This is a genomic window from Campylobacter sp. RKI_CA19_01122 (genome assembly GCF_025771325.1).
Taxonomy (GTDB): Bacteria; Campylobacterota; Campylobacteria; order Campylobacterales; family Campylobacteraceae; genus Campylobacter_D; species Campylobacter_D lari_D.
The window spans coordinates 1-92,219 of the sequence record NZ_JAKMPZ010000008.1; the positions used below are offsets into that span (position 1 = coordinate 1).

A 92,219-nucleotide genomic window follows, 5' to 3' on the forward strand; every position below is an offset into this window, starting at 1 on the left:
GAGTTTTAGTAGATTATAATATAATATTAGGATGATGTTAAATAAGTTAGATTTTTTCTTAAAAGATAATAATATATTTCTAAGTGGTTCTGCTGGAGTTGGTAAATCATTTTTAACTACAGAACTTGTTAAATTATATAGAAAACAAGGTAGAATTGTTGTTGTATTAGGTTCTACTGGATTAAGTGCATTTAATATAGGAGGAGTTACTTTACATAGTTTTTTTGCCTTTAAAAGATGTCAAAATTATGATGAATTGTATTATGAAGATCGAAAACAAAGAAATAAGTTAGAAAAATTAAAAAGAATTTTAAAACAATGTGATTTATTAATTATTGATGAAATTTCTATGATAAGTGCATCTTTGATGGAAATGATTTATTATAGATTAACAAGAAGTGACTTTAGTGGTAAAATTTTATTAGTCGGTGATTTTTTTCAACTTCCACCTGTAATAAACTACAAAGAGAATCAAAACACTTTATTTCAAAATACTCTATATGCTTTTTCTTCTCAAGCTTGGAATGATTTAAAATTTGTCAATTTAAAGCTTAGTATTACTAAAAGAACTTTAGATAAACAATTTTATGAATATTTATTTTTTCTTAGAATTGGCAAAGTAAATCAAGAAATACTAAGTTTTTTTAAAAAAATGTTAATTTATCCAAAAGATTTGCTTGAGTATATGGACGAATATACCCTATTGTGTGCTACAAATAAAAAAGCTAATTGTATAAATGCTAAAAAATTAAATCTTTTGCAAGGTAAAGAAAAAATATTTAAATCAAGAATGGAAAAATTAGATTATACTTTAGATGATAAAATTTATGAGCAGTGGATTAAAGGATTAAATTGTTTAGAGGAGTTAAAATTAAAAATAGGTTCTAAGATTATTTTTTGTGTAAATAATAAAGAGGAAAATTATTACAATGGAGAACAAGGAATTATTTTAGATTTTATAAAAGATAAAGAGCAAGAATATATTCTGATAGAGAAAAGTAATGGTGAAAGATTGAAATTAAAATCATATGAATATACCTTAGAAGAGTATGAGTTAGACAAAGATGAAAAACTAGAAGTTAAGATAAAAGCTAAATTTGTTCAATTTCCTATAAAACTAGCTTATGCTATAACAATCCATAAATCTCAAGGTATGAGTATAGATAAGCTTATATGTGATATTGATGGAATTTTTGAAAAAGGACAATTATATGTATGTTTATCAAGGGTCATTAATCCTTGTAGTTTAAAAATCATATATAATTATAAAATGCCTTTTGAGGATTATTTTTTAAGAATTTTAAAAACCGATAAAGAAGTGAAAAAATTTTATTTACAAGAAAAATTTATAGATTTAGAAGAAGATGAGGAGATAATATGAAATGGATTATAGCTTTGCTTTTAATGTTTTTTAATATCCATGCTAGTTCCTTGAGTATAGAAAATTTTAGAACTGATTTATATTCAAAGGTTGGAAATAATACTTTAAAAAAAATTGAAATGAATTTAGATTTTGAGGGAGAAAATTTAGATCAAAAGAAAATTATAGATGCTTTAAATACCATTGTATCTAGTTATTTTTATGAAGATTTATTTACAGAAGTTGGTAAAAATAATTTTAAAGAAACCTTGCTTAAATTTAGTAATAAAAAATATAAAACTCAAATTAAAAATATTTATATTTTAAAAATTAATTCGGTAGCTAAGTTTGACTTGGAAGAATTTAAGTGTTTTATAAATGATTTGGAAAAAAAAGATGACAATACAATAAAAACTATCAAACAAAAGGAAATTCAAGATAATTCCAAAGTTGCAAAAAATACGGATCAAAATAATACTCAATCAAAAGATATAAATACCGATCAAATAAACAACAATGATAAAGATGATAATAAAAGTTTTAATCAAGATACTAATACAAGTAAAGAGGCTATGGATATGATTTTAAAAACCATGGAAAAAACTCAAATGCAAATGTTAGCTCCAAGTAAAGAACAGCAAGATTTGTTTAATGAAATACCATTTTGATTATTGAATAATATCAAAATGGCTTGGGATTTTTGGTATAAAAATATTTTCGTTGATATTTTGATCAAATTTCTGATTATAAAAATAAATACTAACTAAGTTTCCCAACTCATCTTTATAAGAAATATTACTAAGATTATCATTTTTTAGTTTGATATTGTATGTGATATTTTCGTATTTTGCTTCATAATTTTCATGAGATATTAATTTTGCATTTTTAAAAATTTCTTGAAGATTTGGTAAATTTTGCAATTGAGTATAAATAGCTTGTTCTAACTCAGGCTCTATGATAATAACTTCTTTGTGATTGATATAAATTTGTTTTTTATTTGGTTTAGTATAGTTCCAAAAGGCTTTATTTTGAGTAATGATAAAATTTCCTTTATAATTTAGCGAAGAATTATTGCTTTGTACCTTTTGTTCAAAATTACTACTAAAATTTTTAAAATTTATATCAAAAGCAAAAATACTACAAACAAATAACATTAAAAATATAAAATATCTCATAATTATCCTTTAAAAATTTTGTAAATTATATAAAATTTATCCAAACAAAACTTTTTATATAGTTCTAATTAAATTCAAGGTATAATCTAGCATATATTTTTGTAATTAAAGGTAAAAAAATGTTTTCTAGTGTATTTAAAGCAATATTTGGCACAAAAAATGATCGAGAAGTAAAAAAATATTTAAAGAGGGTTGTGCAAATTAATGCTTTAGAATCAAAATACCAAAATTTAAGCGATGATGAATTAAAACAAGTATTTATAGAATTTAAAACACAAATTCAAAAAGAAGAACAAACTTTAGACCAAATACTGAATGATGTTTTTGCAATAGTTAGAGAAGTAGGAAAAAGAACTCTTAATATGCGCCATTTTGATGTGCAATTAATTGGTGGTATGGTTTTACATGATGGAAAAATTGCTGAAATGAAAACTGGGGAAGGTAAAACCTTGGTTGCAACTTTACCTGTTGTATTAAATGCTATGAGTGGTAAGGGTGTGCATGTGGTTACCGTAAATGATTATTTGGCTAAAAGAGATGCAGAGCAAATGAGTGCTATTTATAATTTTTTAGGTTTTAGTGTAGGTGTGATACTTTCAGAACAAAATAGTGATGAGGCACATAAAAAAGCTTATGAGTGTGATATAACTTATGGTACAAATAATGAATTTGGCTTTGATTATTTACGCGATAACATGAAATTTTCAAAGCTTGAAAAAGTACAAAGAGAGCATAATTTTGTTATAGTTGATGAAGTAGATAGTATTTTAATAGATGAAGCAAGAACTCCGCTTATTATAAGTGGGCCTACAAATAGAACTTTAGACGGCTATGTCAAAGCAAATGAAGTAGCAAAACAAATGCAAAAAGGCCAAGCAGCTACTACTCCTCAAGAATTGCCAAGTGGTGATTTTGTTGTCGATGAGAAAAATAGAACTATTATGATTACAGAGGCTGGAATTTCTAAGGCTGAAAAATTATTTGGAGTAGAAAATTTATATAGCTTAGATAATGCAATATTGGCCCATCAGCTTGACCAGGCTTTAAAAGCGCATAATTTATTTGAAAAAGATGTGCATTATGTATTAAGAGATAAAGAAGTTGTAATTGTTGATGAATTCACGGGAAGATTAAGCGAGGGAAGACGCTTTAGTGATGGTTTACACCAAGCATTAGAAGCTAAAGAAGGGGTAAAAATTCAGGAAGAAAGTCAAACTTTAGCAGATATTACTTTCCAAAATTATTTTAGAATGTATAAAAAGTTAGCAGGCATGACAGGTACTGCACAAACTGAGGCAACGGAATTTTCTCAAATTTATAATTTAGATGTAGTTTCTATACCTACAAATATACCAATTGCAAGAATAGATAAAGATGATTTGATTTATAAAACTCAAGAAGAAAAATTTAAAGCAGTTATTGAAGAGATAAAAAAAGCAAATGCAAAGGGTCAGCCAGTTTTAGTGGGAACTGCAAGTATTGAAAGAAGTGAAGTATTTCATAATATGCTTGTAAAAGAACGCATTCCTCATCATGTGCTTAATGCTAAAAATCACGAGCAAGAAGCTTTGATTATCCAAGATGCAGGTAAAAAAGGTGCAGTGACTATAGCTACTAATATGGCAGGTCGTGGGGTTGATATAAAAATAGATGATGAAATAAGAGCTTTAGGTGGGCTTTATATTATAGGAACTGAGCGTCATGAAAGCAGAAGAATAGACAATCAACTTCGTGGTCGTGCAGGGCGTCAAGGTGATCCTGGTGTAAGTAGATTTTACTTAAGTTTAGAGGATAATCTTTTGAGAATTTTTGGTGGTGATCGCATAAAAAATATCATGGAAAGATTAGGTATAGAAGAGGGCGAGCATATAGAAAGTCGTATTGTTACAAGAGCTGTTGAGAATGCGCAAAAAAAAGTTGAAAGCTTGCATTTTGAGAGCAGAAAACATTTGCTTGAATATGATGATGTGGCAAATGAACAAAGAAAGACTATTTATAATTATAGAAATGAATTGTTAGATGAAGAATTTGACTTGCAAGATAAAATTTTAAAAAATATTGCTGAGTATAGTAATCACTTAGTAAGTCAAATTTATCTAAATGCAGAACTTGAAGATGATGTTAAGCATTTTGAAAGTTTAAAACAAAAAGTAAGTTATGAGTGTAATCTTGAGCTTAGCGAAGCTGATTTTAAAGATTTAGGTGTAATTGAAGTAGAAAATAAATTAAGTGAAATTTTAGAAAAAGCTTACAAAGATAAAATGAGTATTATTGAAGATAAAGAAGCTAGAAGAATTGAAAGAATTTTATATCTTCAAATTTTAGATAATCTATGGAGAGAACATTTATACCAAATGGATATTTTAAAAACTGGTATAGGTTTAAGAAGTTATAATCAAAAAGATCCTTTAGTAGAATACAAAAAAGAAAGCTATAATCTTTTTATGGAGCTTGTTGAGCGTGTTAAATTTGATAGTTTGAAATTACTATTTAATGTAGTTTTTACTCAAAAAGAAGCACAAAATTTTGAAGAAAAAAGTCATGAACAAAATGAGCAGTTTTTAGCTAATACCACAGAAAGTGGTGTTGATGAAAATGGTGAAGCACAAGTTACCAAAGTGCCTAGAAATTCACCTTGTCCTTGCGGTAGTGGTAAAAAATATAAAGAATGCCATGGTAAAAGTGGTCCCAAAAAAGGTATTTTAGCTTAAGGTTTGAAATGAATTTGGTTATAGTCGAAGATGATATAAATATGAGAAAATCACTCGAAATTGCTTTGAGTGAGTATGAGGAATTTACTATAAAATCTTATAAATCAGCAACTGAAGCTTTAAAAAAACTAAATGATGATGTTGATTTGATTATTACAGATATTAATATGCCGGGTATGGATGGTATTGAATTTGTGCAAGCTTGTGAGAATAAATATGATTTTATTATTATTACAGGTAATGCAACGCTAAATCGTGCCATAGAAGCAGTAAGACTTGGAGTAAAAGATTTTCTAGTAAAACCATTTGATATTAATACTTTAGTAACTGCGATAAAACGCGCAAAAATAATTCAAGAAAAGACTTCTAAAAAAACAAACAAAAAGATTATCAAAAAAGAAGAAAATCAAGATTTTTATGGCACTTCTAAAGCTTTGGAAGATTGTTTAAAATTGGCTACTAAGGCTGCTAAGACAGATGCAAGTGTGCTTTTTTTTGGAGAAAGTGGGGTAGGTAAAGAAGTTTTTGCAAATTTTGTGCATAAAAATTCAAAAAGAGCACAAAAACCTTTTGTGGCTATTAATATGGCAGCAATTCCATCAAATTTGATAGAAAGTGAGCTTTTTGGTTTTGAAAAAGGTGCATTTACCGATGCTAATACTACTAAAATAGGGTTGTTTGAGCTTGCTAATGAAGGCACTTTGTTTTTAGATGAAATAGGTGAAATGCCTTATGAAATTCAAGCAAAATTATTAAGAGCCTTACAAGAAAAAGAAATTACAAGATTAGGAAGCACTAAAAGTATAAAGATTGATGTAAGAATTATTAGTGCAACTAATGCTCATATAGAAAAAAAGATTACAGATAATGAATTCAGACAAGATTTATATTATAGGCTTAATACTATTCCTATTAATATACCACCACTAAGAGAGCGTCAAGAAGAAATTTTGCAAATTGCACAAAAGGTATTACTTGATACATGTAAAGAATACGATTTTAATGAAAAAACTTTAAGTCAAGAAGCACAAGGTGCTCTATTAGCTTATGATTTTCCAGGTAATATTAGAGAATTGATTTCTATTATACAAAGAGCTTGTATTTTAAGTGAAAATGATGAGATTAGCGCTCAAGATTTATTTTTAGAAAGTAGAAAAAGTAAAGATATTAAAAATCTTGAAAAAGAATTGATTTTAGAAGCTTTAAAAAATTCGCAAGATATTGTAGAAGCAGCTAAGCTTATAGGGATGAGTGAAAAAATTTTTAGTGAAAAAATGAAAAAATACAATATTACTTAAAAAGGATGGATGATGAAAAAAATAGCCATTGTAGGTGCAACTGGAGCAGTCGGAGAAGAGCTTTTAAATGTTTTGGATGAGCTTGATTTCCCGGTTGAAAGTATTTTACCATTAGCAAGTGCAAAAAGCGCAGGTAGTGAAGTAGAATTTAGAGGAAAAAGTTATAAAGTAAAAGAATTAACTTCAAATGTTTTTAAAGAAAATCCTGTAGATATTGCTTTTTTTAGTGCCGGAGGAAACATAAGTGCTGAATATGCAAAATACGCAGTAGAGTGTGGTGCTGTAGTGATTGATAATACTAGTCATTTTAGAATGGATGAAAATGTTCCTTTAGTAGTTCCTGAATGCAATAGTGAAGATATTAAAGATTGGGAAAAAACAGGAATTATTGCTAATCCAAATTGCTCTACTATACAAATGGTGCATGTTTTAAAACCACTTGATGATGTATTTAATCTAAAAAGAGTAGATGTAAGTACTTATCAAGCAGCAAGTGGTGCAGGTAAAGAAGGTATGGAAGAATTAGTTCAAGGAATGCAAAGTTTTTTTGCTTTTAAATTAGATGAATTTGAGGCAAAAACTTTTCCATATACCTTAGCTTTAAATTTAATTCCTCAAATTGATGTTTTTAGTGAAAATGGCTACACTAAAGAAGAATTAAAAATGGTAAATGAAACGCAAAAAATATTGCATAAAAAACTTGAAATTTCAGCAACTTGCGTAAGAGTTCCTGTGCTTAGAAGTCATAGTGAAGCTATTACTATGCATTTTGAAAAAGATGTTGATGTTGTTAAGGTTAGAGAGATACTTTCTAAAGCACCAAGTGTTGTTGTGATTGATGATGTAGAAAATAAAAAATATCCTATGCCACTTTTTACAAGCGATACTAATGAAACTTATGTAGGAAGAATTAGACGTGATATTAATCATAAAAATATTTTACACTTATGGTGCGTGGCTGATCAAATTCGTGTAGGAGCTGCTACAAATGCAGTGCGTATTGCGCAAAAATGGTTAGAATTGGTTTAAAAAGGAGAAAAATGTTAGAAAGATTTTTTGAAAATTTATTAGTTAAAAGTCGTTTAGTCACTATTTTGCCTGTAATTTTTGGCCTTATAGGAGCTTTTGTTTTATTTTTTATTGCAAGTTATGATGTGATTAAAGTTTTAAAATATGTATTTGAGTATTTTATGTTGCCTAATTCTACGGTAGATTTGCATGAGGATATTGTTGGTTTGATTATAGGGGCTGTAGATTTATATTTAATGGCTTTAGTTTTATTTATATTTTCTTTTGGAATTTATGAACTTTTTATTAGTGAAATAGAAGAATTTAAACAAACTAAACAATCAAAAGTTTTAGAAGTGCACAGTTTAGATCAACTAAAAGATAAACTTGCAAAAGTTATTATTATGGTTTTAGTTGTAAATTTTTTCCAAAGAATTTTGCAAATGCAACTAAATACGGTTTTGGATATGACTTATCTTGCAGGTTCTATTTTAGCTCTTTGTATAGGACTTTATTTTTTACACAAAAGTGATCATTAAAATAAGGAATAAAAATGATTTTTATTGATGCATGTTTTAAAAAGTCAACCCCTTATACTCCAGTTTGGATGATGCGCCAAGCAGGAAGATATTTACCTGAATATATGCGGGTTAGAGCAAGTGCTGGAGATTTTTTATCACTTTGTAAAGATTATAAAAAAGCGAGTGAAGTTACCTTACAACCAGTAGATATTTTGGGTGTTGATGCAGCTATTATTTTTTCAGATATTTTGGTAGTACCTTTAGAAATGGGTATGGATTTAAAATTTGAAAAAGGCGAGGGCCCTATATTTTCAAATCCTATTAAAACAAAAGAAGAATTGGAAAGATTAGATGTTGAAAAAAGCATTAAAAATCTTTCTTATGTTTATGATGCACTAGCATTTACTAGAGAAAAACTTACACAAGATAAAGCTTTGATTGGTTTTTGTGGAAGTCCTTGGACTATTGCTACTTATATGATAGAGGGTGGTAGTAGTAAAAATTATGCAAAGTGTAAAAAATTAGTCTATCAAAATCCTGAATTTTTACATCAAATTTTATCTAAACTTACTTTTGTTTTAAAGTATTATATTCAAGAGCAAATTAGAGCAGGTGCTAATGCTATACAGGTATTTGATAGTTGGGCAAGTGCTTTAGAAAAAGAAATGTTTTTTGAGTTTTCTTTTAAATATATGCTTGAAATTGCTGATTTTATAAAGGAAAAATATCCGCATATTCCTGTGATTTTATTTCCTAAAGGGGTAAGTGGGTTCTTAGATGATATAAATGGAAATTTTGATGTCTTTGGAGTAGATTGGAGTACCCCTTTAGAGTTGGCTAAGGAAAAACTAGGCGCTAAATATACTTTGCAGGGTAATATGGAGCCTTGCAGACTCTATGATAAAAAAGCTATTGAACAAGGTGTGGATAAAATTTTAAATATTATGCAAGATAGTGCACATATTTTTAATCTCGGACATGGAATTTTACCTGATATTCCTGTTGATAATGCTAAATATTTTATCAAGCTAGTTCAAGAGAAATCTAAAAAGTGAGTAAAATAACTTTTGGGCCTATAAGTTCAAGAAGATTTGGACTTTCATTGGGAATTGATTTAAGTCCAAATCAAAAACAATGTAATTTTGACTGCGTTTATTGTGAATTACAAGCTGCAAAGCCTTTGGAAAAATCTTTAATTTATCCTAAAATAAAAAATATTATCGATGAAGTACAAAGTGTATTGAAAGGTAATGTGCAATTTGACTTTTTAACATTAACTGCAAATGGTGAGCCTACTTTATATCCTCATTTAAAAGAATTAGTTTATGAGTTAAATAAAATAAAACAAGATAAAAAACTCTTAATCCTAAGCAATGGTAGTGGAGTTTTAAATTCGGATATTTTTGATGCTTTAATGTATATTGATGTAGTTAAATTTAGTCTTGATAGTGCAATGGAAAAAACTTTTTATAGAGTTGATAGGGCTTTAAAGCAAATAAAACTTGAAACAATGATAGAACAAATGATCGCCTTTAGAGAGAAATTTTTGGGTGAGCTTGTTATGGAAGTTTTAATTGTCAAGGGATTGAATGATAACAAAGATGAGATGTTGGCTTTAAATGAGGCATTTGACAAGATAAGACCATCAAGAGTGGATTTTAGCACTATAGATAGACCGCCTGCGTATCCTGTTAAAGGTATATCTTTGGAAAAGTTGGAAGAATTAAGTATGTATATCACTAGTGTGCCTGTTGTGCTTGCTAAACATTATTACAAAGGTGAAAAAATTGATTTTAATATCCAAGAGCTCTTGAAGATGCTGCAGCTTAGAGCGCAAAGTGAATTTGATATAGAAAACAAATTTAGTCAGCATAGTAAAGATATATTAGAAAAATTAATTAAAGAACGAAAAGTTGTTGTAGAAAATTTAGCAGGAGTAAAATTTTACAAAAAAGCGTAATTTTTTATAAAAAATCTTGACAAAAAAGTTTTTTTCTTATATAATATCATTTCTTATTTATTGATGTTCCGGATTAGCTCAGCGGTAGAGTAGTCGGCTGTTAACCGATTGGTCGTAGGTTCGAATCCTACATCCGGAGCCACTTCATAAAGTTAACCTCATGTATATTTTATAATAATCTAATTTATAATTATATTTTTTGATAGTTAATTAGTATTTTCTTATTTTATGAAAATACTAATTTTTAATATCAAAAGTAAAAAATTTACTTTCAAAATTATTCCCTACTTTTTCATATTGAAACATAGCAGGTTCTAAATTTTGAACTTCATGATATAATAGTCCTAGTGCAAGTCTTGCTTCTAAGGTTTCTTCATTTTCTAATTTTGCAAGCTCTAGTAAAGCTATGGCTGAATTTGGATTATTAGAACCTATCGCTGCTACTGCGGCTAAAAATAAAGTTTGTGCATCTTTGATTTTATAATCATCTATTAAGATATTGTAAAGCGTATATGCTTCTTGATATTCTTTAGCAAAAATATCAACATAAGCTAGAGCAAAAATCAGCCCGATGGAATTTTTATTACTCATAGCAAGTCTTTTTTTTATGTCATTTCTAACATGATTTAATAAGCCTGTAATTTGCATAAGTGTCACATAGCTGTCTTTAACTATACCAGCTCCACCAAATAAAGAATTATAATCAAGCTTGGTTGTTAAAAAATACATTTGTGCTTGTTTGGCATACTCTTTAATATCAAGATTTGTGTTTTTAGAATTAAAATATAAAATATTGCTAATAATATCCTCACCGAGCAAATCTTTTAATTCTTTTATTTTTTGATTTCTTAAAATTTCAAGATTATTGCCATTAGCAGCTACTATAGCAAACATTAGTTCTAAAGGAGTATTTTTGCTATTTGAAAGGTTGTCTAAATAAGGAATCATAGCAGTAAAGTCACTTTTAACTAGATGTAGTAAATATTTATAGATATTATGATTTTGATCGATATTATTATCTGCTTGTAAATTTTCCAAAAGTTCATTAGCAAGTTTGGTATAATCTTTTTTTACTAAATCCATGCAATATATGGCAAAAATACCTGCAATATAATTTTTTGGATTTAAATGATAAGCAGTTGAAAAATGTTTATATGCATTATTATAATCTTGCAGTTGTGCATAAGTTAAAGCAAGATTGTAATGAATTACATCGTGAGCATGATAAATTTCACTTAAATTTTTAAATTCTTGATTTGCTTCTCTTAGATGAAAATTAAAAGCTAGATTGATAGCATGAGATAATTCCACATTAACGCCTGATAAAGCTTTGCTTTTAACAAGCAATTCATTTTCATACTCATACCCTTGTATGAAATTTCCCAAATCAGCTTTTGTGATGAGTTCCATGCTTTGTTTTATATCAAAAACGCGATAAGGTGAAAAATAAAAAAGTAAATCATAAATTTGTTGTTTTCCTGTGATTAAACTTTTGGCAAAATGTTGCTGCGCTATATCAATATTTGAAAAATTTCTTTTTAGTCTTGTTTTTATGTTATAGTATTTTGAGCCAATAGCTCTATCTTTTACATATAAAGTTTTTAAAATTTGTGCACCATTGTCAAATTGACCTGTTTTTAATTCTACTAAAGCTAGAGCCATTTTGCTTCTTATGGCTTGATTTTCTATTTTTGATGCTTTTTCAAGATATTCTTTAGCTTTTTTATATTCTCCCAGTTTTGCATATAATAAACCTAAGGGTAAGCTTGCTTCATAATCTTGTTGCTTTTGCAGAAGATTAATGGCGTTTTGATCAGATTTTAATAATGCGTAAATTTTTGCCCCAAGGTAATAAGACTCTCCTTGATAGCTGTTGATATTACTTGAACGCATGAACATTTGTAAAGCCTCTGGATAAAATCCTTGATAGTAATTAATTAATCCTAGATAATAATCATACAAAGAAGATTTAGAATCTTGTGGTAAATGTACTCTTGCTAAATCAAGATAATATTTAAATTTCTCTTTATCGCCCAGATTAAAATAACACACAGCTATATTAATAGCTGCTGCAACTTTGTGTTCTTCTAATTCTAAAGATTGTTTGAAATTCTCAACAGCACTAATATAATCTTTTTGTTTCATTTGAGCTACACCAAGATTATAACTTGATAAAGATTGATTGAAAATATTAATATTATTATAAAGCTCTAAAGCACTTTCTATATCACCTTTTTCATATAATAAATTTGCCTTTTGTACTACAAGATCTAAAGCAGATTGTTTCACCTTTGTGATGCTTGTACTAACATTATCTTCTAAAATTGGATTATTTGTGATTACTTTTTTATCTTCTTTAAAAACAAGAAGTAAAACTAAAATAATAAGTAAAATTAGAGCAAGAGCACCAAGTGTTGAAATCAAAATAAGAAATTTTTTATCAAAAAGCTTTTTCTTTTCTTCAGGTTGTAATGTTTGAGGTTCTTCCTCTACTCTTTGAAAAGTACTTTCTTCTTCCTCTAATTCAGGAGGTATTGTGCCAGGAGGGATAGTTTGTTCTTCCACTCCTGGATTTTCATCAATCTCTGAAAAAGCTTTTTCTTGATTATCTTGTTCTTTAGGTGTTACTTCTTCGGCCATGTTTTCTCTTAAAAGTATTTTCTTAATGCATCAGGAATTCTTATATTTCCATCTTTTTCTTGATAATTTTCCATAATAGCTACTAAGGTTCTACCAACAGCTAGCGAAGAACCATTAAGTGTGTGAACTAATTCATTTTTGCCCTTATCGTTTTTAAAGCGGATCTTTGCACGTCTTGCTTGAAAATCTTTACAATTTGACACAGAGCTAATTTCACGGTATTTGTTTTGCGATGGAAGCCATACTTCTAAGTCTACTGTTTTCGCAGCAGAAAAGCCCAAATCTCCCGTGCAAAGCATTAAATGCCTATGTGCTAGACCCAAAGAGCTTAGTAAATCACTGGCACAATTTAACATTTCTTCAAACATCAATTCACTTTGATCAGGCTTACATATACTAACAAGCTCTACTTTTTCAAATTGATGTTGCCTTATAATACCTCTTGTATCTCTACCCGCGCTTCCTGCTTCTTGTCTAAAACAAGCACTATAGCAGGTCATTTTTAAGGGTAGTTCTTCTTGAGTTAAAATTTCATTAGAATAAAGATTAGTTACAGGAATTTCAGAAGTTGAGATGAGATATAAATCATCATTTTCTACCTTATACATATCATCTTTAAATTTAGGAAGCTGTCCTGTGCCATACATGGTTGCGCTATTTACTAAAAATGGTACATTAACTAGCTCAAAACCTCTACTTCTATTAAAATCAATCATATAATTTACCAAGGCTCTACTTAGTAAAGCTCCTTCATTTTTAAGCACACAAAAACGACTTTGTGAGATTTTAACCCCTCTTGTAAAATCAAGCCAGTTTAATTTTTCTCCCAAATCATGATGTTCTTTGATTTCAAAATCAAAACTAGGAGGTGTTAGAACTTTTTTTAATTCTACATTTTCATCTTCATCTTCTCCAAAAGGCACGCAATCATCAGGGATATTTGGTATTGCTAGGGCAATTTGTTCTAGTTTTTCTTCTAGCGTGCTAACGATTTTTGACTGAGTATTGATTTTTTCTTTATTTTGGCTTAGTTGTACTTTTAAGCTTTCTTTATCTTGTGCTGTTGCAAGCTCTTTACTAAATTTATTTTGAAAAGCTTGAAATTCTTCTAAAAGTGCTTTTTCTTTTTTTAAATTTATAAATAAGTCGCTAAGTTCTTTGAGTAAATTTTCATTTACTTTTTTAGCTTTTAGTTTTTGCGCAATTTCATCAAAATTATTTTGCAAAAGTTTTAAATCTAACATTCTAACTCCTTTTATAGTCCTATTTTAGCATAAATTTTTTCCATTGTTTCTCGGGCTTGTTTTTTTGCTTTGCTTGCTCCAAATTCTAAAATCTCATCGATTTTAGAAGGATTAGCTAGTAATTTTTCATATTCTTCCTTAGCCGAGGCAAAATACTCACTAATGATTTCATTTAAATACATTTTAAAATGCCCATAACCTTCGCCACCTTTTTCATAACGGCTTTTTAAAGTTTCTTGTTTTGTTTTGTCTAAAAACAATTTTGCGATTTTAAATACATTACAATTTTGCCAATCTTTTGGATCTTCTAAAGCTGTACTATCTGTGATAATGGAAGAAATTTGTTTTTTAATAGCTTTTGGTGTATTAAAAATATCGATTGTGTTTTGATAAGACTTGCTCATTTTAGCTCCATCAGTACCAGGCACTACTGCAACTTCATCATTAACTTTAGCTTGAGGTAGGGTAAAAATTTCACCCCATTCATTATTTACTTTTAAGGCTATATCTCTTGCTATTTCAACATGCTGAATTTGATCTTTACCTACAGGAACTATTTGAGCATTAAAAAGTAAAATATCTGCAGCCATTAAAACAGGGTAAGAAAAAAGCCCATGGTTGGCATTTAAACCTTTGGCAATTTTATCTTTATAGCTATGTGCTCTTTCTAAAAGTCCCATTGGGGTAAATTGAGAAAGAATCCAATAAAGCTCCATCACTTCTTTTACATCACTTTGTAACCAAAATACGCTTTTTTGTGGATCAATTCCTAAACTTAAAAAAGCTGCCGCAGCTTTGAGTGAATTTTGTTTAAGTTTTTCTCCATTAAAATTTGAAGTCATAGCATGATAGTTTGCTATAAACATATACATTTGATTTTCTTCTTGCATATTTAGCATTTGTTTTATAGAGCCAAAATAATTTCCTATATGTAAATCCCCACTTGGCTGTAATCCTGTAATAATTCTCATTTTACCTCTTTTTTGATTTCTTTAATTATTTCTTGGATATTTTTGTTTTCAATGTTTATAATGATATTTGCTTTTTTTTCATATTTTTTAATTCTTTGATCAAATAGTATTTTAGCATTGTTTGTGTTTGAAAATAAGGGTCTTGTGGCCAATTCTTCTTTATTTAGTCTTTTCAAGAGATAATCAAAACTTGCTTTTAAGTAAACGATAGTACCAATATTTTTTATTTTTTTTTGTTCTATGAAGCCACCACCGCTTGCAATAGAACAATTTTGCACATAAGTTAAAAACGAAACAAGTTTTTTTTCTTCTTTGCGAAATTTTTTTTCTCCATATGTTTTAAAAAATTCACTAATTTCAAGATTAAATTTTTCTTTGATTAAAACATCTGTATCTAAAAAGAATTTATCATATTTTTTTGCATAAGCCCTTGCTATAGTTGTTTTACCACAGCCCATAAATCCTACAAAAAGGAGGTTAGTTTTCTTGCTCATCTTTGCTACCTTTTTTTCTTGAAGCTAAAATTAAAGGTACACCTTCAAAGTTAAATTGTTTTCTAATTTGATTTTGTAAATATCGTTTATAACTAAAATGTAAAGCTTTTGGTCTGTTCATAATTAGAGCTATTTTTGGAGGTGCTAAGTCGTATTGAACTGCATAATAAATTTTCACTAATTTGCCATAATCATGTGGTAGTGGGTGGGCTCTTGTGGCTTCTTCTACCAAAGCATTTAATTTTGCTGTTGGAATTTTTTGGGTGAAATTTGCAAAAACTTCTAAAATTTTATCCAAAAGCACATGTATTCTTTTTCCACTTAAAGCTGATACGCTTACAACAGGTGCATAAGCTAGGAATTTAAAACGATCTAGTTTTAATTCTTTTAAAGTTTTATCAAAATCAAGTTCGCTTTTATCCCATTTATTAAGTACGATAATCACACCTAAACAATGTTTAGCAGCAAGCCCTGCGATACGCTCATCAAGTTCGTTAAAACCTTCAGCTGCGTCAAGTACTAAAAGTGCAATTTGAGCATTGGCTAGGGCATATTCAGTTCTATTAAGTGCATAACGCTCTAAACCCTGTATTTTCCCGCGTTTTCTAATACCCGCAGTATCTACAAATTCGATGATTTTATCTTTATGCATAATGCTTTCATTAACAGGATCAATTGTAGTGCCTGCTATATCGCTTACCACGCTACGTTCTTCTTTTACTAAAGCATTTAAAAGACTTGATTTTCCTACATTAACCCTGCCGATAATTCCCACTTTAATATGATTTTCATTAATAGTTTTTAGCTTAAAATCTCCGCTATTTTCATCAAAATTTTCTAAATAACTTTCAAAGTCTTCTTCTTCATCTGCATTTAAATAACTTTCATCTAAAAACTTACTAGCCCACATACAAAGCTCATCAATGCCTATATTATGTGTTACAGAGATATTAAAAACTTCTTTTACTCCAAAATTAGAAAATTCCCAAGATCTTTCCTCGTCTTTTTTGTTATCGACTTTATTGATTACTAAAGCTATGGGTTTGTTGAGTTTTTTCATTTCATAAAAAAAAGCTTTATCTTCATCATCAGGTAAAAATTTTCCATCCACCATATAAAAGATAATATCACTATTTTTAGCAGCTTTAAGCGAATTTGCTTTGACATTTTTAAAAAGCTCATTACTCTCATCAAGCCCGCCGCTATCTATCAATAAAGCTTTTTTGCCATCAATTTCTACTTCTATTTTATTAGTATCTCTTGTAGTTCCACTTATGTCACTAGTTATTGCAATGCGCTTTCTTGCAAGTCTATTAAAAAGACTTGATTTGCCAACATTTGGTTTTCCTATTAAAATAATACTTTGCATTAATACTCATTTTTTAAATTTTTATTTGTGATTATATAAAAATTGCCTTAAAATTAAGCAAAAAAGACTAAAATAACAGGAATTTTATATGGAATTTATATGTTAAGAATAGTTAAAAAGAATTTAGGTATATATTTTATGATTATTGCTTCTATAGAATTTGCATTTGTAGGTGCTTGTGCAAAAATTCTTAGTGAAGAATTATCATCGATTGAAATTATGTTTTTTAGAAATATTATAGGCACAGCTTTTATGCTTTATGCGCTTTCAAAATTAAATTTTCATAAAAGTGGCGGACATCTTGGACTGCTTATTTTTAGAGGTATTATAGGAACGATTGCTTTATATCTTTTCTTTTATAATGTTTCTAATATTTCATTAGGTGGGGCTTTTGCTTTTCAAAAAACAGCACCTATTTTTATAGCTTTGATTGCTTTTTTATTTTTTAAAGAAAGTTTAGGATTAAAAGCTTGTTTTGGGATTTTGATTGCTTTTATAGGAGTATTATTAATCTGTCAGCCTTTTGCAGATAGCACTACGCATTCAGGTTTTGATTTAAAAAATAGTATTTTAGGAATTTTAAGCGGTTTTTGTGCAGCCTTGGCGCTAACTAGCGTAAGAGAGCTTAGAAAATCATACCCAGCGCCATTTATAGCTTTATCTTTTGTTTTAATTGGTACTTTGATGCCTTTAATGTCTATGATTGTAGGTTCTTTTTATGAAATAAAAGAGCTTGATTTTTTAATTGCTCCTTTTGTTATGCCTAGTCTTAAAGCTTGGATTTTTATTGTTTTGATGGGAATTTTTGGAGCAATGTATCAAATTCATGTTACTAAAGCTTATGGGGTAGCAAAAAAGGCAGGAGTTGTTGCAGGAGTTAGCTATATAGATGTAGTTTTTACTTTATTTTTGGGCATATTATTAGGAGATGAATTTCCTAGCTTAATGGTTTTTATAGGAATTTTTAGCATTATTTTAGGAGGAATTATTTTGGTTAGTAAGCAAACAAAAGGAAAGAAAAATGGAAAATAAAACAGATTTAATTTATGGTTTAGAAGATAGACCACCTTTTGCTAAGGCATTTTTTGCTGCATTAGTGCATTTAATGGCTATGTTTGTGGCTGTGATTACACCTGCTTTGTTAATTTGCAAAGGTCTTGGGATAGATGATACTAATACGGCTAGAATTATTTGTATGTCGCTTTTTGCTTCAGGTGTTGCTTCGCTTTTACAGATTAAAACTTGGGGTCCTATAGGGAGTGGACTTTTATCTATTCAAGGGACCAGTTTTAATTTTGTTGCACCTATTATTTTAGGTGGGCTTGTTTTAAAAAATAATGGTTTATCGCAAGAAGCAATGCTTGGAGCCATTTTTGGCACTTTAATGCTTTGTTCTACTACTGAAATGATTATTTCTCAAATTTTACCTTTTATTAGAAGAGTGATTTCGCCTTTGGTTTCAGGTATAGTTGTGATGATTATAGGTCTTAGTTTGATTAATGTTGGTCTTGTGAGTGCAGGAGGTGGATTTGCGGCTAAGGCAAGTGGTGAGTTTGGTTCTTTGCAAAATTTATTATTAGCCGGAGTTGTGATTTTAAGTATTATTGTTTTAAATCGTTTTAATAATGCCTATATAAGAATTTCTTCTTTATTTATAGCTATGATAATAGGGCTTTTAGTGGCTATGACTTTTGAAAATTTTAGTTTTAATTTTAATGAAAATTTACCTTTAGTGTTTTTACCCGATCCTTTGCATTATGGTTTGAGTATTGATTATAATCTTATTTTACCTTTGATTTTAGTTTTTATGGTAACTTCTTTAGAAACTATCGGCGATATTAGTGCTACTAGTGAAGTTTCAAATCAGCCAGTTAAAGGCGAACTTTATGCAAAAAGATTAAAAGGCGGGGTTTTGGCTAATGGTTTTAATTCCTTTGTTTCAGCCTTTTTTAATACTTTTCCAAATTCATGTTTTGGGCAAAATAATGGCGTTATAGCTTTAACAGGTGTTGCAAGTCGATATGTTGGATTTATTGTAGCTTTTATGTTGATGATTTTGGGTTTGTTTCCTATTGTGGCTGATATTACTTTGCAAATTCCAGAACCTATTTTAGGAGGAGCAACTTTAGTAATGTTTGGTACTATAGCTGCAACGGGAGTTAGGATTATTTCTAAGGAAAATTTAAATCGTCGTTCTATTATCATCATAGCTATGAGTTTGGGTATAGGGCTTGGAGTTTCTAATAATCCTGATATTTTAGAATTTATGCCAATGTGGTTTAAAACTTTATTTTCTTCAGGGATTGCAGCAGGTGGGATTACGGCTATTATTTTAAATTGCATTTTTCCGCTTGAAGAAAATGAAAAAAATAAAGTAAAATAATAAAAAATAAGGAAAAATAATGAAAAAAATGATACTAATAACAGGTCCTTGTGTAATAGAAAATGAAGAACTTGTTTTTAAAGTTGCACAAGAGCTTGAATGCTTTTTAAAAGATGGTAGAATTGATTTTTATTTTAAATCAAGTTTTGATAAAGCAAATAGAACTAGTATTAATAGTTTTAGAGGGCCAGGTCTTGAAAAAGGCTTGGAAATTTTGCAAAAAGTGAAAGATAAATTTGGCATGCAAATTCTTACTGATATTCATGAGAGTTCTCAAGCGAGTGTTGCGGCTGAGGTTGTAGATGTTTTACAAATTCCTGCCTTTTTATGCAGGCAAACTGATTTATTAGTAGCTGCTGCTAAAACAAAAGCCAAGGTAAATGTAAAAAAAGGGCAATTTTTAAATCCTGAAGATATTAAATACAGTGTAGCTAAAATTTTACAAACTAGAGGCATTGATGAAGAAGGTTTTGAAATAGCCAAAGAAAATGGAGTTTTTGTAGCTGAGAGAGGTTCGAGTTTTGGTTATGGAAATTTGGTCGTAGATATGAGAAGTTTGGTTATCATGAGAAAATATGCTCCAGTTATTTTTGATGCTACTCATAGTGTGCAAATGCCAGGAGCAAACGGTGGAAGTAGTGGAGGCAAAAGTGAATTTGTAGAGCCATTAGCAAGAGCTGCTGCTAGTGTAGGTGTAGATGGATTTTTCTTTGAAACGCACATTGATCCTTGCAAAGCTTTATGTGATGGACCAAATATGCTTGATCTTTCAAGACTTAAAAACTGCGTAAATACGCTTTTAAAAATTCAAGAAATCATTTAGAAAAGGAAAATTATGAAGATAATAGAGGGAAATTTAAGTTTAAAAGGTGATGAGAAAATTGCGATTATCAATGCAAGATTTAATCATATCATCACAGATCGTTTAGTTGAAGGTGCTAAAGATGCTTTTTTAAGGCATGGGGGCAAGGAAGAAAACTTAAGTCTTATCTTAGTGCCAGGTGCTTTTGAAATTCCTTTTGCATTAAAACAAGCTTGTGAGAGTAAAAAATTTGATGGAATTTGTTGTGTTGGAGCAGTAATTCGTGGAAGTACACCACATTTTGATTATGTAGCAGCTGAAACTACTAAAGGTATAGCAAGTGTAGGGCTTGGAGCTAATGTGCCTGTGAGTTTTGGAGTTTTAACAACTGATACCTTAGAGCAAGCCATAGAAAGAGCAGGTAGTAAAGCAGGTAATAAGGGTTTTGAAGCTATGCTTACTGTAGTTGAAATGCTTAATTTAATCCAAAAAATTAAGGCTTAAAATGGCTACTAGACACCAAGTAAGACAAAGTATAGTTTCTTTGCTTTATGCAGCACAGTTAAATCAAGAAAATAAAGATTTTATCAATGAATTTTTGGATGAGAAAAAAATTCGCAATGACCAAAGAAAATTCACTCTAGATTTATATAATGGTATCAATGAGCAACTTACTTTGCTTGATGAGAAAATCAATGAGTGTTTGAAAGAGCACAAATTAGATGGAGTAGCTAGTATAGAAAAGGCCATTTTGCGTTTGGGTACTTATGAGATTTTATTTACTTCTACACAAAAAGCGATTATCATTAATGAGGCTATAGAGCTTGCAAAAGAAATGGCAGGAGATAATGCTCCTAAATTTATCAACGGGGTGTTGGATAAAATTAACAAGGAAAAGCAATGAAACTTTGTGTGGCTTTTGATGTGTCAAGTTATGATGAGTGTATTAGTTTGGCTAAAGAATTAAAAGGTTTAGATCTTTGGGTTAAAATAGGGCTTAGATCATATTTAAGAGATGGAGCAAAGCTTTTAGAGGCGATTAAAAAAGTGGATGATTTTAAAATCTTTTTAGATTTAAAGCTTTATGATATACCAAATACCATGGCAGATGCTTGCGAAGAGCTTGCTAAACTTGATGTGGATATGTTTAATATCCACGCAAGTGCAGGTAAAAGTGCTATGTGTATGATTATGGAGCGTTTAAGTGTTTTGAGTAAAAGACCTTTGGTGCTTGCTGTATCTGCTTTAACTAGTTTTGATGAGCAAGAATTTTTTAGTATATATAGACAAAATATCAAACAAGCCGTTAAGGAATTTTCTAAAATTAGCTATGAAAGCGGTCTTGATGGTATGGTTTGTTCGGTATATGAGAGCTTATTGATTAAAGAAAATACAAATACAAATTTTATTACACTAACTCCTGGAATTCGTCCTTTTAAAGAAAATTTAGATGATCAAAAAAGAGTAGCTGATATACAGTGTGCTAAGGATAATCTGTCAGATTTTATCGTGGTTGGAAGACCTATTTATAAGGCAAAAGAACCTAGAATGGTTTGTGAGAATATATTAGAGCATTTAAAATAAGCCTAGAGGCTTATTTTAAATAAATTTTCATTTTCTTATTTTCTAAAATAATTCCATCATCATCACTAATAATTTGAAATTCTCCATTAAAATATCTTAAGAAGTCGTTTTCAAATTTCATAGATTCTTGATCGCAAAGCATTTTTGTCGAAGCAAGATTATCTTCTATTTTGATACTACTTCCTTGATCTTTATAGTTTCCAAAAAATCTATTACATCCTGATACACCAAAAACTCTTTTATCTTTATTATCAAAACTAATGCTTGCTTTAGTATTTTGAGGAAGTTCATGATTTTTTCCATTAGCTTCATAAGAACTTATAGTAAATTCTTTATTTTGTAAATCATCAACACTTAAATTTGCCACAGAACACCCACTAAAAATAGCTAAGCTCGCTATACTTAATGTGATTATTTTTTTCATTTTTATACTCCTTTGATTTATACATGAAAATGTTTTAATTCATCCTCTAAATTTTGACAAACTATATTTAACTCATGAGCAACATCTAATAAAATTTTTGAAATTTCTTCATTTTTATCACTTAATTTTACCGTTTCTTGCATTTTATCAAGCAAAGATTGCAAAGTTTCTTGTGTGCTTGAAATTTTTTGCATGCAAGCATTTGCTAAATCTCTTGCATTTTCATTGCAAACTTTTACTTCATTGGTTCCTTCTACAAGTTCTTTTGCATCTTGATTTAAAGAGTTAATTTCGTTAGCATTGTGTTTTAACTCTTTAGAAACTTCATTGATACTATCTACCAATTGTTTGGTTACGATGGCAATATTTTTTAAAAATTCTTCTGAATTTTGAGCAAGATTTCTTACATCTTCAGCAATAACTGAAAAGCCACGACCAAATTCTCCAGCACGCGCAGCTTCAATACCTGCATTTAAAGATAATAGATTGGTTTTATCAGCAATTTCTCCCATCATGTCAGAAGCTTTTTTAATCTCTTCTGCTTGTTTTTCCATAACTTCTACTTTTTGAGACAATATATCTTCATTTTCAGCTACAACTTTTACCTTATCTACTACTTGATTTAATGAGTCAAGCATAGTGTTTAAAACTTCAAAAGATTTTGTATTGGCTTTATTTGCGTTATTTGAAAGTTCAGCAAGATCTTGTAATTCTGTATGAATTTGCTCACTTAAATGATAAGATTCATCAGTTTTTGTATGACCTTCTTTAGTTCTATTTGCTAGATCAAGTGCATTAGCATTTAAAAGTTTAGATTGTTTATCTACCATTTGAGAATTTTCATTAGTAGAAATCACTGTATTTTGAATTTTTTCAATAAATTGGTTGATGTAGGTGCAAGCTTTACCTATTTCATCGGTGCTTTTTATATTAATTCTTGCGCGTAAATCTCCATCGCCGCTAGCTAGTTCTTTGGCATGTTTTAAAAGATCTAAAACAGGATTACCTACAACTATTTTTAAAATATAAAGTACAGCAAAAACGGTAAAAAGTAAAGCAACACTAAAGATTATAATATAGGTTCTAGCTGAACTTGCCAAATCATCATCTACATGTTTTAAATCATTGTACATATCCATAACACCCAAAACATCACCTTCTTTAGCATTAGCATGACAAGCAAGACAACCTTTATTGGCGATAAGTGGGCGTATAAGTCTTAGATAATGTCCTTGTTCGTTATTGATTTCAACGGCTTTAATTTCTGGCTTGTTAAATTGCTCGTTGATAATACTCTCATCACTTTTTGTAAAATGTTGTATTTCAAAGAGCTCAACTGTGCTTTTTGAAGGATAAATTTTAATATCTTTTATACCTTCTATTTCACCAGCATCTTTTATAGCTTGTTCTATAATAGCAGGATCGCCCAAATTCATTGCCATTCTTAATGTTTGAAAAACAGAAGTACTTAAAGTATCTAAATGTGCACGGCTGATTCTATCTGTAGTTTGTTGAGAATCTTTTTGTAAGATAATCTGCATGATAATAAAACTAATTAGCAATGTAGAAATCATTGCTAAAGATATTTTTGCACCTATGCTTTTAAACATTTAAAACTCCTTTTATTAGTGTAAAAAGTGTCTTATGCCGCTAAAGTATAATGCGATACCATACTCATTAGCAGCTTGGATGATATCCTCATCTCTTATGCTTCCACCCGGTTCAATGATGGCTTTTACTCCTATTTTGCTAGCCTCATCTATACTATCTCTAAATGGAAAGAAAGCTTCGCTTGCTAAAACACAACCATTTAGATCAAGCCCCATTTCCTTGGCTTTATTAATAGCTGCTTTAGCTGCATCGATACGACTTGTCATACCCATACCAATGGCTACCATAGCTCCATTTTTTACATAAACTACATTGTTTGATTTAGTAAATGCAGCAATTTTCATAGCTATTTCAAGATCTTTTAATTCTTGTTCATTAGCTTTTCTTTCGCTTTTTAAAATCGCATTTTTTAATTCATCTTCTTTAACTTCATCACTATCTTGATATACAAAACCACCATCTATGTGCTTAAAATCATATTTATCATAAGCTCTAGTTAAAAATGGCGCTTTTTGTGTAAAGATTTTAATACGCTTTTTATCTTTAAAAACTTCCAAAGCATCATCGTCTACATTTGCTGCAATAATAACTTCTATATAAATTTCATTGATTTTTTGCGCTAATTCTTTATCTAAAGTTCCATTGATAGCAACAACCCCACCATAAGCACTTAAGGTATCGCATTTAAGAGCATGGATATAGCTTTGGAGTAAGTTTTCTTTTATGGCAAATCCGCAAGCATTTGCATGTTTTACAATGGCTACTGCCGGAGCTTTATCAAAAGCACTTGCTAAATTTAAAGCCGCGTTAATATCGGTTAGATTGTTAAAACTTGCTTCACCTTTTAAGGTTGTAAAATTGTGTGTGAAAAAGTCATCAAATTCATATAAAGCACCTTTTTGATGAGGGTTTTCTCCATATCTTGTGTCAAACACTTTTTGACCTACGATAAATTTACTTGCACCAAAGCCACCATTAAAACGCTCATTCATATAATTTGCTATGTAAGCATCATAATTTGCTGTATGCTCATAAGCTTTGATCATCAATGCTCTTCTAAAATCAAGATCTAAGGTATTATCTTTTAAAGCTTGTATGATTTTATCATAGTCTAAAATATCACAAACGACAATGACATTTTTAAAGTTTTTTGCACCACTGCGTATCATAGCAGGACCACCAATGTCGATATTTTCTACAATCTCATCAAAATCTTGGGTTAAAATTGTAGTTTTTTTGAAAGGATATAAATTCACACAAAGTAAGTCTATACTTTCGATGTTGTAATCTTTGGCTTGTTTTCGATGATCTTCATTTTCTCTTTTGTATAAAATTCCACCATGAATTTTTGGGTGTAATGTTTTAACACGCCCTTCAAACATTTCAGGGCTTTGAGTAAATTCACTAACTTCTTGTACTTGTAAATTATTTTCTTTTAAAAGCTTATAAGTACCTCCGGTGGATAAAAGCTCATAACCTAATTTAGTAAGTTCGCTAGCAAATTCTACAACACCTTCTTTATCGCTCACACTAATTAGTGCTTTCATTAATTTTTCCTTTCTATATATTGTTTTAAAAATTCATATGATTCATTAATTTCTTGAAATTTTTTAACACCTTCTTTGATTTTTTCTTCATCGCTATTGTTTGCGTTTAAAATATCAGGGTGGTATTTTTTGGCAAGTTCTCTATAACGTTTTTTAAGCTCTTGCAAGTTTGCATTTTCATTTAAGCCTAAAATTTCACAAGCCTTTTGTAAATTCATACCTGTATTTTGTGTTTGCATAGAGTTTAAAAGTTTTTCAAGTATATTTACATCAAGTTCAAAAGCTCTAATGATAGCTCTTAAGACATCTTTTTTGGTATTGTTAAGTTCTCCATCAATCAAAGCCATTGCTACTAAGACATTTAAAATATTAATTCTTTCTTGTTGTGGTAAAGGCACTTCTTTGATAAACTCTTTGGCTATATCAAAAGTATCATTTAAAGTGTTTTTATGTTCATTAAAACATTGTTTTAAAAAATCTCTTTCTTTTTTATCTTTAGCATTATAATCAAGAATTTGTGAGATCATGTTTGCTTCATTCTCGCTAACTCTACCATCACTTTTTGCTATTTTTGCTAAAAGCGCTATAACATAATAGTTTAATCTCCTTTTAAAGCCATCAATCCTTTCTTCATGATAGCCTTGTTTAAAGCCTTGAGAGAAGCTTTTAGCTCCTTTTTTGAAAGAGCCTAAAAGATCATCTTTACCCCAAGTTTTATAATACCAATAAAATGCAAGAATTGCTAATACTAATAAAACAAAAAGCATTTCTATCCTAAATATTCTTTAAATTTATCAAAATAAATTTTTTGTAGTTTTACTAAAGATATCTTAATATCATCTAAAACGAAATCTTTTTCATTTAAAATTCCAAGTTTTGCAAAATTAATTTTCATTTTGTTTGCAAATTCAATAAAATTTTCTTCATTTTTAACACCAATTACAACTCTAGTTGGACTTTCTTCAAAAATAAAACTTCTGTTTTTAAAATTTGTTTTTACATTTACACCCAAATTCGCCTTTGCGCTCATTTTGGCTAAAGTCATAGCAAGACCACCTATGCCTATGCTATTAGCACAATCAAGTAACTTTGCTTCGTTTGCTTTTAGTAAGAAATCCCATAGTTTTAATTCTGCTTTAAAATCTATATCTTCAAGCTCTCCTGCGACTTTTTGATCTAGTACTTTAGCAATCAAAGATCCACCAAAACTACCTTTACTTTCTCCTATTAAATAAATAGCTTGCGTTTCTTTACTAAAGTATGATTTTAAAACATTTTCTGCTTTTTCGTGAATACCAACGCAAGCTATGGTTGGACTTGGAAAAATACTTACTCCATCGGTTTCATTATATAAAGAAACATTTCCGCTTACCACAGGGGTATTGAGTTCTTTACAAGCTAGTTTAATACCTTCACAGCCTTGAGCAAATTGCCACATTACTTCAGGGTTTTGTGGGTTGCCATAGTTTAAACAATCACTAATTGCCAAAGGTCTAGCTCCCGAGCATGCTATTTTTCTTCCTGCACTTGCAACGGCTGCTGCTGCACCGATTTTTGGATTTACATAGTTTAATCTTGAGTTGCACTCAATGGCCATAGAAAGCAAGCAATTATTTTCTTTAATTCTAATACTATTTGCTCCTAAAGCCCCATCGCTTTTTAAGGTGTTAGTTTGTACGCTTGAGTCAAACTGCTCATAAATATAAGCTTTATTACTGATATTTTCATTTGCAAGAAGTTTTTCAAAGGCTTCTTGAGTGGGAATGCTAAGTTTAAATTGATAGCTTTTTATTTCATCTAAGTATTTTGGCTTAGCCACAGGTCTATCAAGTATAGGTGCTTTTTCGCTTAGTGGTTCAATAGGGATTAGACCAACTAATTCATCATGCCAAAATAATTCCATTTTGCCAGTATCTGTAACTTCGCCTATAATAGCTGCATCAAGCCCCCACTTATTAAAAATCTCAATAACTTTTTCTTCATAGCCTTTTTTAGCACAAATTAGCATTCTTTCTTGAGATTCACTTAGCATTAACTCATAAGGAGTCATACCTTCTTCTCTCATAGGAGTTTTATCAAGGTAAAGTTTCATCCCGCTACCACTGCGTCCTGCCATTTCAAAAGAGCTTGAAGTAAGTCCTGCTGCACCCATATCTTGAATTCCAACTATATAATCAGTTTTGAAAAGTTCCAAACAAGCTTCCATTAATAATTTTTCAGCAAATGGATCACCAATTTGAACAGTTGGTCTTAAGCTTTTGCTAGATTCATTAAAACTATCGCTTGCCATTACAGCTCCACCAAGTCCATCACGACCAGTTTTTGAGCCTACATAAATTACAGGATTTCCTATACCTTCAGCCTTTGCATAAAAAATATCTTCGATTTTGCAAGTTCCAAGTGCAAAAGCATTAACTAAGATATTTCCATTAAAGCACTCATCAAAAGCGCATTCTCCACCTATAGTAGGAACACCCATACAATTACCATAGTGTGAAATTCCACTTACTACACCCTTAACTAAATATTTTTGATGTTTGCCTATTTTTTCATCGTGGATATTACCAAATTTTAAAGAATTCATACCTGCAACAACTCTAGCACCCATGGTAAAAACATCGCGTAAAATTCCACCCACACCAGTAGCTGCACCTGCAAATGGCTCTATAAAACTTGGGTGATTATGACTTTCTACTTTAAATACAGCAGCCATTCCTTTGCCTATATCTATTACTCCAGCATTTTCACCAGGACCTTGGATTACCCAAGGAGCTTTAGTTGGAAAGCCATTAAGGTATTTTTTACTTGATTTATATGAGCAATGTTCACTCCACATTGCAGAAATCACTCCAAGTTCTAATAAATTAGGTTCTCTACCTAGTATATTTAAAATTTCTTGATATTCCTCATCGCTAATTTTGTGTTGTTTTATAACTTCTTTATCCATAATTATCTCCTTTTTATTTTCCTAAACAAAAATTACTAAACATTGCATCTAAAATTTCATCTCTTTCAAAATTTTTGGTAAATTGAGCTATTTCTCCTATGGCTAAATTTAATTCAAAAGCAAAAAGTTCTAAAGAACTTTCCTTTAATAAATCTCTTGCACGCAAAATAGCTTCACTAGCATTTTTACAAGCATTGAGTATTAAGGTATTGCTAATTAGCATTCCATCGCCATCTAAAGTATTTAAGTATTCATTTAAACTTTCCTTAATGGCTTGAGTGTTTTTTTGGGCGCAAATGCGTATACAAGAAGTGCCAATTTCATGTTTAAATTTGGTAGCCAAATCGCTTTTATTTAAAACATAAATAATTTTTTTATCACAATCTTTTAAAGCTTGTAAAATATGTTTATCTTCTTCTTCAAATTCTTTAGATCCGTCAAAAACAGCTATAATGATATCTGCTTCTTTAATGCTTTCATAACTTAAGTTGACTCCGATTTTTTCTATCTCATCATCTGCGTTTCTTATACCTGCTGTGTCGATGATTTTAATTAAATGTGAGCCTATTTTTAAACTTTCCTCGATACGATCTCTTGTGGTGCCTGCAATATTAGATACAATAGCTCTATCAAATGCTAAAAGCGAATTTAACAATGAACTTTTTCCGGCATTTGGCTTGCCGATAATAGCAACTTTAAAGCCATTTATAAGACCTTTTTTACTTAAGGAAATATCTACTATATCGCTTAAAAGTTTTGAATTTTTTTCACACATAGCAATGATTTGATCAAGTAGATCTTGCGGTAAATCATCATCTGCATAGTCAATGCTAGTTTCTACAAAAGCAAGAGTTTGAACAAGGTCTATTCGAATGGTGTTTAAAAATTTACTTAAATCACCTTTAATATTTTTTGCTATGATATTTGCAGCACTTGTTGATTTTGACATGATAGCATCTTGTATGCTTAAAGCTTTTAAAAGATCCATTTTGCCATTTAAGCAAGCTCTTTTGCTAAATTCTCCAGGATTGGCAAGGCGCGCGCCTGCTAAAACAAGCTCATCGAGTAAAATTTCACTCAAAGAAAAACCGCCATGAAGTTGAAATTCCACAATATCTTCTCCTGTAAAAGAGTAGGGTGCTTTAAAATAAATTACTAAGGCCTCGTCTAAAAAGTCACTATTGTTTTTATAAAGTTTGCATAAGTGCGCATAGCGTGGTGTGAGTTCTTTTTTGTGGGTAATTTTTAATGCAAGTTCTAAAGCTTTTTTTCCACTTACTCTAATGATGCTTATAGAGCCCACTCCGTGAGCTGTAGCAATAGCAGTTATCGTGTCATTCATTCATTTTTCTTCAAAAAATCATTCACAACGATATATCTTTGATCGTCATTTTGTTTGATAGCTACATACTTATCAGGAAAGCGTTCTCTTAATTTTTCTAAAGCAAGTTTTAGCCAAATTCCATCTAGTGGTTTTGTTTGAACTCTTCCAGTGTTCTCTACTTTTTCTATGAGAATTTTTAAATAACTATCAATAGCTTGGGTTTGGTTTTCCAAAAATTGCGCTATTTCTAGTCTTGGTTGAATTTTATATTTAGCATTAAGCCAATTATAAAGTAAATATGAAAAAGCTTTATATCTGTGAGCTTCTTTGCCTATAAGTAAGGCTGCATCTTCTCCATCAAGTTTAATTAAAACACAGGTTTCATCCCAAACACTAACTTGCACAACTTTAATATCAAAATCAAAAGTTGCTAGTAAATTTTCTAGTGAAATTTTTATCTCATCTATATAAGAAACAATGTTTTTTTCTTCTGAAGACTCCTTATGGAAAGAATCAAAAATAGCATCATTTTTTACTTTATAATGTTCTTTAGGTTGAGCAATATTTTCAATTGGTTTTTGAAAATTTTCTTTATATTCTTTTTTATATTCATTTTTTTCAAAATTTTTTTGAGAATATTTGTTAAATTTCTCATTTTGATTTTTTTTAGGTTTTTCATTATGGACTTTTTGAGTTTTTTTATGTCCTTTAATACAGATTATCGCATTTTTTTTAAAAAGGCCAAAAAATCCTGCTTTAGCATGTTGAATAACTTCGTATTCTAAGTCAATCACAGAGCACTCAAGTTGTTTTGAGGCTTCTATGAGTGCAGTTTGTAAGTCTTTAGCTTCTATGTTCATGTTTAGCTATTTCCTCTTTTTTGTGGTTTTTGAAAAGCTTATTAACAATTACTTGTTGAATAAGTGAGCATATATTATTTACACACCAATACAAAGTTAAACCTGCTGGGAATGTTAAGAAAAAGAAAGTGAAAATTAATGGTAAGAATTTCATAATCTTTTCTTGCATAGGATCTTGTATAGCCATTGGTGTAATAAGTTGCTGGATAAACATAGTTAGACCCATAAATATAGGTAAAATAAACCATGGATCCATCACAGATAAATCTGTAATCCAAAAAGCCCAAGGTGCAGCTTTAAGTTCTATGGCATTTAGTAAAACTCTATAAATTGCAAAGAAAATTGGAATTTGAATGAGTATAGGTAAACATCCGCTCATTGGGTTTGCACCATGTTTTTTATAAAGTTCCATCATATGTAAATTCATTTTTTGTGGATCACCTTTGTAGCGTTCTCTAATTTCTTTCATTTTTGGTGCTAAATCTTTGAGTTTATTCATAGAAATCATTGATTTGTAAGTAAGTGGGAAAAGAATAATACGCACAATTAAAGTCATCACTACGATAGCCCAACCCCAATTACCCAAATAACCATGTAAGAAATTTAAAAATTCAAACATAGGTTTAGCTATAAAAGTAAACCAACCATATTCTACCACATCATCTAAATCTGCATGAATGCTTCTTAAAATTTCATGCTCTTTTGAACCTATATATCCGGTTGCTTTAAAATTGTTAGTTGCACTTGCAAAAACGATAGAATTTTCGTGATTATCTTTAGTAACTACTGCATTTAAAGGTTTTTCAAAATTATAAAAGAAAGCACTATAATAGCGATCTGAAGCTGCCATAAGGGTTACATTAGAAAAACTTTCATCATTTTCTACATCACCATCTTCTAACATTGTTATTTTATCATCTTTATCTAAGATTAAAACTCCATGTACTGTATAACTATCAACTGCTATATTTGGACGATAACCTGGAGTGATAAAATAAGCTGTATCTTTGCTTAGATTTACTTCTAAATTATAATTTCCATATTTGTGAAAAGTGATTTTTTTAGTTATTATTAGATCATTTAAATTTTGAGTAAGAATTAATGTTGTATTTTCATCATTTACATTGATAGTTTTTTGACTAGCTGTATATACTGTATTGAATGCCTCTTGATTTATCTTTGTATCACTAAATCTTATTTCTAGTGGCAAAGGTGATAAAGAAGTATCTACTAGATTAATGCTTTTACCATTTTCATCTTTATATTTTTCATCGCTTAGATAAAATTTAGCTATTCTACCTAAAGAGTCAATATGTGCTTCAAAATGCTCACTTTTAACAACTGCTATTTCTTCTTTTTGATTAACACTAAGTTCTGTCTTTGGAGCTTGTGTATTTGTATTTGCGGTTGTAGTTTGTGGAGCTGAATTGTTTTGTTCTATATGAGTGATATTTTGCTCATTTTGTGGTGCTTTTGGGATAAAAAAATAATCATAAACTACAAAAAATAAAAATGATAATACAACGGCAATTAATATGCGTTTTTGCTGGGATAAATTTTCTGACACGGATTGTCCTTTGGAAATATAATCTTAATTAAAAAAAATTGATTATCATTGCAAGGGATATAAAAATAATTGAGTTGTTTTAAAGCATTAAAACTAGGTTTAAAACATACACCTGAGTTTAGAGTATTCTTGCGTATTTTAGGATAATCAATACCACCTTTAAAAAACGGATTGCATTTTAAAATTCTTAAAAAAACTGCACCAAATGCTTTAAAAATATTATTTTTTTTAAATTGCCATAAGGCATATTCAGAACAACTTGGATAATACCTGCAGCATTGTGGCTTAAAAGGGCTGATAAAGAGCTGGTAAAATCTAATAAGTTTTAAACAAGCTATTTTATACATCCTATTTTTTTCAAACCCCATTTCAAGTTTTTTTCTAATTTTAAAAAAGGAATTTCAGTAATACTTGTCTTAGCTACAAGTATGTATTTCCCGTTTTCGACTTGATTTTTAACCTGAAAAAAAGCTGATCTTAAGAGCCTTTTGGCTCTATTTCTAACGACAGCTTTTCCAACTTTTTTACTAGCAACAACAGCAAATTTTTTTTCTTTACTTAAAGTATAAAAGATGATTACACCTTCACAGTGCCACTTTTTACCTTCTTTATAAATTGTTGCAAACTCTCCTAAGTCGTTAATACTTAGAAAATCTTTTATACCGCTAATCTTTTTCTACCTTTAGCGCGTCTAGCATTGATCACCTTACGACCATTTTTGCTTTTCATACGCACGCGGAAGCCATGAGTTCTTTTTTTAGGAGTTTTGTGTGGTTGATATGTTCTTTTCATATTCTTTCCTTAACTTAAAATAAAAAACAAAATAATAAGCGTGTATTTTATCAAAATCTTACTTAAATCTGCTTTTAATTAAGAGTTATTTTAAAAGTTTTTGCTAAATTTTTGTTTTATTTTTATGTATTTTAAGGAAAAATCATGAGTTTTGAAATTTGTGAGAGTAAAAAAGAAGATTTAGAAAAAATTTTAGAATTAATTAAAGAGCTTGCTATCCATGAAAATATGCTTGAAGATGTAAAATGCACAACTAAAGAACTTGAAGAATCTTTTTTTGAAAATAAATATGCCAAGGCTTTAAGTCTAAAAGTTGATGGTAAAATCATAGGTTATGCAATGTATTATTTTACTTTTTCGTCTTTTTGGGGTTTAGGTGGGTTATATCTAGAAGATATTTATATACAGGCAAAACATAGAAAAAAAGGCTATGCAAAAGCTGTTTTTAAATATTTAGCACAAATTTGTAAAGAAAAAAATCTTAAAAGATTAGAATGGGTATGTTTGAACGATAATGATTTAGGGATTGAGTTTTATACTAAATTAAATGCAAAGCATATGAATGAGTGGAGAACTTATCGTTTAGAGGGTGAAAATTTAGAAGCATTGATGTAATGAATAAGCGTAATTTGTATTATTTAAAAGCTTTTGGTTATGAATATTTTAACGAGCAAAAACAAATTAGGTATTTTAATTTAAGTTTTAAAGAATTAAACGAAAGGGTAAAAACCTGCAATCTTTGTCATTTTTCTAGACTAAGAAAGCATAGTTTAATGGAAAAAGAAGCCAAAAATGCTAAAATTTTGATTTACCAAGCTTTTGTTGATAAAGAAGAAAATGAGAGTGGAAAGTTTTTTGCTTCTAAAAATAAGCAAGAGTTTTTAAGATTATGCAAGGAGCTTTTAAATTTAAAAGATGATGAGATATATTTTTCTTATATGTTTAAATGTTTTAGTAATTTTAAAATAGACGATCAAGCATTAAAATTATGCTTGCCGTATTTTTATAATGAGCTTGATTTTATAAAAGCAAAGATTATTTTATGTCTTGGTCAAGAAGCTTTTGCAAGTTTGGGTTTTGAGAATTTTCAAAAATATAAAGGACAATGTATGTATTATAATAATGCCTTACTTTTGCCAAGTTATGATTTGAATTTTTTGAGTAAAAATCCTAGCTTTTATGCTGAATTTATAGAAGATATTAAAAAAATAAAAGGTTATTTATGAGAAAAAGTTTAGTTTGTTTGATGATGAGTTTTGTTTTAACTTTAAATGTCTTTGCGAAAGAGCAAAAACCATCACCTATAGAACCTAGTGAGTCTTTTTATCCTAATTTAGAATTTCAAAATTGTGATAATGATTGTTTATTTACTTTGTTAGAAACAGGACTTTATTTTAATTTTTTATCAAGATTTAATAATGATAATGCAAATGAGCTTTTAGTCAATATCTATACCAAACTTTTAAATTCTATTATAGATTTTGAAAAAAGAATTCAAAAAAATGCTAGCATAAAACTAGCTATTATTATACCTGAGCAAACGATTAAAAGTTATTCTAATACTATTATAAATTCAAGCATAGCGTATTTATTAAGACAAAGAGCGCAAATAAAAGTAAAGGTGTTTTTAATAGGCACAGAAGATGAGAGCAAGATAACTAAAGCTTTTAAACAAGCTCAAGATGAGAAATTTAATTATATTATCGCAGGTTTTACAGATAAAGGTGTGAAAAATTTATTAAAAGAAAGCCTTGATTCTAATGTAAAAGTTTTTATTCCTACTGCACATAAAAGAAATTTTGATACGCAAAATGAAAATGTGTATTTTGGAAGTATAGACTATCAAAAACAAATCCAAAAACTTTTGGAATATTCCAATGGTAAAAATATTATTTTTTCAGATGGAACAGCCTTAGCTAATCGCTTAGATGAGAATGTTTTAAACGCAGGTAATGGTAGTGAGAAAATTTATACTATTAATAGTTCTAAATTTGATTTTAGAAGTATTTTAAATCAAAATAGAAGTTTTCAAGATTCTAGTATTATTTTAAATACTTCTTTGATTAAAACAGCACTCATAAGCTCACAAATAAGAACTTATGATATAGAGCCTTTTGTGTTATTATCAACTCAGATTAATTATAATCCTATTTTGCTAAGTTTAACGCAAATTAATGATAGAAAAAAACTTTTGCTAGCAAATTCCATTTCTAATGAGGATCAAACTCTAAGCTATCTTAATGAGCTTTTTTCGCAAAATATTAATTACAACTGGATAGCTTATGCAACTAGCGTGGGCCTTGATTATTTTTATACGCAGTTTTTAGATAAAGATTCTCAAAGAATTTTTGATGAGGGTTTAAATGATAATCAATTTGACTATAAGGTTAAAATCATTCGCTCGCAAGGCTTAGGTTTTACTCCTTTGCAAGATCAGTAAAAACCTTAGTTATAGTCTCATCTATAGGGGCTACTTTTTCATTTTTTAAAAAAGCTAGGGTAAATTCAGCTTCAAAAAGCTTGGTATTTTCTTTATAAATCTCTTGTTTTATACAAACTGAGGCTTTTTTAAGCTTTGTGATAAATGTTTTTACTTCTATAAGATCTCCAAGTTTAGCGGGTTTTAAAAAGTTACAATTTGCTTTAGTAAGTAGGAAATGTCCTGTATTTTTATCAAAAATTTTTGCATTTTTTTGAAAAAATATCTCACTTCTTGCTCTTTCGCAAAATTTTAAGTAGTTGCTATGGTATACCACTCCACCTGCATCGGTATCTTCATAATAAATTCGTATTTGCATTTTAGACCTTTTATTTTATTATATATTGATTGGAAAATATCGCTTGCAATCAACTTTTTTATTGATAAATTTGTTGAAATTCTACTTAAAATGTCATAAGAAAAGCATAAAACATTCTTGATTTTATATCTTATGTTAAAATTGTATTTTATATCATCAAAAAAAGGAAAATCATGCAAGTTTTGCAAAAAATGTTTAAATTGCTAGCTATTATGGCTTTTGTTTTTAGTGTGAGTGCAAATGCACTTAGTGAGGGTAAAGAGTATATTACTTTAAAAACACCTATCCCAAATGCACAAAATTCTCTAATAGAGGTATTTTCTTATCGTTGTATTCATTGCTATAATCATCATCAATTTCACACTCTAGCAAAAGTTAAACAAGCTTTACCAAATTTAAAATATGATCTTTTCTCGGTAAGTTCTATGCTCGAGTATGGTGGTGCTTTAAATGAGATGTTTGCTTTAGCTTCTTTTAAAGAAAAAGTTTTAGGTTTAGATGTTACTAGTGAAAAAAGTCTTACTTATAAGCTTGCTGATGTGTATTTTGTAAGTCATTTTGAAAAAAAATTAAATTTAAATAATCTTGATTTATTTTATAAAATAGGTTTAAATGCTATTGGTGCTAGTAAAGAAGAATTGCAAAAATTTTTACAAACTAAAGAAGCCAAAGAGCTTTTAGTTGCTTATGATGTAGCTAATGAAATTTCAAGAAATTATGGCACGCCTGCTTTTGTAGTAAATGGCAAATATCAAATCAATCCTGAGTATATCACTTCTTTAGAAGAACTAATCCGTATAGTTAAAGAACTTTCTACCAAGTAATGCTTTTTTAAGCATTGCTTTTTGTAATTTTTGTGATAAAGTATTATTATTTTTTATTTTTTTAATAATTATATTTTCATTTTGAAATTTTTTCTTATTGTTTAATTAATATTTAAGTTATATTAATATAACTTTAGCATGTTTATAATAAATTGCAAATATTTATTATATATAAAATACAAATAGGAGAAATAAAATGAAATTCAACTTAAATAATTTGTCAAAAGCAATGGCGGCAGCTGCTTTTGTTCTTGGTGTGAGTGCAAATGCACTTAGTGAGGGTAAAGAGTATGTGGTTTTAAAAACACCTATCCCAAATGCTCAAAATTCTTTAATAGAAGTATTTTCTTATCGTTGCACACATTGTTATGATCATCATAAGTTTAATACCATGTCAAAAGTCAAAGAAAAATTACCACAATTAACTTATAAATTTTATCCTGTTAGCTCTATGGGTGATTATGGTAAGCAAGCTAATGAAATTTTTGCTTTTGCTGCTTTTAAAGATGAGCAAAATAAAGTAAGTCAAAGCGATAAAAATAGTTTAACTCATAAAGCTTCTGAAGCATATTTTAATGCTTATTTTAAGAAAAAACAAAGATGGGGAAATGGAGCCAATCCTGAAGCGTTTTATGAAGTAGGATTAAAAGCAATTTCAGCAAGCAAAGAAGATTTAGATAACTTTTTAAAAACTCCTGAAGCTAGTGAAATTTTAAAATCTTATGAATATGCTAATGATATCTCTAAAAACTATGGTACGCCTGCATTTGTAGTAAATGGTAAATACCAAATCATACCACAAGCTATCACGTCTCCACAAGCTTTAATAGAAATAACAGAAGAATTAAGCAAGATGTGATTTGAGGTATTTTATGAGTTCTTGTCCTATTAGTAAAATCACTACTTGGCAAAATACAAGAGTTCCTTGGTTGATAATGGTTATAGCTATGGTAGGCTTAACTTTTATAGCACACTTTTTGTTTCAAGAATACCTTTATATGGAGCCTTGTGAGCAGTGTGTTTATATAAGATTTGCTATGTTAACTATGGCTTTTGGTGGTATTTTAGCCTTGATAGATCCTAAAAATGATTATTTGAAAATTTTTGCATATACTTTTGTATTTTGGGGTATATGGCTTGGTATAGAGTATTGTATTACTCTTAATCATATCCACGAGATAGTACATTCAGAAAATCCTTTTGCTGGTGTTGATGGGTGTAGAGAAATTCCTATATATCCTTTTAATTTACCATTGCATGAATGGGCACCAGGATGGTTTTTACCAACAGGTGAATGTGGTATGGATACACCTATAGTACCTGAAGATGTTTATGGTAGTTTAAATGCTTTTCAGAAATTTTTTGTTGGAAATCCTCCAAATTTTGAAGATGGGTTGTATAGTAATGGTTGGTATTTGATTCCTAGTATGGAATTTATGAATATGGCGATTTGTTGTTTGTTGGCTTTTGTTGTTTGTTTGGTGATTTTAGGAAGCATGTTTGTTTCTTATACATTTTCACATTCTAAGGCTAAATTTTATGCTTTGATTGTTTTAATATTAGTAGTTTTGCTAAAAATTTTAGGTGAGCCAAGTGTGCAAATAGCTTAATAATATAAAAAAGGAGAAAAAATGAAGATTAGTAAAATTGTAAGTAGTATTTTGCTTGCTGGTAGTGTTGTTATGGTAGCGCCTAGTGTTTCTTTGGCTATGGGTGGACCTAGTGGTGCTAAAATTGATTGGGAAATTCAAGGCAAAATTGGCGCAGTAAAGATGAATCCTTATGGTCTATCTCCGCTTAGTGCTATAATTATGGATGGTGGATACAAACTAAGTGATGTAAGCGTAACTATAGTTCCAAAGCCAAATGGACAGACTATATCTTATAAGGTTAGCCCTAATAAAATTAAAACTTATGGAGGAATTCCTGTTTTTGGACTTTATCCATCATATTTTAATACAGTAAAAGTAAGTTATACTAAAACTGCTTTTGGAAAGAGTGAAAAAGTAGTAGATGAGGTATATAAAATAGCAACTGGTGGAGTAAATATAGAGCCAAGTGGAAGTATTATGCAAAGAGGTGTACCTTTTGAAAAAGTAGAAGTGATTAAAGTAGATAAAGGTTTTGAAGATAGGTTGTATTTGGTTAATAATGCTCCAGGGAAACAAAGTGGAAAAGGCTCTCAATCTGTTTGGAATAACCCAGCAGGTGGTGCAATGGAATGGGATGAGAATTCAAATGCATTTATCATTGATACAAAAGGTGAAATTCGTTGGTATTTTGATAATGATAAATTAATGGATTGGAATAATATTTACAATCGTGGTATTATGATGGGATTTAGGCAAAATACTGATGGAGCTTTAACTTGGGGTTTTGGACAAAGATATGTTAAGTATGATTTAATGGGTAGAGAAATTTTTAATCGTCTTTTACCTTCTTCTTATATAGATTTTTCTCATTCTATGGATAATATGCAAAATGGAAATTATCTTTTAAGGGTGGCTTCTGCCAATGTTAAGCGTCCTGATGGTAAAAATGTGCGTTCAGTACGCGATGTGATAGTAGAGGTTGATAAAAATGGTAATGTAGTAGATGAGTGGAGATTGTTTGAAATTTTAGATCCATATAGAGCAAATGTAATCAAAGCATTAGATCAAGGTGCGGTTTGTTTAAATATTGATGCGAGTAAAGCAGGGGTTACTTTAAGTGATGAGGATTTAGCTAAAATGGACGCAAGTGATTCTTTTGGCGATATAGCAGGCACTGGAGTAGGGCGTAACTGGGCTCATGTAAATAGCGTAGATTATGATCCAAGTGATGATAGTATTATTATTTCAAGTCGTCATCAAAGTGCTATTATAAAAATAGGACGTGATAAAAAAGTAAAATGGATATTAGGAGCACACAAAGGATGGGGAGAAAAATATAAAAAAACACTTTTGCAACCTGTTGATAAAAATGGCAAAAAGATAGTTTGTGAAGATGAGTATAGCAAATGTCCAGGATATGAAAACGAAGAAGGTGGTTTTGATTTTACATGGACACAGCATACTGCTTTTAGAATAGATGAAAAATCTGACAAAAGATATATTTATATCACAGCTTTTGATAATGGCGATGCAAGAGGTATAGAGCAACCTGCTTTTGCTTCAATGAAATACTCAAGAGCAGTTGTGTATAAAATAGATCAAAAAAATAAAACCGTAGAACAAATTTGGGAGTATGGAAAGCAAAGAGGCAATGAATGGTTTTCACCTGTCACTTCTTTGGCAGAATACCATAAAGATAAAAATTCCATCATGGTTTATAGTGCTACTGCTGGAATGTCATTTGACTTAAGTAAGGGTGCTGCTGTAGGTGAGCCAAAACCTGAAATAGATGAATTTAAATGGGGAGCTAAAGAACCTTCAGTACAAATTCGCTTTAGCGGAGCAAGTACTGGTTATCAAGCTATGCCTATTGATTTAGAAAAAGCATTTAAATAAGAAAAAAGGGCTTTTTTAAAGCCCTTTTAATTTTTATAAATATCCTGCACCTAAAGCTAAAAAATAACCTACTATACAAGAAACAATCACACCAATTAATCCTGGTAAGATAAAGCTATGATTGATAACAAATTTACCTATTTTTGTAGTACCTGATCTATCAAATTGTATAGTTGCAAGATCGCTTGGATAAGTTGGTAAAATGTAGTATCCATAGCAAGCTGCTGCAAAAGCAATGATAATACCTGGTTCAACACCAATTCCTAGTGCAAGTGGCACAAAAGCTGCAATTGCTGCTGCTTGAGAATTAACAAATTTAGAAATAAGTAAAAGCATAATAGCATAAGTCCAAGGATGTTCTATAACGATATTACCTAAAGATTCTTTCATCATAGGAGTATGCACTGCAAACATTGTATCTGCCATCCAAGAAATTCCAAAAACAGCTACTAAGGCTATCATACCGGATTTAAAAATTTCATTTTTTGCAATTTTGCTTGCATCAAGTTTGGTAAAAATGATTAGCGCTGCACCTGCTAAAAGCATAAACATTTGAATAGTTGCTACCATATTCATAGGTTTGGTAACGCCTTTTGAGGTAAATTGCGGTCTAAGCTCTGGAAAAGCTCCAAGTATAGCTACTATAGCAATAGCACCTAGGAAAATCCACATAGCTACCCATTGGATAGTTGGAAGTTTTTGTCCAAGAAGAGTTTTACTATCGCCATAGATATATTCTCTTTGTTCTGGATTTTTAATCTTAGCTTGAAAATCCTCATCTTTATCAAGATCTTTTCCCCTAAACCAAGAAAAAATTCCTATAGCCAAAACACCTACTAAGGTAGAAGGTATAGTAATAGCAAGTAAATCTACATAGCCATCAAATCCTGCTAAAGGATGTTTATTAATTTCTGGATTTAAAAGTAGGGCTGTTAAGCTTACAACTGCAACTGAAACAGGACTTGCGATAATACCAAGTTGTGAAGAAATACTAGAAGCAGCCATTGGTCTTTCTGGGCGAATACCATTTTTAATAGCAATGTCATAAATAATAGGCATCATAGTATAGACAACATGCCCAGTTCCACAAAGCATGGTAAGAATGCAAGTTACAAATGGCGCCAAAATAGTTAAGAATTTAGGATTTTTTCTTAGAACTTTTTCTGCAATTTGCAACATTACATCCAAACCACCACTAGCTTGCAAAGTTGCACTAGCAACAACAACAGCTAAAATGGTAAGCATAACATCAATAGAAGGTTTTCCAGGTGCTACAGCAAAACCAAAACTTAAAACTAATAAACCTATACCGCCTAATAAGCCTAGAGCGATACCGCCTTTTTTTGCCCCATAAAAAAGACAAATAAGAACAACAATTAGTTGAATACTAAATTGAACACCTTCGCTAAGGCTAGTTAGTATTTCCATACTCTCTCCTTATTTTTTGAAATATGTGAGAGTATAATCCAAGTTTTATTAATAGTAAATAAAATTTTTTATTATTTAAATAAATATTTACCAATATTTTGAATTTATTTATCAAAATATTGGTTATTTTATATTTATTGATAATATTTTAAGATTGCATAAAGAATTTTACTGATTTTTTCAATAGAAGCTATTTCACATTTTTCATCTGTTGAGTGAGGGTTATGGATATTTGGTCCTATTGAGCAACATTCTAAAGGTTGTTTTTCACTTATAACGCCACATTCTAAACCAGCATGTATAGTGTAAAGCTTGGCGTTTGGGTTTTCTTTTTTAAAATAACTTAGAATTTCTTCTCCAAATTTAGTATCTTTATTAGCCCACGGTGGATAAAAATTTGCACTTGAAACTTCGCAGTTTTGCATCTTAAAATAAGTTAAGGTTTCAAATTCTATGTTTTTAAGTTCTTGTAAATCATTAGATCTTGCAAAAAGCTCAAAATGAAATTTGCTATCTTTTTCATAAGCTAGTGAAAGATTGATACTTGTTTGAACTAAATTTAATTGATGATTAAAAGTTCTAACTCCTTGTGCAAAAGCATTAATGAGATTTAAAATAACTTGAGAATTTTTATAATATGTTCTTTTGATTTTACCTATATAATTTACTTTAAAATGATCATTTTCTTTTGGAGGATTTTTAAAAAATGCTATAACTTTAGCATGTTTTGGTATAGAATTTATTCTTTCACCCGCTTTAAATTCGCAAAGTTCCCCTTGATTTTGAGTGATAAAATAGCTCACTTCTTTAATAGAAGATTTAATGTTTTTAACAATATCAATTCCCGAGTGCCCACCTTTAAAATCAATTGCTTCTATCTCATAACAATCTTCTTCTTTTTCATCTATTTCTAAGTTTAAACTAGCAAAAATATCCACCCCACCAGCACAACCTATAACAACTTCATCATCGCTTTCGTGGTCTAAATTTAAAAGCTTGCTTGAGATCAAAGTATGGGTGAGATTGTTTGCTCCACAAAGTCCAACTTCTTCATCATTAGTAAAAAGACATTCTATATTTTCAAAATCTTTTAAAGCTTGCATCATTAGTGATACTCCTATGCCATTATCTGCACCTAAGCTTGAATTTTTAGCCTTTAAATATCCGTTTTCTTCATATATTTGTATATTTGGAGCTTCTCCCATGCAAACCATATCATAATGACTTTGTAAACAAATTTTAGGATTTCCTTTGTGTGTGTGGATATTACCTGCTTCATCAACGCTTACTTGGCAATTTTGACTTTTAGCAAAATCAATGAGAAAATTTTTCAATTCTTCGGTTTTGAAACTACAATGAGGTATTTGAGCAATTTGTTTAAAATTTTGTATAATTTCTTGCATAAATTCTCCTTTTTATTGTAATTATGGCATATTTTTATATAGATGAGGTTTAAATGAAATTTTCTAGGAAACAAATTAAATTATTTATAAACTTATTAAAAGATCCGAAGAAATTTTTAATCGCACTTTTTTTAGTTGCTTTTGCTTATGTTTTAAACTATGATAGTGGTTCATATATCAATGCTAAAGTAAGTCGTGTAGTAGATGGAGATACTATTGAGGCTAAATTCGAAAATGAAAAACTTAAAATCAGACTTTTTGGTATAGATGCACCTGAGAGTGATCAAGCTTATGGAAAGATGGCTACGCAATTTCTAAAAGCTATTGTATTAAATAAAGAAGTAGTTTTGAATGTAAAAGATGAGGATAAATATGGTAGAATTTTAGCCATTGTATATTTAAATGATAAAGATATTAATCAAGTTATGGTTAAAAATGGTTTTGCTTGGGCATATGAGCATTATAGTGATTTGTATATAAATGAGCAAAATTATGCCAAGATAAATAAAAAAGGATTATGGGAAAGTGAAAATCCTATAGAGCCTTATAAATGGCGTAAACAAATAAGATTAAAATAGGATATAAGATGTTTAAAAAAATATTATTGTTTGGATTTTTAGCATTATTTTTTAGCGGTTGTTTTGTAAATGAAAGAGGGGTTTCAAATCGCTTTTATGATGATTGTAAAGAATATTATGATGCAAGCGGGACTTATTATAAAGAATGTCCAAAGAATTGGGTGGATTTACCTTTAACCCCCGATTCCTTTTAAGACTGCATTAAGTTCTTCTTGCATTGATTCTTGTTTAGTTGTTTCTTGCTGATTTTGATTATTATTTGTAGCGGCTTGATTTTGTTTAAGTTTAAATATATGATCATCTGTAGTAATAACTTGAAAAGATGCGTCAAAAATTTTAATCTCATTTACAAAACCAGCTACTTTAACCTCTCTTTTTCTTGAGTCATCGCTAAATAAAGCACTCGCTTCAAGATTTAAAATATCTCCCACTTTTAAAGGAGCATAAAAAAAGCTTCTTGAGCCTATTAAGACGCTAAATTCTTTATTAATTGCAGCTTGTGCTATGTAATTTGCTGCATTAAATACAAAGCCACTATGCACTAATCCTAGTTCATCTACTGCCATATCATGGGTTGTGATTAAAATACCTTTGGCGAAATTTTTTTCTATATGAGAAATACTTCCTGCTAAAGTATTGTTTATCCCTGGACAAGTGATAAGTTCTGATTTAATACGATTTAACTCTTCTGGGTCTATTAATTCTTCTATAGTAACAGCACTTACTGTTCTTGCCATTTTTACACCTTTAATTTAACATAAACTCTTTTTGGTGCTTCATAGCCTTCGCAAGTTAAATTTGAATCATTTTTATCTAAAAATTGATCTAAAGAATAAGAATCAATCCATTGTGTTTTTCTTTGTTCTAAAAGATCGGTTTGTTTAGTTGTTATAACTTCAAATTCACTAAATCCAGCCCTATAACACCAATTTCTTAAACCTAATATCGACGGAATGAAAAAAATATTTGGTATTTTTGAGTAAGTTTTTTGAGGAATAAGTGCTATTTCTCTTTCATCTTCTATATACATAGTGTCTAAAAAGACTATGCCATCTTTATTTAAAGATTGTTTGAGTTGTTTTAGCATGGCTATGGGATCACTACGATGATAAATCACTCCAAGACAAAAAATCACATCAAATTTTATGCCATAATTTGGTACATCAGCTACGCCTAAAAGCTCATATTGTATAGGAGTTTTTGCAATGGAGTTTAAAAGTAAAAATTGCAAATAATACTTAATAGAAGGATCAAAACCTATGAGCTTTGAAGGATTAAATTCAAGCATTTTAAACATATAATAACCATTGTTGCAGCCAATATCTGCTACTATTTTGCCTTTTATTTCTTGCATATAAGGCTTTAAAATATTAAATTTGATAAAACTTTGCCATTCTGTATCTATAAATAAATCATTAATTTTAAAAGGTCCTTTACGCCAAGGTTTTAATTCTAAAGTGATATTCTTAATCTCATCATCTAAACTTTTATCACAAAAAATATCAAAACTTTCATTTATAAGGTAATTTGAATTTTGAATTTTTTCACTAAGTTTTTGAATTTTTTCATATAAAGGATGTTTTAAAACTTGCTTAAATAAAGCATTATTTTGCATATTTTTCCTTGAAAAACTCCCTTATTTGGGAGTTTTTATTATTGAAGTAGGCTTGCCAGTTTAGTTTGTAACATTACATTTGAATGAGCATTTGCAAATAAAAATGCATTTTCTTTTAGGTAATTTGCATTAAAATCATTGATATTTTGAGCTAAGTCATTATTTTGTAATTTGCTTTCAGCTTCTTTAGTGTTAATACTAGTTTGCAAAGATGAGTTGATATTAGAATGGATAGCGTTAATTCCAGCACCAATATCTGCGCGTAAAGAACCTACTTGATCTTGAAAATCACGAATTCCGTCTTGATTTTCAAGGCTTAAATTTGCTGTGCTTGGTTGATTTAAATTAATACTTTCAACCCCAGTACCAACAACAAAATCCATACTCTGAAATACATTTTTTCCATTAAAAGTCGCATTAGAAAAAGCATCATTGATTGAAGTTACAAGTTTGCTTGCTTCAGAATTTAGCATACTTTTTTGTCTGTCATTTAAAGCAGCATTGTTTGAGCGCACTGAAAGTTCATTGAGTTTGTCTGCAGTAGCTGAAATGTTATTTAAAGTTGAATCAGCAATTTGTAAAACTCCTATGGAATCATAGGCATTTAAAATACCTTGATCTATAGTGCTATATTGACTTCTTAAAGAATCAGCTATGGCTAAATTTGCTCCATCGCTCCCATCTATAGCACGGATTACAGCTATGTTTTCTAAAGCTTTTTCTTGGCTTTTTTGAGCTTGATTTAAGTAGTGATTTTGTTGAGTTGTTCCTATATCGCCTATTTTCATCTTTGACTCCTTTTAAAGACTTATTTTATTATATCATTTTTTTGTTTTAAAATTTAAGAAAAACAAAATTACTTGTGATAACATGATAATTTTCATCACAACTTCACTTGCACCATGAATTTTTATAAATTCTTGAGTTTTAGTTGCTTCTTCTCCTAAACTTTGTGCTTCTAAAACATAAGCAGTGAAGTAAAATACAAAAAGCAAACTTAGTGCCAAAATGATCAAAGAAAGCATAAATTTTGAAAAATTTATTTTAAAAGTTAAATTTTTGTCTTTAAATGAAAAAATTTCTATTAAAATAGACAAAACACTCACACCTAACAAAACATAGCCAAATTGCACAAAAATGTGTGTCATTAAAAGCCCACTTTGAAAATGAGTTAAAACCCCTTCACCTATGAATTTAGCAGGATAAAATATAGTCGGAGCTAAAAATACACCTATGCTAATTTCAATCCCAATTAAGCTTGCTAGTAAAAATAAATATATTGATTTCATGTTTTCTCCTATAATAAAGATAATTATAGTCTAATTTTTTAAATTCCATGCAACAAAGGCTCTATCAAATCCATTATAATCTTGATAAAAAGTAGCCTTGAAATCATTTTCTTTTAAAATTTTATTTAAAATTGTTTTTTGATCATAGCCAAACTCACATGCTAAGACTTTTGTGTTGTGATTTTTGGCAAAAAGAATAATTTCATGTAAAATTTCCCAACCTTTATCTCCACCAAATAAAGCATTGTGTGGTTCGTTTTGAACCCATTTATCTAAAGGATAGTCATTTTTTATGTAAGGAGGATTAGAAAAAATAAAGTCAAAATTTCCTTGTATATTTTTAAAATCACAAAGTTGAAAATTGATTAAATTTGAAACATTATGAAAATCTGCATTTTTTTTAGCAAGCTCTAATGCTTTTGGATTGATATCACAAGCTTGTATAAAAATTTGTTTTAACTTTGCTAAGCAAATACTTAAAATTCCACTTCCAAAGCCAATTTCAAGTATATTTTTAAAAGAATTATGTTCTAAAATTTCTAAACATCTTTCAAGTAATATTTCACTGTCAAAACGCGGTATCAAAACCCCTTTTTTAGTAAAAAAATTAAAACCATAAAATTGTGTTTTTTGAAATAAATACTCAAAAGGCTCACCATTTAAAAATCTATCTATATATTCTAAAAAAACTTTCTCATTGATTTGAAATTCAGGATTTAAAAAAATCCAAGCTTTATCTTTTTGCAAAAGCTCACAAAGAATAAAAAGTATATATTCTTTGTGAGTAGGATCTTTTGCGTAAGCTTGCTTTAAAGCTTGTTTGATTGAAATCATTGCAAAGCTTTGATTCTATCATAAATACAAGGATGACTTAGATGAAAGAAAGTATAAATTTTACTTGTTTTAACAAAGGCTTTGTTTTCTTTTGCTAAAGCTATGAGAGCATTTTTCATATCTTCTTTAGAGCTTAGTTTTGCTCCGTGTAAGTCAGCATTAAATTCATTTTTTTGACTCATTTTATTAAGCAGTGGAGAAACAATAAAAGTAAAAATATTTCCAAAAATCAATAAAAGTGCAAAAACTCCAGCATTCACTCCATCTAAATGACTTTCAATATAAAAAAAGCTTGGTAAATGTGCAAAGATGAAAAATAAAGCAAAAAGCATCAAAGCACTAGCAAATAACATTTTTAGCAAATCTTTATGCGCAAAATGTCCTAGCTCATGACCCAAAACAGCAATGAGTTCTTTTTCTTTTAAAGCATTTAAAAGTGTATCAAAAAGTACTACTCTTTTGCTTTTAAATAAGCCACCAAAATAAGCATTTAATCTTTTATCTCTTTTGCTTGCATCGATAACATAAACACCATTTGCACTAAAGCCACATTTTTGCATTAAATTAGTGATTTTTTCTAATAAATTTTCATCTTCAAGTTTTTTCATTTTGTTAAACATAGGTGCAATAAGTGTAGGGTAGATGAGATTTATAATAAGTATAATTATAAAGCTTAGAGCAAAAGCCACTACCCACCAGTATGTGTTAAAAAATTCAAAGCAAAATACTAAGGCATAGATGATTAAAAAGCCAAAAACAAGCATTAGAGCTAAAGATTTAATGCTGTCTTTAACAAAAAGCGCTAAAGTCATATTTGAAAAGCCGTGCTTTTTATCTTTTATAAAGCTTTCATAATAGCTAAGTGGTAAATTTAAAATACTAATAATCAATAAAAATGCAAGCAAAAATAAAGTATTTTCTAAAGTAGAATTTTCTTTTATAAAAATTTCTTTTAAATACAAAAAGCCAAAGCTAATCCAAGAAATGTTAATCATCAGATTATAAAGATTAGAAAAGATTTTGTATTTTTCATTTTCTATGGCGATATTTGCAGCATTTTTATAATCTTGTTCATTTAAAATAATTGCTTGTTTTTCTCTTTCTTTTTTTAAAAAAGAAATTTGTATATAAGATATAAAAACCAAAAAAGCTGTATAAATACATAAAATAGTTATCAAAGTCATAGTTTTTCCATGTAATTTTTTTGTGAAAGTATGCAATAAGAAAGTAAATAAGCATAGGTAAATTACCTATGCTATATAAGAAGAATTCTTGTTTATGTCAATTAGAATGAGTATTTAACGCCAATATTACCAGTTAGGTAAGTTTCATCAGTGTTATCATCTTTATTGCCTAAGATTTGTTTAGCGCCTACACTTAGATCAATAGAAAATCTATCTGTAACGCTAATATTGCTTCCGATAAGGATTTTACCGAAAGTTTTATCTTTTTCAGCACCAGCTACATGATAATTCATGTTACTTCCTGTAAAGTGTCCTTTAAAGTCATTTCCACTTGTAGCAAAGAATTGTTCGATTTTCGGAGTTACATAGAAATAGCTACCACCATCAAAACCTTTTCTAAATTCTGCTCCAATTTCAGCACTCGCTGCAAAACTATCCATTGAGTAAACTTTTTGAGCCCAAAGACCATTTTCTGTATAATCTGGAGTGTGGCTATAATAAAGATTTAGTCCAATTAAAGGTTTGATTGAAAAGCTATCACTAAAATCAAATACATAACCATAGTTACCACTTGCACCTAAGTAGGTTTGTGTAAAATCAGACTTTTGCACTGAGCCATTTACAAATCTTTCTTGATCTGCAAAGCTAAATTGCGCATAAGATTTAATATCAAATTCATGTTGACCATTTGTAATTCTTGAGTAAAGACCTAGTTGTAAATTATTAGAGTCTTGATTTAAAGAATTATGATTTAATTGTGAATCAGCATAAGTTAAATATGCGCCAAAGAAAATAGCATCGCTAAATTGTCTATCAATACCTATAGTAGTTCCATATACGCCTTCGCTTTCGCTACCAATTATATTTGCACCACCAAATGCATTAGCCCAAACACTGTTTTCGCCTTGATTTCTATCTTGTATCATTCTAGTTGAAATAGCCATTTCATTAGCTAGGTTGATAACTTGGATAGCACCTTGGCGATTAGAATTGTTTGCACTTTCTCTAGCTGAATTTACTACATTTTTGGCTTGCTGTGCATTGCCTACCATAGCATCAGTTAAAGCACTGCCTGCTGCTTGTTGTCTGTTTGATGTTAAGATTGAACCTAATACAGCATCAATTTGTTGATTGAATACTGTTGTTGAATTATTTAATTTTTTTATCTCATTATTTATTTTATCAATGATTTTTTGATAGTCATCTTTAGTAAATGATAGTTTTTCATTGTTTTTTGGTTGAATGTCTGTAGCATCTTCTTTTTGTAATTCAAAGTAATCAACTAATTGTGTCAATACTTTAATTTTTGCATTTAATAATTCTTGACTTATTTTATCTGTTTTGTATTTTGATTTATCAATAGCAGTTTGAGCATATAAGGAGTTGTTTATTTGTTTTATATTGTGATTTAATCCTTCAATTGTAATATCGATATACTCAACTGTTTCTTTGTATTTCGCAGCTTCATAGTTATTTAAACCAAGTATTTTAGCAGTTGGAATAGCAATGCCAATATTTATTGTGTTTGAAATTTCAATATCTTCATTAAATCCGTTTTTTGCATTTAACAATAAATATCCATTGGTATTTATTTGGTCCATATTATAAATATAAAAGTGTGAATTAGTGATATTTGCTGTACCGTTAATATTAAAATGTTGATTTCCAATAAAATAAAAGTTAACATAGTTAGATGCTTCTAAATTTCCATTAACATATAAATTTCCATTACGATTTGAATCATTTACTATAAAAATTTCTGAAAAATTATTCAAGGATAAATTTCCATTAATGGTACTTGGGCGCCCAATATCTAAATATGCAAAAGAACCATTAATATTTATTTTTTTGGCATTGATATTAAAAGAATAATAGTTTGGCTTTCCATTTAATACATATGATCCTATAGAAGCAGTGTTTATCTGTCCATTTTCAAATGTTGTTCCATCTAAAATAATTTCGTTTTTAGTCGTATTAATTTTTAAGTCTTTGATAAATTGATTTTTTATTCCATCAAAAGATTGCCCTATAATTGATTTATGGTGTAATTATCGTTACCATTAAAGATATATTTCCCATTTTTATAAGGATCTATTAAAGAATTATCGTTTAGAATATTTTCATTAGCATAATTCAAACTAACAATTGAAATGACAGCACAACTAGAAAGAAAAATTTTTCTCATTATAAAATCCTTTTTTGTAGAATATTAAATATTATAATGACATAGATTGCCTTAATTTATGTTTTAGAGCGTTTTTTTTGTTTTCAGATTTTTTCAAGAATTTTAAAATAATCATCTTCTAAAATAGTCAAAAGTTTTTCTTTTTCTTTTAATTCTTCATAGAGTTTTTCGATTCCAATTTTTTGATAAAGTTCCGATCTTGATAAAGCATTTTTTATTTCTTTTATTTCTTCTTCTAATTTATGAATTTTATCAGGATATGAGTTTAAAATTTCATTTTCTTTATAGCTTAGTTTTTTACTCGATTTTTCTTTTGTTTTTACACTTGCGGTGGTGTTTGTTTCTAAGCTTTTAGAAAATTCTTCAAAGTCTTTGTATTCTTTTTCATTTTCTAAATATTCACTATAAGAAAGAACTTCTATATTAATATTTGCATTATCTTCAAAAGCATAAAGTTTAGTTGCTATTTTATCGACAAAATATCTATCATGTGAGACAAGCAAAATCGCGCCTTCAAAAGAAAGTAAGTATTCTTCTAAGATATTAATCGTAGCTATGTCTAAATCATTTGTTGGTTCATCTAAGATTAATACATCATATTCTTTGGTAAAAAGCAAGGCTAGAGCAACTCTGTTTTTCTCACCCCCACTTAGCACACTCACGCTTTGCTCTAAAAATTCTTTTGGAAATAAAAATTGTTTTAAATACCCATAAACATGCATATTTTTACCACGCACTTGAATGTGATCGCCACCATTTGGGCAAAAAATTTCTAAAAGTTTTTTATCGGTATTTAATAAACTCCTGCTTTGATCAAAATAGCCTATTTTAACTTCACCTCTTTTAATCTCTCCGCTATCAAGCGGAATTTGATCAAGTAAAATCTTTAAGAAAGTAGATTTCCCACAGCCATTTTTACCTACTATGGCTATGCGTTCACCTTGTAAAATTCGTGCATTAAAGTCTTTAAAAAGTGTCTTGTTGGCAATAGATTTTGAGATATTTTTAAGTTCAAAAAGCATTTTTTTGCGGTTTTGGCTTTGAGTTTGGTTAAAATTTTTACTTGCTCTTTTGATTTCAAGTTGTAAGCGTTTGATAGCTCCTGGGTTTTTCTTAGCTTCTTCACGCATTTTAAAAATGCGTTCTTTGCGTCCTTCGTTGCGTTTAAGCCTAGCTTTGACTCCTCTTCTTAGCCATTCTTCCTCACTTTTTAGTTGCTTAAGCAAGGTTTCATGGCTTTTAGCTAAGGAAGCTAAAATAGTTGCTTTTTTTTCTAGATATTGCGTATATCCACCCTCAAAAATGCTTAATTTTCCCGCTTCTATTTCTACGCATTTTTGCGCTATAGCATCGATAAAATACCTATCATGAGAGATGAAGATAACACACATTTTAGAAGCTTTCAGTCTTTCTTCTAAAAAGTTACTCATATATACATCTAGATGATTAGTTGGTTCATCAAGCAATAATATATCAGGATTTTTTAGCAAAAGTGTGCAAAGCCCTACGCGTCTTATTTCGCCCCCACTTAAAGAGCAAAGTGTTCTGTCTTTGTATTCTAATAGTTTAAATTCTTCTAATATTCTTTGTATTTTTTGGTCTAAATTCCATGCGTCTTTTGAATCTATAAATAAACTTAATTCATCTACTTTTTTTAAATATTCTTTATTTTCAGGATCAAAAGCTAGTTTTTCATTATAGCTTTCAAATTCTTTCAAGGCTTGGTAAATTTCTTCAAGTTCTTTTTTGATGGCTTCGCTTACGCTTAAGGTGCTTTCAAAGCTTACTTGTTGGCTTAGCATACCTATACTAGTGTTATTTTGTTTAATTACCCTACCGCTATCTAGTTTTAAAGTTCCTATAAGGGCTTTTAAAAAGCTTGATTTTCCTTCGCCATTTTTGCCTATAATGGCGATTTTTTCTCCTAAATTTGCGCTAAAATTTGCATTTTCTAAAACTATTTTTGTATTAAATTTCTTATTTGCGTCGATTAAATCTATTAAAGCCAAATTTCTTTCCCAAATGTTTTTTACGATTTTACTTTAAAAAGTATTAATTTTGCTTAAATAAAATTACGCCATGAGAGCATTTGTTTTTTTTACTTTATTAGTTTTATTTTTTGCTTTGGCAAATTGGTATATTTATAAAAGATTTTTAAGTAGGGTTGATTTTTTAAAACCTTATAAAAAGTTTGTATTAGCTTTTGTTTTAATAGTTTTTGCATGTGAATTAATCTTTTTTATAAATATGCGCGGGGACTTTTTACATGAAAAGTTTTATTATATTTTAGCTATTTTTCCTACTGTTACTTGTTTTTTCTTGCTTTTTGGAGTGATTTTTGAAATTGGCTCTTGGATTTTTTTTAATGAAAATAAAAAAGAGCAAATTTTCAGTGTCCAAAGAAGAAAGTTTTTAAAATTAATTTTTGATTCTTGGCTTATTATACTTAGCGTTAGTATGGTATTTAAAGGTTTTGTAAATGCTATTAGCACACCTAGGGTCAATGAAGTAGATATTAAAATTAAAAATTTAAAAGAAGATTTAAATATAGTTTTACTTTCTGATGTGCATTTGGGAAAAAATTTAGGAGAAGATTTTTTAAAAACTTTAATCGATGAAGTTAATGTTTTAAATGCTGATATGGTCATTATAGCTGGGGATTTAATCGATGCAGATATTGCTAGTATGCCTTATATTAATTTATTAGAAAATTTTAAATCAAAATATGGTACTTATTTTGTTTATGGAAATCATGAGTATTATAATGATATAAATGCAATAAGCAAAAAGCTTAAAACGCTTAAAAATTTCAAAGTTTTAGAAGATGAAAGTATTGATTTTGGGGATTTTACTTTAAGTGGGACTTTGGATTTGGCTGCCAAGCGTTTGGGTTTTAAAGAAAGCAATATAGAAAAAATCAAAACTCAAATCAATCAAGAAAAGGTTAATATTTTAATCACTCATCAACCAAAGTATGTAAAAACTTATGATATAAGTGGGTTTGATTTGATTTTATCAGGACATACACATGCAGGACAAATTTTCCCTTTTTCTTTGCTAGTATATTTAGAGCAGGGCTTTGTGTATGGACTTTATAAATTAAGCAAAGATAGCTTGCTTTATGTAAGTAGTGGAGCTGGATTTTGGGGGCCTGCTGTGAGATTTTTAGCCCCTAGTGAGATAGCTTTGATTAGATTAAAAGGAGAATGAGTGGGATTTAGCAATAGTGCTTCAAAAATGTTTGGAATTATAGCAAAATATAAATTTCCAAAAATTATACAAAAAAATATAAATAAAGCTTATGTAAATGCTTTTAATATCAATATGAGTGAATTTAAACCTTTAGAAGAATATGAGAGTTTAAATGCTTTATTTACAAGAACTTTATTAAATGAGCGAGAATTGGAAGATGGCTTTATAAGTCCAAGTGATGGTAAAATTTTAGAACTTGGAAGTAGCTTTCAAAATGATTTAAAAGAAAATTTAGCCTTTAGCATTAAAGGTTCAAGTTATAGCATAGAAGAGCTTTTAAAAAACTCAGCTAGTAAAGAAGAATTAGAAAATGGCATAGATTATGCAAATATTTATTTATCTCCAAAAGATTATCATCATTATCATGCACCTTGTAATATGCAAATTTTAAGTGCTACTTATATGAGCGGGGCTTTATTTAGTGTGAGTGAGGCAAAGTTAGCTAAGATTATAAACCTTTATACTAAAAACGAAAGAGTAGTTTTAAAGTGCTTAGTGGAAGGAAAATTTATACTTTGGATGGTATTTGTGGGTGCGCTAAATGTCGGTAAAATGCACTTTAGCTTTGATACTAGCATACAAACTAATGCTGCAAATTTTGATTTTACTCATACTTATGAAGATCTTTTTGTAAAAAAAGGCCAAAGACTTGGAAATTTTGAGCTAGGTTCAACTATAGTTTTAATCACCCAAAAAGGATTTTTAAAATTTAGCAAAAATGCTTATGAGCAAGTTGAATTTTCTAAGAAGATTGCGGACTTTGCTTAGTCTCATCTTCATTAGCAACTTTATATAAAAAGGCAAAAATTTCAGCCACTGCTTTATACATATTAGGTGGGATTTCATCGCCTAAGTCAAGTTTGCTAAGCACTTCTACTAAGTCTTTGTCTTCTTTTATGGGTATGCCATTTTCTTTGGCTAAAGAGATGATTTTAGCAGCGTTTTCACCTTTGGCATTAGCTAGGATTTTTGGTGCATTTTGTTCTTCTTTGTTATAGCCTAGTGCAACGGCTTTTTTTGTTTTTTTAGCCATTTTTAAGCCCTTGTGTCAAAACCCATATTAAAGTCATTATATTCTTCTTGATTGTGAAATTTACTTTTAATTATATCGCTGATGAAAAAATTAGAGCTTAGAAGTCCTACTTTAACTAAGGCTTTTTTTAGTTCATGTGCTCTTTCATAAAGTTTTTTTCTAAAATTAGCATTTTCTATCATCATATTTATATCGATGTATTTATCATTACTTAGAGATAAAAATACATTGATTTTTCCTAATTTTTCAAATTCAAGATTAATTTGTGCATAAAATTTATCTTTTTTACCGCGTTTAAAAACTACATTAGATTTTTCTAAATCATCCCAAAAGAAAGGTAAAAAAGTATGAATGCTATTATTGGCTAAAGATAAAAGTTGGTTAAATTCAAGCTGAGCTATAAGACGATTTGCTTGATTTAGTATGCTTTCATTGTCTAAATTTTTGGCTAGATTAGAAACTTGCAAAAGAGTGGATTTAATATCTTTTTGTAATTCTGAAGAAATTTCTGTGCTATCTTTTTGGGTGATTTTTCCAAGATCTTTTATAGAAAGTTCTAATTTTTTTTCTATATTTTTTATATCATCTAAAGAATTTTTTGCCTCATAATTTTTAGGATCTAAAGCTTTTAAAACTTCATTGAGTTTTCTTCCTATTAAGCCTAGTTCTTTGTTTAGATTGTTTAAAAGCTCTTCTTGTAAATTTTGGCTAAAATTAAGATTTTTGCTTACATTTTGTTTGAAAATATCTTCTAGTAAAATTTTGCCTGAAGTGCTTTTAAATATATCCTCTAACTTAGTATTATTTGTTTGTAAATTTTGACTTTTATTATCATTTTTACTTAAATCTTCAGTATTTTTTTGTAGTGTTTTTGGCTCTTCTTTGGGGTTTTCTTTGATATCTTTACTTTGTGGTATTTTTTCTTCTTTTGTGTTTTGAATTTCTTTATCTTTTGCTATGCTTTCTTGCTTTTGTTGAGTTTCTTTTTTATCCTCTGTGCTTTTTTGTGGAGTTTTTATTTCTTCTTTTAACTCTTCTTTGATGTCTTTAGTGTGTGGAATTTTATTTAAATTTTCTTGTGTTGTTTCGGTTTTGTTTTTGTGATTTTTTATATCTTTTAAAAGTATTATAAAATCTTTTATATTTTGGCTAAGCTCTTTTAGTATATGAGTGTTTTGAATTTTTATGTTTTCTGGTTTAGCTAGTTCTTTGTTGATAAGTGTTAAATTTTTATTAAGATTTTTGATAAAATTATCCGCAATATTTTGGAGTTTTTCTTGACTAATAGAACTTGGGTTTTTATTGATATAATTTTTAAAATTTTCTATTTTATCAAATAGCTTAAAAAGTGTTTTGTAGTTTGTATTTTCCAAAGAAATTTTATTATCTTTTTTGTGATTTTGTAAGATGTGAATAAGCTCTTTTAAGGTGCTTGTAGTATCAAGATTTTTAAGATCTAAATTACTTATATCGTGTTTTAAATTTTCACTTGTAGCGCCTTTTATAGTACTTAAAAGATTAAAAAAACTCTGTGGTAAATTTTGTTCTTTTAAAGAATGATTGAGCTTTGCTTCTAAAAATATGCCTGAATTTTTCACTAAAGATGAAAGATTTTTATTATTAATATCTTTAGCAGGCTTGACTAAATCTTCTAAAATTTTAAGCAGTTTTTCAAATTCAGGATTTTTTGAAAGCTCTACTTGGAGTTTTTTTACTTCATTGGCAAAATTAGGTGCAAAATTTAAATCTTTATGATTTTTTAATACTGCCAAATCAGGATCTTTATTGGTTTTGATTTGATCTAAAAGTTTATTAAGTAATTCTTGTAGTTTTTGATCAATTTTGCTAACATAATCTTTGGGTAATTTAACTTCAGAATCGCTTTTGGAAAATAAAGGATTTTTTAACGCATCATTGAGAGAGGTTTTTTTGTCTGATTTTTCACTTTTATTTTCTTTATTTGTTTCATTTTTTGCAAACTGATTTTGACTATTAGAGATATTAGTTATCATCTAGCATTACCATATTACCAGGTTTTCTTTTAAATTTGGTAAGTTTTTTAAATTTTGGTTTATCGATGGCAAATAGTATCAAAATACTTAATAAAACTATATAAAAATACATAAAGCCATAAGCTTGAAAATAATACATCAAAGTTCCCAAAACTGCAGGTGCAAATAAAGCACCAAAAGAATAGGTAAAAAGAACTGCTCTGCCAAGTTCAACTCTTTTGCTAGGATTATCAAGCATATCATTTGCTCTTGCTAAAGAAAGAGCGTATAAACAACACATACCCATGCCTAGCAAAATTCCAAAAAAGTATTTTAGATAAATATTATATTCTAAAAGTAGTATGCAAAGCATAGCGCTTAAAGCAATAAAAGCACACAATATAATGGCAAATTTTCTGCTAATTTTATCAGAAAGAGTTCCGATATAAAGTTGCGAAATAAAGCCACCTACCATAGTAGAGAAAATAAAAATAGAAGCTTCTTTTGCGCCAAATCCTTGTATAAGTACAAATAAAGAAGCCATGGAAAAAAAGCCATTTAAAAGCATGCCCGCTATAAAACTTGTTACTAAGGCTAAAGGCACTATATCAAAAACCTTAGGAATGGAAATTTTTGTTTTTTGTGGCAAAATAGGCTCTTTAATGCGGATTAAAAATAAAGGAATGGAAGCAAACATAATAAAACTAGCACTTAAAATAAATACTGTATTACTTGGAAAGTCAAAAGACATAAGTAAAATTCCAAAACCTGATGATGAGTAAAATACAACCTCATAAAAGGCTATCACTCTTGAGCGAATAGTGTTTTTTGCTTTTTCATTAAGCCATGATTCTATTACCATTAAAAGCGCATAATAGCAAAAACCTAGCAAAAATCTTAAAAACATCCAAAAATAAAGATTAGAATTTAAACTATGAAGCATGGTGGCTATACCAAAAATAATAGCAAAAATTCCAAATGATCTTATATGTCCTACTTTAGAAACTATTCTATGGGCACTAATTGTACTTACCATAGCGCCAAGAAAATAACAACTTCCTATTACGCCTATATAAAAATTACTAACATTATTATGCTTTAAAATAATAGCTATGGAATTTACTGTTAAAGCACTTCCTATGAAAACAAAAATCATACCAAGAAATAATGCTGTTAGTGATCTAATCGTTCTTTTTGAGCTTAACATTTTCTTATTAAAAAATTATATATTAATACCGCTATGGGTGTGACAAACATTGCACAAAACAAGGCAAAAATACTCATTAAACCTTGAAACTCTAAAAATAAAAATCCTGCTATTAAAAACACATAAGCAAAAATTTTAAATAAAGAAAAAAAAGCCAACGCGTTTTTAAAAATACTTTTAAATTTTGGTTTTAAATCGTCATCTATATGGATAAATTTTATAATTTTTGGCAAAGAATATTGTTTTTTAGCAAAAATTTGTAAAGGCCTTTGCGTAAAATCATAATTTTTAACTGCTTTAAAAATAAAATTTTTATAATTTAAAAAAGATATTAGAATGATTAAATTTTGAGCTAAAAAGCCAAATTCAAAGCTTATAAAGGTTTTAAAGCTTAATTCTTTGTAAAAAAAAACTCCTGCTAAGAAAAGTAAATTTAATCCTAGCAAGAGTTTTAATAAAATTTTAGGCTTTAGGATCATTTTTTAAATCTTTATAGCGATTTTCTTCTTTAAATTCTTCGTAACTTTTTATTTGTGCTTTGTAGGCTCTATAAACATTTAAAATCGCCGCAGCTACTCCTATAAACACTCCTACCCAAAAAAGCCAAACAATGCCGGTTAAGTTTTTAAAAAAATAGCCTATGCCAACTCCGATTAAAACAGCCACAACCATGGATATACCAAGGCTTAATCCATCTGCAGCTTCTATACCTTTGCGAATGATTTTTTGTCTTTTATTCATAATGCTTTAAAACTTTCTTGTGCTGCTTGTATAGTTTTATCAATGATTTTTTTATCCATACATTCACATATAAAACCTGTTTCAAATTGAGATGGTGCTAAATATACACCTTTGCTTAGCATCTGTGCATGAAATTTGGCAAATAATTTAGTATCTGATTTTAAAGCGTCTTGATAATTATTAACAGGGTTTTCACAAAAGAAAAATCCAAACATAGAACCAACGCAATTAACTTGCAAAGGAATTTTGCAATCATTTGCAGCTTCTTTAAAGCCTTGGGTAAGTCTTTTGCCTAGTTTTTCTAATTTTTCATATAAGCCTTCATAATTTCTTGCTTTTTTTAAGCTCGCATAACCTGCAGCCATAGCAAGAGGATTGCCACTTAGTGTTCCTGCTTGATATACCCCGCCCAAAGGACTTAATAAATCCATGATTTCAGCTCTTGCAGCAAAAGCAGCTGCAGGAATACCTCCGCCTATAACCTTACCAAAAGTTACTATATCAGCTTTTATATTATTAATCCCAAAAGAGCCAAGATATGAAGCTCTAAAGCCACTCATAACTTCATCAAAAATTAAAAGAATTTGATGCTCATCACATAGTTTTCTTAACTCTTGTAAAAATTCTATTTTAGCAGGCACTAAACCCATATTTCCTGCAATTGGCTCTATGATGATACAAGCTATATTATCATCATTATTGATTAAGTTTTTAACACTATCAATATCATTATAAACGGCTACTAGAGTATTTTTAGCTACATCGGTTAAAACTCCTAGTGAGCTTGGGGTGTTAAAAGTAGCTGCACCGCTTCCAGCACTTACCAATAAAGAATCAGAATGCCCATGATAACATCCTTCAAATTTGATGATTTTATCTTTTTTACTAAATCCTCTTGCAAGACGAATAGCACTCATAGTAGCTTCAGTGCCACTACTTACAAAACGGATTTTATCCAAATGTGGCCAATCTTTTAAGATAAATTTGGCCAATTTAGTTTCAGCTAAAGTTGGCGCACCAAAGCTCGAGCCATGCTCTAATGCTTTTTTACAAGCTTTTTCAATATCCTCATCACAATGTCCAAAAAGTAAAGGTCCCCAACTTTGCACATAATCTATATAAGTATTTTCTTCTATATCGCTAATATAAGCACCTTTGCCTTGTTTGATAAATAAAGGATTGCTACCTACACTTGCAAAAGCACGCACTGGGGAATCTACCCCACCTGCTATATACTCACAAGCTTCCTCAAAGGCTTTTTTATTGTTTTTCATTTTTACTCCTTTTATTGCTAGTAATATAATCATAAAGTGATTTTATTTCATCTTCTGTTAGCGAGTAAGTTGGCATAATGCTTTTTGCCTCTTGAGGTTGATTTAGAATTTTTCTAAAACGCGTATAAGGAGTGTTTTTAATACTTGGCACAATAAAAGGAATTTTTTCTCCATTTTTAGTGTAATAACCTAGTATTTGTTGACCTCCATCGCCATGACATTTAGCACAACTTATGCCTCTTGGATTTTTGTAAAGGGACTCTTGGTATTCTTTAGGAGAGATAAAATCTTCAGCCCAAGCACCATAAATTATAAAAAATAAAAATAATACAATTTTCATTCATTGCCTTTAACAAAAAAAGAAGTTTTGTTATGATACAATTTTTTAAGTTAAAGAAAGCTATAAAATTTAAGGAAAGAAATGACACTTTTAGATGGTAAAAAGCTAAGTGATAAGTTAAAAGAAAATTTAAAACAAGAAGTATTAGAACTTAAAGCTCAAAGTATAGAGCCTTGTTTGGCTGTAATTTTAGTAGGCGAGGATCCTGCTAGTGCTACTTATGTGGGTTCTAAAGCAAAAGCTTGCGAGCAATGTGAAATTAAGTCTTTAGTTTATAAACTTGATGTAAATACAACTCAAAATGAGCTTTTGGCTTTGATTAATACTTTAAATCATGATGATAGTATAGATGGAATTTTAGTTCAACTTCCATTGCCATCGCATATTAATAAAGATATAATCTTAGAAAGTATTAACTTTAATAAAGATGTAGACGGCTTTCACCCCTTTAATGTCGGAAATTTAAATCTTAATTTAAAAGGTGGTTTTTTACCATGTACACCTTTAGGCGTTATGAAAATTTTAGAACATTATGATATAAAATTACAAGGAGCTAGTGTAGTTGTAATAGGAGCTTCAAATATAGTAGGCCGTCCTATGGCTACTCTTTTGTTAAATGCTAATGCTAGTGTGAGTATTTGTCACATTTATACAAAAGATTTAAAAGCTTATACAAAAAATGCTGATATTGTTATCGTAGCAGCAGGTTGTCCAAATCTTTTAAAAGAAGATATGGTTAAAGAAGGTGTGGTGGTAATTGATGTTGGGATTAATAGAGTTGATGGAAAAATAGTAGGCGATGTCGATTTTGAAAATGTTAGTAAAAAAGCTAGTTATATCACTCCTGTACCAGGTGGAGTAGGGCCTATGACTATTGCTATGCTTTTAGAAAATACTATAAAATCAGCTAAAAATAGGATAAAAAAATGAAATTTTTGAAGAAAATTTATAAATTTACACAATCTTGGACGGGAACTTTAGTAGTTGTTTTATTGATTATATTTTTCTTTATACAAGCTTTTACTATACCAAGCGGTTCTATGAAAAATACTTTATTAGTAGGGGATTTTTTATTTGTAAAAAAATTTTCTTATGGTATTCCAACCCCGCATATTCCTTGGGTGGAAATTCCTGTTTTACCTGATTTTAATAAAAATGGACATTTAGTAAGTGGTGAAGGTCCTAAAAGAGGGGATATTGTGGTATTTAGATATCCGCATGAGCCAAAAATCCACTATGTAAAAAGATGTGTGGCCAAAGGCGGAGATGAAGTAGTTTTTGCAAATAAAACCTTATATGTGCGTATGGTTGAGGGTGATGAATATATGAAAGATTATTATCCTAATAAAACAAAAATTATAGGCGGAAGACTTTTTGTAAAAGAGCCTTTTGTGGAAAAAGGAATACATTATGATTCTAGAGTGGATATAGACAGTGTATTTTTTCGCTATTTAAATTTGGGGCAATTTGCTATGAAGCCTGCTTCTTTTGATGAATTAGGTGCTAATAATATTTATGGTTTTAATGCTTATTATTATAAAGTACCTGAAAATGAATATTTTATGATGGGCGATAACCGTGATCATTCTAGCGATAGTCGATTTTGGGGAAGTGTAGATTATAAATATATAGTTGGACAACCTTGGTTTATTTATTTTTCATGGGATGAAAATAAAAAAGTTAGATGGGAAAGAGTAGGGCGTTTAGTTGAAACTATAGAAAAAGATGAACGCTTTATTCATCATAATGAAAGCGACATAGAAGCTTTAGAATAATTACCCAAAGAAACAAATAAAAATAGTTTGTGTAGAAAATGTATAGTTTCTACACAAAATTTTTTAAAAATATACAATCTTGATTTTACTCGTAGAATTTTTTAAGCTCCAAGTTGTAACAATTACAAAAATTAAAATTAGTATAAGATAAAAGGATAGAAAATGCTAAGCCAAAGATCTCAAAATTTAGGAGAATCCTTAACTTTAGTAATGACTGATATAGCCAAAACTTTAAAAGCAAATGGTGAGAAAGTTATTAGTTTTTCGGCAGGTGAGCCCGATTTTGATACTCCAGAAATCATTAAAAAAGCAGCAATTGAAGCTATTGAAAAAGGTTGTGGAGCTTATACGCCAGTTGTGGGTATAAAAGAAGTTATAGAGGCTATACAATATAAATTTAAAAATGATAATAGTTTAGATTATAAAACAAGTGAAATCATTACCAATGTTGGTGCTAAACATTCTTTGTTTATGGCGATTGAGTGTTTAGTTGAAGAAGGTGATGAGGTTATCATTCCAAGTCCTTATTGGGTGAGTTATCCTGAAATGGTAAAATTTGCAGGCGCAACTCCTGTGTTTATAGAAGGTGAGGCAAAAAATGGATTTAAAATCACCCCAAAACAATTAAAACAAGCTATTACTTCAAAAACTAAGGTTTTGATGTTTAATTCTCCATCAAATCCTACAGGAGCTATATATTCTAAAGAAGAAATAAGTGCTTTAGCTAAGGTTTTAGAAGGAACTAAAATAGTAGTTTTAAGTGATGAAATTTACGAAAAATTAGTTTATGATGGAGAATTTTGTGCTTTTGCACAAGTTAGTGAGGATGCTTTAAATAGAACTGTAAGTATTAATGGTCTTAGCAAATGTGGTGCTATGCCAGGGTGGCGTTTTGGATACATGGCAAGTAAAATGAGCGAGTTTAATAATGCTGTTAAAAAACTACAAGGGCAAAGTACATCAAATATTTGTTCAATCATCCAACACGCAGCTTTACCAGCCTTGCTTGGAAAAGCAGATAATGATATTGAAATGATGAGACAAGCCTTTTTAAAGCGTAGAGAATTAGCTTGTGAAATTTTAGCCAAAAGCGATAAGTTAAAATTAGAACAAATTCCACAAGGAGCTTTTTATTTATTTATATCTTGTAAAGAAGTTGATAATGATTCTATGAGATTTTGTAAAAGACTACTAGAAGAGCAAAAAGTAGCTTTGGTGCCAGGTATTGGTTTTGGCATGGAAGGGTATTTTAGGCTCTCTTACGCAACTAATGAAAAAGATATTATTGAAGGTTGTGAAAAAATCGTTGAATTTGTAAAAAACTACTAATTTCTTAAGCCTGTTAAAAACAGGCTTTCTTTCAAAAAAACTTATAAGCAAGTCTTTGGTATGATTATGCAAAAAATACAGGAAAAATAATGGAATTTGAAGTTCAATATAAAAGTGCAAATGCTAGAGCTTGTCGTATAAAAACTACACATAGTGAAATTTTAACTCCTATTTTTATGCCCGTTGGAACTTTGGCTGCGATTAAAAGTTTAGATGCTGTTGATATGAGTGAGATTTTAAATGCAAAAATTATTTTAGCAAATACTTATCATTTGTATTTAAGGCCTGGTTCTAAAGTGATTAAGCAAATGGGTGGCCTGCACGGTTTTAGTAAATTTGAAGGCTCTTTTTTAACAGATAGTGGAGGTTTTCAAGCTTTTTCTTTAAGTAAAAATTCAAAACCTGATGAAAAAGGTATTCAATTTAAAAGTCATATCGATGGAAGTTTGCACTATTTTACCCCGCAAAGTGTTTTAGATGCACAATATGATTTTAATTCAGATATTATGATGATTTTAGATGATTTAGTGGCCTTACCTGCAAGTAAAGAAAGGATAGAACTTTCTCTAAAACGCACTATAAAATGGGCAAAAGAAGCTATTGATTATCATAAGTTAAAACAAAGTCAAGGTGTGGGAATAGGGCAAAATATCTTTGGTATTATCCAAGGTGGGACTGATTTTGAAGCTAGAAAAATTTGCTCTCAAGCACTTTGCGAGATGGATTTTGATGGGCTTGCTATAGGTGGATTAAGCGTGGGAGAAGAAAATGAGGCTATGTATGATACGGTTGAAGCTATGATGCCTTATGTGGATAACAATCGCCCTAGATATTTAATGGGAGTTGGCACGCCTGAAGATTTAGTAGAAAATGTAGCAAGAGGTGTGGATATGTTTGATTGTGTGATGCCAACAAGAAATGCAAGAAATGGTACCTTATTTACTAGCTTTGGAAAATTTAATATCAAAAAAGCAGAATTTATCACTGATCATGCCCCTATAGACGGCAAATGTTCTTGCTATACATGTAAGAATTTTTCAAGGGCCTATTTAAATCATTTATTTAAAGCCAAAGAATTAACCTTTTTTAGACTTGCAAGTATTCATAATTTACACTATTATTTAAATTTGGTCAAGCAAATGCGTGAAGCTATTATTAAAGATGAATTTGAAAATTTTAGAAAAGAATTTTATAGGCAAAGAATGTGTTAAATGATACTTTAAAACAAATTATTAGCAATATTAATATATCAAATGCTTATTATGAATTTGATGATTTTGATATTTTCACTCTAGATATAACTAAAAATTCTAAAAGTGTATTTGTTTTTAAAGAAAATCAAATTTTTGAGTATAAAGATGAAAATTTGATTTTATTTTCTAATACGGAATTTATAGCTATATTAAAAGAAATTTTGCAAAATGAAAAAGAAAAAAATAATACCATTAACCTTTCTATAGAAAAAAGAGAGGAGTTGATTTTAGAAAATAAAAAAGTAAAGAATTTCTTGACAAAATATTTTATATTAAAAGTCAAGCTTAGTAAAAGTTATAACATGGTTTCTTCTGTTTTAGAGGCTTGTAAAATTTGTCATAGTAAGCATCATTTTATAAAGAAAAGTTTAAAAACAATTATTTTAAATTTAGCTGTTTTGGAAAAAAATATTAAAGAAAATATATCAAGATTAGAAGGGATTTACACTTATATTAATACCGCAAGAAATGAAAAAATAAATAAAAATATTTACTTTTTAAGTATTATGTCTGCAATTTTTTTACCTTTAAATTTAATCGTTGGATTTTTTGGTATGAATACCAAAAATTTATTTTTATCTGAAAATGAATACGGAACTTACTATATTTTAGCTGTGATTTTAACGATATTTTTTATTTTATTTTTATGGTATCAATTTAAAGATAAAAAAGAATTAGATTTGGATGAATTTTCTGTAAAAAAGAAGTAAGTGGTACGCCCAAGAGGATTCGAACCTCTGACCTTTTGAACCGCAATCAAATGCTCTATCCAGCTGAGCTATGGGCGCAAAAATAAAGAGTAATTTTATCAAAAAATTCTTAAAATTAGCAAAAATAAATATTTTTATAGAATTTTTATATTTTTATGCTAATCTTCTTTTTAATATTTTAGCTTAAGGCAAAGTCATGATACATAAGATTTTAATAGCCAATAGAGGTGAGATTGCAGTAAGGGTGATCCGTGCTTGTAGAGATTTGCATATACAAAGTGTTGCTGTTTATACTGAACCTGATTATGAGTGTTTGCATGTAAAAGTTGCTGATGAAGCATATAGAATAGGAACTGATGCCATAAGAGGGTATTTAGATGGTAAAAGAATAGTTGAGATTGCTAAAGCTTGTGGAGCTGATGCTATACATCCTGGATATGGTTTTTTAAGTGAAAATTATGAATTTGCAAAAGAATGCGAAGAAGCAGGGATTATCTTTATAGGTCCAAAATCAGATGTTATCCGCAAAATGGGTAATAAAAATATAGCAAGATATTTAATGAAAAAAAATGGAATCCCTGTAGTTCCAGGTACTGAAAAATTAAATCATTGCACATTAGAAGAAATCAAATTCCAAGCTTTAAAAATAGGCTATCCTGTAATTTTAAAAGCTAGTGGCGGTGGTGGCGGTAGAGGCATACGCGTAGTACATAAAGAAGAAGATTTAGAAAAATCTTTTGAAGCATGCAAAAGAGAAGCGCTAAGCTTTTTTAAAAATGATGAAGTTTTTATGGAAAAATATGTTATTAATCCAAGGCATATTGAATTTCAAATTTTAGCAGATAATTATGGTAATATTATTCATCTTTGTGAAAGAGATTGCTCAATACAAAGAAGACATCAAAAAATCATTGAAATAGCACCTTGCCCAAGTATTTCAGAAAAACTAAGAAAAACCATAGGAGTTACTGCAGTAGCTGCTGCAAAAGCTGTGGGCTATACGAATGTTGGGACGGTTGAGTTTTTACTTGATGATTATAATAGATTTTATTTTATGGAAATGAATACAAGAATTCAAGTAGAACACCCAATTACTGAAGAAATCACGGGGATTGACCTTATTACAAGACAAATTCGTATAGCAAATGGGGAAATTTTAGATCTTGAGCAAAGCGATATAAAACCAAGAGGTTTTGCGATAGAAGCTAGGATTACAGCAGAAAATGTGTGGAAAAATTTCATTCCAAGTCCAGGTAAAATCACAGAGTATTTTCCAGCTTTAGGGCCATCTGTGAGAGTGGATAGTCATTTATATAAAGACTATACTGTGCCACCTTATTATGATTCTTTACTTGCAAAATTAATTGTTAAGGGCTCAAGTTATGATAGTGCAGTTAATAGACTTGAGAGAGCTTTGAAAGAATTTGTGATTGATGATATTAGAACAACTGTTCCATTTTTGATTGCAATTACCAAAATAAGAGAATTTAGAAGAGGGTATTTTGATACTTCTTTCATAGAAACACATATGGAAGAGCTTTTGGAAAAGACAGAAGATAGACACCAAGAAAATAAAGAAGAAGTAATTGCTGCTATAGCTGCAGCCTTACAAAAGATAAAAGAAAGTAGGCAATCATGAGTTTTTTAGATGAATTAAAAGATATAAAAAAAGCACTCCAAAAAGAACAAGGTCAAACAAAAAAAGAAAAGGTTAAAGCGAGTAAAAGCGGAGTTAGTATGAAAAATACTGACTTAGATGCTATACAAAAAGACTTAGCTAAGCAAAATGAAGATAAAAAGCAAGAACAAGAATTTGAAGATATGTTTTTAAAAGAAGAGCGTTTAGCTAATGAATTTATGGAATTTGTAAAAAATAGTGATATTAAAAAGATCTAATGAATAATATTATTGGTTTTTGTACTTTAGAAGAAGAATGTCCTTATCTTGAAAATAGATATTGTAGAAATGAGTATAATTATATATCTTTTATTAACAAAGCGCAAAATCAAGAATTAGTTTCAAGAGGTTGGCGTCGCTTTGGTTCATATTTTTCAAGACCAATATGTAATGATTGTAATGAATGTCAAAATTTGCGTATTTTGGTAGAAAATTTCCATTTTAGTAAAAGCTATCGTAGGGTTTTAAAAAAAAATATAGCTACTAAAATAATCTTACAAAAACCTTCTTTAAGTGATGAGCATTTACTGCTTTATGAAAAATACCACCATTATCAAAAAGATAAAAGAAATTGGAAAATTTATGATTTAAATTTTAGAAAATATTACAATCTTTATGTAGATAATGCAGGTACTTTTGGATATGAACTTGATTTTTATATAGATAATAAGTTAGTTTGTGTTGATTTGATTGATATTTTAGAAGATGGAATTTCTAGTATATATTGTTTTTATGATCCTGATTTTTCACATCTAAGTCTTGGAAAATACTCGCTTTTAACAGAAATCAAGCTTGCACAATTAAAAAAATTAAAATATATTTATTTAGGATATTTTGTAAAAGGGTGTCAATCTTTATCGTATAAAGCCGATTATAGTCCAAATGAAATTTTAAAACACACTAGTGCTTTAGATGAACAGGCATTTTTGTGGAGTTAGGTTTATAGAGAGGATTTTATGCAAGTAGTGCAAACTTTAGAATCTGTTAGTGTTAATACTGATGATTTTTTAATGTTTAAATATTTTCAAGATCTTATCCGTAAAAATTTTTCTAAAGTCATAGGAAATAAAAACAAAACCTTATCTTTTTTTGTAGAAAATGAAATTCCTCAAAGAAGATATTTTTTAAAACTTGTTAATCATAAGTATAAAAAAAATACTGGAAACCAAATCGATAATCTTGCTTTTGCGCATTATAAGACCTTTAAATTAAATCTTGCTCAAGCAAATACTTTAAAGCCTGTAATCTTTGCTAAAATAGGTTTTGCACAAAAAAATATCTTAATAACTTTAAGTTCTAATGAAAAAATGTTTGCTGTATATTTAGAGCAATATTTTAAAGATCATAAAAGCATGTATGATGAGAAAAATTGTATTTTTTCAGTAGAATACAAAGATGATAATACTTTAAATCTTTTAGAAATTTTAGCAAGCGTAAATGAGCATTTAAAATATTGTGTGGATTTTACAATCAATGAAACTCAGCTTTTAGAATTTAGAAATAAAATGAAAAATAAAGCCAATACTAATTGGAAATTTAATGCTTTGGCTAAACTTTTTGAGAATTATTTCCAAACTTTAGGATGTAATTCTAGTGATGATTTTGCTACTATTAGACAAAATTATCTTAATTTAGTTAAAATTTATCATCCTGATCGCCATCAAGGTAAAAGCAAAATCGAACAAGCTTATTGTCGTGAGGAATTTGAAAAAATTCAGCTTGCTTATGAGAGTTTAAAATCTTTATATAAAAACAATACATAATCTCCAAATAACATCATTTTAAGTTGCAATTTATTAAAATTAATTTTTATAAAATTCTAGGAAGAAATTTTGGTTGCTGATAGAAAATTATTTTTTTTAAGTTGCATTCTAATAACTATAGGGATACTTTTTTCATATTCTTTAAGTGCTTTTACTGTGCTTTATTTAGAATATAATGAATTTCATTTTTTTATCAGACAGCTTTTTTTTGGACTTAGTGGTATAGCTATTATTTATTTTGTTTCAAGATTAAATCCTGATAGTAAAATGGCACATTATTTAATGATAAGTGTTTTGTTAATCTCTTTTTTATTTATACTTATTTTGCCTTTTTTACCGACCTTTCTTGCTACTGCAGCAGGTGGTGCTAAAAGGTGGATCAGGCTTGGTCCTTTATCTATTTCTCCTGTTGAATTTTTTAAGATAGGTTTGATTTATTTCCTTGCTTGGTCTTATACAAGAAGAATTGATGATAGCAAAAAAGCAATCAAACACGAAGTTTTAATTTTAATTCCTTATTTTATTTTAGCTGCTTTTGTTATTGGTTATATTTATATGACACAAAATGATTTAGGCCAAAGTGTTATCTCTTTTTTCTTGGTTTTTGCTTTAGCATTTTTTGCAGGAGCTAGTAAAAGACTTTTTGCTTTTGGCGTGGTTATTGTTGGAATGATTGGGGTTTTGGTGATTTTAAGTAATCAAAGAAGAATTCAGCGTATTTCTGCTTGGTGGGGAAATATCCAAGATGCGTTTTTACCTTTTTTTCCTGATTGGCTAGCAAGTGCTTTAAGAGTAAGCCATAACTCAGAACCTTATCAAATTTCACATAGTTTAAATGCTATAGCTCATGGTGGATTTTTTGGAGAAGGGTTGGGTCTTGGAACTTTCAAATTGGGATTTTTAAGTGAGGTGCATACGGATTTTGTTTTATCAGGGATTACTGAGGAAATAGGATTGTTAGGATTGAGCATTATATGTTTGATTTATTTGATGGTCATACTTAGAATTTTTAGAATTGCAGGGCGTTGTGAAAATAAGGTCCATTTTTTATTTTGTTCAGGTGTAGCTTTACTTTTATTATTTTCATTTTTTATGAATGCTTTTGGAATTATTTCTTTAACTCCATTAAAAGGAGTTGCTGTGCCACTTTTAAGTTATGGCGGCAGTTCTATGTGGTCTATTTGTCTTGGAATAGGTTATGTTTTAATGATTAGCAAGAAGGTAAAAATTTAAACTCATTAATTAAAATATATAAAAATTAACTTAAATAAAAAATATTCTATAACAACTCTTTACAAAAAACTTTTTTCTGCTATAATTATGCTCACATTTATTATAAAGGAGGCGGATATGAAGAAATACAGGCGTTTAAACACATTATAATCATTTATCAATTTTATTTTAATTTTAACAAAGGAAAAAAATGAAAAAAATATTATATGTTGTTTTAGCGTTATTTGGTATATTAGCTTTAGGTGCTTGTTCAAGCGATAAAAATCAAGCTAGTGTTTCTGGTGAAAAAGTTTATAAAGTAGGTATAGCTGCAAATTATCCTCCTTTTGATTTTATTAAAGATGCAAAAATTACCGGCTTTGATGTTGATTTATTGGAAGAAATTGCTAAAAGAGAAAATTTAAAACTTGAATGGGTAAATATGAGTTTTGATGGTTTAATTCCTGCCTTAAAAGCTGGAAAGATTGATATGATAGCTTCTGCTATGAGTTCAACTCCTCAAAGATTAGCAAGTATGGATTTTAGTGATACTTATTTCAATACTAAAAATTTATATTTAAAATTAAAAACAGATTCTAGCATTAGCGATAAACAAAGTTTGGAAGGTAAAAAAATAGGTGTTCAACTTGGAACTATTCAAGAAAGTGCTGCTAAGACTATTCCAAATGCTCAAGTAGTTGCAAGTGAAGAAATGTTAGCCGCGATTTTAGCTTTAAAAGCTGGCAAAGTAGATGCGGTTTTAACGGATAAAGATATTGGTAAAGGTTATTTAAAAACTAATGAAGAGCTAGAAGCATTTTTAGAAGAAAATGATGGAAGTTCAGGGTTTTGTATAGCTTTTGATAAAGGAAAACAAAATGAGCTTGTTCAAAAAATTAATGCAGGTTTAGAAAAAGTTAAAGCTGATGGTACTTACCAAAAAATCGTAGAAAAATACGATTTACAATAATTAACTTAAAGCCTTGATGCTTATATTCAAGGCTTTAAAAAAATATTCTATATCTTCTTTTGTATGCGTATAATGAAAACCCACTCTTAGCCAACCTGGTTTAGATTTTAATTCTTGATTGTCTTTTAGATTGAGTAAATCATGCCCATAAGGTCCTGCACAAGCACAACCTGCTCTTGTTTCTATCTTATAAGTTTTACTTAGTTTATAAGCTAAATCAAAAGGAGAAATTCCTTCTATATTAAAAGCAAAAATAGGTAATCTATTAGTGATATTTTTTGCATATAAGATCATTTTTGGAAAATTTGTACATTGTTTGAAAAAATATTCACAAAGTTCTTTTTCTTTTTTTTCTATATTTTTTAAACCTATTTCATTGCGTATTTTAAAAGCCAAACTTGCTCTAATAAGCTGAATAATTCCAGGTGTGCCACCTTCTTCTAAATTTTCAACTTCGCATAAATATTGTTGAGATGTTCTTGAAACATAGCCCACAGTTCCACCTGCTGCAAAGCTAGGGGTATTGCCACATAGATTTTTTTTGATAACAAGTAAGCCACAAGATCCTACACCTCCAAGTAGTTTATGAGAGCTAATAAACACTGCATCATAAAATTTAGGATCTAAATTAGCATAAGGAGCTAAAGTGGAAATATCAAAAGCAACTATACCGTTGTGTTGTTTGACTAAAGTGTAAATTTTTTTATAATCACTTAAAATTCCTGTAACATTAGAAGCTGCATTAAAGCTTGCTATGATTTGTCTGTTTTTGGATTTTTGTAATAATTTTTCTAAAAAATTAAAATCTAATTCTCCATTTTTATCTAAGGGTACTCGAACGCATTCACACAAAGCTTCTCTAAATGAAAGTTCATTAGAATGGTGTTCATAGGGTCCAACTACAACCAAAGGTAAGGTATTTTTGTCTGTATTTTTAAAATATTTTTCTTTAATAAGTGGTGGTATATATAGACCTAAAAGTTCTTGAAATTTTTTTATAGCTGCTGAAGATCCACTCCCACAAGCTATAAGAGCAAAACTATCATCTAATTCAAGGTATTTTTTTAAATTTATTCTTGCGTTTTCATAATGCTGTTGTGTGATAAAAGAATTTAAAGAGCTATCTGAATGTGTATTTGCATAGGTAGTAAGAATTTTTTTAATTTCTTTTTCTATGCTTTTTAGTGCTAAAGCGCTAGCTGTAAAATCAAAATAATATATTCCTTTTTTTAAAATAATATCTTGTTTTAGTTTTTCAATATCCAAAAAAAATCCTCTAATTTTTTGTTAAAATTATAACATACAAAATATTTATTTTAAGGATGTGATTATAAAATTTGGTGATTTTTCAAAACGCTGTGAAACTTTGGAGCTTGAAAGTATTTTTGATTTTTATAGTATTTTTGATGAGTTTGAATTTGATTTGAAATTAAGTTTATATGAAAATATCTTAAATGTTTTTATTTTGAAAGCCTTTGATATTTTAGCTTCTTTAAATTTAGATGAGAATGCTTTAAAAGCTTTGAGTGTTTTAAGTAAAAACGATAGAAAATGCTATTCTATTAATAAATCTATTCCGCATTTTCAGGCTCTAGGACTTATTAATAAACTTTTAGAGAAAAATATTTTGATTTTAGAAAAAAGTCAAGAAAAGCCAATCATAAAAAACAAAAGACAGAAAGTTAAAAAAGAATTACGCTCTTATAATATACAAGATAAGGTTGTTTTTAAAAATCAAGGATTAAGATTTTTCTTTTATTTTATATATCCTAAACTTAATTTAATCGCGATGAAAAAATACAATGAATTAATAGAACTTATCCAAGAAAATTTGGAAAAATACCAAAGTTTTACTTTTGAACTTTTATGTAAAGAATTTTTAGCAAAAAAACTTAAAGTGGATCAAGTGTATAGCTTTTGGAATTATTATCATGAAATAGACTTGTATTATCATGAAAACAATTTTTGTGTTTTAGGTGAAGTTAAATTTAAAGAAAGAAAAATATGTAAAAATGTTTTAAATATTTTAAAAAGTAAAGCAAAACAGTTGCAAATTCAACCTAATTTATATGTGCTTTTTTCAAAGAGTGGCTTTAGTAAAGAGCTTATTCTAAATAAGGAGCATAATTTGCTTTTATATACTTTAGAAGATTTTCAATTTTTAATTAAGGATTAAGTGTGGATGAGAATATTTTAAAAAGTTTAGATTCTAGTGAAAAAGAAAACTTACAACAAGGATTAAAAGCCTTAATAGAGCAAACCTATGTTATAGAAAATGAATATAAGCAACTTAATGAAAACTACACTGCATTAAGACAAATGGTAAGTGAGATTATAGAGGTTTTGCCTATGGCTTTGTGGATTTTAGACGCAAATAAAAATATTATTTTGCAAAACAACCTAGCTACACAAAAGCCAAAGCTTTTAGAATGCATTGATCTTGATAAAACACATTATGAGCTTGAGTTTGATCATAAATTTTATCTAATCAAAATCACCTCTCATACTGATAAACTTATAGTAAATGCAACAGATATTAGTGATGAAAAAAGAAATGAAAGGTTAGCTAGTATGGGAACAGTTGCAGCACACCTAGCGCATGAAATACGCAATCCCATAGGTTCTATTTCTTTATTAAGCTCTACTTTGTTTGAAAGAAGTGAGTTAAAAAATAAGCATATAGTTTTAGAAATCCAAAAAGCAATTTCAAGAGTAGAGCGTATTGTAAATTCTACTTTACTTTTTACAAAAGGAGTACATGTTAATTTAAATGAATTTAATTTAAAAGAGTTGCAAGATGAGTGTGAGCAAGCTATTGGAGCTTATAATTATCTAGCTAACATCGATTTTAAATTTGAATTTTTAGATTTAAAAATCAATGCAGATAAATCTTTACTTGCTTTAGTTTTGCAAAATTTACTTTATAATGCCATAGATGCTATTGAAGAAAGCGAAAATGATGATGGTTATATAAAGGTTAAGTGCGAACAAAAAGAAGATAGGGTTTTTATTAAAGTTTATGATAATGGTGTAAGTATCAAAGATAAAAAAATGGTTTTTGAGGCTTTTAAAACAACTAAATTAAAAGGTAATGGTTTAGGTCTTTCTTTATCAAAACAAATTATTGATGCGCATAATGGAGTTTTAGGTTTTGATGAAAATCCAAAATGTTTTTTTATAGAGCTTAAAATTTAAGCTCTATAAAATAAATTTTTTCTTAAAATAATAAAAATATTTGTCCTCATAGCTCAGCTGGATAGAGCGCAGAATTCCTAATTCTGAGGCCGCAAGTTCAAACCTTGCTGGGGACACCATTTCAAGGAAAAAGATGTTTCATATAGTCTTAGTTGAGCCTCGCATACCACAAAATACAGGAAGTATAGGCAGAATGTGTTTTAATGCAGGTTTTGCTTTACATATTATCAATCCACTTTTTAGTATTGATGAAAAGGCAGTTAAAAGAGCAGGGCTTGATTATTGGAAAAAATTAAATCCTTTTTTATGGGATAATTTAGAAGATTTTTTAAAAGAGTATGAAAAATTTCAAGATAGATTTTTCTTTGCGACAACTAAAACTACTCAAGCTTATTTTGATGTAAATTATCAAAAAGGTGATTTTTTATTTTTTGGAAGTGAAAGTTTTGGTTTACCTATGGATTTAATGCAAAAAAAATGGGAAAATGCCATTACTATACCGATGAAAGATTGTGGTAGAAGTTTAAATTTAGCTACAAGTGTAGGCATAGTGAGTTATGAAGCTTTGAGGCAAAATTTTGCCTCTTTTGAAAAATTTTAATGATTTAAAACTTGATTTAAAAATTCTTTCAATCTTTCATTTTTTGGGTTTTCAAAAGCTATTTTAGGACATTCATCTACTGCTATAATGCCTTTATCCATAAAGAAAATTCGATTAGCTACATTTCTTGCAAATCCCATTTCATGTGTAACTACAAGCATGGTTAGACCTTCTTTAGCTACTTCTTTCATGATATTTAAAACTTCACCTATCATTTCAGGATCTAAAGCTGAAGTTGGCTCATCAAATAAAATCACATCAGGATTCATCATTAATGATCTTGCTATGGCAATACGCTGTTTTTGTCCACCTGAAAGCTTATGAGGAAAATAATTTTCTTTATCACTTAGGCCAACTTTTTTGAGTAATTCTCGTGCTTTTTTTACTGCTTCATCTTTACCCATGATTTTTGTTTGTACTGGTACTAGGCATAAATTTTCCAAAACATTTTTATTATTAAAAAGATTAAAATGTTGAAACACCATGCTAACTTTTTGTCGAATTTTATTGATATCTGTTTTTTTATCAAGTATATTAATGTTATTGATATAAATATTACCACTATTTGGTGTTTCAAGTTTATTTAAACAGCGTAAAAAAGTACTTTTTCCACCTCCGCTAGGCCCTATAATAGCAATAATATCACCTTTATGTACTTCAATGCTAATATCTTTTAAAACTTCTAAATCTCCATATTTTTTAATCAAATTTTCTATTTTAATCATGTTTATTTAATCTCATTTCTATAAATTTTGCAATCAGTGTTAAAATTTTAACGCTTACATAATATACAAGCCCTGTAAAAATAATAGGTTTAGGGTTGTAATAAATTGCTTGTAGGCTTTTACTTTGCATGGTAATATCCATAACGCTAATATAGCCCACTATTGAAGTTTCTTTAAATAAAGAAATAAATTCATTCATTAAAGAAGGTAAGATATTTTTAATCGCTTGCGGAAAGATGATTAGTCTCATAGAAGCAGAATAATTAAGCCCCATTGCTCTTGATGCTTCCATTTGTCCTTTGTCTACACTTTGAATTCCACTTCTTACGATTTCAGCTACATAAGCAGAACTATTAAGTCCAAGTGCAATAATAGCTACATAAAAATTATCACTCCAAGTAGCAAAAATCACTACTGAGAAAATCAAAAGCTGTAAAAGCAGAGGGGTTCCGCGTATGATATCGATGTATTCATCTATAATAAAATTTAAACTTTGGATTTCTAAAAATCTTAAAAATGCTAGGAAAAAACCAAGTGCTATTCCTATTAAAATTCCACCCACTGTTAAGCCAAGTGTTGTGAAATAACTATGAACATAAGCTTTGGCTTCTATAGTATAAGCATATTCTCCTGTAGCTAAGCCATTTTGATCTTTAACTTGTAAAATTTCAATAGGAAATGAAAAATAAGCCCAAAAAACAATAATGGCAAAAAATACAAAAATTTTCATCGTATTTTGTTTCAATTTAAACACCTTATAAAATTTTAAAAAAACTAAGTGTATAAAAATTAAGTTTTCTTTTTACTTAAAAGCATTTTTATGTGTTTTTTGGTAAATATCGTGAGTTAAATTTTCACATAGCTGTAAAAAATAAAATAAAATTAATATAAAATTATATTTTTTTGTAGCAAATTCATTTTTTTATGATAAATTTACACTCGATTAAATTATAAAAAGGAGATAAATATGGATTTAATATCCCAATTTGTTGGCTTTGTAAATAATCAGTATTATTCCATTTTGGTTATTTTGCTTATTATTGTAGGGTTTTATTATAGTTATTTGACGGGTTTTGTGCAATTTCGAATGCTTCCTTATGTGTTTGACATTTTGACAGAAAAGCAAGAAAAACATGAAAAACACCATATTACTCCTTTTCAGGCTTTGATGATTTCAACAGCTTCAAGAGTTGGTATAGGAAATATTGCAGGTATTGCAGTAGCGGTTGTTTTGGGCGGGCCTGGCGCTTTGTTTTGGATGTGGGCTATGGCATTTTTTGGTGGTGCTTCAGCTTTTGCAGAAAGCACTTTAGCACAAGTTTATAAAAGTCGTGATGGAAAAAGTTTTAAAGGTGGCCCTGCTTATTATATTAGTAAAGCTTTAAATTTAAAATGGCTTGGAGCTGTTTTTGCGGTGATTTTAATCATTACTTATGCTTATGGATTTAATGGACTTCAAAGTCAAACTATGACTTCAGCATTTGAGTTTTATTATAAAGGTATGGTTGATGCTAGTGAAGTAAGTTTTTCGCAAAGTTGGTGGCCTATTGTAATAGGGGCTATTTTGGCTATTTTTGCTGCTTATATGTTTTTTGGTGATCATACTAAAATAGGTAAAGTAAGTTCGGTTATCGTTCCTATTATGGCGATGATTTATGTTGGTTTATCTATTATAGCGATGTTTATGAATTTTGATAAAATTCCTGAAGTGTTTTCTATGATTTTTAAAAGTGCTTTTGATTTTGAAGCTATTTTTGGTGGATTTGCAGGTTCTGCTTTGGTTATAGGTATAAAAAGAGGATTATTTTCTAATGAAGCAGGTATGGGTTCAGCACCAAATGCAGCAGCTTCTGCTCTTACAACTCACCCTGCAAAACAAGGGGTTATTCAAGCATTTTCTGTATTAATTGATGTGATTATTTGTACAAGTTCAGGATTTTTGGTATTATTTTCACTTGCTTATGCTAATAATATTGGTGTAGACGGTAAGCCTATTTTAACAGCACTACCTTTAGTACAAGAATCCATGAAAGAATATTATGGAAATCTAGGTGTACATTTTACTACTGTTAGTATAGTTTTATTTGCTATTACTTCTTTGATAGGAAATTACTATTATGCTCAAGCAAATATTAAATACCTTACTCAAAATCCTATTATTATTAATCTTTTTAAAGCAAGTGCTGTGCTTATGATTTTTATTGGTGCAAATATGGATTTAAAATTTGCGTGGGATTTAGCTGATACCACTATGGCGTTTATGGCTACGATTAATATTATTTCTATTTTATTGCTTGGTGGTATAGTGAAAAAGGTATTAAAAGATTTTAGCGAGCAAAAAAGACAAGGTAGAGATCCAGTGTTTAGCGCTTCAAAGCTTGGTATTAAAAACGCAGAGTGTTGGGACTAATGATAGATTATATTATTATTGCTTTGTTTATAGCTTTTATGGTTTTTCTTGTGTTTGGCTTTAACCGCCAAATGCAAGAAAAAGCCAAACAAAGAGAAGAAAAATTAAAAACAAAGAAAGATTTTAAAAAAAATAGGTAAAATACACTAAAAAATTTTTAAAAAAGAGTGTAAAATGAAATTGTTAATAGAAATAGGCACAGAAGAACTTCCTGCTATTCCTTTATTAAAAGAACTTCCAAATATTACTAAAAAATGGGAAAAGATTTTACAAGAGTATCATTTAGAATCTGAATTTAAATTTTTCTATACTCCTAGAAGATTGGTTTTTATCCATGAAAATTTTAAAGAAAAACAAGATGATTCTTTTGTGGAATTTATAGGCGCACCTAAGGCGATAGCTTATAAAGATGGAAAGCTTACTCAAGCAGGATTTAGCTTTTTAGAAAAAAGTGGTTTAAAAGAAGAAGAGCTTGAATTTAAAGAAATTAAGGGTAAAGAAGTATTGTATTGTCAAAAACAAGTACAAGGCTTGCAAAGCAAGGTGGTTTTAGCTCAAATGATCGAGGCTTTTTTAAAAAGCTTGAGTTTTGGTAAAACTATGAGATGGGGTGATGGTAGATTTGAATTTATCAGAGCTATTCGCTCGCTTTGTTGTATTTTAAATGATGAATTGATTGAGTTTGAAAGCTATGGCGTTAAAAGTGCAAAAAGTACTTTTGTGCATAGAAGTGTTAGTTATGATTTGATAGCTTTTGCGAATATTGATGAGTATTTTAAAACTTTAGAGCAAAATTATATTATTTTAGATCAAGAACAAAGAAAAAAGCTTATCATTGAACAGTTAAAGACACTTGAAAAAGAAAATGATATTACTATTGCAGAAGATGATGAGCTTTTAGCTGAAGTTGTAGCTATCACAGAGTATCCAAAGGCATTATTAGGGCATTTTGAAAAAGAGTATTTAGAAATCCCAAGCGAAGTGATAATTACTTCTATGAGAGAAAATCAACGCTATTTTGCAGTATTTAAAAACAATACTTTAAGCAATCATTTTATTGTAGTTTCTAATGCGGTTTGTGAGGATTATTCTAAAATCATTAATGGCAATGAAAGAGTTTTAAGAGCAAGATTAAGTGATGCGATGTTTTTTTGGAAAAATGACTTAGCACAAGGCTTAAATAATGATAAAATAAGCCAAATGGTTTATCTTGAAGGACTTGGAACCTTAAAAGATAAAATTATTAGAGAACAAAAAATTGCTACTAAGCTTTGTGAAGTTTTTGCTAATACTCAAAAAGATGAAATTTTAAAAGCTATAGAATACTCAAAAGCTGATCTAAGTACTCAAATGGTGTATGAATTTACTGATCTTCAAGGCATTATGGGATCTTATTATGCTAAGGCTATGGGTATGAGCGATGAGCTTGCTTTGGCGATTAAAGAACAATACCTTCCAAATGGCGATAATTCAGCTATGCCAAGTAATGAATTTAGTTCTATTGTAGCTTTGGCTTATAAATTTGATACACTCGTGGGGCTTTTTTCAGTGGGGAAAATCCCAAGTGGTACAAAAGATCCTTATGCTTTAAGAAGAGCAGCAAATGGTGTTTTAAAAATTATTCTAGCTTTAAATAAAAATTTTGATCTTAAGATATTTTTAGAAACAATAGCTAGTGAGTATAAAAGCTTTGATTTGAAAATTTTATTAGACTTTATCTTAGAGCGTTTATATACTTTTTATGAGGTTAATGCTTCTTTTGTTAAAGCTGTGCTTAGCTCTAAAACTTATGATGTTATTTATATTGATTCTTGTATTAAAGCTTTAATACAAAGTGCAAATAAGGCAGATTTTAGTCAAAATTTTGCTACTTTTAAGCGCTTGGCAAATATTGCAATATTAAGTGAAGTTCAAATTAATGAAAATTTGTTTAACATTCAAGAGGAAAAAGATTTATACCAAGCTTTTATGCAGTGTAAAACAAAAGAAAATAATACCCAAGAGCTTTTAGAAAGCCTTTTTGCACTAAAACCACAAATTGATGCTTTTTTTGATAAAGTAATGATTAATGACAAAGATGAAAATATTAAAAACAATCGTCAAGCTTTAGTATGTGCAATTTATCGTGAGTTTTTAAAAATAGCTGATATTAAAGAGCTTAGTATATGAGAAAAATTCTTTTTTTACTTTGTTTTTTGGTATTTGCATTAGAAGCTAGAGAGATTGAGCTTGTAAAAGGGCAAGTAGTTTTTTTAGAATTTGATAAAAATAATTTTTTACAAATTAGCTCAAATTCTAAAAAACTTCCTTTTTTTGAGTATAAAAATAAAGCCATTGTTAGTATAGCCATACCTTATAAAAATCCTAAAGATAGAAAATTAATAGCTGAATTTAAAGATAATTCCAAAGAAGAAATTAACATAAAATTTAGCGAAGGAAACTATAAAAAAGAATTTTTAAAAGTTAGTGCTTCTAAGGTTAATCCACCTAAAGAAACACTTGATCGCATTAGCAAAGAATATCAAGAAGCTATTAAGGTTTATAATACTTATACTAATATGGCTTTATTTGAAGGCAATTTTACATACCCTTTAGAAAGTAAAATTACAAGTGCTTTTGGAAAAGCAAGATTGTTTAATGATACTCTTAAAAGTTATCATAGCGGAACTGATTTTAGAGCAGCAAGTGGGACAAAAATTTATGCTAGCAATGATGGTATTGTAAGGATTGCTTCAAATCGTTATTATGCAGGAAATTCAGTGGTAATTGATCATGGATATGGGATTTATTCTCAGTATTATCATCTATCAAAACTTAATGTAAAAGTAGGACAAAAGGTAAAAAAAGGTGAGCTTATAGGTTTGAGTGGAGCTAGCGGTAGGGTTACAGGACCGCATTTGCATTTTGGAATTTTAGTTAATGGTGTGCAAGTTGATCCACTTGATTTTATAGCCAAATTTAATGCTTTATAATGATAGTTTTTAGCGAGTTTTTTCAAAATTGGATTGATAAATATTACTCCCAAGCTGTGAGTGTTGGTAAAAATGGAGATTTTTATACCGCAGTTAGCGTGGGAAATCTGTTTGGAACACTCTTAGCTAATCATTTTTTAAAACTTATAGATGATAAAAAGCTAATTTTACCGGTTGAAGTTGTAGAAATAGGGGCAAATGAAGGGCATTTAATGCTTGATTTTATACAAGCTCTATACACTCTTAGGGCCGATATTTTAGAGCAGATTGAGTGTTTTATCATAGAGCCACATGAAAAATTAAAACGTGTTCAAAAAAAACTTTTTGATGAGTATGATTTGGATGTAAAAATTTATAATTCTTTGGAAGAATGTCATTTTAAAAACGCCTTTTTTTACGCTAATGAATTATTTGATTGTTTTGCGTGTGAGCTTATAAAAGATAGAACAATGGCATATGTTGATGATGATTTAAACATTGTTTTTAAATCTATGAATGAGGATCTTTTAAAAGAATGTGAAAAATATTCTATCACTAATAGCGAGCTTTGTATTTCTTATAAACCCTTTTTATCCAAATTAAAACAAACCTGTGAAAAACTAACTTTTGCATGTTTTGATTATGCAAAAAAAGAAGAAAAAATTAGTATTAGAATGTATAAAAATCACCAAGTGTATAATCTTTTTGAAGAAAACTTAAAAGATTTTTTTGCTAAAAGCGATATTACATATAATGTAAATTTTGATCATTTTTTACAAGTTTTAAAAGAAGAGGGCTTTGAGGTGTTAGAATATAAAAATCAAAATCAAGCCTTAATTGATTTTGGCTTAGAAGAAATTATCGAGCAAGTTAAAAATATTAACCTCCAAATTTATAAAAACTTTATCAACCAAAGTAAAAATTTGATGTTTAACTTTGGCGATAAGTTTAAGTTTTTAGAATTTAAGCTTTAAAATCACTGCTTGTAATATCAAGCCCAAAGCCTTTTAAGCCTATAAATTCTTTATCGGTATTTTGACTTAGAAGTTTGATTTTTGAAATTTTTAAATACCTTAAAATTTGCGCTCCTATGCCATAATTTTTAAATTGTATATTTTCTTGTTTTTCATTTTTCATGAAAATGATTACACCACCTTTTTGACTTAAAAATTCAATCTGTTTTAATAATTCATTAAATTTATTAGAAGTTAGAAGCTCAAAGTCGCTTCCACTAAGATAAAATTTAACATTCTCGCATTCTTTCAAAGTGCCAAAGCTAAAAGCTATGTGTTCATTTTCATTGTGATCTTTAAAAGTCATTTTTTTAGCTTTAAAACCTGCTAAAATACTTTCTTCTTCTTTAATTAAAGAAATCAAACTTTCATTTTTTAAACGATACTCGATTAAATCTGAAATAGTAATCATATTAATATCGTGTTTTTTGCAAAACTCAAGCAAATCGCTTCTTCTGGCCATATCTCCATTATCTTTAACAATTTCACATATTACGCATGCTTCTTTTAATCCTGCCAAACGACATAAATCCACTGTTCCTTCTGTATGGCCCGTTCTTTCTAAAACTCCACCTTTTTTTGCTATCAAAGGATTAATATGTCCAGGACGCACAAAATCACTCGCCTTTGCATTATCATCAGCAAAAATTTGTATAGTCATATCTCTTTCGTAAGCACTTACTCCTGTTGTTGCATTTTTTGCATCGACAGTGATGGTAAAAGCTGTTTCGTGATTTGATGTGTTTTTAGGTACCATTAAAGGTAGTTCAAATTTTTTAGCTAAGTTCTCACTTAACGCTACGCATACTACACCTCTTGCGTGAGTGATGGTAAAATTTACTTTTTCTTGTGAGCTAAATTGTGCAGGGAAAATCAAATCCCCTTCATTTTCCCTATCTTCTGCATCCACCATTACCAACATCTTACCATCTTGAAGTTCTTTTATAGCTTGTTCTATACTTATATATCCCATAAAATCATTCCTTGAAAATATTTTAAAAATATTATAGCATTTTTCTTGACATTGTATAAAAAATAATATATAATATCACTTTTAATTTAAATAAAAAATTTCTATTGGGGTATCGCCAAGCGGTAAGGCAACAGGTTTTGGTCCTGTCATTCAGGGGTTCGAATCCCTTTACCCCATCCACTTCATATGATGCCGCGAAGTAGAGCAGTGGTTAGCTCGTCGGGCTCATAACCCGAAGGTCGGGAGTTCAAATCTCCCCTTCGCAACCATTATATAAAAATAATTTATAATCTATTTCAACAGATGTTTTTTAGCAATATTGAAATCAAATTAATTTAAAATTTCTAAAATTATTGAAATTTTAAAAATACAATACAAAGAATAAAATAGATAAAATATATTTAACAAGAATAAATGGCGAGTTTAATAGGCGTATGATTTATTAATTAATATTGCACATGCTTTGTATTTTATTGTAAAAATGTAAAAAAATGATATTTTTTGCTAAATAGGTAATGTATTAAAATTTTTAGAGTGCAAGAAAAAAACAATATTGATTTAAAGTCTAACAAAGAAAAATATTTCTTAATTGATGAAGAGCAAATGGGAGGGGCTTTATATTTTAAAGCCGGATACAACAAGATAGTATTATAAGCTGCTAACTACTTAATCATTTCTTGATTAAATTCTTTAAGATCTATAAATAATAAATCTTTATAATGATTAGCAAATGCTTTTTTTAAGGTTTTATTAAATATTTCATTATGAATATTCATTCTAAGATTCTTTAGATAAGTATAATAATGAGTAGTGTTAAGTTCTTTAATAAAACATTCATAGTTTTTTAAATTCACAGCCATTATCTGTGAGTATGCTAAATTCTTTTATGAGTATTATTAGTTTTTAAGATAATAACAAAACTTTTAAGATATGCTAGTATATCTTGTCTTTTTAGGAGATAAAGCTACAGTATAATCAATTCTTGTAACTAAATCTATCATAGTAAGTATATATTTTTATTTTATTATCGACATATTTTATAGTATCTATTGCCCAAGTATTCATAGGAGTTGTTTTAAGATTTTTTAGTTATCTATTTTTAACTCTCTCTTGTAGCTTTTATTTTGGCCTAGATAATTAATTCTTGTAAGTGTTATTCTCATTTTATCTTTAGAGATGATTCTTCCTATGGTGGAAACACTAGGAGGTAGGCTTTAAAAAATAATACAATCTTTCTTTATCTAAATTTATATAAATATGCCTAAGTATTTTAATATTTAAAGTAATTTCCAAATCAAAAGAACTTCTTATATTTTTTACTTTAGTGTATTTTGTATTTAGGGTATTTAAATTATCATTATTTTTGTGATAAATTTCTTGTTTTCTAAAAAGTGTCTTTTTATCTATATTAAAAGCTTTTAAAGTAGCTTTTAAACCATGATGCTTATGAAAGATATAATTTTTATTCTTTGTTCTATTATTTTATGTTTTATTTCAAAAATATAACTATATTCTCTTAATTTAGCAAATCCTTTTATACATCTAAATAAATAATCTGTTTGGATAAATATTCCTTAGTTAGTTTTATTAATCAAATATTTCTTGATTGGTAAATAAAAGATAGTAGTTTTATTAACTAAGAAAGTGCCAAATGTGTTCGAACTTGTGTGATAATATTTTATCTTGATGTTTTTAATCTTCACATTGAAGCAATATAAAATAAGTATAAGAAATTAATTTTAAAATATTTTGTATAATTATTCTAAGGTATATTAGCAATTATTATGCTATTGTAATAATAATCAAGATTTATTTAATGATTACTCTCTCTTTTTTTTATGAGTCATTAAATGATATAAGAATAAATTATACTCTTGTTTTCTAAGTTGATAACATGAAATAATATTTATTATATACTCTTCTTGAGTATTAAAGATAATAAATATCTAACCACTGCAATAATCTTTAAAAAATATTGATTAAGTTTGATGTTGAAATAATGTATGCCGTACTGCCTTCTATATAGTATGAACTACAAGTAAAATTCTTTCTTTTTTTTAAAAATATGATCTTCTTCATCACTTGATTGATATAACTAAGCCATATTTATATGTAAATCACTGATTTGGTCTTGTTAAAACCAACTACAATGAAGCTTAAAATAAATATAGCAGTTTTGATTTTTAAACATTTGAAGAAATGGAATAAAAATCCTGAAAAAATTATCAATTATTTTAAAATAATTATAGATAAACATGACAATGAGATAAATATATAGTATTAATTTTAAAATCCAATTTTATACAAATCCAACATAATAAAGATTTTCATCACTTAGTTATTTTAAACAAACAATTGCGTTAAAAAATGAAATCATAAATAATGCTATGAAAAATATATCAAACTTATAGGATAAAATTTTTAAGTAAAAAACTATAAATGGAGTGCGGTTGTAAATATCAAAGAAACTACACCAATGAATGATTTAGAAAATCTTTTTTAAACACTTTTAAAAATACGGCTTTTAATGCCATTAAATAGCAATCACCGTGATGAAGAAGAGAAGAAGCAAGATAAGGTTTTCAAAAGAAGCACCTTTTCTTCTCTAAATAAAATACACCTTATAGGTGCCATATGTTTTGTGCTAAAATGGGTGCGGGGGCTGTCTGAGTGCGTAGCACGGAAAGCGGACAAAGTCTGCCGCTTAATATTAAGATTAAACAGATATATCTAAAAGCTGATCTTTTTTATTGTCTGCTTTATCTGTATTTGTAGAATTACTTTGTTCTTCTTTTTTAGCTTCAGCTTCTACTTTTTTTGTATCTTCTTGCTGTTTAGCAATCGCCTCTTCTAATGCAGGTTTATCTCGATATTCTACTTTGGTATCTACCAAGCCGTGACAAGTATTAACAAACATTAACAATATCCTGTCCATTTGCAAAAAGCATCTTGATAAATAGGTTGATGTATTGTTTGGCAATTATGAAAAGTTGCACAAGTTATACTTCTACCTTCTATATATTCTTGTTGTGAATTATTAAAATTTTTCTTGCTATGATAACTATGATTTGAAGCTGAAACAAGACTAGATAATGAAGCAATAACTGCTAAACCTAAGATAATTTTTTTCATTTTTGAGTCTTTCTATGATTATTTTTGATATATGAATAATTATAAAAGTCAAAAAATTAATTTAATATTAAATAACAGAAAAAACAAAAATTTGTTTAAACATTGAAAAAAATTACTCAACTTTTTTTGTTTTTTCTCTCGCGTATGCGTATGTATTTTTTTATATATTTTTTAAAAAAAGAAAGGCTGTCTGAGTGCGTAGCTGTAAGGGGTATTTTAAAAAGAATATGTAACTATCTATAGCTTTAAGGTTTGGAGGATAGTTACATAGAAAACTTAAATAATTTTATATAATTACATAAATATTTTATAGGAGTGTATAATGAATAAGATTGACACTATCGCAAATTTTTTAAATAAAAAATCTAAAAAATGTTTAGCTATAAATGGGTCTTGGGGTATAGGTAAAACTTATTTATGGAAAGAAGTTGAAAATAAACTTTCTAAAGATAAAAAAGTTGTTTATATAGATCTTTTTGGCAAAGAAAGTTATAAGCAAATATTAGAAGAAATAGTTGTAAGCCTACATGGAGATTATAATAAAATTACCAAAACAACTTTTAAAGGTTTAGAAGGTTTGGTTAAAAGTATAAGTGGCGGCTTAATAGATATAGATAGTGATGCTATTTTTTCCTTTTTAAAAAAGGAAGACTTTTATAATATTATTGTGTGTTTTGATAACATAGAAAGAAAATCTGACAATCTTTCTTTGAAAGAAATTTTAGGACTTGTAAATTTACTTAAAGAAGAAAAAGAATGTAATGTTGTTGTGATTTTTCATGAGGAAGAATTAAAAGAACAAGATAACAATCTGGCTAAAAACAATAAAGAAAAACAGACTAAACAATACAATAGTAAAAACTGGTATCAAATATACAAAGAAAAAGTTATTGATATTGTGAAATAACGATAAAAGACAATGATGAAGTAGCAAAAGCAATCATAAAAGATAGAATAAATAAATATACTAAAATTACAGATGAGATAAGAAATATTATTGAAAATATTATTTTCGAAAGATATAAAGAACAATGCAATGGAAATCTAAGATTATTATATCATGTGTTAGAGCATATAGATTATTTTAATACGCAATGTTTTTTATTGTTTTGCAAGTATGACAATAAAAAAACATTTTCAGATGCTCTAAAATTAAATTATATCTCATTAATATTTCAAATTAAAAAATACCTTTCTATTAAAATAGAGAAAATAGATTTAGCTTCAGGCTATTATCATCTTTATGAACAATACCTAAAAAATATGTTTTATTTAAATAAAGAAGAAAAATACCAACTAAGACGCGATTTTTATCAAACTTTAAAAATTGAACTTTATTATAAACTTCAAAACTGCAAGATAGAATATTTGGTAGGTAATTTAAGTGATGAGCAATTTGTAAAAGGTATTGAAAATTCACTCCTAAAAATAGACTTTTATTCAAAAAATGGAATGACACGCTATCCTTATGGTTTTTATCAAAATTTACTTTCAACCTATGCGCAAATTACAAAGAAAAAATTAAGCAACATAGAAGAAAAAATTAATCAGCATTATATAGAAGCTCTTGTTATAGAAGAATTTAAGTTTGATCTTAATCATGATTATAGATCTGACATAGCACTTTTAAAATTATTAAAAGATGAAAAATGGAAGCGTTATTATGAAGATACCAAAGAAAAATACAAAACAAGTAAGTATGAAAGTATTAATGCTCTTATTAATAGCTATGAAAATATAGAAAGTAGTTTTTATCTCGAAGCAATCAAGCAATATAATTTTTTTAAAAAAGAAGAGTTAGTACAGCTATTTAAAAATAATAACGATTTTTGTAAGAAATTTTTTAATCATTTTTCTATGAATATGGTTGCAAGTCATAAATTTGATGATGATTTAAATAATAATTTATTTCAAGCTTATTTAGATTTCTTAGATTTAGATGAAAATAAAATAAAAAAAGTGTTGTTTTAAAATATATAAATTCACAAAATAGTGTATTAAGAAAGTTACTAATAGAATAATTGCGTTAAAGATATTCAATAAAATACTATTAAATTTACAAAAATTAAAAAGTTCTTATGTGTTTATAATTTACAAACATTAAAAATTAAACTACTTATCTCTTTTTAATTTATCAATAAAATCACTCAACCATTGCATTAACTCTCTTCCATCATCAAGTCTTAAGCTTCTATTATATACTGCTTTTACTTTATTTCTTTCTCTATGATCTAAACATAGTTCTATAACTTCACTATCTTGTTTATGAATATTTTTATACTCATAAAGAAAAGTTGAAGCAGTAGCTCTAAAACCATGATATAGTATTTTATCACCAAAACTTAATCTTTTAATGGCTTGATTTAATGTGTTTTTACTCATTGTTTTAGATTTACTTATATTACTTGGAAAAAAATATTTTGAATTTGAGTAAGAAAAATTTTTAACATATAAAAGCAAGTCTAAAGCACTCTGACTTAGCGGAATAATAAAATCCTCTCTTGCTTTAACTTTATTAGCACGAATAATAATTTTTTTATCAAAATCTATTTCTTTCCATTCTAAATTTATAATATTAGCACTTCTTAAAATAAATATGGACTAATTTGCAAAGCAACTTTTGTAAAAATACTTATTAATCGTAAGTAATAATTCTTTAAATCTTGCTTCATCTGTGAAGTTTTATAACTTTGAACTTTATTAGTACCATAAAGTGCTTTTTTATATTTTGATTTTTAGTATTTTCTTTTTGAATATGTTCTTTTGGATTAATGCCTTATGATAGCATGTCGTTATAATCATTTACAATCTCTCTCGCTCGTGTTAATATGGTTATAGGATATTTTCCTATTTTAAAAGAATACCCTTTTTATTAAGTTTATATCTAAAATAAAAATTCTTATCAATATTTCCATGAAAAACCCTAGCTTCAATATATAAATTTTTAGTACAAGCACTTTGATATAAGTTTTTTATCAACAGTTAAATTTTTAAGTTGCCTATCATTTACAATAATCACTGATTTTCCTTTAAAGTGTGTACAAAAAAATATTTTTTTTAATTTGTCAAAAGATTTTAATTGTAGTAATAATTCGTGATAGAGAAGTAATGGTGGATTTAGAAAGCGTCTAAGTATCCATACTTTAGAAATTAAATATCTAAATAACATATACTTTTGAAAATTCAATAATTTGTATAGTTAAATCTCATTTTAAAGATTTAACCCCTGATACAACTTTAGCTATTTCTTCAATGGAAAATAATACATAGCAAGATACTTCCATAGATTGTATTTTTTCTTCTTAGATTATCAATAGTTCCTGAAGAAACGCCTAATACTTTAGCAAATTCTTTTTTACTTAAAGACATTTTTTTATATTTCTCAAAAAATTTTTGTTTCTAAATAATTCTTGGTTGTGCTAATCTTGCTTAATTGTGAAATATGTTTGTTTTAATTTATAAAAATAACATATAAAACTATAAATATCTTTATATATCTAACTTTATTTAATCACTTTTTATTTTCTGTTAAATATTATATATATTCTTTTACCTATTATCCAAATTATAAAAACATACAAATTATAATTAAATATATTTTTTTAATAAGTAATTTTAAGATTATAACAACTATTATCAAATTTATACAAAAACTCTATATTGTAGTTATCTAAAGAGTATAATAAGGTATTTATACTCTTTATTTATTACTATATATAAGCTTAGTATTTATACTTTATATACCAAATATGATAAATACACCTTACACTGTTATCTAAAATACTAAATGCTAATACTTTTAAAAATGTTAAATAGTATAATAAAATATAAATATAAAAATTCAAAAAGCTTATTTTTCATTGTTTTTAAAAAGTAAATGATAAGTTTTTTTCATATATATTTAAATAATAATAAATCTATTTGCATTTTTTTAATAAAAAATAAAAGTAATTTTGATTATAATTTATAAATAATTATTATATTTATTAATTTTTTGGCTATTTTTCAATATTTTTATAACTTTTTTATCACTTTTGTATTTTTTGTGTTATCATATTCTCATCACAAATAAAAAATTTTATGCAAAGGATTCGGGGGGGGGATATGAAAAAAACGCTTTTATTTGTTTTACTCATTCACACTTTTCTTTTTTCTCAAATAATGATTTTAAAAAATCAAGATAAAATCATTATAGATAACAATCAAACTCTTGCACTTAATCATGTAAACCATGATCAAAAGCAAATACTTAAAGAACATAATAACATTGACTCAAGAGTCAAAAAGCTATTAGAAGAAAAACCAAAGAAAGATTCTAATCTTAGTAAAGAAGATGAAGAATTATCTAGTAAGGTTGTTAATGTTATTCAAACTATAGGTAATGTATATAATGCCAAAGATAGTAAAGAAAGAGATGAGCTTATAAGAGATTTAGCAAGCAATTATTTAAGCTTACAAGCTAATACTTTAATCCAAGAATATTTACATGCTCTTAATCACTCCATTAATAGTGAGTTTAATTTAAACTATAATGATAGGGGTGGTTTAAGTGGTAATGCTAAAGTTCTTTTACCTATTATGAGTGAAGATAATCCAAAAATATCTTATTTTCTACAAAGCGGTATAGGTGGATATGATAATAATAGAATCATAGGTCATTTTGGTGGTGGTATAAGATATTATCCTAATGCATTAGCATTAGATAATTCAGGAAATATCATGCTAGGATTAAATTTAGTTTATGATCATGATTTTAGTAGAGAGCATAAAAGAATATCTTTGGGCTTTGAAAGTATGTTAGATACACTAGCTTTCCATGCTAATATTTATCAAAGATTAAGTGATTGGATTAATAGTTATGATTTTAAAAATGCAAATAATGATCTAACTTTCTTAGAACGCCCTGCTAATGGCTGGGATATGGGTATTAAATATGCTTTTCCTTCTATGAGTAATGTAGCTGTTTTTGCTAATATGAGTAAATGGTATGGAGAAAAAGTAGCTCCATTTGGCAATGTAAACTGCTATGAAGATTTAGAAAAAAATCCTTTAGTGTATGAAGGAGGTATTACTTACTCACCCTGTCCTGCATTAACTTTTTCGCTAAGCCATAAAAGAAGTAATGAAAGTGATAAACAAGGCACAAATATAGCTATGAATTTTAACATACCTTTAGATAAAGATGCCTTCAAACACGCTTTTGATACAAAATTAGCAGGTATAAATAATACCATTGAAGGCTCTAGAACTCATTTTATAGATAGAGATTATTCTATGGTGCTTGAATATAAAGCTATTAACAATACTTATCATATTTCTTATTGCGGAAATTTGGGAGGTAATACTCATTGTATTATGCTTAAAGATGGCTTTAATCAAGCAGTTAAAAATGTTGCTATGAGTGTAACTCCTGAACAAAAAAGTGTAATCTTAAAAGATGGAAATCATTATATTACTGATAGTAATGGAAAAGTTTTTGTAAAAATAATCCATTCTTATGGAGTCCATCAAACCAATTTAATTGCTAAAGCAGGGAATGCTCAAGAAAGTTTCCCTATTACTATCATAGCTCCAAAAGAAGACTTTAGGATATTTGCTAAACCTTCTAATATACAAAGATATGAAAAATCTCTAATCACATTTACAGGAAATGATTTAGCAGGCGATTTGGCAATTCATTGGAAATTAAATGGTAAAGGAAGTTTAGAAAAAACGCCAAATTCAGATAAAACTGATAAAGATGGAAATTCAAATATCATCTATAAACCTGATGTAAACATGAAAGATAAAGAAAAAGCTGAAATCATTGCTAATGTATTGGGAGTTACTTTAAAAACATTTGTTCAAATAGCAATTTATGGAGATAATGATATTATCTTAGATAAAGCTATTATAGGTAATAAAGAAAAAACTCATGCAAGTTATAAAAACTTAAAAGCTAATTCTACAAAAGTTAAATGGAGTATACAAGGAGATAATGCTTTATTTGTTGATAAAGATAAAACTACTAAGGAGCTTAATTTAATAGCTGATGATAAAGGTGAGAGTAATGTAGAAATCATAGGACTTAGTGGAAATGAAAAAGTAAAAATCATTGCTAAGAATATGAGTGATGAATTAGTAAAAGAAAGAAGTAAAGATTTAGAGATTAAAAATTATACAGCCACCATGGAGCTTCCTACTGGAAAAGATCCTGTGACTCATCAAGACTTTGAAAAAGGAATGATTGATTATAAAAGCGACTTTGAAGTAAAACTTAAAGGTTTAATGCCAAAAACAAAAGTTTTATGGAAGGCTAAAGATATACAAAGCAATAAAACTTTAAGAATTAGTAACGATAAAGAAAGTACAGCTGATGATAAAGGTGAGAGTAAGGTAGTATTTGAAGGAGTAAAAGATTTTAATATTAAAAGATTACAAATCATTGCTACTTATAATCAAAGCGCAGCTAGCACTCAAGAAGTAAGTGGAGAA

The 92,219-nt window shown here is 28.7% G+C and carries 89 protein-coding genes and 5 tRNA genes; 51 read left to right on the forward strand and 43 right to left on the reverse strand.

The genetic code is table 11. The annotated features are described in order from the left end of the window. The first annotated feature begins 34 nt into the window (after positions 1-34). Together L8U37_RS05415 and L8U37_RS05420 are read left to right on the forward strand one after the other, a co-directional pair. Complete coding sequence (locus L8U37_RS05415) at positions 35-1,381, forward strand: ATP-dependent DNA helicase (RefSeq protein ID WP_263728757.1); 1,347 nt, start codon at positions 35-37, stop codon at positions 1,379-1,381. Beyond that, positions 1,378-2,028 carry a flagellar basal body-associated FliL family protein gene (locus tag L8U37_RS05420; protein WP_263728758.1) on the forward strand — a complete coding sequence of 217 codons (651 nt, stop codon included), beginning with the start codon at positions 1,378-1,380 and terminating at the stop codon, positions 2,026-2,028. The genes L8U37_RS05415 and L8U37_RS05420 overlap by 4 nt, the downstream gene beginning before the upstream one ends. Here L8U37_RS05420 and lolA read toward each other — a convergent pair whose 3' ends face one another. Continuing rightward, positions 2,029-2,535, reverse strand: a complete 507-nt coding sequence (lolA, locus tag L8U37_RS05425) for a LolA-like outer membrane lipoprotein chaperone (RefSeq protein WP_133319336.1) — start codon at positions 2,533-2,535, stop codon at positions 2,029-2,031. A 119-nt stretch (positions 2,536-2,654) separates the two neighbouring features. Between lolA and secA the strand changes: the two genes are divergently transcribed. The 7 genes from secA (at position 2,655) to L8U37_RS05460 (ending at position 10,175) form a co-directional block, all read left to right on the forward strand. Next, positions 2,655-5,246, forward strand: coding sequence for a preprotein translocase subunit SecA (gene secA, locus L8U37_RS05430; RefSeq protein WP_263728759.1), 2,592 nt, complete (start codon positions 2,655-2,657; stop codon positions 5,244-5,246). An 8-nt stretch (positions 5,247-5,254) separates the two neighbouring features. Next, the gene (locus L8U37_RS05435; RefSeq protein WP_263728760.1) at positions 5,255-6,544 is read left to right on the forward strand and encodes a sigma-54-dependent transcriptional regulator; all 1,290 of its coding nucleotides are present in this window, start codon (positions 5,255-5,257) and stop codon (positions 6,542-6,544) included. A 9-nt stretch (positions 6,545-6,553) separates the two neighbouring features. Then, positions 6,554-7,573, forward strand: coding sequence for an aspartate-semialdehyde dehydrogenase (locus L8U37_RS05440; RefSeq protein WP_263691466.1), 1,020 nt, complete (start codon positions 6,554-6,556; stop codon positions 7,571-7,573). An 11-nt stretch (positions 7,574-7,584) separates the two neighbouring features. After that, a complete protein-coding gene (locus L8U37_RS05445) occupies positions 7,585-8,091 on the forward strand; it encodes a YqhA family protein (protein ID WP_087699510.1) in 507 nt (168 codons plus the stop codon). A gap of 14 nt (positions 8,092-8,105) precedes the next feature. Next, complete coding sequence (hemE, locus tag L8U37_RS05450; protein WP_263728761.1) at positions 8,106-9,128, forward strand: uroporphyrinogen decarboxylase; 1,023 nt, start codon at positions 8,106-8,108, stop codon at positions 9,126-9,128. Next, entirely contained in the window at positions 9,125-10,033 is a 909-nt protein-coding gene (locus tag L8U37_RS05455; RefSeq protein ID WP_263709418.1) for a radical SAM protein, read from the forward strand. The genes hemE and L8U37_RS05455 overlap by 4 nt, the downstream gene beginning before the upstream one ends. A gap of 67 nt (positions 10,034-10,100) precedes the next feature. Next, a tRNA-Asn gene (locus L8U37_RS05460) sits at positions 10,101-10,175 on the forward strand. 95 nt (positions 10,176-10,270) lie between these two features. Here L8U37_RS05460 and L8U37_RS05465 read toward each other — a convergent pair. From L8U37_RS05465 to der, 5 genes are read right to left on the reverse strand one after another with little or no spacing between them, the layout of a single operon-like run. After that, positions 10,271-12,673, reverse strand: coding sequence for a tetratricopeptide repeat protein (locus L8U37_RS05465; RefSeq protein ID WP_263709419.1), 2,403 nt, complete (start codon positions 12,671-12,673; stop codon positions 10,271-10,273). A gap of 8 nt (positions 12,674-12,681) precedes the next feature. Beyond that, positions 12,682-13,917 carry a serine--tRNA ligase gene (gene serS / locus L8U37_RS05470; protein WP_263728762.1) on the reverse strand — a complete coding sequence of 412 codons (1,236 nt, stop codon included), beginning with the start codon at positions 13,915-13,917 and terminating at the stop codon, positions 12,682-12,684. 11 nt (positions 13,918-13,928) lie between these two features. After that, positions 13,929-14,888 (reverse strand): tryptophan--tRNA ligase, encoded by a 960-nt coding sequence (gene trpS, locus L8U37_RS05475; RefSeq protein WP_263662350.1) that lies wholly within the window; start codon positions 14,886-14,888, stop codon positions 13,929-13,931. Then, positions 14,885-15,382: a shikimate kinase gene (locus tag L8U37_RS05480; RefSeq protein WP_263662351.1), complete on the reverse strand. Its 498-nt coding sequence runs from the start codon at positions 15,380-15,382 to the stop codon at positions 14,885-14,887. Before L8U37_RS05480 ends, trpS begins: the two co-directional genes overlap by 4 nt. Continuing rightward, a complete protein-coding gene (gene der, locus L8U37_RS05485) occupies positions 15,366-16,751 on the reverse strand; it encodes a ribosome biogenesis GTPase Der (RefSeq protein ID WP_263709423.1) in 1,386 nt (461 codons plus the stop codon). Before der ends, L8U37_RS05480 begins: the two co-directional genes overlap by 17 nt. 99 nt (positions 16,752-16,850) lie before the next feature. Here der and L8U37_RS05490 point away from each other — a divergent pair, with 99 nt between their 5' ends. Genes L8U37_RS05490 through pyrF form a run of 6 tightly spaced genes read left to right on the forward strand, consistent with a single transcriptional unit; the run spans position 16,851 to position 21,520 of the window. Continuing rightward, positions 16,851-17,783 carry a DMT family transporter gene (locus L8U37_RS05490; protein WP_133319325.1) on the forward strand — a complete coding sequence of 311 codons (933 nt, stop codon included), beginning with the start codon at positions 16,851-16,853 and terminating at the stop codon, positions 17,781-17,783. Next, the gene (locus L8U37_RS05495; RefSeq protein WP_133319324.1) at positions 17,773-19,134 is read left to right on the forward strand and encodes a uracil-xanthine permease family protein; all 1,362 of its coding nucleotides are present in this window, start codon (positions 17,773-17,775) and stop codon (positions 19,132-19,134) included. Before L8U37_RS05490 ends, L8U37_RS05495 begins: the two co-directional genes overlap by 11 nt. A 19-nt stretch (positions 19,135-19,153) precedes the next feature. Next, the gene (gene kdsA, locus L8U37_RS05500) at positions 19,154-19,957 is read left to right on the forward strand and encodes a 3-deoxy-8-phosphooctulonate synthase (protein ID WP_133319323.1); all 804 of its coding nucleotides are present in this window, start codon (positions 19,154-19,156) and stop codon (positions 19,955-19,957) included. A gap of 12 nt (positions 19,958-19,969) precedes the next feature. Then, entirely contained in the window at positions 19,970-20,440 is a 471-nt protein-coding gene (ribE, locus tag L8U37_RS05505; RefSeq protein ID WP_012661257.1) for a 6,7-dimethyl-8-ribityllumazine synthase, read from the forward strand. Between the two features lies 1 nt (position 20,441). Continuing rightward, a complete protein-coding gene (nusB, locus tag L8U37_RS05510; protein ID WP_133319322.1) occupies positions 20,442-20,840 on the forward strand; it encodes a transcription antitermination factor NusB in 399 nt (132 codons plus the stop codon). Next, on the forward strand, positions 20,837-21,520 hold the full coding sequence (gene pyrF / locus L8U37_RS05515; protein WP_263660572.1) for an orotidine-5'-phosphate decarboxylase: 684 nt from the start codon (positions 20,837-20,839) through the stop codon (positions 21,518-21,520). Before nusB ends, pyrF begins: the two co-directional genes overlap by 4 nt. A 10-nt stretch (positions 21,521-21,530) precedes the next feature. On the opposite strand, the gene L8U37_RS05520 is transcribed toward pyrF, so the two are convergent. From L8U37_RS05520 to rpmH, 11 genes are read right to left on the reverse strand one after another with little or no spacing between them, the layout of a single operon-like run. Continuing rightward, a complete protein-coding gene (locus L8U37_RS05520; protein ID WP_133319320.1) occupies positions 21,531-21,944 on the reverse strand; it encodes an META domain-containing protein in 414 nt (137 codons plus the stop codon). A gap of 17 nt (positions 21,945-21,961) precedes the next feature. Beyond that, positions 21,962-23,554: a methyl-accepting chemotaxis protein gene (locus tag L8U37_RS05525; protein ID WP_263659335.1), complete on the reverse strand. Its 1,593-nt coding sequence runs from the start codon at positions 23,552-23,554 to the stop codon at positions 21,962-21,964. Positions 23,555-23,569: 15 nt separating this feature from the next. Then, positions 23,570-25,102, reverse strand: coding sequence for a bifunctional phosphoribosylaminoimidazolecarboxamide formyltransferase/IMP cyclohydrolase (gene purH / locus L8U37_RS05530; protein ID WP_263728764.1), 1,533 nt, complete (start codon positions 25,100-25,102; stop codon positions 23,570-23,572). Further along, positions 25,102-25,869 (reverse strand): DnaJ domain-containing protein, encoded by a 768-nt coding sequence (locus L8U37_RS05535; RefSeq protein ID WP_133319317.1) that lies wholly within the window; start codon positions 25,867-25,869, stop codon positions 25,102-25,104. The genes purH and L8U37_RS05535 overlap by 1 nt, the downstream gene beginning before the upstream one ends. 2 nt (positions 25,870-25,871) lie before the next feature. Further along, positions 25,872-28,049 (reverse strand): phosphoribosylformylglycinamidine synthase subunit PurL, encoded by a 2,178-nt coding sequence (purL, locus tag L8U37_RS05540; RefSeq protein ID WP_263728765.1) that lies wholly within the window; start codon positions 28,047-28,049, stop codon positions 25,872-25,874. A 13-nt stretch (positions 28,050-28,062) separates the two neighbouring features. After that, a complete protein-coding gene (gene mnmE / locus L8U37_RS05545; RefSeq protein ID WP_263728766.1) occupies positions 28,063-29,391 on the reverse strand; it encodes a tRNA uridine-5-carboxymethylaminomethyl(34) synthesis GTPase MnmE in 1,329 nt (442 codons plus the stop codon). Continuing rightward, positions 29,388-30,233 carry a Jag N-terminal domain-containing protein gene (locus L8U37_RS05550; RefSeq protein WP_133319314.1) on the reverse strand — a complete coding sequence of 282 codons (846 nt, stop codon included), beginning with the start codon at positions 30,231-30,233 and terminating at the stop codon, positions 29,388-29,390. The genes mnmE and L8U37_RS05550 overlap by 4 nt, the downstream gene beginning before the upstream one ends. Beyond that, positions 30,217-31,800, reverse strand: a complete 1,584-nt coding sequence (gene yidC / locus L8U37_RS05555) for a membrane protein insertase YidC (RefSeq protein WP_263659339.1) — start codon at positions 31,798-31,800, stop codon at positions 30,217-30,219. The genes L8U37_RS05550 and yidC overlap by 17 nt, the downstream gene beginning before the upstream one ends. Beyond that, positions 31,764-32,147: a membrane protein insertion efficiency factor YidD gene (gene yidD, locus L8U37_RS05560; RefSeq protein ID WP_039664776.1), complete on the reverse strand. Its 384-nt coding sequence runs from the start codon at positions 32,145-32,147 to the stop codon at positions 31,764-31,766. Before yidD ends, yidC begins: the two co-directional genes overlap by 37 nt. Further along, positions 32,135-32,461, reverse strand: coding sequence for a ribonuclease P protein component (gene rnpA, locus L8U37_RS05565; protein ID WP_082018444.1), 327 nt, complete (start codon positions 32,459-32,461; stop codon positions 32,135-32,137). Before rnpA ends, yidD begins: the two co-directional genes overlap by 13 nt. Next, the gene (gene rpmH, locus L8U37_RS05570) at positions 32,458-32,592 is read right to left on the reverse strand and encodes a 50S ribosomal protein L34 (protein ID WP_012661270.1); all 135 of its coding nucleotides are present in this window, start codon (positions 32,590-32,592) and stop codon (positions 32,458-32,460) included. Before rpmH ends, rnpA begins: the two co-directional genes overlap by 4 nt. A gap of 141 nt (positions 32,593-32,733) precedes the next feature. On the opposite strand from rpmH, the gene L8U37_RS05575 reads away from it, so the two are divergent. From L8U37_RS05575 to L8U37_RS05585, 3 genes are read left to right on the forward strand one after another with little or no spacing between them, the layout of a single operon-like run. Continuing rightward, complete coding sequence (locus L8U37_RS05575) at positions 32,734-33,207, forward strand: GNAT family N-acetyltransferase (protein WP_263660624.1); 474 nt, start codon at positions 32,734-32,736, stop codon at positions 33,205-33,207. Then, on the forward strand, positions 33,207-33,818 hold the full coding sequence (locus L8U37_RS05580) for a uracil-DNA glycosylase family protein (RefSeq protein WP_263728767.1): 612 nt from the start codon (positions 33,207-33,209) through the stop codon (positions 33,816-33,818). Before L8U37_RS05575 ends, L8U37_RS05580 begins: the two co-directional genes overlap by 1 nt. Beyond that, positions 33,815-35,032 carry a hypothetical protein gene (locus tag L8U37_RS05585; RefSeq protein WP_220566741.1) on the forward strand — a complete coding sequence of 406 codons (1,218 nt, stop codon included), beginning with the start codon at positions 33,815-33,817 and terminating at the stop codon, positions 35,030-35,032. The genes L8U37_RS05580 and L8U37_RS05585 overlap by 4 nt, the downstream gene beginning before the upstream one ends. Here the strand turns inward: L8U37_RS05585 and L8U37_RS05590 are convergent. Next, on the reverse strand, positions 35,010-35,390 hold the full coding sequence (locus L8U37_RS05590; protein WP_087699453.1) for a YbgC/FadM family acyl-CoA thioesterase: 381 nt from the start codon (positions 35,388-35,390) through the stop codon (positions 35,010-35,012). The genes L8U37_RS05585 and L8U37_RS05590 overlap by 23 nt on opposite strands. A gap of 173 nt (positions 35,391-35,563) precedes the next feature. On the opposite strand from L8U37_RS05590, the gene L8U37_RS05595 reads away from it, so the two are divergent. The 4 genes from L8U37_RS05595 to L8U37_RS05610 all read left to right on the forward strand — a co-directional run bounded on the left by L8U37_RS05595 (position 35,564) and on the right by L8U37_RS05610 (position 39,702). Further along, positions 35,564-36,214 (forward strand): thiol:disulfide interchange protein DsbA/DsbL, encoded by a 651-nt coding sequence (locus L8U37_RS05595; RefSeq protein ID WP_263665637.1) that lies wholly within the window; start codon positions 35,564-35,566, stop codon positions 36,212-36,214. A gap of 196 nt (positions 36,215-36,410) precedes the next feature. Next, the gene (locus L8U37_RS05600; RefSeq protein ID WP_263659342.1) at positions 36,411-37,073 is read left to right on the forward strand and encodes a thiol:disulfide interchange protein DsbA/DsbL; all 663 of its coding nucleotides are present in this window, start codon (positions 36,411-36,413) and stop codon (positions 37,071-37,073) included. A 13-nt stretch (positions 37,074-37,086) separates the two neighbouring features. Continuing rightward, complete coding sequence (gene dsbI / locus L8U37_RS05605; RefSeq protein ID WP_263728768.1) at positions 37,087-37,824, forward strand: protein-disulfide oxidoreductase DsbI; 738 nt, start codon at positions 37,087-37,089, stop codon at positions 37,822-37,824. 21 nt (positions 37,825-37,845) lie between these two features. Next, the gene (locus L8U37_RS05610; RefSeq protein WP_263666743.1) at positions 37,846-39,702 is read left to right on the forward strand and encodes an aryl-sulfate sulfotransferase; all 1,857 of its coding nucleotides are present in this window, start codon (positions 37,846-37,848) and stop codon (positions 39,700-39,702) included. Positions 39,703-39,735: 33 nt separating this feature from the next. Here L8U37_RS05610 and L8U37_RS05615 read toward each other — a convergent pair whose 3' ends face one another. Then, positions 39,736-41,130, reverse strand: coding sequence for an anaerobic C4-dicarboxylate transporter (locus L8U37_RS05615; protein ID WP_133319306.1), 1,395 nt, complete (start codon positions 41,128-41,130; stop codon positions 39,736-39,738). A gap of 134 nt (positions 41,131-41,264) precedes the next feature. After that, positions 41,265-42,533 (reverse strand): M20/M25/M40 family metallo-hydrolase, encoded by a 1,269-nt coding sequence (locus tag L8U37_RS05620; protein ID WP_263728769.1) that lies wholly within the window; start codon positions 42,531-42,533, stop codon positions 41,265-41,267. Positions 42,534-42,586: 53 nt separating this feature from the next. On the opposite strand from L8U37_RS05620, the gene L8U37_RS05625 reads away from it, so the two are divergent. Further along, complete coding sequence (locus L8U37_RS05625; protein ID WP_133319304.1) at positions 42,587-43,111, forward strand: thermonuclease family protein; 525 nt, start codon at positions 42,587-42,589, stop codon at positions 43,109-43,111. A gap of 8 nt (positions 43,112-43,119) precedes the next feature. Further along, positions 43,120-43,305 carry a hypothetical protein gene (locus L8U37_RS05630; RefSeq protein WP_263728770.1) on the forward strand — a complete coding sequence of 62 codons (186 nt, stop codon included), beginning with the start codon at positions 43,120-43,122 and terminating at the stop codon, positions 43,303-43,305. On the opposite strand, the gene L8U37_RS05635 is transcribed toward L8U37_RS05630, so the two are convergent. The 8 genes from L8U37_RS05635 to abc-f form a co-directional block, all read right to left on the reverse strand. Further along, positions 43,285-43,848 carry a hypothetical protein gene (locus L8U37_RS05635; RefSeq protein ID WP_133319302.1) on the reverse strand — a complete coding sequence of 188 codons (564 nt, stop codon included), beginning with the start codon at positions 43,846-43,848 and terminating at the stop codon, positions 43,285-43,287. The genes L8U37_RS05630 and L8U37_RS05635 overlap by 21 nt on opposite strands. A gap of 2 nt (positions 43,849-43,850) precedes the next feature. Then, positions 43,851-44,726, reverse strand: coding sequence for a tRNA 5-methoxyuridine(34)/uridine 5-oxyacetic acid(34) synthase CmoB (gene cmoB / locus L8U37_RS05640; RefSeq protein WP_263660585.1), 876 nt, complete (start codon positions 44,724-44,726; stop codon positions 43,851-43,853). Between the two features lie 38 nt (positions 44,727-44,764). Further along, entirely contained in the window at positions 44,765-45,514 is a 750-nt protein-coding gene (locus tag L8U37_RS05645; protein ID WP_263728771.1) for a flagellin, read from the reverse strand. A gap of 33 nt (positions 45,515-45,547) precedes the next feature. Next, the gene (locus tag L8U37_RS05650) at positions 45,548-46,015 is read right to left on the reverse strand and encodes a DUF4149 domain-containing protein (protein WP_133319299.1); all 468 of its coding nucleotides are present in this window, start codon (positions 46,013-46,015) and stop codon (positions 45,548-45,550) included. 30 nt (positions 46,016-46,045) lie between these two features. Continuing rightward, positions 46,046-46,846 (reverse strand): HemK/PrmC family methyltransferase, encoded by an 801-nt coding sequence (locus L8U37_RS05655; RefSeq protein WP_263728798.1) that lies wholly within the window; start codon positions 46,844-46,846, stop codon positions 46,046-46,048. Beyond that, complete coding sequence (locus L8U37_RS05660; protein ID WP_263728772.1) at positions 46,846-48,033, reverse strand: M48 family metallopeptidase; 1,188 nt, start codon at positions 48,031-48,033, stop codon at positions 46,846-46,848. Before L8U37_RS05660 ends, L8U37_RS05655 begins: the two co-directional genes overlap by 1 nt. A 101-nt stretch (positions 48,034-48,134) precedes the next feature. Then, complete coding sequence (locus tag L8U37_RS05665; protein ID WP_263728774.1) at positions 48,135-49,808, reverse strand: autotransporter outer membrane beta-barrel domain-containing protein; 1,674 nt, start codon at positions 49,806-49,808, stop codon at positions 48,135-48,137. 493 nt (positions 49,809-50,301) lie between these two features. Continuing rightward, positions 50,302-52,227: a ribosomal protection-like ABC-F family protein gene (abc-f, locus tag L8U37_RS05670; protein ID WP_263728775.1), complete on the reverse strand. Its 1,926-nt coding sequence runs from the start codon at positions 52,225-52,227 to the stop codon at positions 50,302-50,304. A 70-nt stretch (positions 52,228-52,297) separates the two neighbouring features. On the opposite strand from abc-f, the gene L8U37_RS05675 reads away from it, so the two are divergent. Together L8U37_RS05675 and L8U37_RS05680 are read left to right on the forward strand one after the other, a co-directional pair. After that, positions 52,298-53,428: a metallophosphoesterase gene (locus L8U37_RS05675; protein ID WP_263728776.1), complete on the forward strand. Its 1,131-nt coding sequence runs from the start codon at positions 52,298-52,300 to the stop codon at positions 53,426-53,428. Next, entirely contained in the window at positions 53,429-54,238 is an 810-nt protein-coding gene (locus L8U37_RS05680) for a phosphatidylserine decarboxylase (RefSeq protein WP_220566753.1), read from the forward strand. Here the strand turns inward: L8U37_RS05680 and L8U37_RS05685 are convergent. Genes L8U37_RS05685 through L8U37_RS05715 form a run of 7 tightly spaced genes read right to left on the reverse strand, consistent with a single transcriptional unit; the run spans position 54,213 to position 60,056 of the window. After that, positions 54,213-54,503 carry a FlhB-like flagellar biosynthesis protein gene (locus tag L8U37_RS05685; RefSeq protein ID WP_133319292.1) on the reverse strand — a complete coding sequence of 97 codons (291 nt, stop codon included), beginning with the start codon at positions 54,501-54,503 and terminating at the stop codon, positions 54,213-54,215. The genes L8U37_RS05680 and L8U37_RS05685 overlap by 26 nt on opposite strands. Positions 54,504-54,505: 2 nt before the next feature. Further along, positions 54,506-56,515, reverse strand: coding sequence for a flagellar hook-length control protein FliK (locus L8U37_RS05690; protein WP_220566754.1), 2,010 nt, complete (start codon positions 56,513-56,515; stop codon positions 54,506-54,508). Further along, a complete protein-coding gene (locus L8U37_RS05695) occupies positions 56,505-57,701 on the reverse strand; it encodes an MFS transporter (RefSeq protein WP_263728777.1) in 1,197 nt (398 codons plus the stop codon). Before L8U37_RS05695 ends, L8U37_RS05690 begins: the two co-directional genes overlap by 11 nt. After that, complete coding sequence (locus tag L8U37_RS05700; RefSeq protein WP_257397029.1) at positions 57,695-58,180, reverse strand: hypothetical protein; 486 nt, start codon at positions 58,178-58,180, stop codon at positions 57,695-57,697. Before L8U37_RS05700 ends, L8U37_RS05695 begins: the two co-directional genes overlap by 7 nt. Then, a complete protein-coding gene (locus tag L8U37_RS05705) occupies positions 58,164-58,442 on the reverse strand; it encodes an AtpZ/AtpI family protein (protein ID WP_263728779.1) in 279 nt (92 codons plus the stop codon). Before L8U37_RS05705 ends, L8U37_RS05700 begins: the two co-directional genes overlap by 17 nt. Then, on the reverse strand, positions 58,439-59,716 hold the full coding sequence (gene hemL / locus L8U37_RS05710; protein ID WP_263662369.1) for a glutamate-1-semialdehyde 2,1-aminomutase: 1,278 nt from the start codon (positions 59,714-59,716) through the stop codon (positions 58,439-58,441). Before hemL ends, L8U37_RS05705 begins: the two co-directional genes overlap by 4 nt. Then, positions 59,703-60,056, reverse strand: coding sequence for a c-type cytochrome (locus L8U37_RS05715; protein ID WP_263659360.1), 354 nt, complete (start codon positions 60,054-60,056; stop codon positions 59,703-59,705). The genes hemL and L8U37_RS05715 overlap by 14 nt, the downstream gene beginning before the upstream one ends. Before the next feature lie 81 nt (positions 60,057-60,137). Between L8U37_RS05715 and folD the strand changes: the two genes are divergently transcribed. From folD to L8U37_RS05740, 5 genes are all read left to right on the forward strand, one after another. Next, complete coding sequence (folD, locus tag L8U37_RS05720; protein WP_133319286.1) at positions 60,138-60,986, forward strand: bifunctional methylenetetrahydrofolate dehydrogenase/methenyltetrahydrofolate cyclohydrolase FolD; 849 nt, start codon at positions 60,138-60,140, stop codon at positions 60,984-60,986. Next, positions 60,983-61,831: a signal peptidase I gene (gene lepB, locus L8U37_RS05725; RefSeq protein ID WP_220566758.1), complete on the forward strand. Its 849-nt coding sequence runs from the start codon at positions 60,983-60,985 to the stop codon at positions 61,829-61,831. The genes folD and lepB overlap by 4 nt, the downstream gene beginning before the upstream one ends. A gap of 162 nt (positions 61,832-61,993) precedes the next feature. After that, entirely contained in the window at positions 61,994-63,160 is a 1,167-nt protein-coding gene (locus tag L8U37_RS05730; RefSeq protein WP_263664731.1) for a pyridoxal phosphate-dependent aminotransferase, read from the forward strand. Between the two features lie 89 nt (positions 63,161-63,249). Beyond that, entirely contained in the window at positions 63,250-64,371 is a 1,122-nt protein-coding gene (gene tgt / locus L8U37_RS05735) for a tRNA guanosine(34) transglycosylase Tgt (RefSeq protein ID WP_220566759.1), read from the forward strand. After that, positions 64,365-65,123 carry a CorA family divalent cation transporter gene (locus tag L8U37_RS05740; protein ID WP_133319282.1) on the forward strand — a complete coding sequence of 253 codons (759 nt, stop codon included), beginning with the start codon at positions 64,365-64,367 and terminating at the stop codon, positions 65,121-65,123. The genes tgt and L8U37_RS05740 overlap by 7 nt, the downstream gene beginning before the upstream one ends. A 1-nt stretch (position 65,124) precedes the next feature. On the opposite strand, the gene L8U37_RS05745 is transcribed toward L8U37_RS05740, so the two are convergent. After that, a tRNA-Arg gene (locus L8U37_RS05745) sits at positions 65,125-65,201 on the reverse strand. Positions 65,202-65,319: 118 nt separating this feature from the next. Here L8U37_RS05745 and L8U37_RS05750 point away from each other — a divergent pair. The 6 genes from L8U37_RS05750 to L8U37_RS05775 all read left to right on the forward strand — a co-directional run bounded on the left by L8U37_RS05750 (position 65,320) and on the right by L8U37_RS05775 (position 70,745). Further along, entirely contained in the window at positions 65,320-66,762 is a 1,443-nt protein-coding gene (locus L8U37_RS05750; RefSeq protein ID WP_263728781.1) for an acetyl-CoA carboxylase subunit A, read from the forward strand. After that, positions 66,759-67,019, forward strand: coding sequence for a hypothetical protein (locus L8U37_RS05755; RefSeq protein WP_012661304.1), 261 nt, complete (start codon positions 66,759-66,761; stop codon positions 67,017-67,019). The genes L8U37_RS05750 and L8U37_RS05755 overlap by 4 nt, the downstream gene beginning before the upstream one ends. After that, a complete protein-coding gene (locus tag L8U37_RS05760; protein WP_133319279.1) occupies positions 67,019-67,738 on the forward strand; it encodes an arginyltransferase in 720 nt (239 codons plus the stop codon). The genes L8U37_RS05755 and L8U37_RS05760 overlap by 1 nt, the downstream gene beginning before the upstream one ends. An 18-nt stretch (positions 67,739-67,756) precedes the next feature. Beyond that, positions 67,757-68,563 (forward strand): adenylosuccinate lyase, encoded by an 807-nt coding sequence (locus tag L8U37_RS05765; protein WP_133319278.1) that lies wholly within the window; start codon positions 67,757-67,759, stop codon positions 68,561-68,563. A gap of 69 nt (positions 68,564-68,632) precedes the next feature. Further along, positions 68,633-69,796, forward strand: a complete 1,164-nt coding sequence (ftsW, locus tag L8U37_RS05770) for a putative lipid II flippase FtsW (protein ID WP_220566762.1) — start codon at positions 68,633-68,635, stop codon at positions 69,794-69,796. Between the two features lie 190 nt (positions 69,797-69,986). Continuing rightward, positions 69,987-70,745 (forward strand): basic amino acid ABC transporter substrate-binding protein, encoded by a 759-nt coding sequence (locus tag L8U37_RS05775; RefSeq protein ID WP_263728782.1) that lies wholly within the window; start codon positions 69,987-69,989, stop codon positions 70,743-70,745. Here L8U37_RS05775 and L8U37_RS05780 read toward each other — a convergent pair whose 3' ends face one another. Further along, entirely contained in the window at positions 70,746-72,011 is a 1,266-nt protein-coding gene (locus L8U37_RS05780) for an aminotransferase class V-fold PLP-dependent enzyme (RefSeq protein WP_263728783.1), read from the reverse strand. A 58-nt stretch (positions 72,012-72,069) separates the two neighbouring features. Here L8U37_RS05780 and L8U37_RS05785 point away from each other — a divergent pair, with 58 nt between their 5' ends. The 4 genes from L8U37_RS05785 (at position 72,070) to L8U37_RS05800 (ending at position 74,541) form a co-directional block, all read left to right on the forward strand. Continuing rightward, on the forward strand, positions 72,070-72,921 hold the full coding sequence (locus tag L8U37_RS05785; protein ID WP_263728784.1) for a DUF234 domain-containing protein: 852 nt from the start codon (positions 72,070-72,072) through the stop codon (positions 72,919-72,921). Between the two features lie 2 nt (positions 72,922-72,923). Next, positions 72,924-73,940, forward strand: coding sequence for a sensor histidine kinase (locus tag L8U37_RS05790; RefSeq protein WP_263728785.1), 1,017 nt, complete (start codon positions 72,924-72,926; stop codon positions 73,938-73,940). A 42-nt stretch (positions 73,941-73,982) separates the two neighbouring features. Beyond that, positions 73,983-74,059, forward strand: a tRNA-Arg gene (locus tag L8U37_RS05795). Between the two features lie 14 nt (positions 74,060-74,073). After that, a complete protein-coding gene (locus tag L8U37_RS05800; protein ID WP_257928077.1) occupies positions 74,074-74,541 on the forward strand; it encodes a tRNA (cytidine(34)-2'-O)-methyltransferase in 468 nt (155 codons plus the stop codon). Here the strand turns inward: L8U37_RS05800 and L8U37_RS05805 are convergent. Both L8U37_RS05805 and L8U37_RS05810 read right to left on the reverse strand, forming a co-directional pair. After that, positions 74,538-75,266 carry an amino acid ABC transporter ATP-binding protein gene (locus tag L8U37_RS05805; RefSeq protein ID WP_263728786.1) on the reverse strand — a complete coding sequence of 243 codons (729 nt, stop codon included), beginning with the start codon at positions 75,264-75,266 and terminating at the stop codon, positions 74,538-74,540. The genes L8U37_RS05800 and L8U37_RS05805 overlap by 4 nt on opposite strands. Beyond that, entirely contained in the window at positions 75,259-76,011 is a 753-nt protein-coding gene (locus L8U37_RS05810) for an amino acid ABC transporter permease (protein WP_263728788.1), read from the reverse strand. The genes L8U37_RS05805 and L8U37_RS05810 overlap by 8 nt, the downstream gene beginning before the upstream one ends. A gap of 222 nt (positions 76,012-76,233) precedes the next feature. Between L8U37_RS05810 and L8U37_RS05815 the strand changes: the two genes are divergently transcribed. From L8U37_RS05815 to L8U37_RS05835, 5 genes are read left to right on the forward strand one after another with little or no spacing between them, the layout of a single operon-like run. Further along, complete coding sequence (locus tag L8U37_RS05815; RefSeq protein WP_220566768.1) at positions 76,234-77,676, forward strand: alanine/glycine:cation symporter family protein; 1,443 nt, start codon at positions 76,234-76,236, stop codon at positions 77,674-77,676. Further along, positions 77,676-77,816: a hypothetical protein gene (locus L8U37_RS05820; RefSeq protein WP_164717489.1), complete on the forward strand. Its 141-nt coding sequence runs from the start codon at positions 77,676-77,678 to the stop codon at positions 77,814-77,816. Before L8U37_RS05815 ends, L8U37_RS05820 begins: the two co-directional genes overlap by 1 nt. 34 nt (positions 77,817-77,850) lie before the next feature. Then, the gene (gene glyS / locus L8U37_RS05825; RefSeq protein ID WP_263728789.1) at positions 77,851-79,845 is read left to right on the forward strand and encodes a glycine--tRNA ligase subunit beta; all 1,995 of its coding nucleotides are present in this window, start codon (positions 77,851-77,853) and stop codon (positions 79,843-79,845) included. Next, positions 79,842-80,648 carry a M23 family metallopeptidase gene (locus L8U37_RS05830; protein ID WP_263728791.1) on the forward strand — a complete coding sequence of 269 codons (807 nt, stop codon included), beginning with the start codon at positions 79,842-79,844 and terminating at the stop codon, positions 80,646-80,648. The genes glyS and L8U37_RS05830 overlap by 4 nt, the downstream gene beginning before the upstream one ends. Positions 80,649-80,650: 2 nt before the next feature. After that, complete coding sequence (locus L8U37_RS05835; RefSeq protein ID WP_310794430.1) at positions 80,651-81,601, forward strand: SAM-dependent methyltransferase; 951 nt, start codon at positions 80,651-80,653, stop codon at positions 81,599-81,601. Here the strand turns inward: L8U37_RS05835 and L8U37_RS05840 are convergent. Next, positions 81,591-82,613: a bifunctional 3,4-dihydroxy-2-butanone 4-phosphate synthase/GTP cyclohydrolase II gene (locus L8U37_RS05840; protein ID WP_133319265.1), complete on the reverse strand. Its 1,023-nt coding sequence runs from the start codon at positions 82,611-82,613 to the stop codon at positions 81,591-81,593. The genes L8U37_RS05835 and L8U37_RS05840 overlap by 11 nt on opposite strands. Before the next feature lie 105 nt (positions 82,614-82,718). Between L8U37_RS05840 and L8U37_RS05845 the strand changes: the two genes are divergently transcribed. Both L8U37_RS05845 and L8U37_RS05850 read left to right on the forward strand, forming a co-directional pair. Continuing rightward, a tRNA-Gln gene (locus tag L8U37_RS05845) sits at positions 82,719-82,793 on the forward strand. Between the two features lie 13 nt (positions 82,794-82,806). Beyond that, positions 82,807-82,882, forward strand: a tRNA-Met gene (locus L8U37_RS05850). A gap of 2,447 nt (positions 82,883-85,329) precedes the next feature. On the opposite strand, the gene L8U37_RS05855 is transcribed toward L8U37_RS05850, so the two are convergent. Both L8U37_RS05855 and L8U37_RS05860 read right to left on the reverse strand, forming a co-directional pair. After that, positions 85,330-85,530 (reverse strand): hypothetical protein, encoded by a 201-nt coding sequence (locus L8U37_RS05855; protein ID WP_263665614.1) that lies wholly within the window; start codon positions 85,528-85,530, stop codon positions 85,330-85,332. Further along, a complete protein-coding gene (locus L8U37_RS05860) occupies positions 85,530-85,745 on the reverse strand; it encodes a hypothetical protein (RefSeq protein ID WP_263665613.1) in 216 nt (71 codons plus the stop codon). Before L8U37_RS05860 ends, L8U37_RS05855 begins: the two co-directional genes overlap by 1 nt. A 322-nt stretch (positions 85,746-86,067) precedes the next feature. Between L8U37_RS05860 and L8U37_RS05865 the strand changes: the two genes are divergently transcribed. Beyond that, positions 86,068-86,652 (forward strand): KAP family NTPase, encoded by a 585-nt coding sequence (locus L8U37_RS05865; RefSeq protein WP_263728793.1) that lies wholly within the window; start codon positions 86,068-86,070, stop codon positions 86,650-86,652. Positions 86,653-86,849: 197 nt separating this feature from the next. Next, on the forward strand, positions 86,850-87,716 hold the full coding sequence (locus L8U37_RS05870; RefSeq protein ID WP_263728795.1) for a hypothetical protein: 867 nt from the start codon (positions 86,850-86,852) through the stop codon (positions 87,714-87,716). Between the two features lie 141 nt (positions 87,717-87,857). Here L8U37_RS05870 and L8U37_RS05875 read toward each other — a convergent pair whose 3' ends face one another. Next, positions 87,858-88,343: a site-specific integrase gene (locus tag L8U37_RS05875; RefSeq protein WP_318529654.1), complete on the reverse strand. Its 486-nt coding sequence runs from the start codon at positions 88,341-88,343 to the stop codon at positions 87,858-87,860. 1,506 nt (positions 88,344-89,849) lie between these two features. Between L8U37_RS05875 and L8U37_RS05880 the strand changes: the two genes are divergently transcribed. Continuing rightward, positions 89,850-92,219: inverse autotransporter beta domain-containing protein (locus L8U37_RS05880; protein ID WP_263728796.1), on the forward strand; the 2,370-nt coding region annotated here is incomplete at its 3' end.

Coding starts and splice junctions, on each gene's coding strand:
- L8U37_RS05415 (WP_263728757.1), top strand. CDS start 35: ATGTTAAATAAGTTAGATTTTTTCTTAAAAGATAATAATATATTTCTA.
- L8U37_RS05420 (WP_263728758.1), top strand. CDS start 1,378: ATGAAATGGATTATAGCTTTGCTTTTAATGTTTTTTAATATCCATGCT.
- lolA (WP_133319336.1), bottom strand. CDS start 2,535: ATGAGATATTTTATATTTTTAATGTTATTTGTTTGTAGTATTTTTGCT.
- secA (WP_263728759.1), top strand. CDS start 2,655: ATGTTTTCTAGTGTATTTAAAGCAATATTTGGCACAAAAAATGATCGA.
- L8U37_RS05435 (WP_263728760.1), top strand. CDS start 5,255: ATGAATTTGGTTATAGTCGAAGATGATATAAATATGAGAAAATCACTC.
- L8U37_RS05440 (WP_263691466.1), top strand. CDS start 6,554: ATGATGAAAAAAATAGCCATTGTAGGTGCAACTGGAGCAGTCGGAGAA.
- L8U37_RS05445 (WP_087699510.1), top strand. CDS start 7,585: ATGTTAGAAAGATTTTTTGAAAATTTATTAGTTAAAAGTCGTTTAGTC.
- hemE (WP_263728761.1), top strand. CDS start 8,106: ATGATTTTTATTGATGCATGTTTTAAAAAGTCAACCCCTTATACTCCA.
- L8U37_RS05465 (WP_263709419.1), bottom strand. CDS start 12,673: ATGGCCGAAGAAGTAACACCTAAAGAACAAGATAATCAAGAAAAAGCT.
- serS (WP_263728762.1), bottom strand. CDS start 13,917: ATGTTAGATTTAAAACTTTTGCAAAATAATTTTGATGAAATTGCGCAA.
- trpS (WP_263662350.1), bottom strand. CDS start 14,888: ATGAGAATTATTACAGGATTACAGCCAAGTGGGGATTTACATATAGGA.
- L8U37_RS05480 (WP_263662351.1), bottom strand. CDS start 15,382: ATGAGCAAGAAAACTAACCTCCTTTTTGTAGGATTTATGGGCTGTGGT.
- der (WP_263709423.1), bottom strand. CDS start 16,751: ATGCAAAGTATTATTTTAATAGGAAAACCAAATGTTGGCAAATCAAGT.
- L8U37_RS05490 (WP_133319325.1), top strand. CDS start 16,851: ATGTTAAGAATAGTTAAAAAGAATTTAGGTATATATTTTATGATTATT.
- L8U37_RS05495 (WP_133319324.1), top strand. CDS start 17,773: ATGGAAAATAAAACAGATTTAATTTATGGTTTAGAAGATAGACCACCT.
- kdsA (WP_133319323.1), top strand. CDS start 19,154: ATGAAAAAAATGATACTAATAACAGGTCCTTGTGTAATAGAAAATGAA.
- ribE (WP_012661257.1), top strand. CDS start 19,970: ATGAAGATAATAGAGGGAAATTTAAGTTTAAAAGGTGATGAGAAAATT.
- nusB (WP_133319322.1), top strand. CDS start 20,442: ATGGCTACTAGACACCAAGTAAGACAAAGTATAGTTTCTTTGCTTTAT.
- pyrF (WP_263660572.1), top strand. CDS start 20,837: ATGAAACTTTGTGTGGCTTTTGATGTGTCAAGTTATGATGAGTGTATT.
- L8U37_RS05520 (WP_133319320.1), bottom strand. CDS start 21,944: ATGAAAAAAATAATCACATTAAGTATAGCGAGCTTAGCTATTTTTAGT.
- L8U37_RS05525 (WP_263659335.1), bottom strand. CDS start 23,554: ATGTTTAAAAGCATAGGTGCAAAAATATCTTTAGCAATGATTTCTACA.
- purH (WP_263728764.1), bottom strand. CDS start 25,102: ATGAAAGCACTAATTAGTGTGAGCGATAAAGAAGGTGTTGTAGAATTT.
- L8U37_RS05535 (WP_133319317.1), bottom strand. CDS start 25,869: ATGCTTTTTGTTTTATTAGTATTAGCAATTCTTGCATTTTATTGGTAT.
- purL (WP_263728765.1), bottom strand. CDS start 28,049: ATGGATAAAGAAGTTATAAAACAACACAAAATTAGCGATGAGGAATAT.
- mnmE (WP_263728766.1), bottom strand. CDS start 29,391: ATGAATGACACGATAACTGCTATTGCTACAGCTCACGGAGTGGGCTCT.
- L8U37_RS05550 (WP_133319314.1), bottom strand. CDS start 30,233: ATGAACATAGAAGCTAAAGACTTACAAACTGCACTCATAGAAGCCTCA.
- yidD (WP_039664776.1), bottom strand. CDS start 32,147: ATGTATAAAATAGCTTGTTTAAAACTTATTAGATTTTACCAGCTCTTT.
- rpmH (WP_012661270.1), bottom strand. CDS start 32,592: ATGAAAAGAACATATCAACCACACAAAACTCCTAAAAAAAGAACTCAT.
- L8U37_RS05580 (WP_263728767.1), top strand. CDS start 33,207: ATGAATAAGCGTAATTTGTATTATTTAAAAGCTTTTGGTTATGAATAT.
- L8U37_RS05585 (WP_220566741.1), top strand. CDS start 33,815: ATGAGAAAAAGTTTAGTTTGTTTGATGATGAGTTTTGTTTTAACTTTA.
- L8U37_RS05590 (WP_087699453.1), bottom strand. CDS start 35,390: ATGCAAATACGAATTTATTATGAAGATACCGATGCAGGTGGAGTGGTA.
- L8U37_RS05595 (WP_263665637.1), top strand. CDS start 35,564: ATGCAAGTTTTGCAAAAAATGTTTAAATTGCTAGCTATTATGGCTTTT.
- L8U37_RS05600 (WP_263659342.1), top strand. CDS start 36,411: ATGAAATTCAACTTAAATAATTTGTCAAAAGCAATGGCGGCAGCTGCT.
- dsbI (WP_263728768.1), top strand. CDS start 37,087: ATGAGTTCTTGTCCTATTAGTAAAATCACTACTTGGCAAAATACAAGA.
- L8U37_RS05610 (WP_263666743.1), top strand. CDS start 37,846: ATGAAGATTAGTAAAATTGTAAGTAGTATTTTGCTTGCTGGTAGTGTT.
- L8U37_RS05615 (WP_133319306.1), bottom strand. CDS start 41,130: ATGGAAATACTAACTAGCCTTAGCGAAGGTGTTCAATTTAGTATTCAA.
- L8U37_RS05620 (WP_263728769.1), bottom strand. CDS start 42,533: ATGCAAGAAATTATACAAAATTTTAAACAAATTGCTCAAATACCTCAT.
- L8U37_RS05625 (WP_133319304.1), top strand. CDS start 42,587: ATGAAATTTTCTAGGAAACAAATTAAATTATTTATAAACTTATTAAAA.
- L8U37_RS05630 (WP_263728770.1), top strand. CDS start 43,120: ATGTTTAAAAAAATATTATTGTTTGGATTTTTAGCATTATTTTTTAGC.
- L8U37_RS05635 (WP_133319302.1), bottom strand. CDS start 43,848: ATGGCAAGAACAGTAAGTGCTGTTACTATAGAAGAATTAATAGACCCA.
- cmoB (WP_263660585.1), bottom strand. CDS start 44,726: ATGCAAAATAATGCTTTATTTAAGCAAGTTTTAAAACATCCTTTATAT.
- L8U37_RS05645 (WP_263728771.1), bottom strand. CDS start 45,514: ATGAAAATAGGCGATATAGGAACAACTCAACAAAATCACTACTTAAAT.
- L8U37_RS05650 (WP_133319299.1), bottom strand. CDS start 46,015: ATGAAATCAATATATTTATTTTTACTAGCAAGCTTAATTGGGATTGAA.
- L8U37_RS05660 (WP_263728772.1), bottom strand. CDS start 48,033: ATGACTTTGATAACTATTTTATGTATTTATACAGCTTTTTTGGTTTTT.
- L8U37_RS05675 (WP_263728776.1), top strand. CDS start 52,298: ATGAGAGCATTTGTTTTTTTTACTTTATTAGTTTTATTTTTTGCTTTG.
- L8U37_RS05685 (WP_133319292.1), bottom strand. CDS start 54,503: ATGGCTAAAAAAACAAAAAAAGCCGTTGCACTAGGCTATAACAAAGAA.
- L8U37_RS05690 (WP_220566754.1), bottom strand. CDS start 56,515: ATGATAACTAATATCTCTAATAGTCAAAATCAGTTTGCAAAAAATGAA.
- L8U37_RS05695 (WP_263728777.1), bottom strand. CDS start 57,701: ATGTTAAGCTCAAAAAGAACGATTAGATCACTAACAGCATTATTTCTT.
- L8U37_RS05700 (WP_257397029.1), bottom strand. CDS start 58,180: ATGATCCTAAAGCCTAAAATTTTATTAAAACTCTTGCTAGGATTAAAT.
- L8U37_RS05705 (WP_263728779.1), bottom strand. CDS start 58,442: ATGAATAAAAGACAAAAAATCATTCGCAAAGGTATAGAAGCTGCAGAT.
- hemL (WP_263662369.1), bottom strand. CDS start 59,716: ATGAAAAACAATAAAAAAGCCTTTGAGGAAGCTTGTGAGTATATAGCA.
- L8U37_RS05715 (WP_263659360.1), bottom strand. CDS start 60,056: ATGAAAATTGTATTATTTTTATTTTTTATAATTTATGGTGCTTGGGCT.
- folD (WP_133319286.1), top strand. CDS start 60,138: ATGACACTTTTAGATGGTAAAAAGCTAAGTGATAAGTTAAAAGAAAAT.
- lepB (WP_220566758.1), top strand. CDS start 60,983: ATGAAATTTTTGAAGAAAATTTATAAATTTACACAATCTTGGACGGGA.
- L8U37_RS05730 (WP_263664731.1), top strand. CDS start 61,994: ATGCTAAGCCAAAGATCTCAAAATTTAGGAGAATCCTTAACTTTAGTA.
- tgt (WP_220566759.1), top strand. CDS start 63,250: ATGGAATTTGAAGTTCAATATAAAAGTGCAAATGCTAGAGCTTGTCGT.
- L8U37_RS05750 (WP_263728781.1), top strand. CDS start 65,320: ATGATACATAAGATTTTAATAGCCAATAGAGGTGAGATTGCAGTAAGG.
- L8U37_RS05755 (WP_012661304.1), top strand. CDS start 66,759: ATGAGTTTTTTAGATGAATTAAAAGATATAAAAAAAGCACTCCAAAAA.
- L8U37_RS05760 (WP_133319279.1), top strand. CDS start 67,019: ATGAATAATATTATTGGTTTTTGTACTTTAGAAGAAGAATGTCCTTAT.
- L8U37_RS05765 (WP_133319278.1), top strand. CDS start 67,757: ATGCAAGTAGTGCAAACTTTAGAATCTGTTAGTGTTAATACTGATGAT.
- L8U37_RS05775 (WP_263728782.1), top strand. CDS start 69,987: ATGAAAAAAATATTATATGTTGTTTTAGCGTTATTTGGTATATTAGCT.
- L8U37_RS05800 (WP_257928077.1), top strand. CDS start 74,074: ATGTTTCATATAGTCTTAGTTGAGCCTCGCATACCACAAAATACAGGA.
- L8U37_RS05805 (WP_263728786.1), bottom strand. CDS start 75,266: ATGATTAAAATAGAAAATTTGATTAAAAAATATGGAGATTTAGAAGTT.
- L8U37_RS05815 (WP_220566768.1), top strand. CDS start 76,234: ATGGATTTAATATCCCAATTTGTTGGCTTTGTAAATAATCAGTATTAT.
- L8U37_RS05820 (WP_164717489.1), top strand. CDS start 77,676: ATGATAGATTATATTATTATTGCTTTGTTTATAGCTTTTATGGTTTTT.
- glyS (WP_263728789.1), top strand. CDS start 77,851: ATGAAATTGTTAATAGAAATAGGCACAGAAGAACTTCCTGCTATTCCT.
- L8U37_RS05830 (WP_263728791.1), top strand. CDS start 79,842: ATGAGAAAAATTCTTTTTTTACTTTGTTTTTTGGTATTTGCATTAGAA.
- L8U37_RS05840 (WP_133319265.1), bottom strand. CDS start 82,613: ATGGGATATATAAGTATAGAACAAGCTATAAAAGAACTTCAAGATGGT.
- L8U37_RS05855 (WP_263665614.1), bottom strand. CDS start 85,530: ATGTTTGTTAATACTTGTCACGGCTTGGTAGATACCAAAGTAGAATAT.
- L8U37_RS05860 (WP_263665613.1), bottom strand. CDS start 85,745: ATGAAAAAAATTATCTTAGGTTTAGCAGTTATTGCTTCATTATCTAGT.
- L8U37_RS05865 (WP_263728793.1), top strand. CDS start 86,068: ATGAATAAGATTGACACTATCGCAAATTTTTTAAATAAAAAATCTAAA.